We start from the raw sequence: 115343 nt of genomic DNA on the forward strand, positions 1-115343 counted from the left end.
TATGTATATTGACCAGTCATCTCCGTCTGCAAGTAACTCTTCCATTGTATTATTTAACAACATGGGAAAATCAGGGAGACGACTATGGTAAGCTTGAAATACTTCAACCACACGGTATAAAACAGGACCTGCTTGCGTAGCACTTTGTTTCATTGTTTCTATAGGGAAATTTGCCAAGCTATCCATACTTTCAGTATCGCGAGTAATCACCGCTAAAAAATAGGCATCAATCCATTCTGATGGAGCTGCATAACCAGCTTCTAACATCCCCTTTCCATTCCACGTTACTTCGGGTAAATCATATATTTTAAAGGTAAGATCTTGCTCTGGGTACTGTGCAAGCTTTAAAAACGCGGCGTACATTTTTGACGCATAACGTAGCCCACTAGCAGATTCCTTTTCTATCTCGGGAGCTTGAACTTCCCAAGTAAGCCAGCGAGTTAGATTAACCATATCATCTGATATCATCAATAAATTGTCTCTTTTAATTTCAATGTCTTCAGCAATTTCTTCATAAGCTTGTTTTAATCGCTTTAAACGTCTTTTAAGAGGTATTTTTTCAAATTTTGGAATGTAATTGCGATTTATAATCATATCTAACCTATTGTGCTATTTCTTCTATATCAAACTCGGAAATTTCAACACTGCCAACGAGCGAACCATCCTCTGTTTTAGTTATGGGTGTTCTAACGTGTAAATATTGAACCTTTTTATTTTTTTGCCAGCATTGTAAATTGCCTCAGCAGCATCTAATTCAGACTCTTTTTGGCTACCTGCCATTAGTTTTGTAATGGCTTTTGCATATTTCGTTGTACCTTGCTGATAATATTCTTTACCAATTTTCATTTTACCTAATGGGCTACTGCCACCCTTGGCTTCAACAATAATGACATCACCATTAGCATTTTTATACACCATATCAAAGTTACCCCTTACCGATGGAGAACTATCTAAGCTCGCTGGGTGAATGCGAGTATAACCAGGGTACTGTATCTTAATCGCCGCATCTGCTGCCTTTTTTCCGATTTTTGCTGATTCATTGTTAATCTTTGGTATTTGGTCATTATAACGTTTTGTTTCTTCTGGTGAAGCTTTTGCCTTGTGCTTATCTCGCTCTATTCTGCTCATAACAAAAATATTTAATCTCATATGAAGCAAGCATTAAGTTTTCAGTACACCGACAGGAATATTGTATTGTTCCTTTATGCAATATCATTCAGGCGTAGATTGACATGCTCAACAATTAAAATGTGACCTACCCTAGTTATTTGAAACGAGACTCGCTATCTTATGGATAAATAAGACTATAATTAATCATATCATTGCTAAAGATAATCTTTATCATTCATAACCTCAACACGGAGAAGTACATGAAAATAAGTGCAAGAAATCAATTAAAAGGCACGGTTAAAGCAATCCAAACGGGTGCTGTTAACTCTGAAGTGACTATCGAATTAGCTGGTGGGGAACATATTGCATCGATTATCACTAACGAAGCTGTAAAATCACTTGATTTGAAAGTGGGTTCTACTGCATATGCAATTGTTAAAGCATCAAGCGTTATGCTTGCTGTTGATTAATGGTTAGATAAAGAACGTTAGCGCTATTTAACTGGTTTATGTTATCTATGCGCTTTATGTGAATCAGTCCGTATGTTTTACGCGTTAAATGCTGATAAACAACGGACTTTTTTACAAGTAACAGATGACACACTCAGTGTTATATTCGCCAATCGCTTATAGATTCTGACGAGTCAATCCTCCCTAATTGTATACACCCGCCTTTCCCATAAATGGTCGTTTAGTGACATCCATATGCAGATTGAACATCAAAAAATAGCTCTCATATCATAGAGAAAACAGACCTAACAGCGTAAACTGTTACTTCAGTTTTGAACAAAGAGAGCCAGACTTGTGATGAAATTCTCTGTTGATACACACGCCCATACTATCGCTTCTACTCATGCATACAGCACGGTACATGATTATTTTTCAGTGGCTAAAAGCAAAGGAATCAAATTATTTGCGATAACCGATCATGGGCCCGACATGGCCGACGCGCCGCACTTTTGGCATTTTGTGAATATGCGAGTGCTACCTAGAATGATTGATGGTGTCGGTATGCTGCGTGGTATTGAAGCGAATATAAAAAATGAGCTTGGTGAAATTGATTTTTTCGGCAGCTATTTACAAGAACTCGATATTGTCCTGGCCGGCTTTCATGAACCGGTATTTCCGCCTTCAACGAAAGAAATACATACTCAAGCACTGATTAACTGTATTGAAAGTGGTCACGTTGACATTATCACCCATCCAGGCAATCCCAAATATCCTATCGACATTATGCGGGTGGCCAAATCTGCAGCTCAACATAATGTCGCACTTGAAATCAATAACTCATCATTTTTAACCTCGCGCAACGGTAGCTTACCGAACTGCACTGCTATCGCGAATGCCGTAAAAAATGCTGGCGGTTTATTGGTGATGGGCTCTGACTCTCACGTTGCGTTTAGTCTAGGCGACTTTGACAAGTCCATTGAAGTGATTGAGGCGGTCGACTTTCCAGTAGAGCGGTTATTGAATCGCAGCCCAGCGGCATTGTTATCTTTTTTAGCCTCTAGAGGCCACACCACGCTAGATGAATATGATGTACTGATTGATTAGTAATTTATTCGATCCATTCAATATCCTGTGGCGTAATGACTGCATATCAAAATTTAAGCGCTGTTTAATTTTTTAATGTTGCGACAACTTCAGTTTGAATACGCCATTATCCGAAGGATCCATCATGCATTTTACCAAAAACCGTATTGACGCACTCGATACACGCACCCGTGCACACTTTATTAATTCATTGTCGGGTTTTAAGAGCGCAAATCTCATCGGCACCCAAGATGCTCAAGGCCAGACTAATTTATCGATAGTGAGTTCGGTTATTCATTTAGGCGCTAATCCGCCACTTGTGGGTATGATAATACGGCCCCATAGCGTCGCTCGACACACGTTTGAAAATATTCTACAAACCGGTGTTTACACCATCAACCAGGTTAATCAGTCGATTTATACTCAAGCCCATCAAACTTCGGCACGTTACGACAGAGAAGAGTCAGAGTTTGATGCCACTGGATTAACGGCAGAATACCTTATGGATTTTCAAGCGCCATTTGTAAAACAAAGTCGTCTTAAATATTCAGTCAAATTGGTAGAGCATCAACATTTAGCCATTAATGGAACTGAGTTCGTTATAGGTGAAATCATGGATGTGTATGTAGATGATAACGCGGTTGAAGCCGATGGATTTATTGATTTACACGCCATCGATACCGTTGCAATCACTGGGCTTGATAGTTATCACACAACGACTAAGCTGGCTCGTTTACCTTACGCTAAAAAATAATTCTGCAGTTTAACAAAGAAAAATCCGATTCAAATGACATTTGAATCGGATTGTTTATCTCTTTTTATGAAAATAAAAAAGCAGTTATGAGATTGTGTTACTTGTTACTTGTTACTTGCCAGTTTTTATTTCGTAGTTGCAGCTGGTACTGGCATTAAAAAGTGTTGTTTCACTGCTTCTGCCATAAGCTTTGGTGGAATTAACCCTTGCTCTAATACAAAGTTATTAAAGGCTAAACGGTCGAACTTATCACCTAGGGCAAGCTCAACGTCTGCTCTAATTTCAAGTAATCGCGATAAACCATAGAAGTAACTGCCCGCCTGCCCCGGCATACGCATGGTATAACGGTCGACTTCTTGTTTTACTGCCGCTTTTGAAAAAACCACATCATTACTGAGTAGATTATAAGCTTGCTCTTTAGTGGTTAAGCCTAAGTTGAGCATGGGGTCTAACATGGCACGAGCATTACGTAATAGGCGATGTTGCAGTGCAATCAGTTGGCCTTCAATCGGCAAATATGGCAGCATTTCTGCTTCTGCATACAGTGCCCAACCTTCAACGTTAACGCTATTAAACGCATAATACACTCGGGCTAATGACACACCCTGCTCTAACATTACCGCAAATTGTAACTCATGGCCTGGCCTGCCTTCGTGAGCACTTAATGTGTAAGCGACAGCATCAAAGTTAAAATCATCATAAGCTGCATCGCCGCTTAACGCGGGGTTACCCGTGGTCAATACAAATTGACCTTGCTCACCCGTGTTACCAATAAACGGAGGTGGTAACATATGAGGCGCCGGACTACCCGCTGCTTCTGCATCGCTGGCAAGGCGCATTATCATGTTACGCTTAGGTAAGTTGACAACGGCTTTATCGCTAATAATAGCTTCTAATTTTGTATTAATTTCACGGTAGTGATTTTCAATTTTATCATTCGATAACGATTGCTTTTTAAGCGCTCTTATCACATCACGATAGTCACTTGAAGGCATATCAAACTTTGCGGCCACTAACGGCGCTAATGCTTGCATGTTGGCTTTAGTGATCATGTAACTTGCTTTAGCACTCTCTATCAACAAGTTAGGGTCAATATCAATCCCAGCACTTTTAAGCTTTAATGCATAAATATCAGACGGCAGTTTGTAGTCAGTACGAGCATTAGGAATAACTGTTTTTTCGGCCCATTGACGATAATCGGTAATTTGTTGCTGCAATAACGCGAGGTTATCATCTGCCTGGCTGAATTCATTTTTATCAAAAAGCTGTTGTAACCCCTGGAGTAAGGTATCTGTTCTGGCTAATGCTTGTTCAACTTCTTCTTTGGTTGGGCCGAGCAATGATTTATTGCTTAACGCCTTTTCAAACAACGTTTTAGCTTGCTCAGTTAATGCTACCTGGCCATTTTTACCGACATAACAAGCCAAACGCGTCATCGCAGCCTGTTTACGACTGTCTGGCATTTGCTCATCGAGTAATGCTGACACCCCACTAAAAATGATTAACGGTACATCAACCCAGGGCAGCATGTATTTGTCGTCTAACTGCCCTGACAAAATGGTTTGATCTATATTATCAATAATAATATTAAGATCCTGGCGCACGGGTAAAAGGGTTTCTGTTTCAAGCGCTTTTAATAAGGTTTTTTTACTGTTATTAAGTGTTTGAATATACTTATCTTGTTGTGCTTTTGTAATACTGCTACATAGGTTATCAGCTTCTGTTATGCCAATAGAACTGGCCATTTCTGGCTGAAACTGACTTGTTATTTGAATTTGTTTATTGGTGTATTGATTACTAATATCAACCCACGAACTGGCCGAAGCCGTGATTGGCATTAACATCAACAGTGGGAGGATTGCGGAGATTTTTTTACCCGACATAGAAGAAGTCCTTTTGATTTGGCCTTTATTTAGCACATTATCTGGTTTATTCATTTAGCCTAATACTATAACTGAAATTCAACCTGAATAGATAAACAGCCCATTAACTAATCTGTAACGAATAATTATCAACACATCTGCTTGATAATAAGATCTTTATTGAAAGATTCGATTGTAAATCTGATTACAGAATTGAGCTTATTGATGCTACAATTTGCTAAACGCATTAGCGTAAAATAATCACATCTTTTATACACGTTTAAGAACAAAAATAGAGTCAAGTTGAATACACTCAAAACGATATATAAAGCAATCAACAAGTCTCAATTGCTCTGTGCAATTTTGGGCCTGTTTTTCTTTATTCAAATCGTTTCAGTGCCCTTTTCTGTATGTGACGATCGTGACAGTGATAATTATCATGAGTCTTACACAACAGCGAGCGAACCTTATCAACTCACTGACTCTGATACAAAAATTGATGGATGTTACAGCCTCAATCTTATCGAATCTGAACATGACACGTGTATTGAGCAGTGTGAGCATTGCAGTTGTTGCCAATATTTTCCACCTTGGCTTGATGTTCAATCCCACGCTGCACAGCTCAGTTTGATTGTAGGTCATGGTATTAACCTCATTGATTCTAAAATCATTATTGTTGCCAACAATATCTACCGCCCGCCAATTGCTTAACCTTTAACTCACTATCGACCGTCAAAACGGCCATACCTATTTAGTTGATTAAAGGGTTTAACTACTCATGTTTATTCATTACTCCTTGCTACGTAAAATATTTTTACGCAGTTGCGCAGTGTCGTTATCATTTTTGCTGATAACTAACGCAAACGCACAACCATACACGCAATTGTTGTCCTTAGACACCGCCGCGAAAATGACCTTGCAACGTCATCCACAGTTACACATGTTTAAATGGCGCCAACAAGCATTAGACGGCCAACGTTTAAACGCCGATCAAGCCGCAGCTTATGAATTAGCCGTTGAGGCAGAAAACATCCTGGGCACCGGTGATTACTCAGGGTTAAGTGCCATTGAAATGACATTAGCACTCTCGTCTTTAATTGAGCTTGGTGATAAACGAGCGGCGCGCACCAATGTTGTTGATACCAGTTACGCCTATGTAGAAGCACAAAGAAAAGCGGTGTCATTGGATTTATTAGGTGAAATGACTCAAGTTTTCATTACCACGCTGGCGCTGCAACAAAAACATCAACTGGCACAAGATGCAGCTGATTTAGCCAACACGACTTATCAGCAAATCCAAAGCCGGGTGAATAAAGGCGCTACGGCAAAGGTTGATGCATTACGGGCTAAGGCGAGTATGTTGAATGCCCAACTTGTTACTGCCGAGTTATCTGCACGACTTGATAGCCAAAAAATGTTGTTAGCAAGCTATATGGGCCAGCAACAGCCAACTTTTGAACAAGTCAGTGGAAATTTATTTGCATTTAACTCCGTTGAATCTTTTGACTCATTGTATCAACGAGTTGAAGCATCACCGGCCATTGAGATGTATGCCAGCCAAGAGCGTATTCGTGAAGCTGAATGGCAATTAGCTAAAAGTCAATCCACTGCCGATATTCGTTGGCAAGTGGGGATAAAGCATACGCAACCTAACGGTGATAATGCCTTAATGGTGGGGTTTTCAATGCCATTATTTGCTGGTGAACGAAACCGTGGCAACCTGCAATCGGCAAACGCGGCGATAAATGAAGTGAGTGTCGAAAAAGCCGCATTGCTTGTCGCGTTGCGCACGCGATTATTTCAGGCTTATCGCAGTCGTGAGCAGCAAGTCAACGCCGTAAAAAGCCTTCAACAAAACATTATTCCGTTGCTCACTGAATCATTAACCTACACCCAGCAAAGCTATCAAAAAGGCCGTTATCGCTATGCGGACTTGGTATTGGCACAACAAGAACTACTTGATGCGCGCTTATCACTAATTGATGCGGCAACCTCAGTGCTCTTAAACCAGGCCATGATTGAGCAATTAACAGCGCAATCATTAGCAACGCATTAATCCGTTTGATGCTTACGTTTTTAAGATAATGGAACAAATTAGATTATGAAAAATATCACATTACTACTTTGCCTAATATTGGCATTTCCTTACGCAGCTTGGGGCTCAGACGAACATGGGCATGATGAACATGATGTTCATGAAAAACAGCAAAGCAAAGATGAGCATGGTCATGACGAACATGATGAACATGATGAACATGATGAACATGATGAACATGATGAACATGATGAACATGATGAACATGATGAACATGATGAACATGATGAACATGACGAACATGACGAACATGATGAGGAAGGTGTTAGACATGCCGAAATTGATGCGGATATTGCCCAACGTATTGGTATTAATACCGCAGAGGTGACATCTGGGACGATTGAAAAAACCATTCGCGCGTTTGCTAAGGTCAGCGTTGCACCAAATAACACTGCCAACATCAGTGCACGATTCCCTGGCGTCGTCACAGAGCTGTATGTCACCCTTGGCGATACTGTCGCGAAAGGCGCAAATGTGGCCAAAGTGGAGTCGAATGACAGCCTTCAACCTTATACTATCAAAGCGCCAATCGCTGGAGTGATACAAGCGCAATACGTCAATATCGGTCAAACCACGGACGATAAATCGTTAATGTTAATCGTCAATCACGATGTGCTTTGGGCTGATGTAAACATCTTCCCAATGGATCGCAGCAAAGTACACGTCGGTCAATCGGCTACTTTGCATGGCAATCATCAAACCTTTAAAGGCAAAATCAGTCATTTATTACCCTCAACCGATGCACACGCAGTCACTCACGCAAGAGTAAAAATTGACAATCAACAGGGTCAGTTTATGCCGGGTGACATGCTGTCGGTCAATATCGCCGTAGATGAAATGCCAGTGCCACTGTTGGTGGTAAACGGGGCAATTCAGGAAGTCGACAATCAACAAGTGGTGTTTATCAAACAAGGTGAACGCTACGAGTTAAGGCCTATTACATTGGGTCACAGTGACGACAGATACACTCAAGTGATCTCTGGATTGGCATTAGGTGAGCAATATGTCGCTGAAAATAGCTATCTTATCAAAGCAGATATCGAAAAGTCAGCGGCTGCGCACCACCATTAAGGAGAAACACCATGTTTGAAAAAATTGTTCGTTTCTCTGTAGAACGACGTTTGTTAATGCTGTCGATGATTTTAGTGTTAATCGGTGTGGGTTTGTGGAGTTATCAGCGCTTACCTATTGATGCTGTGCCCGACATCACCAATGTTCAAGTACAAATTAATACTGAAGCGCCCGGCTTTTCGCCATTAGAAATTGAGCAGCGGATCACCTTCCCGGTTGAGTCTGCGCTCTATGGCGTACCGCACTTAAGTTATAGCCGTTCGATTTCTCGTTACGGATTATCTCAAGTCACGGTGGTGTTTGAAGATGGTACTGACATTTATTTCGCACGTAATTTGATTAATGAACGCTTGAGCTCTGTGAAAGGTCAGCTGCCTGTGGGGATAGAACCCATTATGGGACCTATCGCGACAGGGTTAAGCGAAATTTTTATGTACACGATTGATGCTTTACCGGGAGCCACTCAACAAGATGGTTCTGCTTGGGATGCCATTGCCCTTCGTGAAGTACAAGAATGGATTATTAAACCACAATTAGCTCAAGTTCAGGGCATTGTGGAAGTGAATACCTTTGGCGGTTTCAACAAGCAATATCATGTATTACCCGACCCAAGACTGTTATTGCAACATGACGTGTCTATGGAAGGTGTGGCTGAAGCATTACGCGCTAACAATAGTAATCGCGGTGCTGGATACATCGAAAAAAATGGACAACAACTGTTAGTTCGCTCGCCTGGGCAACTGAGTTCAATTGAAGAAATAGAACAAATTGTCGTGGGCTTGCAAGGAACAGAGCCGGTATTAATTAGTGATGTTGCCGAAGTGGCGATAGGTAAAGAGCTGCGTACCGGTGCTGCGACTCGAAACGGTCAAGAAACCGTGCTTGGCATGGCGATGATGCTCATTGGTGAAAACTCGCGGACAGTGTCACAAGCTGCTGCGGCAAAACTAGAAGCGATTAAGCCATCACTACCCGAGGGTGTAACGGTCGATGTGGTTTATAACCGAACCACACTCGTCGACAAAACCATTGATACGGTAAAAACCAACCTGTTAGAAGGTGCACTGTTAGTCATTATTGTGCTGTTTCTATTAGTCGGTAATATTCGCGCTGCGTTGATTACCGCGGCTGTTATCCCGTTATCGATGCTTGCTACCATCGCTGGCATGGTACAAACCGGTGTTTCGGCTAATTTAATGAGCCTAGGCGCACTAGACTTTGGCCTCATTGTCGATGGCGCGGTGATTATTGTCGACAACTGTGTGCGACGTTTATCACTGGCTCAACAACAAAATGGCGCACTTTTAGTCCTTAAAGAACGATTGAGATTAGTGGTCGATGCCACGCTTGAAGTCATTCGCCCAAGTTTGTTTGGTGTGGCTATCATCACTGTGGTGTACATCCCTATTTTCAGCCTGTCGGGTGTTGAAGGCAAAATGTTCCACCCAATGGCTATCACAGTCATAATGGCATTATTAGCCGCGATGGTGATTTCAATTACTATCGTACCAGCCGCGGTTGCGTTGTTTTTACGCGGTAAAATCAGTGAAAAAGAAAGTCCGCTGATTAACGGCGCCAAAGCGATTTATCGGCCATTATTGGAGTGGGTGCTTAATTGGCGCTGGCTTGTTGTGTCATGCACCACCGTGTTATTTGCCATTTCATTTTGGCTGCTCACTCAAATGGGATCGGAGTTTGTACCAGAGCTTGATGAAGGTGACATTACTTTGCATGCTATGCGTATTCCAGGCACAGGGCTTGAACAAGCGATAATCATGCAAGCGCAAATTGAACAACGCTTACAGCAATTCCCGGAAGTGGCTAAAACCTTTGCTAAAATTGGCACGCCAGATGTTGCAACCGATCCGATGCCGCCCAATATAGCCGACAGTTTTGTTATTTTAGCGCCGCGTGAACAATGGCCCGATCCCAGCAAGCCTAAAAACGACTTAATTGAAGAGTTAGAAGCGGCATTACGTGAATTACCAGGTAATAACTACGAGTTTGCCCAACCGATTCAAATGCGATTTAACGAATTAATTTCAGGCGTTAGAGCTGATTTAGGTATTAAAGTCTTTGGTGATGACCTTGACCAGTTATTGCAAACTGCCAATGACATTAATCAAGTGGTGTCGAGTATTGATGGCGCTACCGATATGAGTATTGAACAGGTAACGGGTTTACCGATGTTATCGATTGTGCCAAAGCGGCTGGCATTATCGCGTTACGGGCTTAACATCACGGCTTTGCAAGATTTAGTCGCGACCAGTATTGGCGGTGAAACGGTAGGACAAATCTACCAGGGCGATAGACATTTTGAGCTGGTCGTTCGGTTACCAGAATCTATTCGTGTTGACATAGATAACCTGCAATATCTGCCAGTACCATTACCCAATGGCGGTTATGTGCCATTAAATGAAGTGGCAACAATAGAAACCAAGCCTTCGCCAGCTCAAATTAGTCGAGAAAATGGTAAACGCAGTATTGTGGTGACCGTGAATGTGCGTGATCGCGACCTTGGCAGTTTTGTCGCTGAAGTTAAACAACGTATTAGCACAGACGTCAATATACCGAGTGGATATTGGCTTGATTTTGGTGGCACCTTTGAACAGCTAGAATCTGCCAGTAACACATTGACCGTCGTGATCCCGGTGACCTTGTTGGTTATTTTTGGCTTACTGATGATGGCGTTAAATTCGTTTAAAGATTCGCTCATCATTTTTACAGGCGTGCCACTGGCGCTTACTGGCGGTGTGTTGTCATTGTGGTTACGAGACATGCCACTGTCTTTATCCGCTGGGGTCGGTTTTATCGCACTTTCTGGTGTTGCGGTATTGAACGGCTTAGTGCTGGTGACGTTTATTCGTCAACTATGGAGTGAAACCGGTGATTTACGCAGTGCCATTATTGATGGGGCTAATATTAGATTACGCCCAGTATTAATGACTGCATTAGTTGCCAGTTTAGGTTTTGTGCCTATGGCACTGAATATCGGAACTGGTGCAGAGGTTCAACGACCTTTAGCAACTGTGGTAATTGGTGGGATTATTTCGTCCACGTTATTAACTTTATTGGTGTTGCCGGTGTTGTATCAGTGGATCCATCGACGTGATCCTAAGCCGAGTCACGATTGAACAACTAACTAACTAACGACTTTCTAGTAAATACTAACAGCTAACAGCTAACTGATTTAGCCAAATAAACAAAAACCGCAACGATAACGTTGCGGTTTTTTGTTATGTAAATTTAACGGTCTTTTGAAACATCATTAACTTTATTCAGCTTAAAAAGCAAAGTCTTCACTGTCTAGTGCCATCATCGAATCAACACCATTAGCTATACACGCTGCATGACCTTTTGCTCTAGGTAACATACGTTGGATATAAAATTGTGCAGTTTTGATTTTAGCTTCATAGAATGCTGTTTCTGTGGTGCCCGCAGCCAGTTTATCTTGCGCAACTTTAGCCATTTTAGCCCAGAAGAATGCAAGCGTGACATAACCTGCAAACATCAAGTAATCAACAGAAGCGCCGCCGATTTCGTCAGGGTTCTTCATTGCTTTGCCCCCAATTAATACCGTCAGCTCATGCCACTCTTTTGCATACGCCATGATAGGTTTAATAAACTCTGCCATGGCTGGGTTATCCATGTTTTGTTGGCAAAATACAGTCACATCTTTAGAGAAAGGCTTTAACACTTCGCCTTGAGTACCAATAATTTTACGGGCTAACAAATCAAGTGCTTGAATACCGGTGGTGCCTTCGTATAGACAACTGATTTTTGTGTCACGCATCAGCTGTTCCATGCCCCACTCTTTAATAAAGCCATGACCACCAAAAATTTGCACACCGTGGCTGGTACATTCAAAACCAAGTTCTGATAAAAAGGCTTTGGCAATAGGCGTTAGCAAAGCAAGCTTGGTTTCAGCATCGGCTTTAACGGCCTCGTCTTTTTCAGCATGGCCAATATCCACCAATTGCGCTAAATATGAAATTAACGCACGACCACCTTCTGCAATCGACTTTTGGGTCAATAGCATTCTTCGCACATCTGGATGAACAATGATTGGATCGGCTGGGCCGTTAGGATTTTTAACACCACTGATTGAACGCATCTGTAGACGGTCTTTAGCATACGCTAACGCGCCCTGGAATGACGCTTCAGCGGCTGCAACCCCTTCACTTGCTACACCAATACGTGCAGCATTCATAAAGGTGAACATGCATTTTAGGCCGCGATTAGGTTCGCCAATAAGGTGACCTGTTGCGCCATCAAAGTTGATCACACATGTAGCATTACCATTAATACCCATTTTGTGTTCAATAGAGCCACAATTTACGCCATTGCGATCAGAAATTGTGCCATCTTCATTAACGTTAAATTTCGGTACGATAAACAGCGAAATACCTTTATTACCTTCTGGCGCCCCTGGAATACGTGCAATAACGATGTGGACAATGTTATCTGATAAATCATGTTCACCGGCGGAAATAAAGATTTTAGTGCCGCTTAATGAATAAGTGCCGTCAGCTTGTAATTCAGCCTTGGTGCGCAACATGCCTAAATCGGTACCACAATGTGGTTCTGTTAAACACATAGTGCCGGTCCACTTGCCTTCAACAAGCTTAGGCATAAATTGTTGTTTTTGGGCATCTGTACCATGCGCTTCGATAGTCGCTAGCGCGCCATGACTTAAGCCTGGATACATCGCGAAACTGTGGTTAGCACTGGAAAACATCTCAGCGATACTAATGTTGAGTGAGTGAGGTAAACCTTGGCCGCCAAACTCTTCAGATTGCGATAATGTTGGCCATCCACCTTCAACATATTGTGCATAGGCTTGTTTAAATCCATCTGGTGTGGTGACCACCCCATCCTTCCATGTACATCCTTGCTGATCGCCAATTTGATTTAATGGCGCTACAACTTCTTCAGTTAATTTAGCCGCTTCAGCAATAATGGCATCAACCATATCAAGGCTTGCATCTTGATACCCTAAATGTTGATAGTGCGCTTCGCACTCGAGCAATTCTTGCATAACAAATTTAACATCACGGATGGGGGCTTTGTATTCAGGCATTGTTGCTCTCCAAATGAGTCTTTAAACATTAATGGGTTAGAAATAAGTCGATGCCTTTATAGCATCGACTCAAAATAGCTTATCTCTGATGCTAAATTAACTTTAAGTATTATCCAAATGCATAATAATTATATGTATACATTCGTCATATTTATAGTTAGCAGTAGATCTCATCCATAAAAAGCCTAACTATCCACGCTTCGTATAACCTACTAATCAACACTCAACGACTAAATTTGAGTAAAAACACTAGTTTACCGCCCTATTATTCATTATATGAATAGTTGCTTATTAAAATAATTGATTTGTTTAATGTTGTAACACGCCCTAGCATGATTTGGCGGTTAATTGTTCACTATAAGTGGTAATTTCGTATTTTCAGGATAAGTTTTCGATCAGAAATTTGAAAAGAAAATGTTGTGCTGTTGATTCCCCTTGTTGTTATTGAATATAGCTGTTTTACAAAGATCGATAATTACACATTACAAACAAGAACGCTTAAGCGTCGTATATATCTTTGGTAATTCAACGTATTAGTTAAGCTTGTTTAATAGCAATTAGTCTTTATCTGGGGAAATAAATGAATAATAAATCACAGATTTTTAAGTACTCTGTTCTTTCGTTAGCGGTGTTGGGTGTACTCAGTTCAACCGCTTATGCCGATGATGAGAAGCCAATAAAAAAAGATGACGATATGGAACGCATTGTTGTCACCGCCTCAAAAAGAGCAAAAGGATTACAAGAATCACCTGTTGCAATCACTGTGGTCAGCAGTAAAGCGATTGAACAGGCCAAAGTCATGGACATTGATGACTTACAAACTTTAGTGCCCACCTTACGTGTTACCCCGTTACAACGTTCAACCAATACTAACTTTGCCATTCGTGGTTTTGGTAATGGTACCAATAACACCGGTATTGAGCCCTCTGTTGGGGTATTTATCGATGGTGTTTATCGCTCACGCGCAGCAGCTCAAATTGGTGACTTACCAAGACTGCAACAAATTGAAGTATTAAGTGGGCCGCAAAGTACCTTATTTGGTAAAAATGCTTCAGCAGGTGTCATTAGTGTCAGCACACGCGAGCCGGCCTATTACCAGGAAGGTAAAATTGAAGCGGGTATTGGCAATTTTAACCAAAGAGTAATGAAAGGTTATTACACCAATGGCATAACCGATAATTTGGCCTTTAGTGTCTCGGGCGGTTTTAATACTCGTGATGGTTATACAGAATCGGTTTCGGGTTTAGGTGATATTAACGACAAAGATCGTTGGAATGTGCGTGGACAAGCTCTGTATGAACCGACTGAAGATGTAAAACTGCGCTTAATCGCCGATTACAGCAAAATAAACGAGGCATGTTGTACGGTTGAAAACTCAATCAATGGACCAACTACCGGTGCTGTACGGGCATTAGGTGGAGTGGATTTAGACGAAACCAGCTCTTTTGCATATAAATCGGCATTGAATTCAGACCCCATCAACAACGTTAAAGACGGCGGCGTATCACTGCAACTGGATGTGGATTTTGACGGTTACTCATTTACCTCAATCAGTGCGGTACGTAATAACGAATCTGATTTTATGAATGATGTTGATTACACCTCTTTGGATATTCTCAACGAAGGTGGCTATACCGACATTGATACCATGACTCAGGAATTTCGTCTCGCATCAACGGACGAACGTCAATTAGAGTGGATGTTTGGTGCATTCATATTCCATGAAGAAGTCACTACAGGTGACACGTTGTATTACGGCAATGACATGAGAAATTACTTTGATGTTCTCATGTCAGCAGGTGGCGCACCAGGTTTGCTTGCGGGTGTAGAAGGCGCTTATGGTCTTGATGCTGGCACATTTTTTTCAGGTAACACGGCAGTCAGTTCAGAGTTTAAACAAGACAACGATGCGTATTCTTTATTTGCCAGTTTTGATTACCACATTAATGACCAATTCACGGCAATTTTTGGTGTGAGTTATACCAATGACCAAAAAGAAATCACCATTTCGCAAAACCATAACGATGTGCTTTCTGCGCTTGATTTAGCCACCGTACCGACATTATATGGTGTGCCTATTGGTAACATTCCACAACTTGCTCCTGCAGTACCGGTATTAGAAGGTCTGCAATTTTTACCGCCGATGTTAGGTTTGCCTAATGCGGCTGAAAACAATGAGTCAGATGACAGTAAAGCCACTTGGTCTATGCGTTTGGCTTATGAAATCAATGACAATATTAACATTTTTGCCACAGCAGCAACGGGCTTTAAAGCCACATCGTGGAATTTATCGCGTTATTCAAGTCCTTTTGCTTCAGATCAGGCAGCAATAGAAACTGCAGGTATCGCACTGCCAAATCAAGTTTATGGCGGCCGCTATGCTTCACCTGAAGAAGCCATGGTGTATGAGATTGGCATTAAAACCCAATTTGAAAATGGCTCGTTTAACGCAACAATATTTGACCAAACTATCGAAGGTTTCCAATCATCAATCTTTATCGGTACGGGATATGTGCTAGCGAATGCGGGCAAACAAAGCACCAAAGGTATCGAGTTTGATTCAAATTATAACTTAACCGACGATTGGTCATTTACATTGGCAGGTACTTTCCTTGATCCAATTTATGACTCGTTTGAAGGAGCATCGGGTTTAGACGGCCCAGTTGATTTGTCTGGTGAAAAACCAGCGGGTATTCATGAAGTGAGTATCACTGCCGGGATTGTCTATAACTTTGAAGTGTTTAATGGTGCAGATGGTTATGTTCGTACAGACTATCTCTACGAAAGCGATGTTAAAGTTGCCGAAAATACCCCTGAATCTCTCTCGCGTGAAGTCAATACCTTCAATGCCAGTACCGGCTTGGCCTTCGATAACGGCCTAAGTTTGCAACTTTGGGTGCGCAACTTAACCAATGATGAGTATTTATTGTCGGCTTTCCCACCTCCAATTCAGGCGGGCAGCTTTAATGGGTACCCAAATCAACCACGTACTTTTGGCGCGAACATTTCGTACCAGTTTTAATTAACCCAACCGTCTGTAACGTCAGTAAGCATATTGCCGACGTTACAGATTTTTGACCTTATAAACTCATTTATACCTGAAAAACAGGTATAGCCTTAATGATAAATAACAATAAGAGTTGTCACTATGTCTATAGAATCTATTTTAAAAAACCGTTATTCAGTTCGTGCATTTCAAGACAAGCCAGTGCCTGACAATGTCTTAAAACAAATCTTTTCTAGTGCGCAACTTTCACCCTCAAATTGTAATGTCCAACCTTGGCAACCGTGTGTGGTGTCTGGTGCGACAAAAGATAAGCTAAAAACCAAGTTTATTGAAACCTTGATGAGCGGCGCCTCACCTAATCCAGATTTCAACTGGTTACCGCAATATCAAGGTGTACATCGAGATCGTCAATTTGGTTCAGCGAATGCGCTGTATAGCTCAGTCGGTATCGCTCGCGAAGATAAAAAAGCCCGTCAAATGGCGATGGTACGCAACTGGCAATTTTTTGATGCCCCTCATGCGGTGTTTTTTACCATGGACAAGTATTTAGACATTATGGGTGCCGTCGATTTAGGCATTTACGCGCAAACGTTATCGTTAATTATGGCAGAACACGGCGTATCTAATTGTATGCAAGGCGCGCTGGGGCAATTCCCTGATCCCGTTCGTGAAATCTTAGGCCTACCTGACGAACGTGGCATTTTATTTGGCATGTCATTTGGTTACGCCGATGACACGGCACTCGTCAATAATACCCGTACCGAACGTGAAGCACTTGGCACTGCGGTCACCTTTTTCGAATAACCCACTTTATTTGGCTCGACTTGACTCAGTTTATATTCAGTATGGAGATGGCATATGTCACTAACGCATCATTATATCGACGTCGATGGTGTTAACATTCATTATGTTGAGTCAAGTCCTCAAGCATCACAGCAGCCGATTGAAACATTAGTTTTTTTACATGGATTTCCAGAATATTGGGGAACATGGCATAAACAACTGGCATTGTTCGGCCAACAATATCGGGTAATAGCACCCGACTTACCCGGATATCACCTTAGCGATAAACCCACTGATGCCGCATTTTATGCCGTGCCAAACCTGATTGGCTTTATGGGTAAATTTATTAGCGCGATAAGTCCAAATCACCCTGTAACCTTAATTGCCCATGATTGGGGCGGCGCAATTGCCTGGCCGTTAGCCGCATTTAACGCCTCGTTGTTAACTCGTTTAGTGATATTAAATGCAGCGCATCCGAGTACCTTTACCCGTGAGATGATCAACAACTCAAATCAGCGCAGTAAAAGTGCTTATATTCATGAGCTTATTGGAGCAGAAGCGGAAAACCTACTAACACAAGATAATTACCGTTACTTAGTCGATAAGATTATGCAGAGCCAACAACCGGCTATTTTTACCCCTGACGTGTTAGACGCTTATCGGCAAGTCTGGCGACAACCGGGGGCGATAAATGGCATGTTGCAATATTATCGTGCCATGCCACAACTTGCGCGTAACGACACCCAGACTGATGTTAAGCATGACACCAACGTCTCTTCATGCGATCAGGTTAAACACACTTCAGAGCTAAAAATACCTAATATTCGCATTAATCTGCCCACTCTTGTGCTGTGGGGCGAGCAAGATTTGGCATTCGTGAATGAAAACCTCGATGGCTTAACTGAATACGTACCGAACTGCACCATTAAACGCTTTTCTCAAACCAGTCACTGGATCCAACATGAAAGACCCAACGAAGTAAATAAGGCAATAAGTGATTTTTTAACTTCAATACAATAATAACAAAAAGGTAATTTATGACGGCTACTCAATTTACACCAAACCGTGCTGCGGTATTTGAAGTCAGCAAAAATGATCTCCAAACCACTCGGGTTATCGATGTCGATATCACTACGCCAATGGCGCATAACGAAGTGTTATTACGGATCGATAAATTTGCGCTAACAGCCAACAATATCAGCTACGGTATTACCGGTGATGCCCTAGGATATTGGCGCTTTTTCCCGTCAAATGAACCTCAACATTGGGGACGCTTACCCGTGATGGGCTATGCCGAAGTGATTAAATCTAAAAACGATCAGATATTAGTGGGCGAACGAGTGTGGGGATTTATGCCTATGGCGACCCACCTAATTATTGTGGCAGGCCATGTTTCGCAGTATGGTTTTAGTGATGTTAACCCTTGCAGAGAAGGCTTATCTCCGGTTTACAATCATTTCGATCGCGTGGGTGCCAATCCCTTTTATCGCGAGCAAAACGAAGACTACGATATTTTATTGCGCGGATTATTGACCACATCCTGGTTGGTTGACGACTTTATGTTCGACAACCAGTATTTTGCAGCCAAACAATACCTGATTACTAGTGCATCAAGTAAAACCAGTATTGCCCTTGCCTACTGCATCAAACAACGAGGTGAACGTCCCGCCATCGGCATCACCTCACAGGCGAATAAAGCCTTTGTGGAGTCACTCGGTTGTTACGATAAGGTCATCAGTTATCAACAAATAGCCGAGCTAGACCCAACAGTGGCATCAATATTAGTCGACATGGCTGGCGGTAAAACCACTTTAGCGGCTATTCACCATCATTTTAGTTCACAGCTTACCTACTCTTGTCGCATTGGGGCTACACAACACAACGACATCGATATCACCCAAGCAGGTGCAGAAACCAATCTTCCTGGCGCGACGCCGACATTCTTTTTTGCCCCGACACAGCTTAAAAAACGCAGTAAAGATTGGGGCACAACAGAAACGATGAAACAAATGAGCCTCGCTCTGCTGGGTTATATCGACTTTTGTAAGAGCAATATCTCGACTCATCATATACACGACCTCAAGCAAGTTAACGATGTTTATCAAACGGTGTTAGCAGGCACTGCCGATGCTTCGGTGGGTATCGTCGTTAACCCAAATGGTGTGTGCAAATAGCCGGGTTATATCACTGGCAATGCGACCTGTTAATGAGTGAATAAACAAACAAATTTAAAACGGAAGTTTTCCCTAACTATTGCCTAGCTTTTACCTTTAATAGCTAAGGTTTATCGTTTTTACTAGAGGTTATTATGGACAATATGGAACTGATAACGTTGGTCAACACACAAATTATTCCAGTGTGTATCTTCTTGATTATGATGGGAATGGGTTTGTCGCTAGTGGTCAATGATTTTAAACGAGTCATAAAATACCCCAAAGCGGTAGCCATAGGGTTAACCAATCAACTCTTACTGCTTCCAATCATAGGGTTTGCGCTGGCCAGTATAATGCCATTAGAGCCTGAATATGCGGTGGGTGTCATGCTATTAGTGTTATGCCCTGGTGGCACGACATCGAACATGTTTTCACATTTGGCCAAAGCAGATGTCGCCTTGTCTGTCACCATGACTGCGGTCGCCAGTTTAATCACAGTGTTTACTATTCCTGTTGTGCTCAATTTCTCGCTTATTCACTTTATGGGTGAAGGCAGCGAGTTTCAGTTACCCATTATGGCTACCATGATCAGTCTAATGAAACTCACCATTGTGCCTATAGCGGTGGGCATGTTAATCAGGAGATATGCGCCAAAGCTAGCAGAAAGCACACAAGTGCACGTGTCACGTTTCGGTATTTTATTTTTAACCTTACTGATTATCTTTTTGACTTATATTCAACAGGATATTGTTATCCCAGCACTGATTGCAGCGGGTCCCGTGTCTATTATCCTCAATATTTCAACCATGCTGTTGGGTTATTACTCGAGTAAATGGTTTGGCCTTAACTTTGCTCAACGTACTTCAATTACCATTGAGGTGGGCTTGCAAAACAGTACGTTATCAATGTTTATGGCGCTTACACTGCTCGCTAATTATAAAATGTCATTCACACCAGCCATTTACACGCTTACCATGCTATTTACGGCAAGCATTTTAGTCGGTATGTTAAACACCAAATACATCAAAGCTAGACAGCTAAGGGCGTCTATCGCCCAAAGCTAGGGTTAAGATGCTTTGAAACAGAGTTAAAACAACTTAAAACACATAATAACAATCGCTTAAAAACAACAATAACGTGAAAAACATTAGGTGAAGTATGCAATTAGTTAACTTAACGATTGAAAATAACGTTCATATCATCAGCTTAAATAATGGCAAAGTGAATGCCATATCACCTGAAGTGATTGAACAACTTAATAGCGCTTTAGATGCAGCAGAGCAGCAAGCCGCCGTGGTAGTTCTCACCGGCCAAGCAGGCATATTCTCTGGAGGCTTTGATTTAAAGACCATGAAGCAAAGCTCAGAGGCTGCTATAGCACTGGTCACCGCTGGTTCTAGCTTGTCACGCAGAATGTTAGCCTTTCCAACGCCTATTATTGGTGCATGCAGCGGTCATGCAATCGCTAAAGGTGCATTTTTAATGCTCAGTTGTGATTATCGAATAGGCTGTGCTGGTGAATTTAAAATTGGTTTAAACGAAGTCGCTATAGGCATGACAATGCACCAGGCCGGCCTTGAAATCGCCCGTAATCGCATTCCAACACACTACCTTACTCGCGCGGTCATTAATGCAGAATTATTTAGTCCAGAAACAGCCGTTGAAGCGGGCTTCTTAGATAACGTAGTTGAACCAGATCAATTAATGAGTACTGCCATGACGGTCGCAAAACACATGCAAACCCTCAATATGACCGCTCATCACGGAACTAAGCTCAAAATGAGGCAATCAATATTGGCAGCGCTTGATGCTGCAATCATTGAAGACCGCAATATCACCCTGGCTTTGTAACTAGCGCGCTGTAACTAGAGCGCTGTAACTAGAGCGCGTAACTAGAGCGCGTAACTAGAGCGCGTAACTAGAGCGCTAACAATTGTTAGCAATCTAGTTAAACCAACATTAAAACGATAAAAACAACTATAAGGACATAGACATGACCACACTAAAAACCTACAAAACCTTAAGCGTTGATATTAATAACAAAGTGGCGCACATCATCTTCACCAGACCCGATTCGTTAAATTCAATGAATGTCGATTTTTGGCATGAATTCCCGAGTGTAATCCACGACATCAATAATCAGTCGGCAGCAAGAGCCATTGTGATTTCATCTACCGGCAAGCACTTTTCTGCGGGGATGGATTTAGCGGTATTTAGTGCCAACACTGGCGCAGATAAAATGGAGTTAGGCCGTAAACACGAGCAATTACGTCGTTTAGTGCTTAAATTGCAAGACTGCTTCACGGTATTAGAATCTGTACGTATGCCAGTGTTAATGGCCATTCAAGGTGGTTGTATTGGCGGCGCAGTAGATATGGTCACCGCCGCCGATTGCCGATACTGCACCAGTGATGCTTTTTTCAGTATCGAAGAAACCAAACTCGGCATGACCGCCGATGTCGGAACATTACAACGTTTACCAAAGCTTATCTCTATTGGTTTAGTCAAAGAGCTTGCCTACACAGGTCGCAGAATGCCAGCGGCAGAAGCCAAACAAGCTGGTTTAGTTAATCAAGTATTTGACGATCACGCATCAATGCTTAGTGCAGTGCTTGCCATCGCAGAAGACATTGCCTCTCGTTCACCTCTAGCGGTAGCCGGTTGTAAAGAGATGATTAACTATGCACGCGATCACAGCGTTGCTGACAGCCTCAATTATATGTCTGTCTGGCAAAGTGGCATGTTCCAACCGCAAAACGATATGATGGAAATATTTAAAGCCAAAGCGCAGAATCGAACGCCAGAATTCGAAGAACTGGCTCAAATAAACCCAACAACAATATTCTAGGTATTATTGATTAAACGCACTGTTTGTTATCTTCACTATAAAACCCTCACTCATAGATGATTTTATTTGATGGTAAACAGTGCGTAATCTATTAGAGACTTTATGACTAAACCATTAATTAACCTAGTGCATGCCAATGGCTTTCCGGCGGGTAGTTATAAAACCTTTCTGGCTGAATTTGAGGCAGATTATCGTACTGTCGCTCATAACCAATTTGGCCACAATGCGCTATATCCTATTCACAGTAACTGGCAACATCTTGTCACTGAACTTGTTGATTTTATAAAGAAGCAGCAGGAACCCGTGATTTGCGTGGGTCATTCATTTGGCGGGGTTATTTCATTTATTGCAGCCTGCCAACACCCTGAATTGTTTCGTGGGTTGGTGATGTTAGATCCCCCTGTGGTCACTGGTGCATTCTCGCATTTGTTTAGCGTTATTAAACGAACGCCCTATATTGATAAATTATCTCCGGCAGGAAAAGCGAAAACTCGACAGAACCAGTGGCCAGATAACACTAATTTAGTTGATTATTTTTCACAGAAAACATTGTTTAAAAACTTCGACCCACGTTGCTTACAAGACTATGCAACATCCAGTGTTGTGCTGCGCAATAAACGCCTTGAGCTGACCTTCTCTCCTGCAGTAGAAGCAGACATATTCAGGCATTTACCGACCAACCTGGTTAAATACAAAAACAAACTTACCGTGCCGGCTAAACTGATTTACGGCGAAAAGACCAATATATTTCCAATAAAGCACTTTGTTCGTTTCGCCAAACTCAATGATATTGAATTAATCGCATTGCCTAACGGCGGCCATATGTTCCCATTAGAGCAACCTGAAAACACCGCAGCCATGGTCAAAGAGATGATTAAAGATTGGTAACACGCGAGAGACAGTGTTGATTAAATAGCAGTAAGGAATCAGGAGTAAGGAATAGCTATGATAAAGCCAACGACATTGTTAACCGCCCTTACCTGTGGCTTGGGGTTAAGTTTTTCTGCGATCGCGTTACCGTTAGAGAAAATACAACTCCCACAAGGGTTTAGTATTGATATTTTCGCTGACAATATCGAAAACGCACGCCAAATGGCGCTGGGCGACAAAGGCACTGTTTTTGTGGGCAGTCGCAAGGCTGGGAATGTATACGCACTTATAGACAGTAACCAGGATTTTAAAGCCGATAAACAAATCGTTATCGCTAAAGATTTGTTTATGCCATCAGGTTTAGCATTTCATAATGGCAGTTTGTATGTGGCTGAAGTCGATAAAATTTGGCGTTACCCTAATATTGAAAACAGCTTACCGAATATTCCAACGCCTGAGTTGGTTTACGATAAGCTGCCCAATAAAGCCCATCATGGTTGGAAGTTCATTGCCTTTGGGCCAGATGGACACTTGTATATTCCCGTGGGCGCACCCTGTAATGTGTGTGAAAGTGAGCTGCCTTTCGCATCCATCTTAAAACTCAATATCGACACCAAACAAACTACTATTGTCGCTAAAGGTGTGCGTAATAGCGTTGGGTTTGATTTCCACCCCGTTACCGGCGATTTATGGTTTACCGACAACGGCCGTGACATGATGGGCGACGATTTACCCGATGATGAGCTTAATCATGTCACTCAAACTGGGCAACACTTCGGTTTTCCCTATGTACACAACACTGACATTAGCGATCCTGATTTTTCCAACACCATAACCGCCAAACTGAACACACCTCCGGTATTAACCTTAGGCGCTCACGTTGCGGCATTAGGCATGGAGTTTTATCAAGGAACACTTTTCCCAACCACATATCACCATTCAATATTCATAGCCCAACACGGCTCTTGGAACCGCACGAACAAAGTCGGTTACCGCATTATGCAAGTGGTCCTTGAAGGAAATAAAGTTATTGACTATCAACCCTTCGCTACCGGCTGGCTTGACGGCGAACAAAGCTGGGGCCGACCAGTGGATATATTGACCCTGGCAGACGGTTCTATTTTAGTATCAGATGACTTAGCCAATGCAGTGTATCGGATTAGTTATACCAAACAGTAACAGCACGTTAAGCCATATCTCGTAGATGATAGAAAATTACTAACCTCTTTCTCGTCGTTCCGGCATTGCTGTTGAGCCGGGACCCAGGTGTTTGTTGTGGTTTGATGTACTTTTGTACCTATCGCCTATGGTCACTAACGTCGTGGCGCTTCGCCCACACCAGACCAAGAGGAAACCAACGGCTGTTCCCTCTTGGATCTCCCAGCCGCCACATCAAAATTATCTGAAAAGCGATAATTTCGCGACGTGGTCAGATCCAGCTTTTAACTTCGTTTTGGTGTTCTCCGGCCTTACTCGAAAATGCTAACGCTTCAGATGGGGCGTCCCTTCCCCTCTAAAGCTAGCTTGCCATCCATGGCTAGCTCACGTCATTTTCTTCAACGGCCTCAAGTTCAGAGTTGAATTTACTATTTAAAGCTAAGACCAACTCGTAACTGGACATAAATGAGTTAGCAAGCCATTGTTTTAATTTACTTTTTATAAAAGTTTACCCTGACCCCACTAAATTCGAATCGCACGAACAAAGTCGGTTACCGCATTATGCAAGTGGTCCTTGAAGGAAATAAGGTTATCGACTATCAACCCTTCGCTACCGGCTGGCTTGACGGCGAACAAAGCTGGGGCCGCCCAGTGGATGTAATGACCTTAACAGACGGCTCTATTTTAGTATCAGATGACTTTGCCAATGCAGTGTATCGGATTAGTTATACAAAGCAGTAACAGCACGTTAAGCCATAACTCGTAGATGATAGAAAATTACTAACCATTTTCTCGTCGTCCCGGCAGTGCTGTTGAGCCGGGACCCAGTTGTTTTTTTGCTTTTAGTTTTGGCTAAGATGTGTGTGGCTAAGATTTGCGTGACAACTCATAACAAATTAACGTGTTCTTTTATGCAAAGTCTTCAACGGCATCAATTTCAGTGTTGAATTTGGGTAATTCCAATAATGGCTTATAAAAATTTGGACAAAAATTAGCTTAATCACATCAAATAGCGCGTATTCTCGAGCTGTTATTTACCTAATAAAGAATCACTATCAGGTGTTCGGGCTTATTCAACACTTGGGATAGGACGAGGCCACACGCGGCCTATCCTTATTTGTTATGTGTTTGGTTTTCTACCGCCAACAATAGGAAACCAAAAAAAAGCAATGCCAACTAAAATTATTGCTAATACTGACCCCAATCCACGCTCACTTTCAACAGATTGTAGGTAAACCATTGGAGCGGCCCCCATAGTTATAGATATAACAAAATAGCTAAACCTTTGCCCTTTAGAGTATTGGCACATACGCTTTCTAAAGTAATTTAGAAAATATGTTCCTATAGGAATAAATAGAATCATAAAAAAATTAAATATACTCATAGTTCCCTAAACACATAACGTTTTAGTATTTATACGTTGCGATGTTTCCAAGGCATAAATCGCTTATTGGACTTGGCCGATGCCACGTCCAAATTAATCGGGATGTTTTTATGCTATAGGAATTTGCTTTTTTGCGGTAGTGGTATTTTGTACAACCTTTTGGCTAATTGTTTGTTCTTATTACACCTTTTAAGCTAGTTTTTATCATTCTTCATCTTTTATCATTGCTCTTTCATCGTCTTATTTTCTGATTTGTCCACTTGAGGATAGGAAAAAGATGCCACCCATTTTTTGAACAGGCGTAGTGTCACGACCGACAAACTTAATGACCTCAACCTAATGTTGAAAATAATAAGGATAATTGTTTAACTGAATACCGTGAGGAATTAACTTAACTCACTCAAATTAATAGAGTTAAATAATTTTCAGATGAGCTAAGGTAACCTGTTGTTCGGGCTTATTCAACACTTGGGATAGGACGAGGCCTCACGCGGCCTATCCTTATGTTATGTACGACCGATTTATTACAACTTGGGTTCTGGTAAAACAGCAGGCGTACTATCCATGTAAGTTAGATAGTTAGACCAAATTTCGTGCGTCCGTTGTTTCGTAACTTTGGTTTTACAACTCAAAGACATCACCCCTCTTATTGTCCCATCACGCCACTGTGTATAAATAGAATCACAATGTGCATTTGCATATAGTAACCATGCTTTTTGGGCTACATTAATCGATTTAATTAACTCAAGGTCATAATTGTTATGTTCTTTGCTCTTAGTTAGGTATGCATCCATTTCATGTTGAGCTTTTTCTAATTCAACTCCAGCACAGTAATTTACCTGAGGAGTGGTAATGGCTTCACTACAGTCAAAGTCATCACTCAAAACGTTAACAGAGTAAATACTGAATAGTAATATAAAAAGTTTATTCATTGGAACTCCATTAGTACATAACGTTTTAGTATTTATGCGTTGCGCAGTTTGCAAGGCATAAATCGCTTGTTGGACTTGGCCGATGCCACATCCAAATTAATCGGGATGTTTTTATGCTATAGGAATTTGCTTTTTTGCGGTAGTGGTATTTTGTACAACCTTTCGGCTAATTGTTTGTTCTGATTACACCTTTTAAGGTAGGTTTTATCATACTTCATCTTTTATCATTGCTCTTTCATCGTCTTATTTTCTGATTTGTCCACTTGAGGATGTGTTTGGCTGCCTCACCCAACTGAATGTTAGCTAAGTTTTTATGATGTTAAGCGTGGATAGATTACCCTCAAAATAGTTCTTTCATAAACTATGGATAACGATGTTCGAGCAAAGTTTAAATTGGATTTTTCTAACAAGGAAAGGGACATAAATGACTTTCGCATATTGCTTGAAACAGTCCAAATTCAACTGTTAACTTGAGGCCGTTGAAGAAAATAGCGTGAGTCCTGACATGGATGTCAGGCTAGCTTTCGCGGTACAGGATGTACCATCGGAAGCGTTAGCATTTTCGAATAAGGCTGAAGAACATCGAAACGCGGTCAAAAGCTGGATTTAACCACGTCGCGAAATTATCGCTTTTCAGATAATTTTGATGTGGCGGCTGGGAGATCCAAGAGGGAACAGCCGTTGGTTTCCTCTTGGTCTGGTGTGGGCGAAGCGCCACGACGTTAGTGGCCGCAGGCCATAACCTAAACACATCTTGGGGCAACAACACCATCCACTATCTGCTCTACCACTAAGCTTGCCCATGCATTGTAAATCGGTGCGCCTGGGTGAAATCCATCGCTGGCCATGACCTGGCGCATAAAGTCGAGCATGCTTAACTCGGGTTGTGGGTTGTCTAACGGCAATGTAATCATGGTAAATTGACTCGTCTGATTGCCCTGCTGCTGATTGAGCTTGAGTATTAATTGCTGCAAACCATGATTAAACTGATTGGCACGTTTGCCTAAACTCCAACGTAATGGATTGGGCAAAACGGGAAACAGCCCTAAAGGTGGCAATGCTGTGACTAAAATTTGTTTAGGCGTATAACGCTTTTTAAGCAATGTAAACAATGCCTGTTGCTGTAAAAGCCACTTATCACAACTCACTGATGAAGTAATATCGTTGACCCCTAATGAGGTGACGATGACATCATAATGGTCTTGACCGAGTATGGGATGAGTGGGATCAATCTGCTCATTGAGCGCTTGCAACGTAGTTGATGTGGTTGCACCTGTTTTAGCAAACAAGGCGTAATTAACAGCTATTATTGGGCTTAATTGCTCAAGCACCTGACCAAGTAACGCCTGACTTTGGTTTGTCACCCCAACCCCCGCTGCGGCAGAGTCACCTAAAATCAATAAGCTTAACTGAGGATTTGATCCGGTTTGACCGACACGTTCACCTTCTGGTTCGGCAAGTCTTGGCGTGGTGCGGCGCACTTTAAGGCCTTGTAACACAAGCACTGGGGCCAACATAATCGAAATTCCGTGATACAACATATTGGCTCCTTAAAGTGAATGCTGACATTATCTTATGTCATACTTGTCACTTGTCACTTGTCACTTGTCACTTGTCACTTGTCACTTGTCACTTGTCACTTGTCACTTGTCACTTGTCACTTGTCACTTGTCACTTGTCACTTGTCACTTGTCACTTGTCACTTGTCACTCAGGCATTATTAATTATCAGCAATAAATTGCACAACAACTTCGGCTAACACTTCGCCTTTATCTTCTTGTAAGAAATGTCCGCCGCTGACAATGGTGGTGTGCTTTTGTCCTTGAGTGCCGGGAATGAGCTTTTGCATTAAGGCGTCGCCGCCTTTGGTAATAGGATCTGAGTCACTAAAGGCGGTTAAAAATGGCTTTTGCCATTGTGATAATACTTTCCAGGCTGCACGATTTTTATCTGCTGCGGGGTCATCTGGGGTGATTGGCACAAGTAAAGGAAACTGACGCGCGCCCTCTTTGTAACGTTCATCAGGAAATGGCGCATCATACGCGGCTATTATCTCGTCTGACAGTGTCGATACGCAAGCACGGTCAATTAAGCTGCCCGTTGGAAATATATCAACATCTTGTGAATATTGACGCCATTTGAGAAAAGCCTCTCCAGGTTGATGATCACCCGTAGGCAACATGGTGTTAGCTGCAACTATTCGCGCAAAACGTTCACTGTGCTCTGCCGCTAATCGTAAACCAATTAAGCCGCCCCAATCCTGACACACTAAAGTAATGCCATTAAGGTTAAGCTGTAACATTAATGAAGTTATCCAGTCGACATGGCGCTGATAAGTGTAATCCGATCGCTTAGTCGGTTTGTCTGAACGGCCAAAACCAATTAAATCGGGCACGATGACCCGATGCCCGGCTTTAACTAAGATTGGGATCATTTTACGGTACAAAAAACTCCAGGTAGGTTCACCATGGAGTAATAGTATAGGTGCAGCTTCTTTAGGGCCTTCATCAACATAATGGACTCTTAGCTGGCCACCGTCAGCGTCGTCTACCGTTAAGTAATTGGCGTTAAAATGATAATCAGGCAAATTGGTAAAACAACTGTCATCGGTGCGTAAAAAATCCATATGATTGACCTTCCTGTTTAAGTGTTTTTATCAATTATCACTCAGTTGAGCGTAAAGTGATGTTGTCGTGTCGTTCGCTTCGTTCAATAGTCGAGCCGTTCGCCAAATTCATTAAGTGAACAACAATCTTTCTTTTAACTGAGATCTTTAATGGCGCGGCCTATGCCATCGACAGTTAACGGATACATTTTGTCGCTAACCAGTTTTTGAATAATCGAAATAGAATGATGAACATGCCAATAGTTTTCTGGCTGAGGATTAAGCCAGGCAACTTTATTAAAATGCCCGATTAAACGATTCATATACTCTATGCCAGGTTTTTCATTCCAATGTTCGACACTGCCGCCTTTCGCGATTATCTCGTAAGGTCCCATGGTGGCATCGCCGACAAAAATCACTTTGTAGTCAGATGAGAATGTGCGTAACACTTCATCGAGTTCAATGGTTTTGTCAAACCGGCGGTGATTGTCTTGCCATACTTTTTCATATAAACAGTTATGGAAATAGAAAAAGCGTAAATGCTTAAATTCACTGTGCGCGGCCGAAAATAACTCTTCACAAGTATGAATGTAATCGTCCATCGAACCGCCAATATCAAAAAACATCAGCACTTTGACTGCGTTATGACGTTCTGGCTCCATGTGCACATCGAGTAAGCCGCCATTTTGCGCGGTTGAGCGGATAGTGGTATTGATATCAAGCTTTTCACTGGCACCTGTGCGAGCAAATTTGCGTAACTTTTTAAGGGCTAATTTAATATTACGGGTGCCGAGTTCACGGTCTTGGTCAAAGTTTTTAAACTCACGTTTGTCCCACACTTTTACCGCGCTGTTATTGCGGTTTTTATCCTGACCAACTCGAATACCTTCTGGGTTATAGCCATAAGCACCAAAAGGCGATGTGCCGCCTGTACCTACCCATTTGTTACCGCCAGCGTGGCGTTTTTTTTGTTCATCTAAACGCTCTTTAAGTGTCTTCATTAACGCTTCAAGGCCACCAAGCGCTTTGAGTTGATCTTTTTCTTCTTGGCTTAAGTTTTTTTCAAATTCTTTACGAAGCCAATCCTCTGGCAGAATATGATCAAAAATATCAATGCTTTCTATGCCTTTAAAGTATTCTGCAAAGGCATTGTCATACTTGTCGTAATGGATTTCGTCTTTAACCATGACAATTTTGGCTAGGTTATAAAACTCTTCTACGTCAGCAAACACCACGCCTTTTTTAAGCAAGGCGATAAGGTCAAGTAGTTCGCGCAAACTGCACGGGACTTTGTGCTTTTTTAGGGTCAAGAAAAAATCAATAAACACGGCTTACTACCTGTTTCTACGGCTCATAAAAGCCAGCTTTTCAATCAATGACACATCTTGTTCGTTCTTTAGCAATGCACCAAACAATGGGATAATGTCCGATTGCTTATCAAGTAAGGTCTGCTGCGAAATATCATCGGAGATTAATAGCTTTAACCAGTCAATGAGCTCTGATGTTGACGGTTTTTTCTTAATGCCATTGACGTCGCGTAAATCAAAAAATACGTCTAATGCCTGGCTTAACAGGGCTTGTTTAACGTCAGGATGATGCACGTCGATAATCTTTTCCATTTCCGCTTTGGTTGGGAACTTAATGTAATGGAAAAAACAGCGACGTAAAAAAGCATCTGGCAGCTCTTTTTCATTATTTGAGGTAATGATAATAATCGGTCGTTGTTTAGCTTTAATCACTTGCTGAGTTTCATAAACATAAAACTCCATCTTATCGAGTTCTTGCAATAAGTCGTTTGGAAATTCGATGTCGGCTTTATCGATTTCATCAATTAACAAAATCGGTCTCTGTTCTTCTTCAAACGCCTGCCATAACTTGCCTTTAACGATATAGTTGCCAATATCATGCACTTTGGCATCGCCCAATTGACTGTCGCGTAAACGCGATACCGCGTCATACTCGTAAAGGCCTTGCTGCGCTTTGGTGGTCGATTTAATGTGCCATTGATATAATTTACAATTGAGCGAACGCGCTAACTCTTCTGCTAACTGAGTTTTACCGGTACCTGGCTCACCTTTAATCAGTAACGGTTTTTCAAGTGCAATAGCTGCATTGACAGCTAACGTCAGTTCGTTTGATGCGATGTAGTTTTGTGTACTTTTAAACATGGTTAACCTTTTTATTTAATCGTTGTTCTTGGCAACTTATTTGTAAAAAATGTTTGTAGACGATGGTGACTCAATAAACGTGTCTAAACTCATTCCTAGAGACTCAATCCTAGTACTCATTCCTAGAGACTCATGCCTAGGTGCTCATTCACATTGACTCAACGCATTTTTTGTTAGCGTTAAGCAACACTAATTGCCACTGGTGTGCCATTAAATGCCGCATTACCTGTGAGCATATCAACTCTGGCGGCATCCGTTAAATCATTAATGCTCACACCCGGTTGTGTCGAGGCAACAGACATATTAGTACCTTGCTGATTATGACCCCAACCTTGCGGCATGGTAACCACGCCTGGTTGAATATCATCGGTAATCACCACTTCGATGTTTATTGTACCAACAGCGGAAGTTACCGTAACCACTTGCCCTTGCGCAACGCCTAAGTGTTTTGCATCAAGAGGATGCATTTCTAAAGTACAAGGATTTTTACCTTTAATTAATCGCTGTGAATTTTGGGTCCAGGTATTGTGGCTTTTCACTAAACGACGGCTGATTAAATCAAATGGAAATTGATTATCACGAGCAGTTTGCGTCATGACAGCGTGTAATCTCGGTAAATCGTCTTGATAAACCGCTGGGAATAAATCGATGTTGCCGTTCGCGGTTTTAATCCGTTCAGATAAACACGGCATAAGCGGACCAAGATCAATGCCATGTGGATTATCAATTAACTTTTGTAAACTCATGCCTTGTTGACCATATGGGCCTTTTTTAAGCTCCATATCCAATATCATTTCAGGCGTAACCTGCTGCATTGGATCGTCTGCAGGCACATTAAGCATCCGCGCTGAAATCTCTTTTAGTATTTGCCAGTCGCTGCGTTGATCGCTGTGTTTTTCAAATAGCGGCGCTGAATATTTAACCGTGTTTCTCACTGAGAACGAATTAAAGAAAATATCAAAGTGTGAGTTCTCGACACCTGTCGTGCCGGGTAAAATAATGTCAGCGTATTTTGTGGTTTCATTAAGGTAGATATCAATCGATACCATGTAATCTAACTCACTAAATGCCGTAGCCAATTTATGGCCGCTGGGTGCGGATAATACTGGATTACCTGCAACAGTAATCACACTTTTAATTTGCCCTTCTCCAGGTGTTTGGATCTCTTCTGCTAAAGTCGCCACCGGAAACTCACCATTAAAAAACGGTAATTTGCGCACGCGAGAATGGTATTGACCAAACGAGGTTTTGTGCCCAGGTTGATGATTACGCAGTAAATCGAAGGCAGGCTGTGGAAACATTGCACCACCTTCGCGATCAAAATTACCGGTAATAATGTTGAGTACATTGGTGAGCCACAAACAAATGCCACCAAAAGTTTGAGTTGATGCGCCCATGCGGCTGTAACAAACGGCCGAATCGGCAGCCAGCATATCTGCTGATAACGTACGGATAACCTCGGCATCGATGCCGACAAATGGACTGACAATTTCTGGTGAATAGGCCCTAACTAAATTTTCGATTTCATCTAACCCATCAACCTTATCGCTTAAATGACGCAAATTGACTTTATTAGCAGCAAACACGCAATGAATGAGTGCAAGCAGCAGAAATGCATCTCTTTCAGGGCGAATAAACACATGTTGGTCGGCAATTTTTGCGGTACGGGTTTTGCGCGGGTCAACCACCACCACTTTACCGCCACGCTTTTGAATGGCTTTTAATCGTCCAATCACATTTGGCGCAGTCATCATACTGCCATTAGAGACAACAGGATTGCCGCCAATGATTAACATAAAATCGGTTCTATCGATATCAGACACCGGGATTAACATACCTGCACCCAACATAAAGTTAGCGGCCACATGATGTGGTAATTGATCTGCCGAGGCAGAACTAAAGCGGTTTATGGTGCCAAGGGATTTCATGAACGGCTTAAGGAATAATGCATTGCCTAAACTGTGGGCATTAGGATTACCTAAATACACCGCTAATGCATTTTTGCCGTGTTGCTGCTGAATATGTTTGAATTTGTCGACGATTTCAGTAAATGCATCATCCCAACTGATGGCTTGCCAGCCAGTCTCAGTGCGTTTAATCGGGGTTTTCAATCGGTCTTTATCAGTGTAAAAGTCTTCTAACGCGAGCGCTTTAGGGCAATTATAGCCCTGACTAAATGGGTCGAGTTGGTCGCCTTTAATTGAAATAATCTGCTGGTCTTGATAGTTAATTTCCAAGCCACACATGGCTTCGCAAATATTGCAATTTCTATAATGGGTTTTGATGTCGCTCATATATATCGCCTGACTTGGAATAAAGTGATGTGGCAGCACCGAACATTGAATGACGTGCTCAGCGCTGCGTATTGATGATGACTAAAGCTTAACGATAAGCTTGCCTTTATTGTCGCCGGTAAAGAACAAGTTCAAGCCGCTAATGGCAGACTCAAGACCGTCTAACACATGGGCGCGATGCTTGATTTGCCCTTTCATCACATACGGTGTCAATTTTTGTAATAATGCCGGTACGTCACCAAAGTGATCAGGCATAGTGAAACCTTGAATAATCAAACGCTTTTTAATTACCTGGATCCAATTTGGGCCTAAATCAGGTACCGCTTTAGGGTAATCGGCTATCATGCCGCACACCACAATACGACCATGCGCATTCATTTTGGCAAAGACATGATGCTGAATAGGCCCCCCGGTATTTTCAAAATACACATCAACACCCTTTGGCGCTAATTCAGCTAATTTTGCTGCGATATCATCTGTTTTATAATTGATGGCACCGTCAAAACCTAATTCATTGACAATCCAATCTGCTTTTTCATCGCTACCGACCACACCAATAACCGTTAAGCCATCAGCTTTGGCCAGCTGACCCACAATAGAGCCAACCGAGCCTGCTGCACCAGAAACAACAATGGTCTCGCCTTTTTGCGGCTTACCAACACCATATAAACCTTGTGTGGCCGTTAAACCAGGCAATGCAAACACCGATAACACGGCTTCATCCGGTAAAGGGGCGGTCACTTTATTTAAACCGGCACCGTTACTTAACACGTATTCTTGCCAGCCCATCATGCCCATCACACGATCGCCAACGGCAAAATCAGGATGCTGACTTTCCACTATTTCACCAATACCAGAACTGCGCATCACCTCACCAAATGCAACCGGAGGAATGTAACTCTCGGTGTCTGCACTCATCCAACCAAACATCGCAGGGTCTAATGACATGTGGTTTTGCTTCACTAAAAACTGGCCTACACCCACGCTTGGTATTGGCTTTTGCACTATTTCAAATAGTTCTGGGCCAATTGGGCCACCTTGAGGACGGGCGATGAGATTGATTGCGGTAAATGTGCTCATGTGTTTCTCTCTATGTCGATGATTGTGTGGCCTTCAATGGCGCTATTGTTATCTTTATTTGTTGCTTCATGTCTAACTGATTAAGGATGTAAATATGGTTAAGCCTTTGAACTAAAATAGTCACAATGCAACTAACTAATCTAGTCTCTAAACCTAGTCATCTAAACACGTTATGATTCGTGAAGTTGATTAATCGGTTTAATGCTGTTGATAGTTTGATTACGATAAAAATGGTTAAAATGCAGTGCTAGCTTTTCACTTTCGACAAACACTTGTTGCCAATATTTAAGCCGCTGCGCTGGGTTCATTTCAACAAAGTCACTGCGGTCTGGAATTTTTTGATACGGTAACGACGCCACAAACTCTGCCGATGGACACAATAAAACGGTTTTATCGTAGTGTTGCAGCCTCACCTTTCGTGACAGGTTTTTATCAAACCACCCCGCTTTTAAGGTTGAACTAAAATGCGGGTATAGGGTTAAGCCTTTATTTTGAATATCAAAATCAAAGTGATAATCAATAATCCCGCCATCACGATACATCCCCGGAGGACAATCAGGAATGTCTTTAATGCCTTGCATCACCATCGGAATAGATCCTGACGCTAACAAGGCGCGCTTGATATTTTGCTCCGATAAGCTCACCGCGGTGGTCGGAATATTATCAGGGTCATTTATCACTAAATCACTTTGACTATGCTGAAAAATAAACCGTTGATATTGGCTTTTGAGTAAAGGGCGACTCATGGAGTTACGCACAAAGCTGTTGGCTAAACCCACACCCTGTTTTAATTTACTTTCTGATGCCACAAGACCATTGCATTTCGCCACGATAAAATGTGCTTTAAAGATGGGATTATTGATAATTTCATCTGCGCCTGTTGCGCCAAATAACACTTCAAGTAATTCGAATGCTTTTGTGGTGATTTCTAATGGTTGCGGCTTTTTATCATCTGAATACACGGTTTCGCTGTAGTTTTTAGCCAAACGTTCTATGGCTGCAACGGGATCGTTTTGTGCAAAACACGCGGCACGAAATGCCCCTGCACTTGAGCCAATAAGGTTTAATGGTTGTTGTCTGCCTTTAAAAAATTCGCCAAATAAATATTTGTCTAAGCCAAATAAGGTAAACCATTTTGGCCCACCGCTGGCACCTAAAAAAGAGCTAAATAGCTCAGGAGAAAAACCATCTTGTTGTATTGTTTTTAACGCCGTATCACCGGCATAAATTTCTAACATATTGAATTATTTCTGACTCTTATAAGATTGAGAATTGACGCTTGAATACTCACTGCGTTAAATAATCTGCTCGTTCAAGAAAACGCATGTTGATTAGCGTAAAGGAGATTGAACCAGCACATACTGGCTCAATATGGGTCTGTGATTGTATTGGCAATAACCGACACAAAAACAGACCCTATTTGATCAGTTATGCCTTACTGCGTAAGTCTTTACGCAACACTTTACCGACATTACTTTTTGGCAGTTCGTCCATAAATTCAATGATTTTAGGACGTTTATAGTTGGTTAGCATTTCTGCGCAGTGATCAAAGATATCCTGTTCCGTCAGCATTGGATCTTTACGCACAATAAACACTTTTACGCGTTCACCGGTGGCATCGCAAGATATCCCCACCGCAGCGGCTTCAAGTACGCCTTCATGCGCAACAATAACTTCTTCAATTTCATTGGGGAATACGTTAAAGCCAGACACAATAATCATGTCTTTTTTACGATCAACAATTCTGAAGAAGCCATTTTCGTCCATGGTTGCGATATCGCCCGTGGCTAACCAACCGTCTTTTAACACTTCATCAGTGGCTTTTTGACGATTGTAATAACCTTTCATCACCTGCGGCCCTTTTACCCACATTTCACCGGGCTCGCCTAAGGCAACATCTTCACCATCGGCGCCGACAAGGCGAATATCAGTTGATGAAGCAGGAAGTCCAATAGAGCCATTGTATTTCTCCTGGTTGTAAGGACTCATGGTCACTAACGGCGCACACTCAGTTAAGCCATAACCTTCTAGAAGACGACTTTTAGTGACTCGCTCCCAATGTTCAGCTACTGGGCGCTGTACTGACATACCGCCGCCAAAGCCCATTTTTAAGGCACTAAAGTCGAGCTGGTCAAAACCTGGGGTGTGTAACAAACCATTAAATAAAGTATTTACCCCAGTAATGACGGTAAATTTGTATTTAGCTAACTCTTTAACAAACCCTGGCATATCGCGTGGGTTGGTGATCAACAAGTTGGTGCCACCAAAGGGTAAAAATGCTAAGCAGTTAGAGGTTAACGCGTAGATATGGTAAAGCGGCAATGCAGTGATCATAAATTCTTTGCCGATTTCATACACGTTTTTGGTTACGGCATTAGATTGTTCAAGGTTAGCAACCATATTACGGTGCGTTAACATTGCGCCTTTTGATGGGCCTGTTGTACCACCGGTATATTGCAGAAAGGCTAAGTCTTCGCCAGTAACCGCAACCGGAGTAAATTTAAGTTTGCTGCCTTTAGACATGGCATCATTAAATTTAACCGCATTTGGTAAATCAAACGCGGGCACCTGTTTTTTAACATGTTTAATTGCACCATTAATCAGTGCGCCTTTAATCATGCCGAGGCGATCGCCAACACTGGTCGTGACAACATACTTAACATCGGTCTTATTGATGACAGCCTGCAGCACGTGAGCGAAATTTTCTAAAATCAAAATGCCCTTTGTACCTGAGTCTTTTAGTTGATGTTCTAACTCACGGGCTGTGTATAACGGGTTAACATTGACTACGGTTAGCCCGGCAATCAATGCACCAAATAAGGCTATAGGATATTGCAATAGATTTGGGATCATAATGGCAAATTTATCGCCTTTCACTAATCCTAAATCATGCTGTAAATAGGCCGCAAAGTCAGTCGCTTGTTGCTCAAGCTGTTGATAGGTAATGCTTACATCCATATTAATGAACGCCGTATTACTCGCGTATAACTTGGTATACTTTAAAAATAATTCTGCTAAAGAGCTGTACTTATCAGGATCAATTTCAAACTCAACCCCAGGTGGATAACTCTTCTCAAGCCAAACTTTTTCCATAATACGGTCCCCTATTATTATGATAATGCAAATAAAACCTAAAAAATCAGGTTATTTACGGCAATGATTTATTATTATGATGACACTCAACTTCCACACAATTTACAACACTTCAAATAACCCTGCAGCGCCTTGCCCGCCGCCAATACACATACTGATGACGACGTATTTAACACCACGGCGCTTACCTTCAATCAGCGCGTGCATGACCATGCGTGTGCCACTCATGCCATATGGATGACCAATTGAAATTGCGCCGCCATTTACATTTAACTTATCCGCAGGAATACCCAATTTATCTGCGCAGTAAATCACTTGTACGGCAAAGGCTTCATTGATTTCCCACAAACCAATGTCGTCCATGGTTAACCCGTTGCGCTCGAGTAATTTAGGAATGGCATAAATCGGTCCAATGCCCATTTCGTCAGGCTCGCATCCCGCCACAACCATCCCGCGATACGCGCCTAATGGTTTAAGACCTCGCTGCTCGGCAAGTTCTCGATCCATCACCACAACTGCCGCTGCACCATCTGATAATTGCGATGCATTACCACCGGTAATAGAGCCATTGTCTTTAACCGCTTTTAAGCCTGCTAATCCTTCAATATTGGTCGACGGACGATTACCTTCATCTTGAGTTAACGTAACCGTTTCTTTGGTAATGTCACCCGTGTTTTTATCCATCACCAATTTAGTACAAGTTACAGGTACAATCTCATCGTCAAACTTACCAGCTACTTGAGCGGCCGCGGTACGTTGCTGTGACGTTAATGCATAGGCATCTTGACGCTCGCGTGAAATGTCGTAGCGATTAGCCACCACTTCAGCGGTATCAAGCATTGGCATGTAAATCGCGGGGCGATAAGCTTTTACGCTAGGGTCTACGGCGCGACTCATGTTCATTTTATCGTTTTGCACCAAGCTAATTGAATCACAACCGCCTGCGACAACCACTTTGGCACCGTCAACCACAATATGGTTTGCTGCTATCGCAATTGACATTAATCCAGATGAACATTGACGGTCAACAGTCATGCCCGCTACCGATACCGGTAATTGTGCAGCCATTGCCACTTGACGGCCAAAGTTCATTCCCTGGTTACCCTGAGTGAGTGCAGCACCAAAAATACAATCATCAATCTCATTTGGGTCAATACCCGCGCGCTCAACAGCAGCATTTACCGCTACAGCAGATAATGTCGGTGCAGATAAATCATTAAAGGCACCACGGTAGGCTTTACCAATTGGCGTACGTGCAGCGGATACAATGACAGCTTCTCTCATGACAATTCCTTTTATATTTTTTAATAGTCTTCAATTCAATCAATACATTGCAGCCACCCCAGTGGCCAAAAATCGCAGTAAAAGCGTTAGTGTAAAAACGTTATTGCTGTTGCACTTTCATGAATGCCATGGCTTTCATGATAAATTTTTCACCTTGTTGCGCGCCAGAAACCAAAGCTTTTTGATTATCTTGTGCGGTTAATTTATCCCAATTGTCGCGTACCGCTTCTGGGCTTTGTTTTGCCGTAGGAATAAAACATCCATCGGTTTCAAAAATACTGGCACTAGAATAACCACCGGCGCCAGCACATAAAATAAAGCGATTAGGCGCGTCATCATCACACAATGTCAGCATGCCCGCGGTGACAGCTTCGGGTGCGAAGGCTTTAACGATTTCTTCTGGCATTAAATCTTCGGTCATGCGGGTGCCTGCTGTTGGCGCCAATGCATTGATGTGAATATTATTTTTAGCACCTTCAAGCACTAAAGTATTCATTAAACCAATCAGGGCCATTTTTGCAGCGCCGTAATTTGACTGACCAAAGTTGCCATACATGCCACTTGATGAGGTTGTCATCACAATACGGCCGTAATTTTGCTGTTTCATGATTTCCCACACCGCTTTGGTGCAGTTAACCGAGCCCATGACATGCACATCCATAACGACTTTAAAATCGTCTAAGGTCATTTTTGAAAACGATTTATCGCGTAAAATACCAGCGTTGTTGATTAACACATCGACTCGGCCCCATTTGTCCATGGTTTGTTGCACCATGTCTTGCACTTCATCAAAGTTAGCCACGTTTGCACCATGGCTAATAGCTTCACCGCCCATGGCTTCAATAAGGGCGACCACTTCTTGTGATGCCGCTGAAGATGCACCGCTGCCATCACGTGCGCCGCCTAAATCATTAACAACCACCTTAGCGCCGCGTCTAGCTAGCTCGAGTGCATGTGAACGCCCTAACCCGTTGCCCGCACCTGTTACTATCGCGACTTTTCCTGCAAAACTGATTGTCATCTTGATGTCCCCAATTTACTGATAATTATGTTGTTATAATGTCTTGATATGGCGATTTACTTAACCATTTGCACTGAAATCCACTCAGCCACTAACGCCGGGGTATCAACCCCTTCGATTTCAATGGTCACTTCGGTTGAAATGCGAAATTGCCCCGGTTTTTTCTCTTCAATCGAAAGGGTTTTAGCATGTGCGCGGATACGGCTGTTTACGGTTACTGGCTGTAAGAATCGCACTTTGTCAAAACCGGCATTAAGGCCCATATAGAAGCCATCAATAATCACGCTAAATTCTTCTGCAAAATGCGACAACATAGATAAAGATAAAAAACCGTGCGCGATGGTTGAGCCAAAAGGTGTGGCTTTGGCTTTTTCTTCATCGACGTGAATAAATTGATGATCTAGGGTGCAGTCAGCAAAAAGATTAATTTGCTGTTGATTGATTTGATGCCAATCAGTTGGCGCGGCTTGATGGCCGATGTAGTTAGCAATCTCGTTACGATTAATCACTGTTGGCATGTTCCCTTCCCCTTTTGCTTTCGCAATACGATCCATGAATGAAATTTATACGATAACTCATGCTAATTGGGGTTTATCAATTAAACAAATGAATAGTTTTGATACTTAGATATTCTCATGGCTAATAGTTCGTATGTGGGTGATAGGGATTGCAGGCATAAAAAAAGCATTACCTTAAATTGAGGTAACGCCTTCATTTTTAACATTTAAACATACCGTTAATACGTTAACTAATGATGAGTTAACCTATCAACAATACTCACTTGTCATCACGGTACGATTAAAACCACTCACTCTGCATGTCAAAACTGGTACTGTCGGTGTTAATCAAAATGTTTGACCATAAGTAAATTTCGGGTAATTCGAATCGATAGAAGTATTGAGCGGCTTGCAATTTACCTAGATAAAAATGCACATCCGTTTGATGCGGTTTTTCTGCGAGCGCTTTTGTTGCCACAATGCTTTGCTTTAACCACAACCAGGCGACGATAACATGACCAAATAACTCAAGGTATTTAACCGAGTTAGCTAATGCCAAATCGATATTCTTAGTCGCCATTGCACTTAATACCGCTTCTGTGGTGGTGGTCAAGGTTTCAACCGCTTGACTTAATTGAGTCGAATACTCAAGCAAACCAGGATGTTGCTTGGCTTCATCGATGGTTTTCATCATTTCGCTTATTGTCGCTTTAAACCCTTGCATCTTATTCATGGGTACTTTGCGGGTCATTAAATCCAATGATTGAATGCCTGTAGTACCTTCATGAATGGGATTAAGGCGATTATCGCGATAAAACATTTCAACGGGATGCTCATTTATGTAACCGTGGCCGCCCATCACCTGTATGGCAAGTGAGTTCGCTTTAGGGCCGTATTCTGATGGCCAGGTTTTAATTATGGGGGTTAAAAAATCTAATAGTGTATAGGCGTATTGTCGCTGCGCTTCAGTATCTGCCGTGTGTGAATCGTCACTTAATTGCGTGCCGTATAACACCAATGCCATAGCACCTTCGGAATAGGCTTTTTGAGCCAATAGCATGCGTTTAACATCAGCATGTTCAATGATATTGACCATCGGTGATAATGGATCTTTGCATGATGGTAATCTGCCTTGAGGTCGGTTTTTGGCGTAATCAACAGAGTATTGATATCCCGCAACGGCTATTACCGCCGCGCCAGTACCCACCATAATGCGGGCTTCATTCATCATATGGAACATGTACTTGAGGCCGCAATGCTCTTCACCAACAAGGTAACCCACTGAGCCATTTTGTTCACCAAAACTCAGCGCGGTAGAAGTTTGCGCACGGCCTCCCATTTTATGGAATAACCCCGCTAAGGCGACTTCATTGTCTTTGCCAATTGAACCATCGTCATTGAGTAAAAACTTTGGCACCACAAATAACGAAATCCCTTTTACCCCTTTCGGTGCGCCTTGAATACGCGCCAATACTAAATGAACAATGTTTTCACTTAAGTCGTGATCGCCGCCCGAGATATAAATTTTACTGCCACTAATACGATAAGTGCCATCTTCAGCTTTTACCGCCTTGGTGATCAAATCACCCAGTCCAGAGCCACTGCCAGGCTCGGTCATGGCCATCGTGCCCATAAAGCGGCCTTCTCGCATCGGTTTTACCCAGGTATTGATAAGCTCATCGCTGCCATGTGCTTGCAGCAAATTGGCATTGGCAGTGGTGAGCATGTTGTAACCCATGCCCACGCCGCCAGCGACACTTAAAAACGCCCCTGCAGCACTGGCAATAATAGGCGGTAGTTGCATGCCGCCTAAGTCGTAATCTGCAGTAGCCGAACCAATGCCCGATTCAATCACCGCTGTGATGGCAGTTTTAAGCTCTGGCAGGATATGAACTTTTTTGCCGTCAAAAGTCGGCTGGTCAGTATCAAGCTTTTGTCGAATAGGAAGAAAATGTTTTTCAGCAATGGTTTTCGCTGTGTTAATCACTTCATTAAACGTTTGACGATCATGATCCTGGTAACGTTCACGGCTTGTTAATCCTTCACTGTCAAACAGCTCGTAAAGCATAAACTCGAGATCGCGTTCATTCATTAATGTAGCAGGCATATTATTCTCTTCTTATCTTATAAAAACTCAATCCAATGACCACAGTCAATCTGACTAATAACTAATAACTAATAACTAATGACTACGGACAATAGCAAAGCAACGGGGATTTAAAATGCAGACACACCACCGTCAACCGCGATGCATTGGCCCGTCATGTAGGTGTTGCCAGGGGACAACATCATTAACATGACTGCGACGATTTCTTTAGGTTCACCTAAACGATTCATAGGCGTGCCGCGGGCCATTTTCTTTTGTTTTTCTTCATCAGCAAAATTGGTGACCATAGGCGTTAACGTAAAGAAGGGGCAAATGGCGTTGATACGAATGTTGTCGCGACCGTATTCAACTGCACCGGTTTTGGTTAAACCAATCACCGCATGCTTAGCCATTGAATAAGCACTGCCTCTGGCTGCCCCGCCTAAACCGGCCATCGAACTTACGTTGAGAATAGCACCCTCACCTTGTTTCAACATTTGTGCAATTTGATGGCGCATACCGAATTGAACACCCTTGACGTTAATGGCAAATTGGCTGTCCATAATCGATTCATCAATCATGTGCAGTGGCATAAACTCATGGGCAATACCGGCATTATTGACACCAATATCCACACGGCCAAAATATTCAAGCGCGGTATCGACCATCGCTTTACAAGACTCATCTTTAGAAACATCGCACTTCATCGCGACCACTTCGGCGCCAGTGGCCGCAATATCGTCAGCCACCTTATGTACGCCAGCTTCATTAATGTCACTAATCACGAGTTTGGCACCACGTTTGGCCAGTTCTTGAGAAAGTAATTTGCCAAAACCTTGCGCTGCGCCAGTAATAACGGCAACTTTGCCAGTAAAGTCTAATAATGGATCCATGCGAGTAACTCCTGTAATTGATGGTCTTGTTGTATTTTTTATGATTATTTTGCCCTATGTATTACCTGTAATGCCATTTGGGCGAGCGGTTCCACAAATGATCCCACTTTGTTTGCATGTTCGTTTGATGCATTTCCCTGTGCTGCGCGTTTAGCGACACCTTGAGCAATAGCCGCTAAGCGGAAAAAGCTAAACGCAAGATAAAATGCCCAGTTATCGATGCGATCAATTCCCATTCGTTGACAATATTGTGCAACATATTCTTCTTCTGTAGGGATCCCTAAGCTGGCTCGATCAATATCTTTTAAACCATCGATAGTGCCCATGCCTGCAGGCATACGCAGTTGCATACATTGGTACGCTAAATCAGCAAATGGATGACCCAATGTAGAGAGTTCCCAGTCAAGCAGCGCGATAACCTGCGGGCTGTCTTTAGCAAACATCATATTGTCTAAACGAAAATCACCATGTACTAAACAGACTCTGCCATCATCATTGGGTATATGAGATTCAAGCCACTCAATCAGTTTGTGCATAGCTGGAATAGGTTGAAGTTCGGTGACGTGATATTGCGATACCCAACGGCCCAATTGACGTTCAAAATAGCTACCGGCTTTGCCATAATCGCTTAAACCAACGGCATCAGCATCAACACTGTGTAATGCTGCAAGTACCCTATTCATTTCGCTGTACATGGCACCGCGACGCTCATTTGAATCAATTTCGGCTAGTGATGCACTCCAATACACGGCGCCATCACAAAACTCCATCACATAAAACATGGAGCCGATAATATTGATGTCTTCACAAAGGTGATACACCTTAGCTACTGGTACGTCGCTGCCTTTAAGTGCAGCAAGGACTAGGTATTCACGATCTACAGCGTGGGCAGATTTTAATAACTTACCTGGCGGTTGACGGCGCAGAACATACACGCCCGATTGTGCCGTGATTTTATAAGTAGGATTAGATTGACCACCAGAGAATTTTTCAAGTGTGATAGGCCCAATGAAGCCGTCAACATGTTGCTGTAAATAAGCACTAAGCTGCTCATTATCAATAGAAAATGTATGTGGCATTTAGCAATACTCTTATTGTTAGATTAATGTCGCTGATGCGCAAATGAGGCTATATAAACAGCCATTATGTTTGCTCAATTAAATAGGCCGACACGCCCCAGCGTATGTCGGCCTAATGATGGTTTATTGACTGATTTTTTTTACTAAATCACGCCCAAGTTGCATCATGTGTACTTGATCTGGGCCATCCGCTAAACGAAGCGTACGCTGACCGGCCCATGCATGCGCTAAAAAGGTATCCTGGCTAACACCCACCGCACCATGGCATTGAATGGCACGGTCAATCACATCAAGTGACATGCTCGGAGCAACAATTTTAATCATCGCAATTAAGTCTTTAGCCGCTTTATTACCATCGGTATCCATCTTTTGCGCTGCTTTTAAGGTCATTAAACGCGCTTGTTCAATCTGACAGGCAGATTTAGCAATGTCTTCACGTACCGATTGTTGTTTGATCATCGGTTGACCAAATACAATTCGTTCGCTCACACGCTGACACATTAAATCTAATGCACGCTGTGCAATACCCACAGAACGCATACAGTGATGAATACGGCCAGGGCCTAAACGACCTTGCGCAATTTCAAAACCTTTGCCCTCGGCAACAATAATGTTGTCAACTGGCACACGTACATCGGTAAAGGTCACTTCAGCATGGCCTTCTGGCGAATCGTTATAGCCAAATACTTGCATCGGCCTAACCATTTTCACCCCTGGAGTATTCATTGGCACGAGCACTTGGGATTGCTGAATATAACGATTGGTATTTTCAGGGTCAGTTTTGCCCATAACAATCATGATTTCGCATTGCTTACGACACGCACCGCTGATGTAAAATTTACGGCCGTTAATGACATACTCGTCACCATCACGCACTATGCTTAATTCGATATTAGTTGCATCACTTGATGCGACTTCAGGTTCTGTCATGGCAAAAGCTGAGCGAATTTTGCCTTCCAGCAGCGGCTCTAACCACTGCTTTTTTTGTGCTTCGCTACCGTATTTTGCTAATACTTCCATGTTGCCGGTATCCGGCGCGGCGCAGTTAAACACTTCTGGCGCCCACATCACTTTGCCCATAATTTCGGCTAAAGGTGCATATTCTAAATTGGTTAACCCGCCACTGTATTTGCCATAAGCCACCGGTAGAAATAGATTCCATAAGCCTTGCGCTTTCGCTTTAGCTTTAAGCTCATCCATTAACGGCGGTGTTGACCATGGGTCTTGTGCCACTTGTTGATGCATTTCGTCTTCGTGCGGATAAACATGCTCATCCATAAACTGGCTAACTTGATTAATTAAGCCTTGAACTTTTTCACTGTATTCAAAATTCATATTGTGACCTTTTGATAAATGGAGTGCGTTTTAATCGGGAGAAAAGTCGTGTTAACTCAACGACATTAATGATTTTTTATTGAATGGCTTAATCTCATCAATCGCATTGGTTTTAATTTTATTAACCCACTGCGGATCAACCAATAACGCTCGGCCGATACCGACTAAATCAAATTCGTCATTGTTTAAACGCACTAATAATTCATCAATACCGGTTGGGTTTGAAGTACCAGATAAATCAGCATTACCTTCACCAATAAAGTCATTGTCTAGGCCAACATTACCGACAGTGATCACGGGTTTGTTGGTCAGTTTTTTGGTCCAACCGGCAAGGTTTAAATCAGAACCTTCAAATTCAGGTATCCAAAAACGACGTGTACTGGCATGGAAGATATCAACACCGGCATCACTTAATAAACCTAAAAATATGGCTAACTCTTCAGGGTTTTGGCACAGTTTTGCGCTGTAATTTTGTTGTTTCCACTGAGAGAAACGGAAGATAATGGTAAAATCCTCACCTACGGCTGCACGGATTGCTTTAACGATTTCAACACCAAAACGGGTGCGATTTTCTAGCGATCCACCATATTTGTCGTCACGTTGGTTAGTGCCTTCCCAGAAGAACTGATCCACTAAGTAACCATGTGCGCCATGCACTTCGATGGCATCAAAGCCGACATTCTTTGCATCGAGCGCCGCTTGAGCAAATGAAGCAACAACCTCATCAATGTCATCCTGTGTCATGGCAACGCCATTTGCTGCGCCAGGTTTGTACAAACCTGATGGGCTGTATGCTGGCATTTCTTTATCAGGACCCACTCCAGGTTTTCTCACCGCGCCAACATGCCAAAGTTGTGGTGCAATTTTGCCACCTGCAGCATGCACTTCATCGACGACATGCTTCCAACCCGCTAAGGCTTGTTCACCAAAAATGGCCGGCACATTTTCATAACCGTTGGCGGCTTTATGCGAAATAAAAGTGCCTTCAGTAATAATTAACCCTACGTCGCCTTCAGCACGGCGGCGGTAATACGCGGCAACCTCAGCATTGGGGATATAGTTTGGTGAAAAGGCACGGGTCATTGGTGCCATTACAGTTTTGTTTTTAAGCGATAAAGATTTATTTGAAAACGATTCAAATAGCTTGTTGATGCTGGTGTTTTGAGTGCTAGACATTATAAATTCCTATCGAGATATTCGTTTTATTTTTTGTATTTTTAAAGCATTAACCAATCAAATAGCCACCATCAACATTGATGGCAGTACCTGTGGTGTAACTTGATGCGTTTGAGGCAAGATACAACACGGTACCTGCCATTTCGTCAGGCTGCGCGACGCGCTTCATCGGCACGTGATGCATCATTTGTTTTAAAATAGCTGGGTTATCAACGAGTGCTGAAGCAAATTTGGTGTCGGTACCGCCAGGGAGTAAGGCATTAACACGAATATTAAATTGGGCACATTCTTTGGCGAAAGCTTGAGTCATTGAAATAACCGCTGCTTTGGTGACGGAATAAATGCCTTGATAATCACCCGGGATCACGCCATTAACCGAAGCGACGTTAACGATTGAACCGCCGCCACTGGCCTTCATTAATCTGGCACCGTTGGTCGACATAAAAAAGTAACCGCGAATGTTTACATCAACAGTTTTTTGAAATGCGGCCAAATCAGTATCAATAATATGACCAAAATAAGGGTTGGCTGCAGCATTGTTAACCAAAATATCTAGCTTGCCATGTTGCTCTGTAATCGCTGCAAAAATGGCGTCAATTTGCGCTAACTCACCAATATGACAGGCTATTGCCTGAGCACTGCCGCCGGCTTTGATTATCTCATCAACCACGGCCTGACATGCGTCAATTTTTCGGCTCGATACAATGACATGCGCCCCATATTGGGCTAACGTTTTAGCGACACTCTCACCAATACCACGGCTAGCACCTGTGACTAACGCGACTTTCCCTGTTAAATCAAATAAATTAGCAGTATTCATTTTTTATCCTTGTTGTATTGAGGTTCTAATTCAACAGCAGCATTAACGAGGCGTTGAAAGTGTGAGTTTATGCTTATCTAAAGGTAATCCATTCATCGCCCATTACTTCTAAATGACTGTAGTTATTGAAGTAATCTACACTTAACATATTTTCCGAAAACAACAGTTTCGTCACACTGGTATTTCTGGTTTGTTGATTAATCGCCAATGTTTGCTGGTCGCTTAGTTGCAATATGTGCTGCATTATTGTCGAAATGGTGCCGCCCGAGGTAAACACCAAAATATCTTTAGGATGCTTTGCATCATTGGTGGTGTGCGTGAGTACGCGTTTTTTTGCCAGTTCTTGTTCAATAATATTCTGCAATGCACGAATACAACGGCTTTTAAACTGCGGCCAACTTTCTTTGTATTCCAAATCATGCTGGCCACTCATCCAACGATTTAATGCCTGATAAAATTCTTTGTGAAGCACTTTATTGGGTTCTTCAAACTGCTGAAGCGTTTCATTTTTTTCAGCAAAATGAAGCCATTCACCATTAAACTTTTGCAAAATATCAACGTGGTCGAATTCATTAAACCCCGAATGGATAACCATCGGAGTGGTGTTAATATCCAACCCTTTAGCAAAATGACTTAACGTTTGGCCATGGCGTAATAAGTCACCACAATAAAATTTGCTTGGCTTAACTCTTGTGCGCCAATATTGACCCAGCAAGGAAGCTTGCTCACAACCTTTGTCTGATAATTGGTCATAATCGGTACTGCCAAAAGAAGCTTGTCCGTGTCTAATCAAATATATCGCAGCCATTGAGTGTCTCTAACGTTATAAAAATCATGACTTGAACAACATCGTGTTAGGTAATGCCAATAACTAAAACCAGTTACACGCGAGTTGCCGTTTAGATCCTGCACATTCACTACTGCGATTGCTTACAACAAGGTTAAGTTGAATAATTAACCGGATCCGAATCTACTTGACTATGCTAATCCCAAGTTCTAAATTGAACAAATGAATAGTTCTAATATCCTACTATTAACCATTTAAATAGTACGGGATGAATAAAAAGCATATTGGATAGGTGCGGTATTACGACTTAATTCAATGGAGTGAATATGAAAATTGATTTGAATTTGTTTGTAGTTTTTGATGCCATATATTGCGAAGGCAATATCACCAAAGCGGCATCGGTACTAAATTTGTCACAACCGGCTGTGAGTCACTCATTAGGTAAATTACGTAATCATTTCGATGACCCTTTGTTTATCCGTCAGGGTAACGAGATGCGCCCGACTCCCGTGGCAAAAAATGTCATTGATGATGTCCGAGAAGCACTGCATCAATTACAAGTCTGCCTGGTTCAGTCAAGACAATTTGAACCTCTTACCTCTCGCAAAAGCTTTTCATTGTCTTTACACGGATCATTAGAGCCTTACTATTTACCCATTTTGCAAGAAAGCTTATCGGTAGAATCTCCTGCCATTCACTTAAACAGTAATAAGCGGGTTAACCGCAGTGAGTTAGAAAACAAATTAGCCAGCGGTGATATCGATTTAGCCATCGATGCATTGATCCCAGTGAGTAATAATATTCGTCACACGCAACTGCAACTAGATGAACTCGTGGTTGTTGCACGTAAAGAACATCCCGCGTTGACACATAATTTAGATTTAGAGACCTACTTAGCATTAGATCATGTTTTGGTTTCTTCGCGTTCGACTGGGCCTGGTATGGAAGATTTTGAGTTATCGAGAATGGGTTACCATCGCCGCATATCACTACGATGTCAGCAAGCCTTATCAGCATGTAAGGTAATATTAAACAATGACATGCTATTAACTCTACCAAAGACTGCTGCAATGATGTACAGCGAAATGTTAGATATTGCGGTATACCCTATGCCGGTAGAATTACCCGATATAGGCGTACATTTATATTGGCATGTAAATGTTGATAAAGAACCTGCCAATAAATGGCTGAGAAATAAAATGATTATTGCAGCGTCTAATGCCGTAAAAAAATAGTGCAGTAAAAATAAGGTTGAATAATAAAAAAAGACATCTCACTTACGTTGCAGATGTCTTTTCGTTTTCATTAATACAATAATATACCAAAGCATCGCTATTAGTTTTTAATTGATTTTGATATTTTGCGAACTTGGGATGGGCAATTTTACATTCAACGCTACACTCATTCTAATCAGCATTTTAACTGGGCTGATTGGCTTACTGAGGTAATCGACTCCACCGGCTTCAAATGCTTGAATTTCAAAAATAAGATCTTTGTAGCCCGAGATAAAAATCACAGGAATACTCGCAAAGCGTTGTTCAGACTTAATTCTTTTGCACAGTTCGAAACCTGAAATATCGGGTAAATCTACGTCTAATAAAATAATATCAACATCGTGTAATTGCAGCAGGTTATAACCCTCTTCCGCTGTTTCAGCAACAAATACTGCCATGGTCGATTCAAGCATAGTCGTCATCACTTCAATTGATGAACTCTCATCATCAATAATTAATACTTTAGCGAGCTTTTCTGTACTCATTCATTGATCTCTATTGCACTGTTATTTTTATGGGTAAAAAAATATCTTTTTTACTGTGTTTTTTTATGTAGTTGTGCATTTTAGCTTTCGATATGGCTTGAGAGTAATAATAACCTTGTGCAAAACCACAGTGTTGATCCTTCAAAAATGCCACTTGCGATGCGGTTTCAACACCTTCGCAAATAATCTTTAATTTAAGGTTTTTTACTAAAGCGATAATCGTATTGAGTAAGGTTTGATCTTCAACATTACTAGAATTGATGTCATCAATAAACGTTTTATCAATTTTGACGGTTTCAAACTTAAACTTTTTTAATGAATAAATTGATGAATAACCCGTACCAAAATCATCAAGCATCAGTCTAAAACCACACTCGACTAGGCGAGCAATATTGACGATAACAAACTGATTATTTTCGAAAATCAAGGTTTCGGTGATTTCAATCTTTAACAAGGGGACAAATTGTGGAAATCTTAGTGCGATCATCTCAAGTTGTTTGATAATCACTTCAGAAAGTAGCTGGTACGAAGATAAATTAATTGAAATTGGTATCATTACCCCATGTGATTCGAGCATTCTAAGCTGAGTAACTACCTGATTAATAATGGTTACACCCAAACCTATCAGCAACACATCTTGTTCGATAGAAGGCATAAAATAGCTAGGCGGTAAAATTTCATTCTTGTCATTACAATAACGAGCTAAGGCTTCAAACGACACTAACTCACCGGTATCAACATCATGGATCGGTTGAAAGTAAGGAATAATCTTTTTATCGGCTAATGCTTTTTCGACAATTTTAATGATTTTTTGGTGTTTATCTTCGGTTTTTTTGTGGTTTAAATCAAAGAAAGCAAAGTTATTTCGACCATTTTGTTTCGCAATATACATGGCACTGTCGGCCGCTTTTAACAGATATTCTTGGTCAACCGCGTCATCGGGATAAACCGACACACCAATGCTACAAGTACAAGTGTAAATCAATTCATTTAATGTATAGGGTTTAGATAATTCATTAATAGCTCTTAACGCAATACGCTCAAAACATTCAAGATTTTCATCAGATTGAATCACCGCTACAAATTCATCACCACCCACTCTAGCGACTAAATCTTGTTTTTTAAAGCAGCCAACCAAACGCTCACTCACATGTTTAAGTAATAAATCACCGTAATCATGGCCATACTCGTCGTTTAAATATTTAAAGCGATCTAAATCAATATAAAACACACACAATTTTTCACCCAGCCTTTGGGCCGAATCATACATCTCTTTAAATTTTTCGTTAAAGCTCATGCGGTTAGATAAACCAGTCAAACTGTCGGTATATGCCGCTTTAGACAAAGATTGTTCTATTGAAACCTGTTGGGTTACATCATCTAATATATGCAAATATTGCTTTTCTTGAGTTTCTTCATCAAAAATGACATTGATATGTACTTTACAGCAGATGATTTCAGGCTCACCATTTTTGTACATCCTGATGCATTCTAAACGCTCACTGATATCATTTCTTTCGGTTGCTAACATAGCTAATAAGTCTTTCAATTTGGCATGAGACTTTTGTGTATAAAGCATGCCATCATTCTTACCCATGACTTCTTTAAATGAACGACTTAGCAAATTCACAAAACTTGGGTTGATCGAAACAATATTACAATGTTGGTCGGTAATGTATATCGCATGAGTCGAATGCATATACACGCTACGATAAAGGTTAAAGTCTTTGTTTAGTGAGTGATAACTGTCCAAAGGAAAAAAACAAAAATTGTACAACGAGATCTCATCACCCAGAGAGTCGAGTTCGTTAACACTCTTGAAGTTAGCAACAAACTTTTTTATTGCACCATTGCATATTATTTGTAACTCGATGTATTCCTTGTCATTATTAGTTACCCAGGCGAGAAAATTGGACACGTTTGAATTGACTAAAGCCGTTAAGACGATACTTTTTTTGCCCATAGGCGACATCGTTAATGCACGGCCGAACATGTTTCTCGCAACATCATTAAAACCGACAATTTCAAGTTTATGTGTTGTTGAAATACATGGAATACCAATTCCGTTATATCGCTCCAAAATCTCTCCTTAATTTTTACTACGGTACAACAATTATTTATTACTTAACTAAATAGACGCTTTAATCAGTCTCATCATCTTAGTATCAGGTCAACGCCTTTACGCGCCAGGGTATTACTCGGCAGCAAAAAGTGTCACCAACATTTTCTTAGGTAGCCCAGTCGCATCGTTTAATTCATAGATAGTATGGTTTGCATAGACGCTGATAAAATCATTACTGTTTTTTTGCTTCATTGCGTATTTAGCGGGGAAACACTCTCCGACCATTGACCGTGAGACTTTATCAACCATGCCTTTAAACGCAATCGCATCTTTAGTATTAAATAACGTAAATAGCTTTTCATCTGCTAAAGCGTTGATAACGACTTCTGAATACCCCAACAGCTTTTGGAATGCAGCATTAATATATTCAATTTGTAATTTTTCGATATCTAATACAAACGACGCCGTTAATGTATTATTTAACAAGTAAGTGATGGTGTCTTTATAAACGACCTGTTCTTTTTCTTTCATCACCGAGCCAGTTATATCTCGAATGGTGCCCATCACTCTTGTGGCTTGCTTCAAGTCATTAAATGACACAACCGCCTCTAACGACATAATACTAATATTTCGGTCAACATCCAAAGCTTCAAAAATAAAGGGTTGAGTCGCTTTATTGTGTAATAAATTGGTTAATTGCTCTTCCAGGCGGCTTCGATACTCACCAGAAGCTAGGCCTATAAATGCCTCATAAGAAGGATGGAACACTTCTTTATCCAAACCAAAGAGTTCATAACAACCGTTACTCCACTCGAGTTTACGTGATGAGATATCCCAAAACCACGACCCCATTTTAGCGGATTTTTCCGCTTCATGAAGTAGAGTATTTGAATGCTGTAACTCAACTTTTAATCCATCAAGCTCAATTCGTTGATGCTCACGATCTTCATAAGCCATGCGCAATTCAGCGTAGGCCGTTTGTAATTCTTCATTGGTTGATTGAAGTTCTTCGTTGGTCGTCTCGAGTTCTTCATTGGAGCTTTGCAATTCCTCGTTTGAGCTTTGCAGCTCTTCATTCATGGATTGCATTTCCTCGTTGGAGGTTTCTAGTTCTTCAATTACATTTTGTAACTGCTCTTTGGTTTTGGCTAACAAACGTTGCTGTTCTAATGCAATCGCCTGATTTGAAGTATCTTGATTCTCGCTTGCGAGCAATGGAATATTTTCAGGTTGTTCTATTTGCGAGAAAATCAGGGTCAAACTGCCTAACGGTCCTTCTCTTTTAATCGATAATAAAACAAGCTTAACCCAGACATTATTACCATTTAAATTAAAAGCTTGATAACCCGTATCAGCTACCATTTGCCCATTTTGAATTTTATGAAAAGCACTGCGCAAATCAATGGATAGCTGTGGATGGAGATTTTTAAAGATATTATTCGATGGTAGCCCTGTTGGGCGAACCAAAAGCACATTATCACCTTGTGTAAAGATAATATCCTGATTCTCATTTAATAAAATCGCATTTGGTAGCACATACTCACGCAACGTTTCAGAAATGATGTTTGTTAATTCTGCATCAATTTTAGTGCGATTATTCTGCGATGTTAATACCGGTTTTAGCTCTTGAATATTGTTAGTTGATAATCCTAAACCGCGCGTAGTTTTACGCTCCGGAGGTAATTGTTTACCTACAAAAAGCGTTTCATAAATTTTACCCGTTTTAGATAATGGTCGATATTGCTCTTGAAACACACCAATAGATTCTGACTGCCCTAGCATCAATAACCCTTTCGGATTGAGGGCGTAATGGAACATTGGCAATATTTGACGCTGAAGCTCAACCGTAAAGTAAATCATCAAATTACGACAAGTAATCAAATCAAGACGCAAAAATGGTGGGTCATTGTTAACATCATGAACCGAAAATATGACTTTGGATTTAATTGGTTTTATGACTTCATATTGCTCGCTATTGAGAACAAAATATTTATTTTTGATTGAGCGAGGAATAAAGTTTAATGCGGTTTCTGGGTAAACCGCTAAACGGGCAAAATTGATTGAGTTTTGATCGATATCAGTGGCAAAAATTTGAATTTTATAATCATCAATCTTATCACCAAGAATTTCACTTAGTAAGATAGCGAGTGTATAGGGCTCTTCGCCAGTAGAACAAGCAACACACCAAAACCGTAACGATTTATTGGATTTGTTTTGAATGTAATTCGTCAATTCACGTTGTAAATTTTCAAATGCACGTGGATCTCTAAAAAAAGAAGTCACCCCAATCAGCATGTCATTAAACAAGTAATTAACTTCATCTTTATTCTGTTTAAGATGAGCCAAATAATCTGCCGAATGATGAATTTTTAAAGATGTCATTCGTCGTTCAATTCTGCGTAAGATAGTATTTTCTTTGTAGAGAGAAAAATCAACATTACAGCGTGCTTTAAGTTGCTTGATAATACCGTGATAGGTTTCACGCGGCATGGTGCCATCATCATCTATGCCAGTATTTCGAGGGAAGTGAATGATGTTTTTTAATTCGTGACCAATTTCTGTCGCCTGCAAAATAAGGTCTACATGACCCGAATTAATCGCCGAATTGGGCATGCCGTCATATTTAGCATCCTTAGGATCTTGAACAATGCCGAAACCGTTTTCGCCTTTTATCGCTCTGATCCCACGACTGCCATCGGTACCGGTGCCGGATAACACAACACCAATGGCAAAGTCATTTTTATGCTCTGCAATAGATTCAAATAGCATATCAACTGAAGGTCGAGGCGAAGTGTGTCTATTTTCGGGATAACTTAACAGCTTAATTCGGTCATTGGCGGTGATTTCAATGTTTGAATTTGGCGGGCAAATATACACCTTGTTAGGTTCTATTGGCGCATTATCAATAGCAGTGACTACCGAAATGGTTGATTCTTTTTCAAGCAATTCGGTCATCATGCTTTTATAAGAGGGTGACAAATGTTGTGCAACAACCAACGCCATTCCAATATCGGTAGGCATATTTGATAAAAGAGATTGAAGTGCTTCAAGCCCACCGGCACTGGCGCCGACACCGACTACGATTAATTTAGGCGGTTTGTTATTGGTGCTAGTCTTTAAATCCGGTAGCTGCTCTTCTAACATTAATAAACTCCATTTGTAATGCCATGCTTTTCTGGTATTGAACGTAATATATACCCAATCAACTTGAAGATACGTGTTTCAGAACTTTACCGTGTTTTCAATACTAGGCGCGTTAATGCGATAATGTAGGTACCTTATAAATTAACTCAACAACGCTCTTGATTTAATAATCAGGGGAACACGGTGAAACTCCCAAAGGGCAAGTTTTACATGTGTTTATGCTGCGGCTTTTGTTAATTTAGCTGATTTTGGTAAGGGAACAACCATTACCCGCAATCAATCCCTTACCTAAACGCGTGTAAATTCTTGCTGAAATCGAGCATCTTCAGGTTGTTTTAGTATTGATATAATACTATAAAATAAAACCCTGTAATATTAAAATCACTTATATTTTGTTAACAAACTCTAACGGTTTTAGTAAATTAATCACGAGTGTTAATTCTTTATTCACGGTATCAATACTGACGGTTATATTTTGTTCAAAATGATCAATAACTCGAATCAATTCCACTGCGCCTATGTTGGCCGCTGCACTTTTAAGTTTATGAAAAAATCGATGTTGCTCAGCTTTTGTTAATGCTTGATGATTATCTTCAGTAAGTGAAAGAACATATGGTTTATACACTCGAATAAACGCATTTAACACTCGCAAATAAGCGGCCTCTCCCACCCATTCGTGTACACCACCACTAAGATCAAAAGATGGATGTTGCGCAAGTTGTGATATTGAGTTGATTAAATGCGGGTTATCACTGACCAAAGCAGTTTGCTGATGCTGTATTGATGAAGCGTCTTGTTGCGGTACCCAAAACGAGATAATGGTGTCGATAAGCAGATTACTTTCTACCGGTTTTTGTAAAAACGCGTTAAACAACGCCGTTTTATCAGATGAGAGATCATTAAGCTCTGTATCGCCCGTTAGGGCAATAATGGGTAACACGTCAAATGAGCTGAATTGTCTAATTTGTTGGGTTGCAGAAATGCCATCAAGTATAGGCATTTGAATGTCCATTAAGACAATGTCATAGTGTTTGTATTTAATTTGGGAAAGTGCTTTTTCACCGTCATCAACGCAATCTAAGCTGAGCCCAACGTTTTGTAATACCGCTTTAATAACAAATTGCTGAGTTAAACTATCATCCGCAAGTAAAATAGAAGGGACACCATAACGAGCGATGACCTGACTTAAATCTATTTCAATTCGATTTTGCTCAGACATTATGTATCAAGCTATCGGTAAAAAATATCATTGTGTCACTTCCTCTATTTTTCTTATTATGCTTTATCTTTAATCATACTATATGATTATAGTCGTTAGCATAAGTGCCAATTAGATAAATATAGAGTCATCGTAACCCCCTGTGTCAGGATACATTGAACTCAACAACCTCACATTAAAGGGCAAAATTGCCCTTTAATTCGCAAATCTTATTGGATATGTTTTTCAAAGAAAGCTAATGTTCTTTTCCACGCAAGCTCAGCATTCGCTTCATCAAAGCGTGCGGTTGAGTCATTATGAAAACCATGATTAGCTTTGTCGTACATGTGCATGGTGAAAGGCACTTTAGCTGCCATTAAGTCTTGCTCGTATTCTGGCCACGTGGCATTTACACGCTCATCAAGTTCTGCTAACTGAATTAATAATGGCGTTTTGATATTGGCTCTTAATGCTTTGGCTGCGGGTGTACCATAAAAAGGCACGCCAGCTTGCAATAAATCAGGTTTAACTGCAGCAAGATAATTAACGATATACCCACCAAAACAAAAACCAACCGCCCCTAACTTGCCATTACTGCGTGGATTGGCCTTTAAAAATTCAGCTGCAGCAACAAAATCTTGCTCAATTTTAGTTCTGTCTAATGTGCTCTGCTTTTGCCGGCCTTCATCGTCATTACCAGGATATCCTCCTAATGGAAACAAAGCATCGGGGGCCAACGCAATATACCCAGCTTTGGCTAAGCGCCTGGCGACATCTTCAATGTAGGGGTTTAAACCACGATTTTCATGTACCACCAATACAACAGGCAACAACCCTTCTTTGTTGGTAAGTTGAACATTGGTAGGCTCGACCAGATAACCTCGCCCTTTGCCGTGACCTAACGGTGAGTCAAATTGCACATAAGTCGCTTTAATATCGTCATCATTAAACGATACCTGTTCTGCTAACGCATAATTGGGCAGTAAAGCGGACGTTAATACACTCATTGAATAACCTAGCGCCACTAACGAACCAAGATTAGCGATAAAGGTTCGACGGTCCATGCCGCCATGCGCATAGGAGTCATACCAATCAAACGCTTCTTGGGGTATTGATTTAGACGTGTCTTTCAAAATGAGATCCCTCTAATAGTTAGTTTCACCAATGCAATATTAGCTTACACCGTAATATCACTATTTCAAATTTATCATACGCTGAAAAGATAGTTTAGGTTCAACACGAAAAATCCATCCGTTTTAAGAGGATAAGAGCAATAAAAGGTTGTTTCGGTGGGTTAATTAACCAAGAAACGAACACTGAATATGATAGATGAAAACGTTGAAGTAAATGATACCATTCCGCGTTAACAAGTGATGACTCAGCAAGAGTGTAAAAGGGCCTAAACAAGGCGAATGACTGAATGAATAGTGGTTATCTTTCGAAGTCATGCATCGCAGTGTAAGCAGATGGGGATTACATATATCTAAAAACAAAAAAGCCCTGATAATTCAGGGCTTTTTTGTAACTGAGGCTATAACTGAAACGTTATCTTCTCGAGGCTTGACGATTACTTACCCCAAGGATTACTTGGATCGGACGATACTGCTCGGCTTGGTTTAGATGAACTATCACCATCACGACGGTATGAATTAGATGATTGACCTGCGCCGGCGCGGTTATCATAACCAGAATTCTTTCTATTACCTTGCGGCCTACCTGAACCTCGTGGTCCATTAGCATTGCGGTTAGTTTCAAAGTTTTCTGCGGCTAGCTCATGCATTCTTGCGATAGACTCAAAGGTCAATTCCATTGGTTTACGCGGCATAATGCCTGGAGCAAAACCACGTTCACGCGGTTTAAGGTCAAACTGTGCACCCACGGCTTTAGGCATACGCTTGTAACGGTACAGATAAAAGTGCTCAACTTTTTCTCTCGCCCATTCGGTTTTCTTTAAAAACTTAAGGCAACCTTCAATAGACGGATTCAAGTGGAAGCATTCAAGTTTTAACGCTGCGTATAAAATTTTCCAATCGTAACATTCAACCAGCTCGGTAATTAATGTCTCAAGCTTAAGTCCATGTAATGGATTGTTTTGTTGTTCTTCTACCATGGGTATTTCCAATTCTGTCTTGCCTGCCAATTCGGCATTTATGCATATAGTATCAACAAAGTCGCTTACACTGCGACTAAATCTGATATTTTTGAGTTCTGTTATATAAAATGGGTCATGTTATAAAAGCCAATATCAACACTAACTCAACGTCTGTTTATCAGTATCAATAAAGCGTATGCCAACTTCATGAGCACTTAATGGTCGATAGAAAAAGTATCCTTGAGCAATATCGCAACCATGCTCGACCAAATAATCGACTTGCTCTTGCAATTCCACGCCCTCTGCCGTGACAATTTTGCCCAAAGAATGTGCCATGCTAATTACCGCCTTCACCACAGCTTGATCTTCTGCTGAATCTATTAGGTTACGGATAAATGATTGATCGATTTTTAACGTCGTCGCCGGCAAAGATTTAAGGTACGCTAAAGACGAATATCCCGTACCAAAATCATCAATTGCCACATGAACATTAGCCGCTCGTAACTGTTGTAAAATATCGATTGATTGTTCAGGTATTGCCATTAAGGCTGTTTCAGTAATTTCAAACTTAAACCAACTCGGCTGTGCACTATACTCTTCAATAATAGCTAGCAGCTCCTCAGCCAACAAGGTGTTCATTAAATCTAGCGCAGACAAATTTACCGATACACGCTTAAAATCAAACCCCTGCTTATTCCATATCACTAACTGCTCACATACGGTGCTCAGCACCCAGCGGCTGAGTTCGAAAATTAACCCAGTATCTTCGGCAACGGGAATAAATTCAGCAGGTGAAATAACGCCTAATTCAGGGTGTTCCCAGCGAATTAACGCTTCAAAGCCCGATAATTGATATCCAGACAATTCAATTAAAGGCTGATACACCATAAATAATTGCGAATGTTGCAGCGTCGAAACCAATAACGCTTGACGTAAGCTTTGTTCTATTAAAAGGCGTTTTTTATTAAAGATCGCCTGTTCTTTATTACAAAATGCGACACAAAATGGGGTCTTTTTAGCCTCATATAATGCTGAGTCCGCCTGACTCAATATGGCTTCCGCATCGTTGCCATCGTTAGGAAAAACACTGATCCCCACTCGGCAACCTAAAATAATGGTTTGCTCTAAAAATTCAAAATGATGCTTAAAGGTATCGATTAAATCCAGGGCAATGATATTGGCCGTTGCAGCGCTAGTATTGGGCAAAGAAATACAAAATTTGTCTCCACCAAAACGTGACACAACGTACTTACCTTTTAAACCTTTAATAATTCTATCTGCGGCTTGCTTGAGAATATGGTCGCCAGCACTATGACCAAAGTTATCGTTAATCACTTTAAAGCGGGTTAAATCTAAAAATAATAATGCCAAAGGTTGGCTCGTTTTGTGGCACAGCTGAATTTCATCTTCTAGAAGCAATTTAAAATAGTAACGATTTGCCAACCCCGTTAAGTCATCAAAGTGCGACAACTGATACAGGTCATCTTGTTGCTGTTTGCGTGCAGTCACATCATGGGCAATGCCTTCACAACCAATGCACTGCCCGTCTTCATCATACATAGGGCGCTCTAACACTTCAAAGCTGTGAGGATTGCCGTCGACATCAAACAATTCCATATCAAATGGCGGTAAGTGTTCACCGCTTAAAATCCGCTTTATATAACCAGAAATTAAACTGTTTTTAGGATTGTTGGTTAAAAATTTATAATAATAATCACCAAAACCGCTGATAGTATGGCCCAGAATATGAGTCACCGACGGGCTAACATAATGAACAAAACCTTTGGTATCATGCTGATAAAAAATATACTCATCTTCTAATGACTCAACCAAACCTCGATAGCGGTTTTCGCTGCGGGTCAGTTGTAATGTGCGCTCTAACACTAAACTTTGTAGATTATCTTTAATCCGTTTTAATTCGCTATTGGCTGCTTCTGCGTTATTGTTGGCTAACAATAGCGCACGGTTATTGAGCCTTGTTTGCATAACCCAGGTCATGAGCAGCAAAATAAGCACACCTGCCACCACAGCTAATTCCATAAACTCTTGATAATCTTTTGGCAGGCCAATATTGGCGCCCCATGCCTCATTGATGGCTTTTATTTCAGGAGCCGTTAACGAGTCAATGCCTTTTTGCATAATGCTCGTGAGTAACGGTAAATCATTTCTAACTGCAATTGATTCATTAGCTTGATTTTTTTCGTAAAATGCAGCAACTTTTAAATCTGCAAAATTGTATTTTAACTGAAAATAATTGGCCGCAGCTAAAAAGCTAATCGCAGCATCCGCATGGCCTGCTTGTACCGCCTCTAACGCTTCACGCATGCTATCAACATAATACGGTGTCACAGAAGGAAACTCAGCTCTGACTTTATCGGAATAATGATAGCCCTTAACTAATGCCAGCGTTTTACCGGCTAAATCTCCGCGATTCAGTATCGAAATTTTGCTTTTTTTAGTAATAATCACCAACGATTTAAAGATGATAGGTCTCGTAAAACTAAAATCTCCTGAGCGATCGGGTGTATTAACCATGGTTAATACCATATCTATTTGGTTTTCATACAGATTATTAACGATTTTTTCCCACCGATGTTCACCATCTACAACAAACGTAATTCCGAGTTTTTTGCCTATTAGGGTTAAGGTATCTACGGCCATACCGATGGGTTGACCTTGCTCATTGAGAAAACTATACGGAGGAAAATTGCCATCAATACCCACAGAAATTTGCTTATGTTGACCTAACCACTGTGATTCTTGCGGGGTTAATAAATGAGTCGCGGAGATGACGGAAACGTTGATGTTTCCCACACTAGAAGTAGGAGCGCTTTCAGCAACAATACTATTAGTAGAAACACTATTTGCAGAATCATTATTATCAGAATCATTTTTAGCAGAATCGGTTCTAGCAGAATCGGTTCTAGCAGAATCGGTTCTAGCAGAATCGGTTCTAGCAGAAACGTTTTCAACGGCAAATGCGGTAGGATAAAAAAACAGTAGGCATAGTGCAAAAAATACGGTTGTGATAGTAATATTCCGTGTTTTTATTATCATTAAATCATTCCATAACCATAAGATGACGAACAGTCGCTTTAAATTAATATGAGATTGTTACTATAAGATTGACACTGCCAAATCTAGTATCACGATAAAACCCAATCGTAAGTCGTATGACATCTTTTTGTGGCGGCCTTTAAGGGTAGAACAGTCACGGTAAATCGCAACAAGACTAAAACCTAAGCAAATCTGAATCGATGTTTTACGGCACACACTTAACATTACAAAGTATAAGGTTTTATCTTGGGTGATTATAATCAATTACCTAAAAAAATGATGATTAATTTAGCTGAGGCTTATTTAAAGTTGTTTCTTGTGATCGAGTACACAAATATGATCAATCCAAGCCAATAAAGCTATCGCGGCAACTGACTCGCGATGAACAAAAATGATCTTGAAACCACTAAGGGCTATGTGCATAACTATTCGCTAGAGTTATTCGCTAGGACTATTAACAAAAGTAAGATAAAAGAGAAAGTTACATTAACAAAACATTTTTTTATCAGTTAACGGTATTCACAACCAATATAGTATTACGATGCAAATTTCGTATTTTAATGTCCATTAAACAGCTCCTTATTGGTTTTATGCTCTTTATTTGCATTTACAGTTAATTTTATATCCTCATTAAAATCACAAGAACTTGCGAAAACGGGTTGTTTAACTCAACCTAACGTCGTCCCAAAGTCAGCGAAAACTGACTTACATGAGATACAGGTCGTTCACTTGTAACAATAAATACCGCTACAGAACTGCAAATAACGGGTGATTCCGTGGTCTTGTTTATTCGAGTATTCTGGCCAGATGTTGAATAAGACCATTTTTGCAACCGCTATGGATGACGTCAATCGGCCTGATTTGGCCAATCTTATTTGACTGACCACGCTGTCTCAGTCTTTACCGCACTATTAGAAAGTAAGTACAAGGATATCTAGCAAAGTAAGCACAAAGTATTCTAACAACGTAACAACAGAGTATTCGCGTTGTATTAGCACGAAACAATAACACGATAATAAATCGACAATTGACCACTTCCCTGTATAATCCGCGACCTTATATATTACGTCCTATCAGTCTTATTCTCACAATGCTACACCCTAGCCGCTTGTCGATAACAATGCTGTACCACTCTATGGAAACTTGTTTTGATTTCTACCGCTAATATTACTATGCAGTTTGGCCCAGAGCCGTTGTTTGAAAACATTTCGGCGCAATTTGGCCATGGCAATCGTTACGGCTTAATTGGCGCAAATGGCTGTGGTAAATCCACATTCATGAAGATCCTCAGTGGCGCGTTAGCACCCACCTCAGGTAACGTATCCATCACTCCAGGTTTAAAAGTCGGTACATTGAGCCAAGACCAGTTCGCCTTTGAAAAATTCAGTGTCGTTGATGCTGTGATCATGGGTGACGTAAGACTTTGGAAAGTGAAACAAGAACGCGACAGTATTTATGCTAAAGCAGAAATGACTGATGAAGACGGCATGCGTGTTGGCGATCTTGAAAGCGAATTTGCTGAAATGGACGGTTACACCGCAGAAAGTCGTGCCGGTGAAATCCTACTTGAAGCAGGTATCGATGAATCATTTCACTACGGGTTAATGCAGCAAGTGGCGCCCGGTTGGAAATTGCGTGTGTTATTAGCACAAGCCTTATTCGCCAACCCAGATATCTTGTTACTCGACGAACCAACCAACAACCTGGACATTCATACCATTAGTTGGTTAGCCGAAGAGCTAAACAAACGTAAGTGCACCATGATCATCATTTCGCACGACAGACACTTCCTGAACTCTGTGTGCACTCATATGGCCGACATCGACTACGGCGAATTACGTATTTACCCAGGTAACTACGAATATTTCCTAGAGCAGTCAAGCCTTATTCGTGAGCAGCTATTAGCCGGTAACGCTAAGAAAAGTGCTGAAATTGACGAACTACAAGACTTCGTTAACCGCTTTGGTGCTAACGCCTCTAAAGCGAAACAAGCCAGTTCACGCGCCAAGAAAATGGATAAAATTAAGCTTGATGATGTTAAATCGTCTAGCCGTATCACCCCATCAATTCGCTTTACTGAATCGAAAAAATTACATCGCCAGGCCCTCGTGCTTGAAGAGTTAGGCCATGGATTTGAAGAAGTGTTATTTGAACACGGCGACCTCATCCTAGAAGCCGGTTCTAAACTGGCGATTATCGGTGAAAACGGCGTGGGTAAAACAACCCTATTACGTTGTTTGGTGAACGAACTTCAACATAATCATGGTCGAATCAAATGGTCAGAAAATGCCGCCATTGGTTATTGCCCGCAAGACAGCAGCGCCGACTTTGACAATGACATGACTTTATTTGATTGGATGTCGTTGTGGCGCACACCAAAGCATAACGACTTAATGGTCCGTGGCATGCTAGGTCGTTTATTATTTACCGAAGATGACGCCAACAAAAAAGTGCGTAACTGTTCAGGTGGAGAGAAAAACCGCTTGTTATTCGGTAAGTTAATGATGATGGACATTAACGTGTTGGTCATGGACGAACCCACTAACCACATGGATATGGAAGCGATTGAAGCATTAAATCAAGCGTTGAAATTATTTGAAGGCACTTTGATATTTGTCAGTCATGACCGTGAGTTTGTGTCATCACTTGCAACGCGGATCATTGATGTTAAAGATAAAAAGTTGATTAACTTCCAAGGTACTTTCGATGAATATCTTGCAAGCCAGGCTGAATCAATAGCTAAAAAGTAGTTGTTATGTGTGCAAGTGAAACACTCACTCGCACACCACAAAGGCTTTCGTTTATGTGGTGACACACCATAAACGGAGGCCTTTTCTATCTAATACCATTCCGCGTTAGTAAGTGATCTCTCAGCGAGAATTTAAAAGGGCTTAAACAAGGCGAATGACTGAATGAATAGTTATTCTCTTTCGAAGTCATGCAACGCAGTGTAAGCCCTTTTAAAAATCGCCTGAAAGGAATGCCCCAGCGGCTCTTGCTCTGCGTTCTCGCTATTTGAAAGGGAACAACCATTACTACATAGCGACGCCTTAATCAAAAACCGCTGGACGCATTCTGAGTGGTCACTTATTAGTGCGGAATGGTATAAACCATTTTATATTTGTGGTGTTTTGTGTTTATCGAACTATTTAACAGCCAGTCTATTTAAGACACTGTGCTATGACGCTATGGCTGTTACAATCGTAAATGCTAATAGACCCGCTTGAACACTTAACATCAGTGTGTAAGTCGTAATTAAGTGTGTAAGTCGTAATTAAGTGTGTAGCACGCCAAATAACAACGTAAAACAATAATTAACTAAAAGTAGCGAACCTATCATGAAGAGAAAAATCGAATTACTGGCACCCGGTGGAGACGTCGATGCAATCAAAGCGGCAATCATAGCCGGCGCTAATGCCGTATATTGTGGCTTAGATACCTTCAACGCCCGTAACCGAGCGGCTAATTTGTCGTTCGATGACTTGATTGGTGTGATAGCACTGGCTCATCAATACCAATGTGAAGTCTTCTTAACCATGAATATCGTTATTCTGGAAAACGAAGTGCCTACGTTGGTAAAATTGCTTAATCAACTGGTTAATACCGGTATCGATGGCATCATAGTGCAAGACTTAGGGTTATTTAACTTAGTCAGCAAACATTTCCCATCGTTAGCCATTCACGCCTCTACTCAGCTGACCACCCACAATGAAGGTCAAATTGGTTTCTTGGCTAAAATTGGCGCTACCCGAGTCAATTTATCGCGCGAGTTAAACCTCGGTGAAATTAAAAGCTTAACCACCCTCGCCCATGATCACGATGTACTTACCGAAGTGTTTGTCCACGGCGCCTTGTGTATTGCCTTCTCTGGCCAGTGTTATTCAAGCTCAGTGAGTGTCGGTAACTCAGGTAACCGCGGGCGTTGCAGCCAGGCTTGTCGTGACGAATACGAAATCACCGCTGCGGGCAATAAGTTTCCACTAAATTTAAAAGACAACTCAGCCTATTTCGATTTACCAGAATTGGTAGATGCTGGCGTGGATTCGTTAAAAATTGAAGGCCGAATTAAAGGCGCGCAATACGTCCACACCGTGGTAGACAGCTGGCGTAAGCAGATTGATCAATTTGTCGACACAGGCAAGTTATTAGCCGACGACTCAAACCTATATAAAGTGTTTAATCGCGATTTTACTAACTCATTTTTAAAAGGTAATCTCACCAAAGACATGTTTATCGACAACCCACGCGATAACAGCTTTAAACATGCCAACGACGTCAGCAATGCCATTTCTGTGGTGCAAATCCAGGAAGCACAACACACATTATCAACCGCTAAAGATGCCATTGTTGAGTTAGTCGCTGAAAAAATTAATCACTTAAGCATTGCTAAACCAGCGTTAACCCTTGCGTTTGCGGGTAAAGCGGGCCAAACGTTATCGATCACGGTTACCACCCCAGAACAGCATTTTGTGCTTGAATCAGACACCACGTTAACCGCGGCAACAGAATCACAAATCGATCAAGCTGCAATTGAAAAACGCTTTAAGAGCTTAAAAGGCACGGGTTACCTGCTACAACCGTTTAATTTTGCTAACCTCGATACCGATTTAACACTGCCTTTTAGCCAGCTTACGCAGCTTAAAAACCAATTATTATTGCAACTCACTCAACGTGAATACATTGGCGCAGTCACGCTACCAAAGTTAGTTAAACACCCAAAAGTGACCGAAACACCGACGTTATCATTGCTGATCAGTGACGAGAAAGACATTAACTTATGCGATGTCACCGATGCCGATATTTACTTTAAGCTGCCAGAAAGTTTTAAGAAAAACGACAATAAATACATCGACATATTTTTGCGTAATCCAAGACTCATCCCGTGGTTTCCAGCCGTATTGATTGGTAAAGACTATGCAGAATCGGTACGACTGTTAGAAGCGGTAAAACCTGCTCGTATTGTCAGTAATAATACCGGTGTGGCATTTAAAGCCTATGAAATGGGGATTGAATGGATTGCTGGGCCGTTTTTAAATACCACCAATTCTTACGCCTTACTCACACTGCAAGAGCAGTTAAATTGCGCTGGCGCGTTTATTTCTAATGAGATTAATCGCAATCAAATTAGAAACATCGCCAGACCGGCAAAATTTAAACTGCTTTACAGCATCTATCACCCTATTTTGATGATGACCAGCCGCCAATGCTTTTTCCAACAAACGGTGGGTTGTAACAAGCCCAGTATCGAAGATGGCTGCATGCTTAAGTGTGAAAAAGCCACCACGATTACTAACGTCAAAGGGATCTCGTTTGCAGTAGACAAGCAAAAAGGGGGATATCCGAGTATTTATAACCACGAGCAGTTCTTAAACATTGAAGCGGTTGAAGACTTATCCCACTTATTTGACGAGTTCTTTATCGACTTAACCAATATCGGTTCTGGCTCGAAAGCTGAAATTGACAAAGTGCAATTGGTTAACCATTTTGAAAATGTATTAAAAGGCGTTTCCGAAGCTAAAATAGAACTTAATCAATTGGTCACAGTGTCGACGAACGCGCAATACCAACAAGGTTTATAAAACGGTCGTGTTAACCAGGCTCAGTTGTAATGATAACCGTCGTAACGATAGCATCAATGCACTGAGTCAATAAGATGGCGCGAGTGCTGTTAAAGCACTAAGTACAAAACAAAAAGCACAAACGATAAACAACGTATTGAAAAGAAGTCACCCTATGAGAAATGACATCGAAATAGTCGATCTACTCCGTGAACGCATTCCGTCTTTTGCATGCAAACCCGGTTGTCACGATTGCTGTGGGCCTGTCACCACATCATCAGCTGAAATGGCAAGGTTACCGGTTAAAACCGATGCCGAGCATGATGCCGCGTTAGCAGAATGGAACTGTGTTCATTTAGGCCCCAATGGCTGCGAAGTGTATGAACAGCGGCCGCTGATTTGCAGACTGTTTGGCACCACCCCACGGATGCCATGCCCTGAAGATCGCGGACCAGAAAAAATGATCGACACCAAAACAGAACAGCAAATCCATCATTACATAGCCAACACTCGTCAGGTATTGGTGTAGCATTCATGTATACCATTCCGCATTAATAAGTGACCATTACATACAAGATGTGGCCTACAAAATGTGCTTATAAGATTTGGTTTACCAAGAGTTAATAAACTAAAAAAGCGTGAGTCGATGTTAAGTTTATGCCAACCATAAGAGAACACACCATGACACTGCCGATGACATTACCTGTGCTCTACTCATTACGAAACTGCCCCTACGCAATGCGGGCAAGGTTGGCGATTTACGAATCGGGTCAACAAGTGCTCATACGGGATTTGGTGTTAAGCGACAAACCAGCAGAGTTAATGGCCGCATCGCCTAAAGCAACGGTACCCGTGTTAGTGATCAAAGATAACGCGTTAATGGATCAATGCCATGTTATTGATGAGAGCCTAGCCATCATGCTATGGGCTTTTTCACAAACCGATCCTGATCATTATCTGCACAGCCAATCGACTACAGCATTACCAGAAATGTTAGCGATCATTACTCAGTTTGACACTGAGTTTAAAGGACTGCTTGAACAATACCGCTGCTCAAAGCGATATCACGAACCCACGCTCACTCAAGACAGACAAGCATGCGAGCAATATCTTGGTAATCTCGAGTCACGTTTAACTCAACATCAATATTTACTGTCAGACAACCCAAGTCTGCTCGACCTAGCATTAATGCCGTTTATTCGTCAGTTTGCCCGAGTAGAGCGCCAATGGTATCTGCAAGCACCCTACCCACAGTTACGCCGATGGCTGAACCAATATTTACAAAGCAAAATGTTCACTAAAGTCATGGCGCAATACCCATTGTGGTTAGAATCGAAACAAGACCACGTCTTTGGCAAGCCGAAATAACCCTTACCTTTTTCGTAAAAGCGTTTTTACCCCGTAATACGACTCATCTATTATTGACCTATTAATGCTGCTGTATGTGTGTGTTAACGTGCGATAACGCCTCACAGAGACAATATTGACGACATTAAAGCAATTTAGCGCATTTTATTTAACCTACCGCTCTATTTTAATCACGGTGCAACACTGCTTAAGCCAAACTCAAAATAATTAAAACAAACCGTCACAAATAGTAAGAGCATCTTAGCCATCACAACGCCCATATTTAGCCAAAAACCAAATTGGTATTACCAATAATTAAAACACGCATTACCAAATGTAACATTGAGTTAAATCCATGTGATCAGATTCAATTACCTTATTATCATTAGTACAGATACAAGATTCTGTATTTCCTTTACAAATAAATACGCCGTTAAATCTAATGATATAGTCGTACAAAGCCTATTGTGGCTCACTATTATGCAGTTTAAAGCTGAACACAAACCTTGGTATGACAAAGTTATTATTTTGGTAAAGTAGATTGCAATTATTGGTAACGTGTTATATAAATGTTGCTGTTGATTAAAACAACGACAATTGGTAAGCCAACTGGTAATACCAAATAATTAGTTCTTTGGGGGGAATTATGAAGCTTAATAAAATAAGCGCGATGTTTAGTAGCTCAAAAAATAAAGCCAATAACATAACAATATTTGGCGCAACACTAACAGCAATCTTAACTATGCCAGCAGCATTTGCCGCTGATGCAGAACAAGTCGCAGCAGAAGTAGACACAAGTGAAATTGAAGTCATTGCAGTACGCGGTATTTTCGGTAGCTTAAAAGCAGCCAACTTACTTAAACGTACTGATGCCCGTATCGTTGATGCTATCGTTGCAGAAGATATTGGTAAATTACCCGACAACAACATTGCAGAAGCACTGCAACGTATCACCGGTGTATCAATCGAATCTGATTTTGGTGTAGGTGAATCAGTCACTATTCGCGGCGTATCAGAAAACCTTATTCTATTAAATGGCCGTTCTACTGCTGGCCCTGGCCGTGGCGGGATTAGCCTAGATGACTTCCCTTCAAGCTTCTTGAAAACGGTTGAAGTCATTAAGTCGCCAACACCAGAAATGATCGAAGGTGCACTTGGCGGTACAGTTAACATGCAAACTGTACGTCCACTTGAACTTTCTGAGCCACTTGTCGCCATCACCCTTGACGGTGAATATGCTGACAAAACAGAAAACGTAGCGCCTAACTTTACCGCGGCTATTGGTGATAACTGGGATTTAGGCGAAAACGGTATTTTCGGTGCTTCTGCCAACATTTCTTACCAAGACCGTGAATTGCGTCGCGACGAATACTTCAACAAAGTTGATTTACAAGACGATATCGATATTAACGGTGACGGTATTGTTGATGTGTCAGGCGGACCAAATGGTAAGTACCTGCGCAGAACAGAAAGCACAGTTGAACAAAAAATTGAAGAGCGCGAACGTACCGCTTATGGTTTATCACTTCAGTGGGCACCAACAAACGAAGATTTAAATATCTACGTTGACATGAACGCAACTGAATTAGATGGCGGTCAGGCTGCGTATTCTATTCTAGATGTAGGCGGTTCAGTTTCACCAAGAAGCGACTCTTACTACGACAGCAATGGCCAGCTTCACAACTATGACTTAACCGGGGTACTCACCATTCCAAAAACCTGGAGTGATTTTACCACCAACGAAACAACTTCACATGCCATTGGTGCAGAGTGGAACGTCACAGACAATATCGAATTATTTGCTGAATACGCCATTTCAAAATCTGAAGAACGTCAAACAGCATCAGAATTTAACTTACGTCCAATTGAACGTACCGATCCAACCCTAAATCTTGTTACACACACCAGCACAGGTAGTTCAACCAGCGGCGATGGTATTCCATCGTATATGTTTGAAGACACGGGCATGTTAACTAACCCAGACAACCTTGTATTCCGTGAGTTTTATCACAAAACGCTGGACACAGACAACGAAGAACAAGCATTGCGTTTTGATTTTAAAATCAATGATATTGGTGTCGATTTTGTCACAGCAGTTAAAGCCGGTGTGCGTTTTACCGACCGCGACTACAGCTCAAATCGTTTTGATTTAAAACCAAACGGCGACACGTTAAAAGATGCTTATAAAAAAGCTAAAAATGCAGATGGCTTATACAGCCCTACCTGGATTGATAATCCAATTATCGCCGACAGCTTTAAAACCATTAACATGAGCAACTCGTTCGACCAAACAGGCATTGCCGGTCAAAACGATTTACTCACTTACAATGTGTATGATGCAAACCAATTGCAAGATGCTGAAGCAACTTACGCATTAGTACAGCAAATGTTAGCTGGTACCACTTATGCAATGAACGGTTCTTTAGCTGACAACATGGTTGAAGACACAGGTGCTTATAAGTTCATTAATGAGAAAACCAGTGCTATCTACGCACAATTCCATTTAGACTTTGAAGACATCACTGCGGTTGTGGGTGGTCGTTATATTCAAACTGAATTAGAGTCGAGCATTGTAGATTCCGTTGATGCTAACGGTAAAAAAGTGCTTAACACAGGTAAAAACGATTACTCAGACTTTTTACCAAGCTTAAACGTAACCTATACCCTGTCTGAAGAAACGCTAGTTCGTTTTGCAGCCGCTAAAGTAATGCGCCGTGCAGACTTTGATGAGTTAAGCCCTGCACTATCAATCGACAACTCGTTAGTGACTGGTACTCAAGGTTCTTACCAATTAGAACCTTACCGCGTCACGCAATATGACTTGTCAGTTGAACACTACTTTGAAGATGGCGGTATCGTATCTGCCGCGTTATTCTACAAAGATGTGCAATCGTTTACCCAAACAGACAGTAGTTGTTTAGCTGACTCAAGTACGGTTAATGGTCAAAACACCACACAGTGGAACAACATTTGTTTACTTGATACCGCAGGTCAAAGCCAAGGCGACATCGTTAATGCCACCCAAGACCAAGGTTTAGCTTACGTCGATGCTGAAAAAGCAGCAGGCCGTACTGGTATTGCTATCGAAACCGACGTAAATGGCGGTAGCGGTGAAGTAAGAGGTTTAGAGCTAGGTTACCAACAGCAATTTGACTTCTTACCAGGGCTTTGGTCTGGTTTTGGTGTTAACGCCAACTACACCTATGCCGACAGTGAACAGCCAGACGGCAACCCACTGTTAAACATTTCTAAGCACACAGCCAACACCCAATTGTACTGGGAAGGTGAAGAACTTCAGTTCCGCCTAGCCTACAACTGGCGTGACCGTTACTTAGATGAGCAAAGCACAAAGCGTGTGCAAACTGTAGGTGCATTAGGTTACAACGTATTTAACCAAAATGACCCTTCAGCAGATAGCTATGACCCAACAGTAGGCAATAGTTACCGCGAAGCACGTGGCCAGTTCGACTTCTCAGCAAGCTGGGATATCAACGAAAACTTCACTGTGGTAGCCAATGCAGTAAACATCACTGGTGAGCCAATTGAATACACTTCAGAGTTAGGTTCAGTTTGGGCTTACAGCGAAGCAGACCGTCGATACACGCTAGGCGTACGCGCCAAGTTCTAATCGAGCAAAACCAAAAAGCCTATCAAATTGATAGGCTTTTTACTTTACTGAATCAAGATTAATGCTCTGTCGTCGCGCTTAATACCAATGAATAATCGGCTCAATAATCAACTGTATTACCTTAACCCTTACCAATATAAATTTTGGTATGTCCAATTGCTATAATTGGTTGACAATGTGGTTATAATTAACTAGAATTTTGTAATACAAGTTGATAATCAATTTACCGAATTTTTGAACGTCACACACAGCATTAAATACATTGTTAGCCACAATAATTAGGCTCGCAAACTTTATCGTAGAAACGCATTTACCACTATATTTAGGAGTTAGATATGACAAAACCAGTCATCGGTTTCATCGGCCTAGGCCTTATGGGCGGCAACATGGTTGAGAACCTACAAAAAAGAGGTTACCAGCTAAATGTAATGGACCTTAATAAAGACGCTGTAGCGACCTGTGTTGCTCGCGGCGCTAATGCCGTCAGTTCAGCAAAAGAACTGGCCGCAGCAAGTGACATTGTTATGTTGTGCTTAACCACATCAGCGGTCGTTGAGAAACTGGTTTACGGAGACGAAGGTATCTTAGCCGGTATTAAAGAAGGTGCTGTGCTGGTTGATTTTGGTACTTCAATTCCATCATCAACCCGTAAAATTGGTGCCGACCTGGCCGCTAAAGGCGCAGGTATGATCGACGCCCCACTCGGCCGTACACCTGCTCACGCGAAAGACGGTTTATTAAACATCATGGCCGCTGGCGACATGGACACCTTTAACAAGGTAAAACCTGTGCTTGATGAACAAGGCGAAAACGTATTCCACCTAGGTGCATTAGGCGCTGGCCACACCACTAAGTTAATCAATAACTTTATGGGTATGACTACAGTGTGTGCAATGTCACAAGCCTTTGCTGTTGCAGACCTTGCCGGTGTTGACCGTGCACAACTGTTCGACATTATGTCTGCAGGCCCGTCTAACTCACCGTTTATGAAGTTTTGTAAAAACTACGCCGTTGATGGTGTAAGCGACTTAGGTTTCTCTATTGCTAACGCCAACAAAGATTTAGGCTACTTCTTAAAAATGGTAGAAGACCTAGGCACAGAATCTAAAATTGCTGAAGGTTCATCTGCTAACCTACAAGCCGCATTCGATGCAGGCTTAGGTAATGGCAACGTACCAGAGATCTTCGACTACTTTGTTAAACTAGCAAAATAGTCATATTGCATCGCCCGATAAGGGCTTTATAAATGCAACATTTAAAAGGTCTTCGTAATGAAGACCTTTTTATTTTCCAGATATCGAAATATCAACAACGCGCTGTCGATGACTTGGGTTCATGTCACGTGACTGAATTTTTCGACCGTAGACGCTCTAAAAAAGTCTACCTTCAAACCTATGAAATGCGTTTACGCCCGATCATAACCTAACTCACCTTTGGTCTTGGGTTTTACCCATTATGTTAAGCTAATGCCCTTAACTTATTATACCATTTCCATTAATTATGTGACCAATCAGAGTCACTCAGATTGTTCAGTTTGAGGCGCATTGTTGAAATAATGGTTATTCCCTTCTAAGACAATGCAACAAAGAAATGAACGGTCTGAGTGTCTCCTGCAAGGCGGGTTTCTGTGCCTTCTATACTGCTTAATAGCATTTTGACGTACGACTGCATGGATGCAGGAGGTAGAGCAACGCAGGAGCTGTTGCCGAGAACAACTATGCCTTCAATCCTATTACTTGCCTAGAAGGCACAGAATTCCCGCTGAATGACCAGATAATTAGTGGAATTGGTATTATTGCATTTTTAACAAAGATGATTTGCTATTAGTGCTATAAATACAATCCTCATGTTTTGGTAAGCTATAGCCAATTCTTTATGAGGGCTCACAAATGACAACTTCTCTTTTTCAACCCATTCAACTTGGCGATATCACCCTAAAAAACCGTATTGTCATGCCACCAATGACTCGCTCTCGAGCTAGCCAACCCGGTGACGTTGCTAATGATTTAATGGCAACTTACTATGCACAACGCGCCACAGCAGGACTCATTATTTCAGAAGGTACCCAAATCTCAGCCATGGGTAAAGGTTATGCTTGGACTCCGGGTATTTATACCGCAGAACAAATTCAAGGCTGGCGCAAAGTGACTGATGCAGTCCATGCCAAAGGCGGCAAAATGTTTGCCCAATTATGGCATGTTGGACGTGTCACTCACCCAGACAACATCGGCGGCCAGCAACCGATTTCATCTTCTGCACTGACAGCACAAAACGTCAAAGTGTTTATCGACAACAAAACCGATACCCCAGGTTTTGTTGATGCCGCACAACCACGCGAAATGACCATAGAAGATATTCAACAAGTCGTTGCACAATTTAAACAAGCGGCAATTAACGCAATAGAAGCAGGCTTTGATGGTATCGAACTACATGCCGCCAATGGTTACCTTATTAACCAATTTATTGATTCAGAATCGAATCAACGCACCGATCAATACGGCGGCAGTCTAGAAAATCGTTTACGCTTTCTTGATGATGTGGTCGGTTCCATGGTTGAAGCCATAGGCGCTAATCGTGTCGGCGTGCGCCTTGCCCCGCTCACCACACTAAACGGCACAGTCGATGCAGACCCAATCAACACATACACAGCAGCGGCAGCATTACTGAACAAACATAACATTGTGTATTTACATATTGCCGAAGTCGATTGGGACGATGCGCCAGATACCCCCGTCTCATTCAAACAAGGTTTACGTGACGCATTTGACGGCGTACTCATTTATGCTGGCCGTTACAATGGCGATAAAGCCCATCACGCCATTGATTCAGGCTTAGCCGATATGATTGGTTTTGGTCGCCCATTTGTTGCAAACCCCGACCTACCTGAGCGCATTAAACAAGGTTACCCATTAGCCAAACACGTGCCCGAAACCCTCTTTGGTGGTGGCGAAGTCGGCTTAACAGATTACCCAACCTACAAAGTACAAGACCACTTATTGTTTCAGCCTTTTAATGGCTCATCACTTAACACCAAAAACCGAATTGTCATGGCACCAATGACACGCTCACGCAGCTCACAGCCAGGTGATGTACCAAACCAAATCATGGCTGATTATTATCAACAACGCGCCAGTGCTGGGTTAATAATTAGTGAAGGCACACCTATTTCTGCAGTGGGCCGTGGCTACTCAATGACCCCAGGCATTTACACCGCAGCACAAATTGAAGGCTGGAAAAAAGTCACTCAAGCAGTACATGCCAAAGACGGTAAGATATTTGCCCAATTGTGGCATGTAGGTCGTCGCAGTCATTCAAGCATATCAGGCCAACAACCTGTTGCAGCTTCAGCGATTAAAATCCCTGACCAGGTGTTTGGTCCATTGCCTGAAGGTGGTTTTGGTATGATCGAAACCGAACAACCAAAAGCAATGACTCAACAAGATATCAACAATACCATTAACGATTTTGTTCAAAGCGCTAAAAATGCCGTTGAAGCCGGATTTGATGGTGTCGAAATTCATGCAGCACACGGTTACTTGTTTGACACTTTTTTACACTTAGAAAGCAATCAGCGCCAAGATCAATATGGTGGCAGTCAACAAAACAGAATGCGCTTTTTATTAGAAACGCTAACCGCAGTAGCCGATGCAATTGGTGGCAACAAAGTGGCTGTGCGACTATCACCGCATGTTGTTGAAGGGTTTACAGAAGAAGATCCAGAAATTGTTGAGTTAACACTAGCAGCATTGGCAAACATGGTGAAATTAGACTTAGCCTACGTGCACTTTTCTGAAAACATCTCACGGTACCTTAACGTGCCTGAATCGTTTCGCCAACAAGTACGCGAGGTTTACCCAAACCCAATCATGATTGCAGGCAAGCTAACCAAAGATTCAGCACAAGCACTGCTCGCCAAGCAGTATGCAGATTTAGTCGCATTTGCTACGCCGTACGTCACTAACCCAGATTTGGTTGAACGTTTCTACCATAACTGGCCACTTGCTGAATTTGACGCCGACGCACGTCTCACTCTGTATGGCGGTGATGCAAAAGGATACAGCGACTACCCGCAATACAAGGCGTAATAAGTCAAAATCAAACATGAGCTTATACCACTAACGCTATGCTACAAGCCCAAAACCAACACGGTTTCGGGCTTTTTTAACTCGTTAACGTTAACAATCAAAATCTTTACTACAAAACCTCATCCTTTAAGCGCGAGTGAACGAGTTAAAAAATACAGCGTGGTAATCGTATTCATCAATGGTAACTAAGCAAGGTTATCGACACCGCCATGCAAAGCGTTTCGGCTAAATCTAATCGATCACACTCCATAACATTATCAACAAATTGCGACCTCAATTAGCACTGCTATCTAGTCAACATAATCAATACACGGTATGGTGACACCAAACCAGAATACAGATAACGGACCTTGATTGTTTACCTACAATATCAATGGCAAAGCCAGCCGTCACTTTACCTATGCAGACCTTATTAACTGCGGCAGTACGGCGATACTGAATCAGATTGAAAACTTACCACAGCAACCAGAAACCTGGCGTGCACTGAGCTTATTGGCCACCCAAATACTCGACCCTATCGTAGATCAATTTGGCCCTATTTCACTCACTTATGGTTTTTGTTCACCTGAGCTTGCACGCTTAATTGCTAAAAATCGTAATCCGCATATCGCGCCAAAGCTTGACCAACATTGCGCTTACGAATTCAATCAAAATCAAAAACTTATTTGCGACCGCCTCGGTGCAGCATGCGACTTTACCGTGCTCAATAACCCAGCCAGCACATCAAGTGATACCCGAGCCGATAAACCAGTCGACATGCAACAAGTCGCGGCATGGATTTGTGAAAATCTTAAATTCGATCGCCTCTATTATTACGGTAAAGATCGCCCGTTACACATCAGCATTGGCCCGCAAATGAATCAATTTTTGCAAACAATGAAAACCAACGCCGACACTGGCCACCGAGTGCCATCTAAAAAAGGCCGTGATGCCGTGGCATTAACCGTCATTCAAAACGTAGATTATTGATAAGCAGTTTGAGTTTTAGGTCACTAAGCGACAAGCTAACAAACACACTAAACACTTGAGAGCATTGTAGAATATCGATAAACTCAAATGATGTAATTTATAGGGTTTGCCATGTCCACCATCGAGTTTTACAACCAACATTCCCAAGACTTTTTTGCGTCGACTGTTAATGCCGATGTCAGTGAGTTGTACCACGCTTTTTTGAGTCAATTACCGGTTAATGCTCGTATATTGGACGCTGGATGCGGCTCTGGCCGCGACAGTAAAACTTTTATTCAATTAGGGTTTGATGTCACTGCTATCGATGCCAGCGTTGAATTAGCCAAAGCCGCTTCTGATTATATTGGTCAAAAAGTTACCGTTTGTACCTTCGAACAAATAGACCCAACACTGATTTTTGATGGGATTTGGGCTTGCGCTTCTTTACTTCATGTTGAAGCAAGTGCCCTACCCAACACGTTTTCGACTTTAGCCAGCACACTGGTATCCAATGGCGTATTTTATTGCTCTTTCAAATATGGCGTACAAGAGCGAACTCATAACGGCCGTTTTTTTGCTGATGCCGATGAGTCTTTGCTTGAGCAGTGGATACAAGGCTCAGGTTTACACATTAAACAAACTTGGGTGACAACAGATGTTCGCCCAGATCGCGCAAACGAAAAGTGGCTTAATGCCATTCTTATTAAGACTGTAAAGTAGAGAAAAGACATGAAGTTAGCAGAAGGACCTGTATTAACTAGCGGTGGTAAGGACGACCCACTTTTACCAAAGTTACTGCATTCAATTAACCGTGCATCACATATCGAAATATCGGTTTCATTTATCCAGCAATCTGGACTTAAATTGCTGTTTGATAGCCTAACTGACGCATTAGATCGCGGCGCTAACATTGCTATTTTAACCTCAGATTACCTGTACATTACCGATCCTGTTGCGTTACGCGAATTAATGATTCTGCAATCTTTAGGTGCAAAAACTAAGATTTTCAAATGTGAAAACCAGTTAAGTTTTCACATGAAAACCTATATCTTCGTCCAGCAACATTCTGATTTATTAGAAACGGGCTGTGCATATATCGGCTCGAACAATATCAGTAAAACCGCTCTAACTCATGCCTTTGAATGGTGTTTACGTTACGATTTAATTGAAAATCAAGACCCAAGTGAATTTAACAATATTCGTCATCAATTTGCGCAAATATTTAATCACCCTCAAGCTATCGATCTCAATGACTCGTATATAAACCAATATGCTGAGCACCGAAAAAAGGTTAAACCGCCGTTAGCCGTGGTGGGTGAAGTTGAGCCAGAAGAACTGATCCCGAATATTGCACAACAAGAAGCTTTATATGCACTGGCACAAACGCGGCTCGCCTTACAATCAAAAGGATTAGTTGTTCTCGCGACAGGCATGGGTAAAACATGGTTGGCAGCATTTGAGGTACAACAATTTAATGCCCGTAAAGTATTGTTTGTCGCTCATCGTGAAGAGATTTTATTACAAGCTGAGCGCACATTTAAGTCGTTGTTACCTAAACTTGTGAGTGGCCATTTTAATGCCAAATCTAAAGTGTTGGATGCTGACATTGTATTTGCTTCAATTCAAACATTAGGTAAACAAGCAAACCTTAATCAAGTTAATCCAAATCACTTTGATTATGTGATTGTGGATGAATTTCATCATGCAGGCGCCAGCAGTTACCAATCATTATTAAACCACTTTACGCCGCAATTTCTATTAGGTTTAACAGCCACACCAGAACGTACCGATCAAGCTGATATTTTATCTTTATGCGATAACAATTTGGTATATGAAAAGAACATCGTTGATGGCATTGAGTTAGGTATTTTAGTGCCGTTTCATTATCAAGGCATTAACGATAAAACGGTAGATTATCGTGAACTTCCATGGCGTAACGGTAAGTTTGATCCTAAAGCACTTGAATTTACATTTGCTACACAAAAACGCGCTAAACATGTTTTTGGTCACTGGCAGACACACAAGCAGCAAAGAACATTAGCCTTTTGTGTCTCTAAAGCGCACGCAGATTTTATGACTCAGTGGTTTGCCGCTCATGGCATAAAAGCAGTTTCTGTACACAGTGACTCTCAGGTTAAGCGCGGAGAAGCCTTGAGCTTGTTAGCATTGGGCAAAATTGAAGTCATTTTCTCAGTCGACTTATTTAATGAAGGCACTGATTTACCCTCAATTGACACCATTTTAATTCTTCGCCCGACTGAATCAAAAATACTTTTTCTACAGCAATTAGGTCGCGGATTGCGCACATCGCCAGACACTAACAAAAAGTTTGTCTCGGTTATCGACTTTATTGGTAATCACATCAGCTTTTTGAATCGTCCGATGGCATTACTGCAATCAAAAAACATCAACGAGACGGTAAAGCAGCTTAATGCACCTAAACTTCATCCTGATTGTGTCATCAACATTGATCCAGAACTGATTGATTTTTGGCAGCAATTAAAACTTGATTACTCTAAAGCTGATCAACAATATCAATTACTCAACGATGATTTAGGCCATCGCCCTAGTGCGACAGAGTTTTATCATAGTGGTTATGCTTGGAGTAAATTAACCCAGCAATTTGGTAGTTGGTTTGAACTGGTGTTAAGCCAAGAGCAAGATGATGAAAAATTACAGACATTAACGCCCTATTTAACATTTTTAAGTCGCGGTGTAGAAAAAGCCACAATGAGTAAATGCTTCAAAGCCATTTTATTAGAAGCTTTTATTGAACTAGACGGTTTACACACTCCCCCCAGCATCGACGCTGTTTGCATTAAAAGTTGGCAAGTCTTTAAACGCTACCCGGAGTTGTGGACGCAAGATGTTAAAGCTGATTTACAACAAGTAGAATCTGACTCACCAAAATGGCGTAAATACTGGTTAAGCAACCCTATTACTTTTTTAAGTAAGCAAGATAGCACCGATACTCAAGCTTGGTTTAACGTTGAAGGTGATTGTCTTCACGCCAATATTGACATTGCAATTGACGATATTGATACAGTATCAAGCGCAATGCGAGAATTGGGCGAGTTACTATTAGCGCGTTACAGCCAACGTAAAACCTCGAAGACTAAAACAAAACCATCATCTGCTAATGTGATTAATTTACCCATCGAACAACCTCAAGAACACTTGCCTCAGTTCAACTTCTATCCTGATATAAAAATCGCCTGTGGTCATTTTAAAACAGGATCAAATGATAGCCGTGAAACACTTCACTTAAATTCGACTTTCAGTCGACTTGATCCCTCTATTCACTTTATTGCACCAGCTAGCGGAAACTCGATGAATGGTGGTAAGAATCCCATTCAAGATGGTGACTTACTATTACTTGAGCTTGTTACGCCAATCAATGCAGGATCGATTACTGGAAAAGTCATGGCTATCGAAATCCAAGATGACGCAGGAGATAATCAATATTTACTTCGCCAAGTGAGTAAATTGACTAACGGTCAATATCAACTCAATGCTCATAATCTTGATTACTCGCCAATGATGGCCAATGACACTATGGTCACTTTCGCGCGATTAAAGCAGGTGTTAGTTAAGTCTGACCTTGCTGATTAATCAATTAGCTAATATGTTCATCAACCAATGCTTGGGTCTGCTTATCAAATGCAATTCCCAGTGGTTCAAAATAAGCCATTAATGCTTGATAGATTTGCGCGCAGTGTTCGGCGTCTGGGTAGGCGCCGTGTTTGCTCAGTGGTGAGTTGATGGTGCTGTTGACCAGATACGGGTTGGCGATGTCGGCGTGGGTTTCTGAATACATTTCGATACTGGCTTCAAAAGCACGGGCCATCATTTCGGTGGGTTTGGCAAAGTATTGGCTGTTTTGCCGCTTGTCTAGCGCTATTGAGCGGCGAACATAGTCGTGGGGCTCCTGGCTGTTGGCGCTTAAAAAAGTGACGGCAAATAAATTCGATAACTGCTGATTTAACGGATGAGACACTAACGGTTTGTCGGCGAGCCAGTGGTCTGTGGCGCAGACAAAGCGGCTGGTGCTGCTCATGTAATCGTCGGGACTCAATAGGCTGTCGTCGATAAACATTTTATCGGCAATGTAGTGATCGAACGCATGCCAAAACTCATGAGCTAATGCCCCTGCTCCGGCATTTTTCGCTAATGCTAATTCTTTATATGATGGCGAGTAATGGGCCTGTACGCCCTTTTGCCCGCCTGAGCCAAAGGCAAACCTCAGGCTACCTCGCAGGCCGATTAACTCAGGTGGCACACGTAAAATATTGGCAAGGTCGGCCATTGAATCAAAAATCAAATTGGCGGCCAGCGCAGATTCTTGTTTATTGACCCATTTACCGACACGAATGTGGCGTAAACCAAAAGTGTCTTTAATGTCTAAAAAACTCACCGAGGCACCATTACGATAGTCTGGACCTATGCGCTCAAAATAGCGCTGGTGGTTTAATAATGAATGATGTGACGCCAAACAATACCTCTGATCAACAAACTGAACTGACACGCTTTTAACTGGTTAGCTAGTTTACAACTTTAGTGCTTTTGAACGTAGCGAAATGTTAAATTCGGATGGATGTTATATATCAATTACCGTAAACCCAACGCTGGCCACCAGCATATTTATTCGTATTTATGCAAAAATAAAAGTATTACCCTCGGTAATTTTTTAACTTCTATGCAAGACAGTGAATACTCAGTCAAAAAGGCGGTTTGTTGTTCATTGTTCAATCCGTTTCATATCATCACGATTAGTGTTATTACGGCCACCAGCAAAATTGGATCGTTTATGCTGGTGTTTATGCTTATGTTTGAGTGACTCCTTGCATCACTTCTTACATTATTTTTTATATTCTCTTTTACATTATTCTTTATATTAAGATGGGCCTTGGCGATATGTTGTTTTTACTATCTAATCTTTAAGCGCTAATCTCTAGTAGCTAAACTTTAGTGCGAGTTTTAACATAAGCATCTTGCTTTAACATTGAGCTTAAACATCACAAATGGAGCATTGTATGATCAAAAATCTTTCGCTGGCGATGACGCTGTTTTTTACATCGACTTCAGTATTCACTGCCACTTCAGTGTTTGCTGTCGACAGTTTGATTACTCATCAAAGTCAATTTTCACCTAAAATCACTGCTGATAGATTTGAGTCGATTATTAAGGATAAGGGCTTTACGGTATTTGCGCGGATTGATCATCAAAAAAATGCTGAAAATGTCGACTTGAGTTTACCTGCCACAGAGGTAATTATTTTTGGTAATCCTAAGATTGGCACTCAATTGATGCAGTGTAATCAGCAGGTCGCTATCGATTTACCGCAAAAAGTGCTGATTACTGAAGATGCGAATAACAAGGTATGGTTGTCGTATAACAATCCACAATACCTTAAGCAACGTCATAACATTACAGGTTGTGATGCCGTGCTTGATAAAGTGAGTAATGTACTTGAATCGTTAAGCAAGGCAGCAACAACGCAAAGTAAGTAGTCGTTATTTTATCACCATTGAATGTATTCACTATTTTATCTATTCACTGTTTCATCTAATCACTATTTCATCTATTTACTGTTTCATCTATTCACTGTTTCAAGAGTTAGCATTTAAAGTATCAGCAGCTGCAAGCTAATAAAAAATCCCAGTGAGCGATAAGCACACTGGGATTTTTTATTAGTGTTCACGTACACGTGTTTACTGCATTAGGGGGAAGCGCACATAAAAACGAGCGCCCTGTTCTGTGCTTGAGTCATAACCAATGCTGCCGTGCATGGCTTCTGTCAGCTCTTTACATAATGCTAAGCCTAAACCTGTGCCGCCTTTGGTTTTTGCGCTACTGGCGTCTGCTTGTGAGAATTTTTCAAAAATCTTACTTTTAAAATCTTCTGGGATCCCTGCGCCTTGATCTTGCACGGCGATTTCAATCTCGTTGTCTATAACCGATGCCGACAAGGTTACGCTGCCAGCTTGCGGTGAGAATTTAACGGCATTAGAGAGAAAGTTAGTCAAAATCTGCAATAAACGGTGTTCATCTGCGTAAATACACACATCATTTATCAGCGGTTCTTGCTGTAACACTAAAGTAATGTGGTGTAAGTCTGCATAGGGTTGATGATCGGTCAGTGCACGCTGTAACAGTGGAGCCATTTGCAGTTGTTTCATTTCGAACAACATTTTACCGGCGGCGAGTTTTTCGATATCGAGCAAATCATTAATCAATCGGCTGAGTTGCTTACAATTACTGCTGGCAATATCCATCAGCTTTTGAGCCTTTTCAGGTAAGGTGGTGATTTTTCCTGATTGTAATAGCGTTAACGCCCCATTGATTGAGGTCAAAGGCGTACGCAGCTCATGACTCACGGTTGAGATAAAATCGTCTTTAACCTTCTGTAATTTCATTCTGTCGGTAATATCTTGCAGTGACCCGACCATAATTAAATCGGGATTTTTGTCTTCTGCCACTACCTGCCCAAGCCCATGCACCCAACGAACCTCACCGCTAGGGCGAATAATTCTGTGTATGACGTTATGAATGCCAGTGACAAGCGCTTGTTGTTGGCTTTTTTCAACCTTACCGATATCGTCTGGATGAATAACACTTTTAAACTTACTGTCGCTGGGTACAAAGTCTTGCTCATCTAGGCCAAAGATTTGATAGACCATTGGCGACCACCACAAGGTGCCAAGTTTTAACGACGCATGCCAGTAACCGATTTGAGCTTGTTTACTTGCTAAATCAAGACTTTGCTGGGCAACGTTGAGCTGTTGGTTAAGATCTTCAAGTTTGAGGTAATGTTTTTTAGTTTCGGTGATATCTTGAATGTAGCCATGCCATAAGGTACTGCCGTCTACCATTCGCTCGGGCGTTGCACTGCCTGATAACCATTTAAACGTGTGATTGTCACTTGATACGCGATATTCAATCTCCCATAGGCTGAGGTCTTCAATTGAGCGCTCAATGCTGCTTACTAACAGGCCTAAATCATCTGGATGAATTTTCTCAAAGGCATTTGTGGCATCGGTGCGTACTTCTTCTGGGGTCACGCCGTAAATATCTTCAATGCCAGCGCTGGCATATGGGAATGCACTGCGGCCGTCTGGCCAGGTTTGATATTGATATACAACCCCTGGAAGCTGTTGAGTGAGTTTATACAGTTCGTCACGACTTTGTTGTGTCGCTAGTTGGCTTATTTTTTGTTCGGTGATGTCAGCATGGGTGCCGTACATCATTAAGGGTTTACCGTCATCTGTGTATGAAACCACTTTGCCCCTATCATGTACCCACACATAATGGCCTTGCTTGTGTTTCATGCGGCATTTAATGTCAAAAAATTCTTTGCTGCCGTTAAGGTGCGCGTCTAATTGAGCATCTGAGTCGGCTACATCATCGGGATGCAGCAGGTTTAGCCAGGTATCGACTGAAATAGGTTCAAGTTCTGCAAGTGTATAGCCCATAATGGCAGCCCAACGTTCGTTAAGCACAGTGTCACCGGTTTGCACATTCCATTGCCAGGTGCCAATGCGGGTTCCTTCAAGCACCGAACGATACATTTGCTCACGCGCGGCTAACTCTTCCTGAGCATGCTCTTGAAGTCTGTCCTGGATTTCTTGTTCAATAGTTTTGCCAATTTCGGTGGCTATTTGGCGTTCTTTGTCGCTAAATTTACGCGGCTTACTGTCGATAAAACACAGTGTGCCGATGTTTTCGCCGTTACTCACGAGTGGCACACCTGCATAAAAGCGAATAAAAGGGGCATTGAGCACTAACGGATTGTCGGCAAAGCGGTTATCGAGCAGTGCATCGGGCACTTCAAAAATACCTTCGCCCAAAATCGTATGACCGCAGAATGAAATATCTCGGCTCGTTTCGCAGGCATCGAGACCTTGTTTAGATTTAAACCATTGGCGATGTGCGTCCACTAATGACACTAATACGATTTCAGTGCCTAAACAGAGTTGGGCTAAATGGGTTAAACGATCAAAACGTTGCTCTGCTTCAGTGTCGAGTAAGCCCGTTTGCTGTAATACGGTGAGTCTCTTTTGCTCATTGTGCGGTAATACAGGCGTTTGCATGAGTTACTCCGAATCGTTAGTGTCTGCTGCGCTTAAGTGAGTAAGATAAAGGGCTTGTAACTCATCGCCTAGGGTCATGGCATCAAATGGTTTTTCAATGACAGCAAGGGCACCAGCATCGAGGTATTCTTGCTTTTCTGCCTGTTGAATCCGCGCGGTCATAAACACCACTGGCGTGTGTTGGCATTGTGGCGTTTTACGAAGCTCAAGCAGCGTTTGCAATCCGTCCATGCCTGGCATCATGGCGTCGAGTAAAATTAACTCTGGGGTAAATGTCTCGACTTGGGTTAAGGCCGCCTGCCCGCCATCGCAGGACACTAAGCTAAAACCAGAAATATCAACCAGCGCCATCTCTACAATGACTCGAATAGATTCATCATCTTCTACGTGTAAAATCTTATCTAACTGCATTTAGGCTCCGATTCAATTTGGTTTAGCGGTCCAAATATGGCTTTATGTTAAGGTCGGCATTTGCGAGCTTAAGCTTAATGATGCACTACACGAATAGCCCTTCGCAAATAGCACTTCAGGCGTAGCATCACGACAACGATTGGGCGAAGCCAATATCAATATCCCTTAATATTGTATTATTATTGGCGATGTAGCAAACTAAGCCATTGAATAAATACATTAGATTAGCGATTTATTTCCAAATAATGACTAAATAATACCTAAATAGCGTCACGCCTAAGTAGCATAATGCATATGTGTCTAATATGAGTGAATGCAACGTGTTGCTTTATTATCTACTGAGAACCCTGTTATGAGCGCGGATAAATTGAGCGTTACCCCTAAAACAGCAGCGTCACCGCAGACGCTTGAAGATCTGCTCAAGCCTTTTGCTGGCAAAGAGGCGTTTTATCGTCGTTTGATTGCCATTTTTGAAAAAAACTTAGCTGAGCAGCTTAATGACATTAACACCTTAATTGATCAGCAAAACACCAGGGAATTAATTGTCCTTGTACACACACTTAAAGGCACATCGGGCACAGCGGGATTTTCAGCCCTTTACCGTGCTTTATATGATTGGGAGCTTAAATTAACCCAACTTGATGCTAGCGATGCTGAACCTAACACCAGTCTTTATGCCGACTTAGGCCAGCAGATTACCGCAATTGCGCATACTGAATTAGCGCATATTCATGCCTTGTTAGCCACATCAACGAACAATCAAACACTAACAAAGCCAGAACCCGACACGGAATCGCACAACGTCACATTCTCATTAGCACAATTAACAAACGAGTTTGATGAGCTTAACCAGCTTTTACGCCAAGGCAACCTCGATGCCATTGCCCAATGCCAAGCGCTGCAAACTAAGTTAGCGGCAGATACACGATTGACTCAAGAGTTAATCGCGCTATGTGACAGCGTTGAAGCGTTAGACTTTGACACCGCGCGTGCGCAATTATCTTCACTGTCAACAAAGTTGAAATAGTGATGTCTACCAACATTAAACACGTAAGCTCATTGCCCAACGACATCATCGCTAAAGCGGAACAATTTGTTATTGTTTATAAAAAACGCATGTTTTGGTATGTCATCCCCGCGTTTAGTTATTTTTTAATGCCTGAAACCTTAGATATGTTAGCGGTTATGTTACTCGGTGGGTTTTATGCTTATGTCTTTTGTTTTTCTAGCATATCCACCCTACTTTGGCGCTTTGACCGTGTTTTATGGTGTCAGCTGTTTATCTCTTTAGCCTTAGGCTTGGGCGCTATTGTCTTTTTACGGCTGTTTGATCTGACGCATTGGTTGATACATTCTGTGGGCTTTGTACCCGATGGCGAGGTTAAGCACATTTTTGCGATTATTGCGTTTACGCCTTTGGTGGCGGCCTATGTCGACTCCTTTAAAAAAGTTGAATTAGCCTTTTATAAATCTAAGGGATATAACTATATCGGACTGTTAGGCAATCTTAATAGTATGTAGATGACGGATGAATATCGTAAATAGAAATGCCACTCAAGTTGCTTGTGTGGCATTTTTTAATTTTTCTTTCTTGTTAATTACAGCTTAATCGTGCTTCTGAGTGAGATTTTTAAAGGCTTCTAGGCGTTTCTCACCTTCAACCAATTGCATCAGTGAATACACCTGGTGTTGGGAAATCATCGGTATGACAGCTTGAACACGCATTGGGCATAATATCAAACTTAGGACAACCTACTACGTTGATTGGGTAATTGAAGTTGCCGTAACATAACCCCTTAATAGCTTCAATTTTTTGCCAGTCTTTAGTCAGTTTTGCGCCCTGTTCTGTGTATGGGCGTAACAGATCAAATCCTTTTAACGAGTCCGTTGGTGTTAATAAGTCCCAGGAGAGCGATCTCCCATCGTAACGGTGAGCACGTCCACCCGCATGTTTCATCCATGGCATGTGACAATCGGTACATTTAACATTGGCAGCATAGTGCGCGTTGAGTTTGTGTACATCACTGTCTTGTTCAGCATGGCAACTGCTGCATAAATGTTGAAAAACATCACCCAAAGACATGAGAACAATCTAAACAGTATCATTTATTATTCTGTTTATTATTTTATTACATCGGGTTTACTTGAAATAAATAACATCACTTATATGGGTTGCATCTATCTGTTTTTACAGTGATAGTGTCACTTTGAGTCGGCAAGTTTAATTATTGGGTGTTATGTCTGTTATTGGTGAAAATAAATACACTTTATATGGTGTCATTGCGATTTTATTGTGGAGTAGTGTCACTGCGTTTATACGAGACGTGTCTGAACTGTTTAGCCCTATTGCGGGGGCGGCAATGTTGTATAGCGTGAGCGCACTGTTTTTAATGTCGGTCATGGGTGTGCCTAAAATCGGTGCGTTCCCTAAAAAGTATCTGTTGATTGGTGGCAGCTTATTTCTCACTTATGAAATATGTTTAGCGTTGTCTTTAGGCATGGCGAACAGCCGACATCAAGCAATGGAAATGGCGATCATTAATTACTTATGGCCTGCACTAACCATATTATTGAGCGTTATGCTAAGCCATAAAAAAGTCAGTGGGTTGATATACCCCAGTGTTTGTATCGCATTTATAGGTGTAGCCTGGTGTATTGCGGGTGACAAAGGCATTTCAGTTGATATTTTATTAGCCAATATTGCCGATAATCCACTGACCTACTTTATGGCGTTTTCGGCTGCGTTTATCTGGGCGATTTATTGTGTTGTGACCAAAAAAATAAGCCAGGGTAAAAATGCTATCGTGCTGTTTTTTGCGGCAACGGCCATCACTTTATGGGTGCAGTATTTTTTTAGTAATGAGCCGAGTATAACGTTCTCATTATCGTCTACGGCAATACTGATATTGGCAGGTATTGTGATTGGTTCAGGTTATGCGCTGTGGAATCAAGCTGTGATTGGCGGCAATATTATTTTATTAGGCACTCTGTCTTACTTTACGCCAGTGTTTTCAACAATATTTGCCTCTGTTTACTTATCTATCTCTCTTACTGGAACGTTTTGGCAAGGTGTAGCATTAGTGACGCTAGGCTCACTGATGTGCTTTTGGGTGACACGTAATAAAAAATCACTAACAATCGCTGACAATCCCTGACAAATGACCAATAAATACTAAAAAGCACGCTTTTGAGCGTGCTTTTTCATTTATACCAATTCTATTAATTATGTGACCAATCAGAGCCACTCAGATTGTTCAGTTTGAGGCGCATTGTTGAAATAATGGTTATTCCCTTTTAAGACAATGCAACAAAGAAATGAACGGTCTGAGTGTCTCCTGCAAGGCGGGTTTCTGTGCCTTCTATGCTGCTTAATAGCATTTTGACGTAGAACAACTATGCCTACAATACTATTACTTGCCTAGAAGACACAGAACTCCCGCTGAATGACCAGATAATTAATGGAATTGGTATTACCTAAATTGTCATTTCAATGACTCATTTATTCAGCTTATTGATCCTGTACCGCTGGAGCAATATCACTGCCGCCAAGAGCTTGATACAACGTAGCTTGTGCACTAAATAGGTTGTAGCGATTGGCTAACAGAAAGACTTCGGCGCTGCGCTGTGTTTCTAGTGCATTTAACCAATCTTGAATACTGACTGCACCATTACGATACTGGCTGGCGTATATGCGCTCCGCAGACGTTGCCGCTTGATATTGTTCAGAGAGTTTTAATCCTTGATATTGGTAATGTTGCCGTGCAGAAATCGCGTTATCGACTTCTTTAAAGGCGTTGTATAACGTTTGCCTATATGTCACTACAGCGGATTGCACATCAACTGTGGCAAGCTCTTTATACAATTGCATTTCATTCCATTGTACAAATGGCAACAGTAAATTGGCTCCCAGCGTACCAATGGGATTTTGTAATAATTCTTTCAGCTCGGTTGATGATGTCCCTAAAGAACCTGACAGCGACAACGTAGGTAAATACCCAGCAAACGTGGCATCTTTTACTGAATAAGCAGATTTAAGTTCATACAGTGCTGATTTCACATCAGGCCTGCGAATTAACACATCTGCAGGAATACCTGCTGCAATACTGGGCAGTTCAGCATCTGGCAGCTGATTAATGTTTATGGCCATTTTAGCGGGTGGCTGATTAAATAAAATAGCTAGCGCATTTTGCGCTTCAACGAGTTGCTGCTCAAGTTCGCTATGGCTCGCCTGTTGCCCTGCTAAGCTACGTTTTGCTTCAAATACATTCAGTTGTGACACAGCACCTGAACGGTATTGTTGTTCAGCAAGATCATAGGTTTGCTGTGCATAATCAATACTATTTTGGCTAAGGGTAATACTTTGTTTAAGGTATCCAATTTGCCAATACAATATTGCCGTGGTGGACACTAAACTTTGTGCAGTGCTTTCTCTGTCTTGTTCACTGGCTAAACTGGTCCATTTAGCTGCATCCATATCGGCAGAAACTCGGCCCCATAAATCCAGTTCGTAACTGAGCGATAATTTAGTGCCATATTCGCTTGTGCTAGCTCCACCCTCTAGAGGCTTTGTTGTAGCACCATTTACGTTAGCATTAATTTGTGGGTAACTTTGTGTATCGGTTAAGCCAGCTTGCAGCCTTGCGCGACGTAATGTTAACGTCGCGAGCGCTAAATCATTATTGGTTAATAGCACTTGCTCTATGAGTTGATTGAGCTCTGGATTATTAAAACGTTGCCACCAAGGATCGAGTTTGACTTGTTGATTAACGCTAACACTTTGCCAACTATCAGGTATCGTCACGTCGGGTTGTGTAAAATCAGTGTGAGTCAGGCTACTGCAGGCGCTGGTGAGCGATAGGCACAATGCAATGCTAGTCAGTTTGAGTGTAAAACTTGGGGTTATCATTATTATTCTCTCGCTAAAGCATCTACAGGGTCGAGTTGTGCGGCATTGCGGGCCGGTAAAAAGCCAAACAAAATACCAATTAAGGTTGAACAGGCAAACGCAGCGACAATCGATGCTGTAGAGTAAATCATTTGAAAACTCCCCCCGCTAATGGCAAATATTTGGCCAATTAAGTAGGCAAGCCCGATCCCAACAGCACCACCACACAAACACACCAAAACAGCCTCAATTAAAAATTGAAGTAATATATCGCTTTGCCTTGCTCCCACGGCCATACGCACACCGATTTCTCGAGTACGTTCGGTAACAGACACCAACATAATGTTCATTACTCCAATACCACCTACGATAAGCGAAATCACTGCAATTGCTGAAATCAGTAGTGTCATAGTTTGCGAGGTTTTTTCGATACTTTCTCGAATTGTATCCGTATTAATGGTGTAAAAGTCTTCGGTTCCATGGCGCATTTTTAATAATGCAATTATGCCTTGCTCTGCAGCACTACTTGACGCTGATTCATTGATTCTCACAGTAATACTGTCAAGATATTGTTGACCGACCATACGAGCAGATACCGTTGTATAAGGTACCCAAACATTGAGTGAGTCACTGCTACCAAACGCACTTTCTTGGGGTTTGGTTACACCAATTATACGAACCGGTAAGTCATTGAGAAAAATCACTTCACCGATGGCTGAACTATCAGAAAACAACGACTTACGTGTATTATCGTCAATCACCGCTTGCTGTGCCATGTCAGTTTCGCTGGTGTCATCCCAAAATTGGCCGTCCGCTAATGAATATCCACGTACTCTAAAGTAGTCAACCCCCACACCACTGAAACTCGCTGAAACGGCTTGATTGCCATAACGAATAGTGCCCGCGCTACTAATTGAAGGTGTCACACTGTCTACATAGGGCAATACTTTAAGTGATTCACTGTCTTGAGCCGTTAAGGTTCTGATTTTGGCCGCAAGTCTGTCGCCAAAACCGCTACCAGATCGAACATCGATAGTGTTGGTTCCCATCGCGCTGATGTTTTCAAGCACGGATTGTTGCGAACCTGCTCCAAGTGCCACCACAGAAACCACAGATGCAATACCAATAATAATGCCAAGCATGGTTAAAAAAGTACGTAATCGATGCGATAACATGGCGATTAATGCCATTTTAAAGGCTTCGATGTAACGGTCCCAGTTTAACCATGAGGTAATGGTCGTGCTTACCTCTGGCAACACTTTATGTGTTGTTGACTGGTTATTTACAACATCACGAATAATAACACCATCTTTAAGTTCAATTATTCGGTCGGCAAAATTGGCAACGTCCATGTCGTGGGTCACTAAGATAATAGTGTGACCATCTTGATGAAGCTCTTGCAGCAAGTTCATCATCTCTTTACCGCTATGGCTATCAAGTGCCCCCGTGGGTTCGTCGGCTAAGATAACGTCGCCACCATTCATCAGTGCTCGCGCCACACTGACACGTTGTTGCTGCCCGCCACTGAGTTGGCCGGGTTTATGGTCAAGTCGATCAGCAAGGCCTAAACGAGACAATAAACCTTTGGCACGTTCGGTGCGCTGTTTTTTATCTTTACCGGCATAAATTGCGGGGATTTCAACGTTACCGACGGCATCAAGATCGCCCAATAAATGATAACGCTGAAAGATAAAACCAAAATGTTCGCGGCGTAATTGCGCTAATTGGTCAGCATCCATGGTGGAAGTATCTTGGCCATTAATGAAATATTGACCTTTAGACGGTTTGTCTAAACAGCCTAAAATATTCATTAAAGTGGATTTCCCCGAACCAGAGGCTCCTACGATGGCCACCATTTCGCCACGTTTAATGTCGAGATTAATGTCATTGAGTACGGTGAGTTGTTGCTCGCCCGCACTAAAAGAGCGGTAAACACCTGAGATATTAAGTAAAGAAGATTCATTCATAACTTAAAATCCCATCGGTGAACGGCGATTGCCTCTACGGGCACTAACAGTATCGGTTGAACCTCCTGTTCCGAGTATAATTTGATCGCCTTCTTCAAGCCCTTTCGTAATTTCAGCATTCACTTTATTGTTGATCCCAACAGTGACATTACGATATTCAATTTCATCATTAACTAAAACCGGTACTCTAAAGCCAGGTCTTTTCCCATGATTAGGTTGCAGTATTTGTGATGGCACTAAAATCACATCTTCGCCCTGCTCAAGAATAATAGAGACTTGCGCGGTCATACCAATACGCAAAATACCGTCAGGGTTTTCTACATCAAACAGCCCATTATAATAAATAGCATCTGTATCACTTGAGGTCATATTGCTATCGTCGCCATCCATAATGGTTGGCCCTGGTTCAATGGCGCGTAAGGTCGCGTTGAAGCGTTTTTGTGGCTGACCCAAAATGGTAAAGTAGACCGCTTGCCCTGGCTTAACTTTAATCACATCGGCTTCAGAAATTTTTGCTTTTACCGTCATTTTAGTTAAGTCAGCTAGCTCAACGATGGTTGGAGTTGATTGAGTTGAGTTAACAGTTTGCCCCACTGTGACAGCGGTATAGACCACCATGCCGTCCATTGGCGCTTTAATTGTGGTATAGCCAAGGTTTAGTTGTGCGCTTTCTACACTGAGTTTGACCTGTTCTTGTTGAGCCTTTAGCTGGTCGAGTTCAGCTAGATATACCAATAGCGTAGCTTGTGCTGACTCATAATCTGCTTTTGAGCTCGCATTGTCAGCTAACATCGATTTTTGGCGATTAAATTCTTGTTGAGCTAGGTTTATCTGCGCTTGCTTTGCTCGGTATTGAGCTTCATTACTTGTGAGTGAGGCAATGGCTTCTTTCAATTTATTTTGCTGAGTTAAACTGTCAATTTGAGCAATTAACTCACCTTGTTTTACCTGTTGACCTAATGCGACAGGTAAATTGATAATTTGGCCAGAAGCCTGCGCGCCTACACTCACGAATTTAGACGCTTGAAGCATGCCGTTAGCCAACACACTGCTTTCAATATTGCCACGTTGGACCGACTCTGTCGCATAATTAGGCGCAGAGCTATCGCTGTCAAAAACAAAATATGCGCCACCTGCGATAATGAGTATTATGACAACGATCAGGAGAGTCAGTTTTTTTATACTGGTTTTTTTCATGTTTTAATTACATCCACAGATACAACAATAAAAGTGAGTATGTTAATTAATCATGTTGTAAAACATGGTTAAATGACAATAAGTTATCTTGGTATTTAAAGGGAGAAAAGGTTAACGCCCAAAGTGATGCTTCAATTTTTAAGTATTTAACACACTAGCTACTGAATCATTTTACATGGGGTGCTGTAAAGCTATGTCATCGCAATGTAATTTAATGTAAACACCTATATAACAACATTTTTTAATCTATAAAAGTGAGTGATTGCTTGCCAAGTATCTTCGACGCCTTAACCTTCCTTAACCCATTCTGAAGCAAAATAAATGTTCAACGTTAATTGTTGATATTAAATAAATTGTAATCAATTGGAGTGTAAGATTCGTTGCACCCAGATAATTTAATTCACAGCTTAGGGATTATTCAATTTAGCATTGGCGCGTTAGCCAGCATTATGTGGTTTATGGCTAAAAACAAAGCGTACGTTGTTGATCATCTTACAACACCATAAGCATGAGTGAGATAAGGAGCCGATTTGCATCTATGCTGTGGCCACATTCTGCTAGAATGTGGTTAAATTAACTATCACTCTATAATTACACACCATTATGCAGCGCCCGCCACTTCGACAAGCCAAAACTATCGATAATGTATTCAACAGTGCGTATTGGCACCTTGGACAACAAGATTTCACCATTAATGAAATCCGCAACAAACTTGAGCGCAAAACGGACAATCAACAATGGATTGATACGGTATTAGCCAGGCTGATAGAAGGTGGCTATTTAAAACAAGACACCGAATTTGCCATCCGTTATTGCGAGTTAGCGTTTAGCAATGAAATTGGTTCTGGTGCGATAAAACGTAAGTTACAACAGCGAGGCATTGCGATGGCAGAAATAGATAGCGCCATCGAACATGTTATGCATGCACAAAATGTCGACCCGTTGGAAATGGCGAGCGCGAGATTACAAAACAAATTTGAACACTTTGATGCCACCAGCAAAGAGAAAGTTTACGCACAAATGACCACTAAAGGATTTTCGCGATCAGAAATTGATCACGCCTTAGCCCAACATCCCGAGCGTGATGGCTTGCGATCAAAATTGGCCATCAAAGCAGACAAAGCCGATTTGAGCAGAGAAATCGTTAAGCTGTTTAATAAAGGCAAAGGCAAAACCCTGATTTTGCAAGAACTCAAACAACGGCTCATTGATGTGACTGAGTTTGAAGAAACCGTGTATCAACTTAGCCTATCTGATGATATCGATTTTTACCTAAGCTGTAAAAACGAGCTGGCTAAAAAACGCTATAACCTGGCTGATTACAAAGAAAAATCGAAAGCTTACGCTTATTTGTCACGTAAGGGATTTAGCAGTGATGAGATTAAAGAAGCGATGATCATTGACGATGAATAATCATTATAAAAGCCTAACGCCATGACCTGCCTGTTACGATAATTTGATTAGTATCGATAACAAAAAATGATTAAATTGATAAGTTATCATACTTTAACAGTCTCATTTATTGGGTGAAAATATCAGAAGTTCAAAAAACGTTCACGATCTCACCCTGCTTAACAGATTACCCTGAGTACAGCCCAAGTTAATAATGCAATGAAAATAAGCGACTCATGTGAGTCGCTTATCGATATTTTAGCTATCACTAAATCAGACGTATTTGCTACTATTGACCACTGTTTATTGGCATATTGCAAAAGCCTGCCTGTGTATTGGAAGTCATATTGTGTTAAACACACCCTCTTACCGTGGCGAGTTATTCATTTTACTGTCGACGATATTGGCCGGTGTGGGGTGGATTGCCTCTAAATTTGTGATTTTAGAAGTGCCTGGTGTCAGCTTTGTCACGGCGCGCTTTTTACTCGCCAGTATTATTTTATTGCCCTTTTGCTATAAACAAGTCTTCGCCTTGAGGCTCAAACAAGTATTGTCGCTTTGTGCTGTCGGCGTAGTATTGGCCGCTTCAATTGAGGTGTGGGTCTATGCTATTTCAATTTCTAATACATTGTCGGTAGGTGCATTTATCATGAGCCTGGCAATGATTATTGCGCCGTTTATTTCGTGGATACTGTTTAAAGTCAAGCCTCCGCGCATTTTCTGGCTCACCTTACCCGTAACATGCATTGGCATTATGTTACTCACCTTAACTAACGGTTGGGTTATTGATAAAAGCCAATGGTTTTTCTTGTTATCGTCGGCGTTATTGTCGCTGCATTTTGTATTAAACAAACAAGTGTTGAACAAGACTAAACCGCTCACGTCAATTTGCGTGCAACTGTTTATGATAGGCGTTGCCGGTTTGATTGTGATGCTGATTGTTAATCCTGAGAGTGTCGAGTTAAATAGCCATATTGTGTTTTGGTTTGCAGTGTCGACACTCATCGCCACCTGTTTACGTTACTTAGCGCAAACCGTGGGACAATTTAGCGTTAAGATTGAGAAAGCGTCGTTGATTATGATCCTTGAACCCATCTGGACGTTATTACTCTCTGTCAGTTTACTCGGTGAAGTCGTTGAACCACAAAAGCTGATTGGCGGCGGGATAATTTTGTTGTCACTGTTTATCTATATCAAGTTTGCGAAAAAGACCCTTACTCAATAACTTATTATCGCTTTACCATCTTAATTGCCTAAAAATGAAAACGGGTATGCATGAGTTAATCATACATACCCGCTGAATTTTTCTGGGTTATTTGTCAAAGCGATTAGCCTGAGCTATTAACCTGAACTATTAACCTGAACTATTAACCTGAGTTACTAGCTTGAGTGACTCACCTTTGCTATTAGCGTGATGTGATTGACATGACGGTCTAGCCTTTAGGTTGTGCGTGAAACCGTTGCTGGAACGCTTCCATAAAATCTTGTCTTATTTGGTAATCTAATTCGATTGCCCGCTCTGTTGGGCAAAAAATCATGATATTGACGTTTTGTTCACCTGTAGCGCCACTGGTAACGTGAATATGCGGTTCACTACCGGGTAAATCTACACCTGCATGTTTTTCTATCACGCCGTTGTAACGACGAGCGACTTCGATAAAGTCTTCACAATAAGCGTCAATTTTGGTGGTTAATTCAGGGAACAAAGGATACAGATTGACAAATTCTGCAACGGTAATAGTGATATGGTGATACACATATCGCTTCATAAAATTATGATTTTTAACGGCATAAGTAAAAAACATGCTGTTGGGTAATGTGGCCGTTTTACCCGTGAAATGGTATTGGCCATTTTCTAAATCAATTTCTTGGATAACGGTCGCCATTAAATTATGTTCAATAACCTGGCCGTAAATATTACCCACTTCAATCCAATCACCAATGACAAACGACCGTGAACTCGCGCGTTGTATTGAGCCGGTAAAACACAAAATGATTTCTTTGGATGCAATCACAAACGCGATGGCGATAGCGGTGACTGATAACGCAAATTTGCTCACCTCAGTTTGCCAAAGCATGAACAAAATCATGATGGTTAAAATAAAAATGCCATTTTTGGTACGCGACATCCATTTGCGCTGCACGTCTGACAAAAAGGCGACATCACCGCGTATGGTTGAAATGATGAATTGTTTAATCAATGAGATAAGCACAATGATCAATGCGGTGAATAATAATTTGTGATTGAGAAGAAAATCGATGGCTAACATTATTTTATCTATCAAACCTGCTACCTATTTGTGCTTGTTTTATACGTGTCATTGGATCGTTATCGATACAAGCCGACACTTTAGGGTTAATACCCTGAGAAAACAAGGTTAATGGCGGATAACTTAACCTCGTGTAATTCTTCGAAACAATATCAATTCAAATTGAGTGAATCAAACTTGGCTAACAAGTGCGCGATCACAGTATTGAATATTTTCTAATTGAGACAATTTGTCCGCTTTGATTTTTGTTAACTTGATCAACATCATGAATTCGACGTAATTACCATACTTATGGTAAGGGGATTTCTCACAATTTGATTTACATCAAAGAGGTTTTTTAACCGAGTTTTAATATTGATACTGATGGAATGCAACTATTTATTAGCCCCGCGCTAAATTAAGCAGAAGGTATCAACATGGACACACATGCAGCCCTTTATAAGCAAGGCCAAGAGCGCCTTGACTATTTACGCCAATTTGCCCAGCGTCAGCCCAAGACATTACAACAAAAAATGGCCGACATTGGCATATCTCGCCGAGACTTCATTAAGTGGACCGCTTCGGTCACCGCAATGTTTGCCTTGCCCTTACCCTTTAGTAATTTGGTCGCTGAAGCTGCTGAGTTAGCCGACAGAGTGCCGTTAATTTGGCTGCACTTGGCTGAATGTACCGGTTGCTCTGAGTCGCTCATTCGCACCGACTCCCCTAACCTCGACAGCCTTATTTTTGATCATATCTCGCTTGAGTATCACGAAACCTTAATGGCCGCCTCGGGTTGGCAAGCTGAAGAAAACCTTGAGCATGCACTTGAAACCTACAAAGGCCGTTACTTACTCGCCGTTGAAGGCGCGGTACCAACCGCCAATAACGGTGCGTATTTAACCGTGGGCTGTAAAGGCCACACCGGATTACACATCGTTAAAGAAGCCGCTGAAAATGCTGCCGCAATTATTTCGGTCGGCACATGTGCTGCATTTGGTGGCGTACAAGCTGCGGCGCCAAACCCAACGGGCGCAAAAGGCCTGCATGAAGTGGTCAACAAAACCGTGATTAACCTGGGCGGTTGTCCACCCAGCGAAAAGAACATTGTGGGTACGCTAATGTATTTCATTATGTTTGGTAAGTTACCTGCACTGGACATGTTTAATCGTCCTAAATGGGCTTATGGGGCAAGGGTGCATGACAACTGCGAACGTCGTGGCCGCTTTGATGCTGGTGAGTTTGTTGAAGAATTTGGCGATGAAGGTGCCAAAGAAGGTTACTGCTTATACAAAGTGGGTTGTAAAGGCCCTTATACCTATAACAATTGCCCTACCGAGCGTTTTAATCATCACACCAGTTGGCCGGTATTAGCGGGTCACGGCTGTATGGGCTGTTCTGAACCGAATTTTTGGGATGACATGGCGGATTTTGAAAAACCGCTAGGACGTCAACTTTTACATGGCATTGATGCCACCGCAGACACGATTGGAGCGGTCATTTTAGGTGCGACCGTTGTTGGTATTGGCGCCCATGCAGTTGCTAGCGTATTTGCTAAGCCTTTGGAGGATTAATCATGAGTAAACGTGTCGTAATCGACCCTATCACCCGTATCGAAGGCCATTTACGCGTAGAAGTGGAAGTGGATGACAATAATGTCATCACTAAAGCCTGGTCATCATCGACCTTGTGGCGCGGTATTGAAGTGATATTAAAAGGTCGCACACCTATGGATGTGGGCTTAATTGTGCAGCGTATTTGTGGCGTGTGTACCTATTCGCATTATCGCTGTGGTACTGAAGCGGTTGAGAATGCCCTCGGCGTTAAGATCCCGCTGAATGCAAAATACTTACGCAGTTTGATGCAATCATCTTTGTATATGCATGATCATATTGTGCATTTTTATCATTTACACGGATTAGATTGGGTTGATGTGGTCTCGGCCTTAAGTGCCGACCCAGCTCTTGCAGCCAAAGTGGCAATGAATTATTCAGACGCCCCGATTGCAGCCGGTGAAGGCGAATTAAAGGCCGTGCAAGCCAGAGTGAAAGGCCTGGTCGAAACCGGAAAACTGGGGCCATTTGCCAATGCATATTGGGGTAATGGCACGTATCGCTTTAGCCCTGAACAAAACTTAATTGCGTTATCGCATTACTTAAAAGCATTAGAAGTACAACGTGTTGCAGCCGAAATGCTGGCTATTTTTGGCGGAAAATCGCCACATCCACAGTCTATTGTGGTGGGCGGCGTAACCTCAGTACGCGACATGTTAAGCCCGGCTCGTTTGCAAGAATGGAAACAAAAACACGCGATAGTACAAGACTTTATTGAGCGCGCTTACCAGGCAGATATTGTTATGGCGGCTGAAGCCTTTGGCACCGAAGCCAGTGTACTTGGCGGCGTGAACGTGAACAGCTTCTTGTGTGGCGATGACTTTATCATGGCTGACGGTGAATTCTTGTTTAATCAAGGGGTCATCATCAAAGGTGATTTAGCCAATGTGATGGACATAAACCCAGACCTTATTCGCGAGGATGTAACCCACGCCTGGTATAAAGCTGACGGTCCACAACATCCTTATGAAGGCACCACCATTCCTGATTACACGGGGTTTGTGGAACGCGACACGGTTTACGGCAAATTACCAACCTTAGACGGTGACGGAAAATACTCGTGGGTTAAGTCGCCTCGCTATCAAGACGAGCCGATTGAAGTAGGCCCACTTGCCTGTTTATTAGTGAACTACGCTCGTGGCAATCAAACCGTGGTGAATGCAGTTGATGGCTTACTGGCTCGCACCGGTCTGCCGTTAGATGCGCTGTTTACCACTTTGGGCCGCACCGCTGCACGCATGTTGCAAACTGTATTAGTCGGTCAAGCCAGTTTAACCACTTTTGATGCCCTGTTGACCAATATTCAATCTGACGAATCCACCTACGTAAAACCAGAAATTGACTCAAGCAAAGTCTACGAAGGTTATTCGATGATTGAAGCGCCGCGCGGCATGTTAAGTCACTGGATCCGCATTAAAGATGGCAAGGTTGAAAACTATCAAGCTGTGGTACCGACGACCTGGAATGCAGGCCCTGTTGATGCTAATGGCAAAATGGGACCTTATGAAGCATCACTTATTGGCCTAAAACTGGAAGATCCAACCAGGCCACTTGAGGTGATCCGTATTATCCACTCGTTTGACCCTTGTATGGCGTGTTCTGTCCACGTGATGGATTACAAAAAACACACTTTAGGTCAATTTAAAATTGATCCAAATGGGTTCTAATTAAGGTGATGGATTAGGAGGGACAACAGTATGGAACATATCGCAACCCATAATCGGCAGCTGATATTTACGCCAGCGATTCGAATATTTCACTGGCTTAGGGCATTAGCTATTTTGGTATTAGTGATCACCGGGTTTTATATCTCGTGGCCATTTTTAGTGGCGCCTGAAAACACTGATGTATTGGTACAAGGTTGGATCCGCTTTGCCCATATCATTTTTGGCTTTTTGTTAACCAGTATTACCTTAGTGCGTTTTTACTTGTTTTTCTTTAGTCGTATTGACCATGAAAGACGATCATTTAAAGATGTGCTATCGCCTCGAAGTTGGATTAAGCAAGTAAAGTCTTATTTTTGGATGGGCAGTTTACACAAAGCTGGGGTTTACGGGCCATTACAATTTATGACTTACGTGGCCATTTCGTTTGTCGCTTTGATTATGTGTATCACTGGCTTAGTGCTGTACGCCAATGTGTATCATTTGGGTATTGGTGGAATGTTAGGTGATGTATCTGCCTGGATAACCGGCCTGTGTGGTGGTTTAGCCCCCTTGCGGATTTACCATCACTACTTAACATGGGCGTTCGTCATCTTTGTGGTGATCCATATGTATATGGCGGTGTGGTCTGGTATTCGCTTTAAGCATAATTCAGTCGATTCGATTGTGTCTGGTTATGACTATCACAAAGTTCATAAATAAGGTGAATCTATTATTGTGAAAAAAATATTGCTGTTAGGTATAGGCAATGTATTGTACGCCGACGAGGGTGTCGGCGTACATTTTGTCAATTATATCAAAGATAAATATCAATTTAACCACACGCAATATCAACTGGATATTATGGATGGTGGCACCCTGGCACAGGGGCTTATTCCTATAATCTGTCAGTATGATCATTTAATCGTGGTGGATACCGTCAATAGCGTGGGCGTCGGCCCCGGTGAAGTTTACTTTTTTGATTTTGACCATGCGCCAGCCGAAATAGACTGGCAAGGCAGTGCCCACGAAGTGGAAATGCTGCAAACTCTCAATATGATGGACATTGTTGGCGACCGGCCACACACCTTTGTGTTAGGCGTAACACCAACTGTTATTGAACCTATGGTGCTCGGGCTCACCACTCACCTGCTTAACGCAATCCCGACCATGGAAAAAGCGTTACTCGCGCACATCACATCCCTTGGCTTTACCTATGACTGTGTGGCTGATATTGCTATCGGCCAAGTGATCCCCGACGCCTATAAGCGAGGTTGCTATGTCGATGCATAACCTTAGGTTCGATTTTATCTGTCAGCGTCCTGTGACGTTATATGAGCACTTATGTAATGACTATCTTCAACGTACTGAACTGGCCATATCGATTGGCATGGAGCATCAACAAGATAACGATTCGATTTGTTATTTTATAGAAGCGTATGCAACCCAGGCTGAACTTGAAGCATTAGCGGATGATATCGCGAGTGATTTTTTATTGTCAGTTTGGCTGCAAAAAACTGAAATTAAACGTATAGAGGCTAAAACGGGCCAAACTAAACCGTTTGATGTTAAACAACATCAAGGTTTACCGCTGTACTTTTGTCAGCATTGTCAGCCTCAATTTGGCGATAATCAACACCCCCATTTTGGCGACATTAACCTCGCGTGTGAACACTGCAAAGGCCATTACAAGTTAAGCCGCGAGTTAAAATCGTTAACTCATTTAGACATCGCCGCAATGGCCAATAATTTACTGAGCGAAAAAACCTTAACGTTACCTATGCTCGGTATCACCTTGGCGCTCTCGCCCAGCAACAAGCAAGCCCGGTACCAAAGGCCGCGGATATTAGTGTGTAATCCCAACTCGCTTAACAGCCAATTTTGCGTCACCGACAGCCAGGTATTGGCGTTGTCCAGCATAGAAAAACCACTGTTACGCGTTCGGCCTTGTAGCGATCACCCTAGCCTCCATGCGCCTTTGTACGAGATCCAATTTGCTGAAAACCGTTTATTGGTGATATTAACAGAAATGCTTCGTCAAAAAGGCGTGCACTGGTTGTATGTTAACCAGGACACCGTAGACAATACCAAAATGGATCTGCCTTTACGCTTAGCCAGTATCAGCCATTACTGGTTACCCATAACCAGTTTAACCGATGGTCATATACCGCTACCCAATAACTTAACCTGCTTACACGACGAAAATAATTACAAGACAAGTCAATACAAGTTTTTGGTTAAAAGCACTAAACGCCTGCTTGAATGGCATGTGGTGACGTTACCCAAACTATCTCAGACTAATCTCTCTCAGGCTAAACTGTCTCTCGCTAAAGAGGCACAGGATAAACCTGCCAATGCCTTAATGGAGTCTGAACATTACAACACGCTTGAACATGCCATTGATAAAGGCGAACCGGGCGAAGACATCAGTATGAGCTTATGTGCGTTATCTGCGGGTTTATTACGTCATCATAGCAACGAGCATCATACTAAAGCGCAGTTTGTGAAAAATGCGGCGATATTGTATTTCAATAAACACCATCCCAGCCAAATTGTCACCGTAGATGGACACAGCGAGGCCGAGTTATTTTTTGAACTGCCTATGCTACCAGGCAGTGGTTACGAGGTGTGTCACAGTTTGTCGGACTCACCGCAAAAGAATGTACTCGATAAATTTAAGCAATTGCACCCGCGAGAATACAATCAATTACTGGATTTACAGCTGTTGCCAAGCGATGGTGCATTGAGTCAATTAATGGCTGTCGCGGCATTAATTATTGGCGCGGGCCCAAGCCAGGACAAACACAGCCAACAAAAATGCGTAAGTGAACTAGCCGATAAATTTATCGCGCTAGCAATGTCTTACCAAGGCAATAATGCACCACGAATTGATTTTCCGTTAACTAAAGGCATGGCACACCGTAGCCTCAACTGGTGTAAAACCTTAGGTTCATTGATGAGCTTTAAATTGGCGGGTGATACCAATTTAGCCAAGCTTGCTTTTGCGTTTCATGATTCGTTTGCCGATTACTTAAGCCACTGGATTGAGCATGTCGATCAAAACATCGGGATTAAGAAACTCGTGGTCGCCGGTAATGAATTTGCAAACCCGGTATTGGCAGAACGAGTACAGCTGCGCATTGGTAAAAACTTTCCGCTGGTGGTCAATCCGTTACTCGATCTCGATGGGGTTAATATCGCAATTGGTGGCCTATATCTCAAACAACGTCGCGGATAAACGCTAAAATAGCACTGTCTAATTTAACCTCAATTCGGGATAATAAACGCCTTTCAAGCAGTCCTTTGCCCAGCTAACTGCGTTGAATCGACTTGCAATAGGCTAGCTATTGACGCGTCAATTCGCCTTGTTAGCAGAACAAATGACAAGCATGAAAGCGAGGTAGATTAACCTGATGATTTTAAATAGTATAAGTTCATCTCTTATCCCGAACTTAGGTTAATTTAACAGCGGAATGTGAATGAAAACAGTGCAACAAGTGATCATTGTGGTGAAAGGAATTGTACAAGGGGTCGGATTTAGGCCCTTTGTATATCGCTTGGCCAAAGACCTCAATTTGCTTGGCTCTGTGCTCAATAATCACCTTGGTGTGACCATTGAATTACAAGGCGATGAAGCCACTATAAACGCCTTTATAGCAACCTTACAGCACAACCCACCACCACTTGCTCGCATCGATTCCATTGAACAAAACCCTATCTCAACGCTGTCTGCGTTTAGTGAATTTAGTATTATTGAAAGCCAGACATTAGCGGGCGAACATGCCAATGTGGCCATATCGGCCGACAAAAGCATTTGCCAGGATTGTGTAGACGAAATACAAGACCCCAGTAATCGACACTTTCAATATCCCTTCACTAACTGCACCAATTGCGGCCCGCGCTACACCATCATTAAGGCGTTACCCTACGACCGCTGTAACACGGCCATGTCGGGTTTTGATATGTGCGTGCATTGCCATAATGCTTATACGAATCCACTGGATCGCCGCTACCATGCGCAACCCGTCAGTTGCCCGCAATGTGGGCCACAGTTGCAATTAAGTATATTGAATCCCACATTCAGCGCATTAAATAATGACGATGCTTTATCGCAAACCGCTGAGCTAATTAAACGTGGGGCCATTGTGGCCATTAAGGGATTAGGCGGGTTTCATTTAGTGTGCGATGCGAGTAATGATGACGCGGTACGCGAGCTGCGTAAACGCAAACAACGCCCAGCTAAGCCTCTTGCGATTATGGTCAAAGACCTTAGTCAGGCACATGAGTGTGTCTATGGAAATGACACTGAGTGGACTGTGTTAAACAGTGCAGAAAAACCGATCACCTTGATGTACAAACACACCCAAAATTCACTGGGCTTAAGTGAACAGTTAGCGCCGGGGATTGATAGGCTAGGGGTATTTTTGCCTTATACACCGCTACACCACTTGCTGATGAACAAATTAGATAACCCAATCGTCGCCACTAGTGCTAATCGCAGTGGTGAACCCATTATTGGCAATAAAGCACAGATAGAACAGCATTTAGGCCATGTGGTTGATGCCATATTGGATCATAATCGAGGGATTATTAACGCCTGTGACGACAGTGTGGTGCAGGTGATTGACCAGCAATTGCAAGTGATCCGCTTAGCTCGAGGCTACGCACCATTAACCATTAATATTTCAGATCCAGTAAAGATTAATGCCGGTACACATTCGTTATTAGCCGTGGGCGCACAGCAAAAAAACGCGGTCGCTTTTGGGGTTGATCATTGCATGATGTTATCGCCGCACATTGGTGATTTATTTAGCCTTGAAGCACAGCAATACTTTCATCAAAGCTTAGCCACGTTTAAGCGTTTATATGATTTTAGCCCGAGTCATATTATCCATGATAAACACCCGCAATATGCGCCAAGCCAATGGGCAATGGATTACCAACAGCGCCATGCGATGCCTGCCGAACAATGCGTGGGCATTCAGCATCATTATGCTCACGTATTAGCGGTAATGGCGGTGCATCAACAGACGGCACCGGTGTTTGGTGTGAGCTTTGATGGAACGGGGTTGGGCGACGACGGTGTGTTATGGGGCAGCGAAGTGATGCTCGCCGATATTAACGGCTTTACTACCCTAGCCCATTTTAGTGAGTTCAAATTAATCGGCGGTGAGCAAGCCATTAAACAGCCAGTACGCATTTTGTTGGCACTGTTATTTGAACAGTTATCGCTTGAGCAAGTGTTGGCATTGCCCATTAAGGCAATTATTAATTTAGGCGAGCAAACCGTGACCAATTTGCACCGATTATGGCGTAACAACAGTCATTGTATTGCGTGTCGTTCGGTTGGGCGCTTGTTTGATGCATTGGCTGTCGGGCTTAATTTACTTGAACATAATGACTATGAAGGCCAGGCCGGCATGATGATTGAAACGGCGGCTAATCAATATTTACAACTACACACCGCCAAAGACAGTGGGATCCATAATGCATTAAATCAGATTAGCTTAGCGCAACATCCCGCCTCTACAGCGCAAGGCAGCCAGGTTATTCAATGGCATAGCAGTCAATTTATTACTCAACTGGTGCTAGCAGCGCATCAACAAGATTCCGCGTTAACAACACCTTACCTCACTCAACAACTATGCTGGCAATTTATGGCTGAAATAGCAGATAAGATTGATAGTGTCGCTCAAGAATATCGTGACTACCCGCAAGTATTTTGTGGCGGTGTATTTCAAAATAAAACCTTACTCAGTCAATGTTTAACCCTAAGTAAACGCGCTAATCATCAGGTATTAACCAGCCAACATGTACCCATTAATGACGGCGGCATTGCACTTGGCCAATTGTGGTATGGCGTGCATTTATTTGCGCCTAAAACATCAACAAATTCAGCAGAGACATCGCTTACTTAGGGGGATTACTTTTGCTGTTAAGGCTGTGGCGCAGATCACATTATCGCGCAGATACTGCGCTTGTTCTCTTTGTTTTTATCAAAAGCTGACGTGCATCAAAGAATCGTTATCTAACTTAACCGACACTAGCTAAAAGATAAGTCATATTAGGGAAAAAACATGTGCAAAGATTGCGGTTGTTCTATCACACACGATCATGCTGATCATCAGCATACTCATGGCGAACATCATCACAGCCAACTTCACAGTAATCCTCAATTAAACGACAAAAAAACCTTAGCGGTTATTCATAAAATATTGGATAAAAATGATGTTGAAGCGCAGCATAACCGTGATCATTTTAAGTCCCATCATGTCACGGCATTTAATTTGATGAGTAGCCCTGGCAGTGGAAAAACCACACTGCTCGAACATTTACCACAATACCTTGAACAACAATACGCTGTGATTGAAGGCGATTTAGAAACCTCACGCGATGCAGACCGCTTAATCGCTAAAGGGATTAATGCCTACCAAATTCAAACTGGCTCAGCTTGTCATTTAGATGCCTTTATGGTGCATGGGGCGTTGCATCACATCGACCTTAATCCCATCGATATTTGTTTTGTTGAGAACGTCGGCAATTTAGTGTGCCCAGCCAGTTATGATGTTGGGACGCATAAAAATATCGTGTTGTTGTCGGTGCCAGAAGGCGACGATAAAATCGAGAAGTATCCGGTGATGTTTCGCCGCGCTGACGTGGTCGTCATTACCAAATCTGATCTGTTGCCCCACTTTGATTTTAGTATTGAACAAGCCAAACAACAGTTACACAAACTCAACCCTAACGTTGAAATCTTCGTTTTATCAGTGAAAAATCCTGACTCAATGAAAACCTTTGCTCATTGGATTACCCATAATCTGGAGCATTAATTATGTGCTTATCCGTTCCTTCAAAAATTGTTGAAATACATGATGATGCAAGCGTTACTGTCGATACGCTAGGCGTGCGGCGGCGAGTTAGCAGTCATTTAATGGCTGAACCATTAGCATTAGGAGACTTTGTACTGATCCACATTGGTTTTGTGATGAATAAAATTGATGAGAAAGATGCGCAACTCAGTCTTGATTTATACCAAGAGATTGTTGAAAAGATGCAAATGGAGTCAATGTGATGCTCACCCTTAATGACTTTTATCAAGGGTTTCGAGACCCAAAAACGATTGGTCATTTGGCGGCGCTTATCAAACAAACTGCCGCTAAAACCACTCAACAAATCAATATAATGGAAGTGTGTGGCGGCCACACCCACACCATTATGAAATACGGTTTATTGCAATTACTGCCTGACAATATTCGCTTTATTCATGGTCCAGGTTGCCCTGTGTGTGTTATGCCCAAAGAGCGTATTGACCATGCCGCGGTACTCGCAAGTCAGGACAATGTTATTTTAGTCACCCTGGGTGACATGATCCGTGTGCCCGGCTCAATGGGCAGTTTGGCGCAGTTTCGATCCAAAGGTTGCGACATTAGGCCGATTTACGACCCACTTGATACGTTAACCATTGCCCGAGACAACCCGGATAAAACCGTGATTTTTTTTGCTATCGGTTTTGAAACCTCAACGCCGATGACCGCAGCATTAATTGCCCAGGCTGAAGCACAAAACATCCCTAACCTGCTGTTTCATATCAATCATGTGTTAGTGCCACCTGCAATTGATGCGGTGATGGCAGACAGCCGTGCTCAGGTAAATGCGTTTATTGGCCCTGCACATGTGAGCGTCATCAGTGGCGCTAAAATCTATCAAGCAGCGGTCGACACTTACCACACACCTGTTGTCGTGTCAGGCTTTGAGCCTGTGGATGTGATGGAATCTATTTTACGCATTGTGAAACAAAAAGTGGCTGGCGAAGCCGTTTTAGACAATCAATACAGCCGCTCGGTGACCTATGACGGCAACCTGGCTGCGCAACAGCTCGTCGATACCTATTTTACCGTGCGTGATAGCTTTCGCTGGCGCGGCCTCGGCCCAATACCTAAATCAGCACTGGCCTTAAAACCTGATTATCAGCATCGCGATGCAGAGCGCATCTATGTTGACGTATTACCCACAACCGAAATTGATGATCATAAGGCGTGTCAGTGCGGCGATATCTTACGTGGATTAGCCAATCCCAAAGACTGCAAAGTGTTTGGTCGAGGGTGTACACCGCAAACGCCTTTAGGCAGTTGTATGGTGAGCTCAGAAGGCGCTTGTAACGCTTATTATCGCTATGGAGAGGTGCAACATGCCAACTAAAAAGACCGTGCAACTAAGCCATGGTGGTGGCGGTAAAGAAATGAATCAATTAATCACCGATTTATTCTTTACAGCATTTAATAACCCAATCTTAGCCTCGCAAGAAGACGCGGCCAAGTTGAACATGTGTGGCCATATTGCCTTCACCACTGACTCGTTTACCGTATCGCCGATATTTTTTGCTGGTGGCGACATCGGTAAATTGGCTGTCGCAGGTACGGTGAATGATCTGGCAATGATGGCTGCGCAACCAGAATACTTAAGTTGCAGCTTTATTATTGAAGAAGGCTTTGCCATCGATGACCTCAAAACCATCGTTAACAGCATGGCTGAAGAGTTACATAAATCGGGAGCAAGAATTGTCTGCGGTGACACCAAGGTGGTACCAAAAGGCTGTGCTGATGGCATATTTATCAATACCTCAGGGATCGGACGCATTCTCAATCCCGATATTTCAGCTCGGAATTTACAGATAGGTGATGCCATTATTGTCTCTAGAGACATAGGCCGACATGGCGCGACAATATTAATGGCCCGTGATGGCCTAACCCTTGAGTCTTCCCTGTGCAGTGACTGCGATACCCTATGGCCTATTGTTGAACAGTTATTGGCTGCCAATGTTAAAGTCCACGCCATGCGCGATGCGACCCGTGGCGGAATTTCAGCAGTATTAAATGAATGGGCGGTGGCTTCTAATGTGGGTATTACCGTCGATGAAGCTCATATCCCAGTCTGTGATGAAGTCAAAGGCTTGTGCGAGCTATTTGGCTTCGAACCTTATGATTTAGCCAATGAAGGCACCTTTTTATTGTCGGTCCCTAAAGACATTGCAAAGGGTGTCATTGAAGTGATGCAACGTTATGGTCATTGCGAACAGGCAGCCATTATTGGTCATGTGACTGACAATCAAATAGGCAAAGTGATTTTAAACACCCCGTGGGGCAGCAGCCGTTATTTAGATTTACCTCAGGGTGAATTACTCCCCAGGATTTGTTAATGCACGAATATTCGATAGTCATGTCGTTAATGGAACAATGTGAAGCACTTGCCTTGCAAAACAATGCCAAAGGCATTGAGCAAGTCGAGCTTAAAATTGGTATTTTGAGCGGTGTTGAACCGGCATTGTTAGCTCAAGCATTTGAGACCTTTAAGCTTGAAACCATTTGCCATAACGCCAAGCTAATTATGAATATTCAGCCATTAGTGTTGCAGTGCCGCGATTGCGAGCAACACTCTGAGGTAAATGAGCGCACCATTATCTGCCCTGCTTGTGGTGGCAATAACACCTTAGTGACGGACGGTGAAGACATGATGCTAATGCAATTGATTTTAGAGACATAAAGACGGGTTTGTAAGCGACTCACGCGACACAGAACAAGTAATGTTAAAACACACAATAACGACAAAAGTGAACACAATAAAAGGACTACACCATGAAATACTTATCACTTGCCTTTATCCTTGCCACTACTCCATCTCTTGCTATGGCACATGAGGGACACGGTGGTGTTGGATTATTTCATCACTTAATGGATCTGTCGCCTGCCATTGCACTGGTTGCGATTGTGGCGTTTATCTATTGGAAACGCAGCAAATAAATAACGCGATTGGCAACATTAACAACGCCATAAGTACAAAAGCCTTCCATTACTAATGGAAGGCTTATTGTGTTGTCTATTATCCACGAAAGTGGTTTAGAACATCTCTGCTGGCATGGCCATAATAGATTTATCACCTTGATTAACTTGTGATAAATGGTATTGAGATTTAGACAACAATTTGTCCATATAGAAATCTGCAACATATTGCTTTTGCGCAGCAAAGGTTGCATCTTCATGGCTTGAAGCTTTATCGGCCATTAATAACCAGAAGTAGCCATAAAGTGCGTAACCAAACGCATCTAAGAAATCAACGGCACATGAATTCACTAGTGCTGGTTGGGTTTTCTTATTGTCATTGATGTAATTGGCTGTCACTAATAACTCAGCAAATACCGCACTCACCTTAGCTTTATGTTCAGGGTTCGCTTGAATTAATTCAACAAGACTGGCATTCACTTCAGCAACAAATTCAGTCAAGGTGGCCACATTATCGTAAGTGATTTTACGGCCTAAAAAGTCAATGGCTTGAATACCATTAGTGCCTTCGTAAATTTGGGCAATACGGGTATCACGTACGAACTGTTCTATACCGGTTTCACGAATATAACCATGACCACCAAACACTTGCTGGCCCATTACGGTTGAATCTAAGCCGCGATCGGTTAAAAACGCTTTTGAAACTGGCGTCAGCAAACCAACATAACGTGCCGCTTTTGCTTGTACATCGCCACTGGCGTACTTGGCTAAATCCAGTTGCTTACCGGTATACACAGACAACGCGCGACCGGCTTCAGTCATGGCGCGAATAGTAAGTAACATACGACGCACATCGCCATGGACAATAATAGGATCAGATACTGCGCCAGTTGCAGAACCCGCTGCTGCAACGCCTTGTAAACGCTCTTTGGCGTAATCACTGGCCATTTGATAAGCGGCTTGACCGTTACCTAAGCCTTGTAAACCAATGGCTAAACGCTCGTAGTTCATCATGGTGAACATGCACACTAAACCACGATCGGGCTCGCCGACTAAGAACCCTTTGGCATTATCATAATTCATGACACATGTGGCAGACGCTTTAAGGCCCATTTTGTGCTCAATTGAACCCACAGTAACTCCGTTGGCGTCACCTAGGCTACCGTCAGTATTAACACTGATTTTTGGCACGAGGAATAACGAAATACCTTTCGAGTTTGGCAGTTTAGCCAGAACTAAGTGAATGACGTTTTCAGTTAAATCCTGGTCGCCGCCGGTAATGAAAATCTTGTTGCCGGTAATAGAATAACTGCCGTCATCTAAAGGCTCTGCTTTAGTACGGATGCCTTTTAGATCAGAACCTGCGTGTGGCTCGGTCATGTCCATTGCGCCAGCCCATTGGCCAGAATATAAATTCGGTAAGTAAGTTTGCTTTAATTCATCGTTTGCGTGCGCATGAATACACAATGCTGCACCGGCTGTTAGCGAGTTGTAAAGTGTGAAAGAGTTACAGGTGCTGTAGCCCATTTCGTCAACCAACACGCCTAACATTTTAGGCATGCCCATGCCGCCAAACTCAGCTTCACCGCATAAACCTACCCAACCGCCTTCGGCGAACTGGTTATAGGCTTCTTTAAAACCATCTGGGGTAATAATGTTATTACCACTGTGAACCACGCCCTGTTCATCGCCATTGCGATTTAGAGGTTGTAGTAGATCACGGCTAATTTTGGCTGATTCATCTAAAATGGCCAATGCTGTATCCATGTCAACAGTCTCTGCCATTGCAGGAAGTTGTTCCCACGTTGTTGGCGCATCAAAAACCTGTTCTAACAAGAATTGCATGTCTTTTAATGGGGCTTGATATGGGTACATAAAGTTCTCTTAAACGAATAATTAAAACAGTTGTTTTAATTTATACTAAAGCGTAACAAAATGGAATGGTTTTTTAACCAAATACCAATCCGCATTAAATAAGTGTGACCTTTTACGATTTCATTAAGTTATTCGACATTAGGCCAGATCAATGAGTTACAATTGCTCGCTCAGCAGTGTCATTGAGCTTAAGCGATAATGAACACGCCATGATGTCGAAACGTTAAAAGTGAACTTGAAATAATGCCTTCTTCTGATAACCCCGTCGCAACTGAATCGCAAAATATTCTGCCTTACCAAAACGTGACCATTATTGGTAATGGTCAAGGACAGTGGCAACCTGCCATAGAGGGTCACACCTTTGTGTTTAATGCGACCCAACATCAAGCGCCCAATGTGATCAATATTTGCAATGGACCTTATGCTGAATCAAGCCATGCTTTTGTCGTTAACAACGACCCTGATAATGGCCAATTAGTGTCATTATTAACGCAAGTTGCAGAGACACTTAACCCGCAACTTAAATGTTGGCCATCTTCTGGTTTAGTGACTAGCTTTTTAATGACAATAGTCGCAGCACAAGTATCCGTACAACGTATGTCGTTAATGCCATCATTAAGGCGTTCATCATCATTGGCAGCTGATGAGTATTTACCTTGCATGGTGCATAATTGGCTTGGGGAACGTCGTCTTGCATTAGGATTAACCTTAACGCATAACACTATTGTGTGGCCGGAGTTGTTAATTGATCAAGCAAGCATTCCTGCAGAGCTTGATACCCGAGTTGAGCAGCCTGATATCAATCCATTTGCAGTGTTATTGAGTGATTATGTGCGTCGCAGTAAACAAGATACTCAGCCAGCATTTAGCTTGGTAACGGCGCAATCGTTAGCATTACAAGTCACCACAAAGCGCCCAGTACAGCCCGAATTACAATACGCGCTGTTAGCTGCGTTGAGCAATTTACCCAGCGTGCATTGGTTATCGTATGCAACTCAAGATGATTTAATCACCGCTGAAGCCCTTTTTTATAATGAAACCCCGCAAACGCAAGCCAGTTATTGGTATTTAGTGGATTACCAGGCCTCACAGTTTTTGGATAACATTCGCCATCATTTAGCGTACTGCCAGCAAGTCTTTGCGTTAACGGCAAAACCCACGGCAGAAAACGAATCGTAACCTGTATTGATGAACGGTCACAGCTAAGTGAGTTCAACTCGGGTTAATACCATTCTGAGTTATTCAGTGATGACTCAGCGAGAGTTTAAAAGGGCTTAAACAAGGCGCATGACTGAATGAATAGTGGTTCTTTTTCGATGTCATCTACTCTGGCTTAACCATACTAAAATGGTCATACGCCCGTTGCGTTGCAATTCGGCCTCTTGGCGTGCGTTGAATAAAGCCTTGTTGAATTAAAAACGGCTCAAGTACATCTTCAATCGTTTCTCTGTCTTCGCCAATGGCTGCTGCAACGTTATCTAATCCTACTGGGCCGCCCATAAACTTATCGATAATCGCTAATAAGAGTTTACGGTCTAAGTAATCAAAACCTTGTTCATCAACATCAAGTAAATCAAGGGCATATTCAGCCACTTCTTGAGTCACAATGCCGTCATGTTTAACTTCAGCATAATCGCGAACACGGCGCAGTAATCGGTTAGCAATACGTGGCGTTCCGCGTGAACGGGTAGCAATTTCGATTGCACCTTGATGATCAATTTCTAATCCCATCACTTTGGCAGAGCGAGTTACAATGGTGGTGAGATCTTTAACATTATAAAATTCTAACCGCAGAGGAATGCCAAAACGCGCCCGCAGTGGTGAAGTTAACGCCCCAGCTCGAGTTGTCGCGCCGACTAACGTAAATGCCGGTAAATCGAGTTTAATGGAACGTGCAGCGGGGCCTTCACCAATCATAATGTCGAGTTGGTAATCTTCCATTGCGGGATACAGAATTTCTTCTACGACGGGACTTAATCGGTGAATTTCATCAATAAAGAGAACATCGCCTTGTTCAAGGTTGGTTAATAACGCCGCTAAGTCACCCGCTTTTTCAAGCACGGGACCTGATGTCGATTTAATATTCACGCCCATTTCATTCGCCACAATCATGGCTAACGTGGTTTTACCTAAACCTGGCGGGCCAAAAATAAGCATATGATCTAATGCTTCACCTCGATTGATTGCCGCTTGAATAAACACTTTAAGCTGGGCGCGAGTATCGTCCTGCCCGGTGTACTCATCCAACATTTTCGGTCGCATTGCACGGTCAATTTGTTCATCTTGACCTTGTACTTGCGGTTGGATCAGGCGATCAGCTTCAATCATTATGTAGATACCCTAGTCTGTATATTCAACGTGTTATAACATCGACTTTAATGCCGCTTTAATCAGCGTTTCAGAACTCATGCCATCAGCATATGCCGCAGAAACCGCTTTACTGGCCTGGGCGGGTTTATAGCCTAATGACAATAACGCTGATATGGCATCTTCTTCTGCACTGTCTGCAA

91 protein-coding genes and 1 pseudogene (1 of these 92 running past the window's edge) are annotated in these 115343 nt (G+C 42.1%); 50 read left to right on the forward strand and 42 right to left on the reverse strand.

Features of this window, described 5'->3' with window-relative positions; translation table 11 throughout:
* Together AC19MV_RS05760 and AC19MV_RS05765 are read right to left on the reverse strand one after the other, a co-directional pair.
* On the reverse strand, positions 1-594 hold a 594-nt coding region (locus AC19MV_RS05760), incomplete at its 3' end, for an immunity 49 family protein (protein WP_498306278.1).
* A gap of 81 nt (positions 595-675) precedes the next feature.
* The gene (locus AC19MV_RS05765) at positions 676-1149 is read right to left on the reverse strand and encodes a hypothetical protein (RefSeq protein WP_498306280.1); all 474 of its coding nucleotides are present in this window, start codon (positions 1147-1149) and stop codon (positions 676-678) included.
* A gap of 221 nt (positions 1150-1370) precedes the next feature.
* Between AC19MV_RS05765 and AC19MV_RS05770 the strand changes: the two genes are divergently transcribed.
* The 3 genes from AC19MV_RS05770 (at position 1371) to AC19MV_RS05780 (ending at position 3396) form a co-directional block, all read left to right on the forward strand.
* Positions 1371-1580: a TOBE domain-containing protein gene (locus AC19MV_RS05770; RefSeq protein ID WP_432400316.1), complete on the forward strand. Its 210-nt coding sequence runs from the start codon at positions 1371-1373 to the stop codon at positions 1578-1580.
* Positions 1581-1916: 336 nt separating this feature from the next.
* On the forward strand, positions 1917-2663 hold the full coding sequence (locus tag AC19MV_RS05775) for a phosphatase (RefSeq protein ID WP_498306625.1): 747 nt from the start codon (positions 1917-1919) through the stop codon (positions 2661-2663).
* 124 nt (positions 2664-2787) lie between these two features.
* Positions 2788-3396, forward strand: a complete 609-nt coding sequence (locus tag AC19MV_RS05780) for a flavin reductase family protein (protein WP_498306282.1) — start codon at positions 2788-2790, stop codon at positions 3394-3396.
* Positions 3397-3521: 125 nt separating this feature from the next.
* On the opposite strand, the gene AC19MV_RS05785 is transcribed toward AC19MV_RS05780, so the two are convergent.
* Positions 3522-5279: a DUF885 domain-containing protein gene (locus AC19MV_RS05785; protein ID WP_498306284.1), complete on the reverse strand. Its 1758-nt coding sequence runs from the start codon at positions 5277-5279 to the stop codon at positions 3522-3524.
* A gap of 282 nt (positions 5280-5561) precedes the next feature.
* On the opposite strand from AC19MV_RS05785, the gene AC19MV_RS05790 reads away from it, so the two are divergent.
* The 4 genes from AC19MV_RS05790 (at position 5562) to AC19MV_RS05805 (ending at position 11558) form a co-directional block, all read left to right on the forward strand.
* Positions 5562-5969 carry a hypothetical protein gene (locus AC19MV_RS05790; RefSeq protein WP_498306286.1) on the forward strand — a complete coding sequence of 136 codons (408 nt, stop codon included), beginning with the start codon at positions 5562-5564 and terminating at the stop codon, positions 5967-5969.
* Between the two features lie 67 nt (positions 5970-6036).
* On the forward strand, positions 6037-7314 hold the full coding sequence (locus tag AC19MV_RS05795; protein ID WP_498306288.1) for a TolC family protein: 1278 nt from the start codon (positions 6037-6039) through the stop codon (positions 7312-7314).
* A gap of 45 nt (positions 7315-7359) precedes the next feature.
* Positions 7360-8424 carry an efflux RND transporter periplasmic adaptor subunit gene (locus tag AC19MV_RS05800; RefSeq protein ID WP_498306290.1) on the forward strand — a complete coding sequence of 355 codons (1065 nt, stop codon included), beginning with the start codon at positions 7360-7362 and terminating at the stop codon, positions 8422-8424.
* An 11-nt stretch (positions 8425-8435) separates the two neighbouring features.
* The gene (locus AC19MV_RS05805; protein WP_498306292.1) at positions 8436-11558 is read left to right on the forward strand and encodes an efflux RND transporter permease subunit; all 3123 of its coding nucleotides are present in this window, start codon (positions 8436-8438) and stop codon (positions 11556-11558) included.
* A 149-nt stretch (positions 11559-11707) separates the two neighbouring features.
* Here AC19MV_RS05805 and AC19MV_RS05810 read toward each other — a convergent pair whose 3' ends face one another.
* Positions 11708-13504, reverse strand: coding sequence for an acyl-CoA dehydrogenase C-terminal domain-containing protein (locus AC19MV_RS05810; protein ID WP_498306293.1), 1797 nt, complete (start codon positions 13502-13504; stop codon positions 11708-11710).
* 580 nt (positions 13505-14084) lie between these two features.
* Here AC19MV_RS05810 and AC19MV_RS05815 point away from each other — a divergent pair.
* From AC19MV_RS05815 to AC19MV_RS05860, 10 genes are all read left to right on the forward strand, one after another.
* Complete coding sequence (locus AC19MV_RS05815; protein WP_498306295.1) at positions 14085-16526, forward strand: TonB-dependent receptor; 2442 nt, start codon at positions 14085-14087, stop codon at positions 16524-16526.
* A gap of 126 nt (positions 16527-16652) precedes the next feature.
* Positions 16653-17315: a nitroreductase gene (locus AC19MV_RS05820; protein WP_432400307.1), complete on the forward strand. Its 663-nt coding sequence runs from the start codon at positions 16653-16655 to the stop codon at positions 17313-17315.
* A gap of 54 nt (positions 17316-17369) precedes the next feature.
* Positions 17370-18314 (forward strand): alpha/beta fold hydrolase, encoded by a 945-nt coding sequence (locus AC19MV_RS05825; protein WP_498306297.1) that lies wholly within the window; start codon positions 17370-17372, stop codon positions 18312-18314.
* A gap of 17 nt (positions 18315-18331) precedes the next feature.
* The gene (locus AC19MV_RS05830; RefSeq protein WP_498306299.1) at positions 18332-19468 is read left to right on the forward strand and encodes a DUF2855 family protein; all 1137 of its coding nucleotides are present in this window, start codon (positions 18332-18334) and stop codon (positions 19466-19468) included.
* A 143-nt stretch (positions 19469-19611) separates the two neighbouring features.
* Positions 19612-20511 carry a bile acid:sodium symporter family protein gene (locus AC19MV_RS05835; RefSeq protein WP_498306301.1) on the forward strand — a complete coding sequence of 300 codons (900 nt, stop codon included), beginning with the start codon at positions 19612-19614 and terminating at the stop codon, positions 20509-20511.
* Positions 20512-20605: 94 nt separating this feature from the next.
* Positions 20606-21298, forward strand: coding sequence for a crotonase/enoyl-CoA hydratase family protein (locus AC19MV_RS05840; RefSeq protein ID WP_498306303.1), 693 nt, complete (start codon positions 20606-20608; stop codon positions 21296-21298).
* 142 nt (positions 21299-21440) lie between these two features.
* Positions 21441-22295, forward strand: coding sequence for a crotonase/enoyl-CoA hydratase family protein (locus AC19MV_RS05845; protein ID WP_498306305.1), 855 nt, complete (start codon positions 21441-21443; stop codon positions 22293-22295).
* A gap of 102 nt (positions 22296-22397) precedes the next feature.
* Positions 22398-23183 carry an alpha/beta fold hydrolase gene (locus AC19MV_RS05850; RefSeq protein ID WP_498306307.1) on the forward strand — a complete coding sequence of 262 codons (786 nt, stop codon included), beginning with the start codon at positions 22398-22400 and terminating at the stop codon, positions 23181-23183.
* Positions 23184-23240: 57 nt separating this feature from the next.
* Positions 23241-24344, forward strand: a complete 1104-nt coding sequence (locus AC19MV_RS05855) for a PQQ-dependent sugar dehydrogenase (protein WP_498306309.1) — start codon at positions 23241-23243, stop codon at positions 24342-24344.
* A gap of 540 nt (positions 24345-24884) precedes the next feature.
* Entirely contained in the window at positions 24885-25064 is a 180-nt protein-coding gene (locus AC19MV_RS05860; RefSeq protein WP_498306311.1) for a hypothetical protein, read from the forward strand.
* 379 nt (positions 25065-25443) lie between these two features.
* Here AC19MV_RS05860 and AC19MV_RS05865 read toward each other — a convergent pair whose 3' ends face one another.
* The 20 genes from AC19MV_RS05865 to AC19MV_RS05960 form a co-directional block, all read right to left on the reverse strand.
* Positions 25444-25707, reverse strand: a complete 264-nt coding sequence (locus AC19MV_RS05865; protein WP_498306313.1) for a hypothetical protein — start codon at positions 25705-25707, stop codon at positions 25444-25446.
* Between the two features lie 524 nt (positions 25708-26231).
* Entirely contained in the window at positions 26232-26639 is a 408-nt protein-coding gene (locus AC19MV_RS05870) for a lysozyme inhibitor LprI family protein (RefSeq protein ID WP_498306315.1), read from the reverse strand.
* 743 nt (positions 26640-27382) lie between these two features.
* Positions 27383-28180: an SGNH/GDSL hydrolase family protein gene (locus AC19MV_RS05875; RefSeq protein WP_498306317.1), complete on the reverse strand. Its 798-nt coding sequence runs from the start codon at positions 28178-28180 to the stop codon at positions 27383-27385.
* 179 nt (positions 28181-28359) lie between these two features.
* Entirely contained in the window at positions 28360-29265 is a 906-nt protein-coding gene (locus AC19MV_RS05880) for a haloalkane dehalogenase (protein ID WP_498306319.1), read from the reverse strand.
* A gap of 134 nt (positions 29266-29399) precedes the next feature.
* Entirely contained in the window at positions 29400-30572 is a 1173-nt protein-coding gene (locus tag AC19MV_RS05885; protein ID WP_498306320.1) for a vWA domain-containing protein, read from the reverse strand.
* A 6-nt stretch (positions 30573-30578) separates the two neighbouring features.
* Positions 30579-31412 (reverse strand): AAA family ATPase, encoded by an 834-nt coding sequence (locus AC19MV_RS05890; protein ID WP_432400293.1) that lies wholly within the window; start codon positions 31410-31412, stop codon positions 30579-30581.
* Between the two features lie 179 nt (positions 31413-31591).
* On the reverse strand, positions 31592-33706 hold the full coding sequence (locus AC19MV_RS05895; RefSeq protein ID WP_498306322.1) for a molybdopterin-dependent oxidoreductase: 2115 nt from the start codon (positions 33704-33706) through the stop codon (positions 31592-31594).
* A gap of 81 nt (positions 33707-33787) precedes the next feature.
* A complete protein-coding gene (locus AC19MV_RS05900) occupies positions 33788-34786 on the reverse strand; it encodes an NADP-dependent oxidoreductase (protein ID WP_498306324.1) in 999 nt (332 codons plus the stop codon).
* 170 nt (positions 34787-34956) lie between these two features.
* Complete coding sequence (locus tag AC19MV_RS05905) at positions 34957-36024, reverse strand: patatin-like phospholipase family protein (protein WP_498306326.1); 1068 nt, start codon at positions 36022-36024, stop codon at positions 34957-34959.
* Between the two features lie 190 nt (positions 36025-36214).
* On the reverse strand, positions 36215-37879 hold the full coding sequence (locus AC19MV_RS05910) for an AMP-binding protein (protein WP_498306328.1): 1665 nt from the start codon (positions 37877-37879) through the stop codon (positions 36215-36217).
* A 102-nt stretch (positions 37880-37981) separates the two neighbouring features.
* Entirely contained in the window at positions 37982-39163 is a 1182-nt protein-coding gene (locus AC19MV_RS05915; protein WP_498306330.1) for an acetyl-CoA C-acyltransferase, read from the reverse strand.
* A gap of 100 nt (positions 39164-39263) precedes the next feature.
* Positions 39264-40184: an SDR family NAD(P)-dependent oxidoreductase gene (locus tag AC19MV_RS05920; protein ID WP_498306332.1), complete on the reverse strand. Its 921-nt coding sequence runs from the start codon at positions 40182-40184 to the stop codon at positions 39264-39266.
* Positions 40185-40240: 56 nt separating this feature from the next.
* Positions 40241-40702: a MaoC family dehydratase gene (locus AC19MV_RS05925; RefSeq protein ID WP_432400287.1), complete on the reverse strand. Its 462-nt coding sequence runs from the start codon at positions 40700-40702 to the stop codon at positions 40241-40243.
* A gap of 280 nt (positions 40703-40982) precedes the next feature.
* On the reverse strand, positions 40983-42788 hold the full coding sequence (locus tag AC19MV_RS05930) for an acyl-CoA dehydrogenase (protein WP_498306334.1): 1806 nt from the start codon (positions 42786-42788) through the stop codon (positions 40983-40985).
* Between the two features lie 110 nt (positions 42789-42898).
* A complete protein-coding gene (locus AC19MV_RS05935; RefSeq protein ID WP_432400285.1) occupies positions 42899-43660 on the reverse strand; it encodes an SDR family NAD(P)-dependent oxidoreductase in 762 nt (253 codons plus the stop codon).
* A 44-nt stretch (positions 43661-43704) separates the two neighbouring features.
* Positions 43705-44739: a phosphotransferase family protein gene (locus tag AC19MV_RS05940; RefSeq protein ID WP_498306336.1), complete on the reverse strand. Its 1035-nt coding sequence runs from the start codon at positions 44737-44739 to the stop codon at positions 43705-43707.
* A 123-nt stretch (positions 44740-44862) separates the two neighbouring features.
* Positions 44863-46074 carry an acyl-CoA dehydrogenase family protein gene (locus AC19MV_RS05945; RefSeq protein ID WP_498306338.1) on the reverse strand — a complete coding sequence of 404 codons (1212 nt, stop codon included), beginning with the start codon at positions 46072-46074 and terminating at the stop codon, positions 44863-44865.
* Between the two features lie 51 nt (positions 46075-46125).
* Complete coding sequence (locus AC19MV_RS05950; protein WP_498306340.1) at positions 46126-47250, reverse strand: NADH:flavin oxidoreductase; 1125 nt, start codon at positions 47248-47250, stop codon at positions 46126-46128.
* Between the two features lie 49 nt (positions 47251-47299).
* Positions 47300-48070 carry an SDR family oxidoreductase gene (locus AC19MV_RS05955; RefSeq protein ID WP_498306342.1) on the reverse strand — a complete coding sequence of 257 codons (771 nt, stop codon included), beginning with the start codon at positions 48068-48070 and terminating at the stop codon, positions 47300-47302.
* Between the two features lie 73 nt (positions 48071-48143).
* Positions 48144-48878 carry a histidine phosphatase family protein gene (locus AC19MV_RS05960; protein ID WP_498306344.1) on the reverse strand — a complete coding sequence of 245 codons (735 nt, stop codon included), beginning with the start codon at positions 48876-48878 and terminating at the stop codon, positions 48144-48146.
* 305 nt (positions 48879-49183) lie between these two features.
* On the opposite strand from AC19MV_RS05960, the gene AC19MV_RS05965 reads away from it, so the two are divergent.
* A complete protein-coding gene (locus AC19MV_RS05965; protein ID WP_498306346.1) occupies positions 49184-50092 on the forward strand; it encodes a LysR family transcriptional regulator in 909 nt (302 codons plus the stop codon).
* A gap of 107 nt (positions 50093-50199) precedes the next feature.
* Here the strand turns inward: AC19MV_RS05965 and AC19MV_RS05970 are convergent, their stop codons facing one another.
* The 7 genes from AC19MV_RS05970 to AC19MV_RS06000 form a co-directional block, all read right to left on the reverse strand.
* Positions 50200-50616 (reverse strand): response regulator, encoded by a 417-nt coding sequence (locus AC19MV_RS05970; protein ID WP_498306348.1) that lies wholly within the window; start codon positions 50614-50616, stop codon positions 50200-50202.
* Between the two features lie 10 nt (positions 50617-50626).
* Positions 50627-52696, reverse strand: coding sequence for a sensor domain-containing protein (locus tag AC19MV_RS05975; RefSeq protein WP_498306350.1), 2070 nt, complete (start codon positions 52694-52696; stop codon positions 50627-50629).
* A gap of 114 nt (positions 52697-52810) precedes the next feature.
* Positions 52811-55822 carry a chemotaxis protein CheB gene (locus AC19MV_RS05980; protein WP_498306352.1) on the reverse strand — a complete coding sequence of 1004 codons (3012 nt, stop codon included), beginning with the start codon at positions 55820-55822 and terminating at the stop codon, positions 52811-52813.
* Between the two features lie 385 nt (positions 55823-56207).
* Positions 56208-57041, reverse strand: a complete 834-nt coding sequence (locus tag AC19MV_RS05985) for a response regulator (RefSeq protein WP_498306354.1) — start codon at positions 57039-57041, stop codon at positions 56208-56210.
* 209 nt (positions 57042-57250) lie between these two features.
* Positions 57251-58153, reverse strand: coding sequence for a dienelactone hydrolase family protein (locus AC19MV_RS05990; RefSeq protein WP_498306356.1), 903 nt, complete (start codon positions 58151-58153; stop codon positions 57251-57253).
* Positions 58154-58587: 434 nt separating this feature from the next.
* On the reverse strand, positions 58588-59130 hold the full coding sequence (locus tag AC19MV_RS05995) for a VF530 family protein (RefSeq protein ID WP_432400267.1): 543 nt from the start codon (positions 59128-59130) through the stop codon (positions 58588-58590).
* A gap of 141 nt (positions 59131-59271) precedes the next feature.
* Positions 59272-62169 carry an EAL domain-containing protein gene (locus tag AC19MV_RS06000; protein WP_498306358.1) on the reverse strand — a complete coding sequence of 966 codons (2898 nt, stop codon included), beginning with the start codon at positions 62167-62169 and terminating at the stop codon, positions 59272-59274.
* Positions 62170-63317: 1148 nt separating this feature from the next.
* On the opposite strand from AC19MV_RS06000, the gene AC19MV_RS06005 reads away from it, so the two are divergent.
* The 12 genes and pseudogenes from AC19MV_RS06005 (at position 63318) to AC19MV_RS06060 (ending at position 81347) form a co-directional block, all read left to right on the forward strand.
* A complete protein-coding gene (locus tag AC19MV_RS06005) occupies positions 63318-64919 on the forward strand; it encodes an ABC-F family ATPase (protein WP_432400265.1) in 1602 nt (533 codons plus the stop codon).
* A 588-nt stretch (positions 64920-65507) separates the two neighbouring features.
* Complete coding sequence (locus tag AC19MV_RS06010; RefSeq protein ID WP_498306360.1) at positions 65508-67748, forward strand: peptidase U32 family protein; 2241 nt, start codon at positions 65508-65510, stop codon at positions 67746-67748.
* Positions 67749-67902: 154 nt separating this feature from the next.
* A complete protein-coding gene (locus AC19MV_RS06015; protein ID WP_432400263.1) occupies positions 67903-68256 on the forward strand; it encodes a YkgJ family cysteine cluster protein in 354 nt (117 codons plus the stop codon).
* A 128-nt stretch (positions 68257-68384) separates the two neighbouring features.
* Positions 68385-69095: a glutathione S-transferase gene (locus AC19MV_RS06020; RefSeq protein ID WP_498306362.1), complete on the forward strand. Its 711-nt coding sequence runs from the start codon at positions 68385-68387 to the stop codon at positions 69093-69095.
* A gap of 625 nt (positions 69096-69720) precedes the next feature.
* Positions 69721-72702 carry a TonB-dependent receptor gene (locus AC19MV_RS06025; protein ID WP_498306364.1) on the forward strand — a complete coding sequence of 994 codons (2982 nt, stop codon included), beginning with the start codon at positions 69721-69723 and terminating at the stop codon, positions 72700-72702.
* A gap of 335 nt (positions 72703-73037) precedes the next feature.
* Positions 73038-73916 carry an NAD(P)-dependent oxidoreductase gene (locus tag AC19MV_RS06030; protein ID WP_498306366.1) on the forward strand — a complete coding sequence of 293 codons (879 nt, stop codon included), beginning with the start codon at positions 73038-73040 and terminating at the stop codon, positions 73914-73916.
* A gap of 32 nt (positions 73917-73948) precedes the next feature.
* On the forward strand, positions 73949-74128 hold the full coding sequence (locus AC19MV_RS06035; protein ID WP_498306368.1) for a hypothetical protein: 180 nt from the start codon (positions 73949-73951) through the stop codon (positions 74126-74128).
* A 463-nt stretch (positions 74129-74591) separates the two neighbouring features.
* Positions 74592-75680 (forward strand): annotated as a pseudogene (locus AC19MV_RS06040) (alkene reductase); the annotation flags it as partial.
* Positions 75681-75698: 18 nt separating this feature from the next.
* The gene (locus AC19MV_RS06045) at positions 75699-76787 is read left to right on the forward strand and encodes an alkene reductase (protein WP_498306627.1); all 1089 of its coding nucleotides are present in this window, start codon (positions 75699-75701) and stop codon (positions 76785-76787) included.
* Between the two features lie 354 nt (positions 76788-77141).
* Positions 77142-77756 (forward strand): hypothetical protein, encoded by a 615-nt coding sequence (locus AC19MV_RS06050; protein WP_498306369.1) that lies wholly within the window; start codon positions 77142-77144, stop codon positions 77754-77756.
* A gap of 111 nt (positions 77757-77867) precedes the next feature.
* Complete coding sequence (locus tag AC19MV_RS06055; protein ID WP_498306371.1) at positions 77868-78455, forward strand: class I SAM-dependent methyltransferase; 588 nt, start codon at positions 77868-77870, stop codon at positions 78453-78455.
* 9 nt (positions 78456-78464) lie between these two features.
* Complete coding sequence (locus AC19MV_RS06060) at positions 78465-81347, forward strand: DEAD/DEAH box helicase family protein (protein WP_498306373.1); 2883 nt, start codon at positions 78465-78467, stop codon at positions 81345-81347.
* Between the two features lie 4 nt (positions 81348-81351).
* On the opposite strand, the gene AC19MV_RS06065 is transcribed toward AC19MV_RS06060, so the two are convergent.
* Positions 81352-82227, reverse strand: coding sequence for a CLCA_X family protein (locus AC19MV_RS06065; RefSeq protein WP_498306375.1), 876 nt, complete (start codon positions 82225-82227; stop codon positions 81352-81354).
* 541 nt (positions 82228-82768) lie between these two features.
* On the opposite strand from AC19MV_RS06065, the gene AC19MV_RS06070 reads away from it, so the two are divergent.
* Complete coding sequence (locus AC19MV_RS06070) at positions 82769-83245, forward strand: DUF302 domain-containing protein (RefSeq protein WP_432400254.1); 477 nt, start codon at positions 82769-82771, stop codon at positions 83243-83245.
* Positions 83246-83446: 201 nt separating this feature from the next.
* On the opposite strand, the gene AC19MV_RS06075 is transcribed toward AC19MV_RS06070, so the two are convergent.
* Together AC19MV_RS06075 and AC19MV_RS06080 are read right to left on the reverse strand one after the other, a co-directional pair.
* The gene (locus AC19MV_RS06075; RefSeq protein ID WP_498306376.1) at positions 83447-85825 is read right to left on the reverse strand and encodes a PAS domain-containing protein; all 2379 of its coding nucleotides are present in this window, start codon (positions 85823-85825) and stop codon (positions 83447-83449) included.
* A gap of 3 nt (positions 85826-85828) precedes the next feature.
* Positions 85829-86236, reverse strand: coding sequence for a response regulator (locus AC19MV_RS06080; protein ID WP_498306378.1), 408 nt, complete (start codon positions 86234-86236; stop codon positions 85829-85831).
* A gap of 352 nt (positions 86237-86588) precedes the next feature.
* Here AC19MV_RS06080 and AC19MV_RS06085 point away from each other — a divergent pair, with 352 nt between their 5' ends.
* Together AC19MV_RS06085 and AC19MV_RS06090 are read left to right on the forward strand one after the other, a co-directional pair.
* A complete protein-coding gene (locus AC19MV_RS06085) occupies positions 86589-87263 on the forward strand; it encodes an Hpt domain-containing protein (RefSeq protein ID WP_498306380.1) in 675 nt (224 codons plus the stop codon).
* 2 nt (positions 87264-87265) lie between these two features.
* Positions 87266-87757 carry a hypothetical protein gene (locus tag AC19MV_RS06090; protein ID WP_498306381.1) on the forward strand — a complete coding sequence of 164 codons (492 nt, stop codon included), beginning with the start codon at positions 87266-87268 and terminating at the stop codon, positions 87755-87757.
* A gap of 136 nt (positions 87758-87893) precedes the next feature.
* Here AC19MV_RS06090 and AC19MV_RS06095 read toward each other — a convergent pair whose 3' ends face one another.
* Positions 87894-88319, reverse strand: coding sequence for a hypothetical protein (locus tag AC19MV_RS06095; RefSeq protein WP_498306383.1), 426 nt, complete (start codon positions 88317-88319; stop codon positions 87894-87896).
* Positions 88320-88473: 154 nt separating this feature from the next.
* On the opposite strand from AC19MV_RS06095, the gene yddG reads away from it, so the two are divergent.
* Positions 88474-89391, forward strand: coding sequence for an aromatic amino acid DMT transporter YddG (gene yddG, locus AC19MV_RS06100; RefSeq protein WP_498306385.1), 918 nt, complete (start codon positions 88474-88476; stop codon positions 89389-89391).
* A gap of 353 nt (positions 89392-89744) precedes the next feature.
* Here the strand turns inward: yddG and AC19MV_RS06105 are convergent, their stop codons facing one another.
* The 3 genes from AC19MV_RS06105 to AC19MV_RS06115 are packed head-to-tail and all read right to left on the reverse strand — an operon-like array spanning position 89745 to position 94285.
* A complete protein-coding gene (locus tag AC19MV_RS06105) occupies positions 89745-91142 on the reverse strand; it encodes an efflux transporter outer membrane subunit (RefSeq protein ID WP_498306387.1) in 1398 nt (465 codons plus the stop codon).
* 2 nt (positions 91143-91144) lie between these two features.
* Complete coding sequence (locus AC19MV_RS06110) at positions 91145-93088, reverse strand: MacB family efflux pump subunit (protein WP_498306389.1); 1944 nt, start codon at positions 93086-93088, stop codon at positions 91145-91147.
* Positions 93089-93091: 3 nt separating this feature from the next.
* Positions 93092-94285 carry an efflux RND transporter periplasmic adaptor subunit gene (locus AC19MV_RS06115; protein ID WP_498306391.1) on the reverse strand — a complete coding sequence of 398 codons (1194 nt, stop codon included), beginning with the start codon at positions 94283-94285 and terminating at the stop codon, positions 93092-93094.
* Positions 94286-94665: 380 nt separating this feature from the next.
* Between AC19MV_RS06115 and AC19MV_RS06120 the strand changes: the two genes are divergently transcribed.
* The 3 genes from AC19MV_RS06120 (at position 94666) to AC19MV_RS06130 (ending at position 96902) form a co-directional block, all read left to right on the forward strand.
* Positions 94666-94791: a hypothetical protein gene (locus AC19MV_RS06120; RefSeq protein ID WP_498306393.1), complete on the forward strand. Its 126-nt coding sequence runs from the start codon at positions 94666-94668 to the stop codon at positions 94789-94791.
* A 97-nt stretch (positions 94792-94888) separates the two neighbouring features.
* Positions 94889-95698 carry a RecX family transcriptional regulator gene (locus tag AC19MV_RS06125; RefSeq protein ID WP_498306395.1) on the forward strand — a complete coding sequence of 270 codons (810 nt, stop codon included), beginning with the start codon at positions 94889-94891 and terminating at the stop codon, positions 95696-95698.
* Positions 95699-96026: 328 nt separating this feature from the next.
* Positions 96027-96902, forward strand: a complete 876-nt coding sequence (locus AC19MV_RS06130; protein ID WP_498306397.1) for a DMT family transporter — start codon at positions 96027-96029, stop codon at positions 96900-96902.
* A gap of 208 nt (positions 96903-97110) precedes the next feature.
* Here the strand turns inward: AC19MV_RS06130 and AC19MV_RS06135 are convergent, their stop codons facing one another.
* Positions 97111-97959 carry a mechanosensitive ion channel family protein gene (locus AC19MV_RS06135; protein ID WP_498306629.1) on the reverse strand — a complete coding sequence of 283 codons (849 nt, stop codon included), beginning with the start codon at positions 97957-97959 and terminating at the stop codon, positions 97111-97113.
* 404 nt (positions 97960-98363) lie between these two features.
* Here AC19MV_RS06135 and hyaA point away from each other — a divergent pair, with 404 nt between their 5' ends.
* The 12 genes from hyaA to AC19MV_RS06195 all read left to right on the forward strand — a co-directional run bounded on the left by hyaA (position 98364) and on the right by AC19MV_RS06195 (position 110979).
* Positions 98364-99500 carry a nickel-dependent hydrogenase small subunit gene (gene hyaA / locus AC19MV_RS06140; protein WP_498306399.1) on the forward strand — a complete coding sequence of 379 codons (1137 nt, stop codon included), beginning with the start codon at positions 98364-98366 and terminating at the stop codon, positions 99498-99500.
* A gap of 2 nt (positions 99501-99502) precedes the next feature.
* Positions 99503-101206: a nickel-dependent hydrogenase large subunit gene (gene hyaB / locus AC19MV_RS06145; RefSeq protein WP_498306401.1), complete on the forward strand. Its 1704-nt coding sequence runs from the start codon at positions 99503-99505 to the stop codon at positions 101204-101206.
* Positions 101207-101236: 30 nt separating this feature from the next.
* Positions 101237-101905 (forward strand): Ni/Fe-hydrogenase, b-type cytochrome subunit, encoded by a 669-nt coding sequence (gene cybH / locus AC19MV_RS06150; protein ID WP_498306403.1) that lies wholly within the window; start codon positions 101237-101239, stop codon positions 101903-101905.
* 15 nt (positions 101906-101920) lie between these two features.
* Positions 101921-102475, forward strand: a complete 555-nt coding sequence (locus tag AC19MV_RS06155) for a HyaD/HybD family hydrogenase maturation endopeptidase (protein WP_498306404.1) — start codon at positions 101921-101923, stop codon at positions 102473-102475.
* Positions 102462-104420, forward strand: a complete 1959-nt coding sequence (locus AC19MV_RS06160) for a NiFe hydrogenase (RefSeq protein ID WP_498306406.1) — start codon at positions 102462-102464, stop codon at positions 104418-104420. Before AC19MV_RS06155 ends, AC19MV_RS06160 begins: the two co-directional genes overlap by 14 nt.
* A gap of 241 nt (positions 104421-104661) precedes the next feature.
* Positions 104662-107100: a carbamoyltransferase HypF gene (gene hypF / locus AC19MV_RS06165; protein ID WP_498306408.1), complete on the forward strand. Its 2439-nt coding sequence runs from the start codon at positions 104662-104664 to the stop codon at positions 107098-107100.
* A gap of 159 nt (positions 107101-107259) precedes the next feature.
* Positions 107260-108012 (forward strand): hydrogenase nickel incorporation protein HypB, encoded by a 753-nt coding sequence (gene hypB, locus AC19MV_RS06170; protein WP_498306410.1) that lies wholly within the window; start codon positions 107260-107262, stop codon positions 108010-108012.
* Positions 108013-108014: 2 nt separating this feature from the next.
* The gene (locus AC19MV_RS06175; RefSeq protein WP_498306412.1) at positions 108015-108254 is read left to right on the forward strand and encodes a HypC/HybG/HupF family hydrogenase formation chaperone; all 240 of its coding nucleotides are present in this window, start codon (positions 108015-108017) and stop codon (positions 108252-108254) included.
* The gene (hypD, locus tag AC19MV_RS06180; protein WP_498306631.1) at positions 108254-109381 is read left to right on the forward strand and encodes a hydrogenase formation protein HypD; all 1128 of its coding nucleotides are present in this window, start codon (positions 108254-108256) and stop codon (positions 109379-109381) included. Before AC19MV_RS06175 ends, hypD begins: the two co-directional genes overlap by 1 nt.
* Complete coding sequence (gene hypE / locus AC19MV_RS06185) at positions 109371-110378, forward strand: hydrogenase expression/formation protein HypE (protein ID WP_498306414.1); 1008 nt, start codon at positions 109371-109373, stop codon at positions 110376-110378. Before hypD ends, hypE begins: the two co-directional genes overlap by 11 nt.
* Complete coding sequence (locus AC19MV_RS06190) at positions 110378-110722, forward strand: hydrogenase maturation nickel metallochaperone HypA/HybF (protein ID WP_498306416.1); 345 nt, start codon at positions 110378-110380, stop codon at positions 110720-110722. The genes hypE and AC19MV_RS06190 overlap by 1 nt, the downstream gene beginning before the upstream one ends.
* Before the next feature lie 92 nt (positions 110723-110814).
* Positions 110815-110979, forward strand: a complete 165-nt coding sequence (locus AC19MV_RS06195; RefSeq protein ID WP_498306418.1) for a hypothetical protein — start codon at positions 110815-110817, stop codon at positions 110977-110979.
* Positions 110980-111075: 96 nt separating this feature from the next.
* Here the strand turns inward: AC19MV_RS06195 and AC19MV_RS06200 are convergent, their stop codons facing one another.
* Complete coding sequence (locus AC19MV_RS06200) at positions 111076-112833, reverse strand: acyl-CoA dehydrogenase C-terminal domain-containing protein (RefSeq protein ID WP_498306420.1); 1758 nt, start codon at positions 112831-112833, stop codon at positions 111076-111078.
* Between the two features lie 243 nt (positions 112834-113076).
* Here AC19MV_RS06200 and AC19MV_RS06205 point away from each other — a divergent pair, with 243 nt between their 5' ends.
* Entirely contained in the window at positions 113077-114012 is a 936-nt protein-coding gene (locus AC19MV_RS06205) for a hypothetical protein (protein WP_498306422.1), read from the forward strand.
* 144 nt (positions 114013-114156) lie between these two features.
* On the opposite strand, the gene ruvB is transcribed toward AC19MV_RS06205, so the two are convergent.
* Together ruvB and ruvA are read right to left on the reverse strand one after the other, a co-directional pair.
* Positions 114157-115161, reverse strand: coding sequence for a Holliday junction branch migration DNA helicase RuvB (gene ruvB / locus AC19MV_RS06210; RefSeq protein WP_432400229.1), 1005 nt, complete (start codon positions 115159-115161; stop codon positions 114157-114159).
* A gap of 33 nt (positions 115162-115194) precedes the next feature.
* Positions 115195-115343, reverse strand: the 3' end of a protein-coding gene (ruvA, locus tag AC19MV_RS06215; RefSeq protein WP_432400228.1) for a Holliday junction branch migration protein RuvA. 469 nt of this gene lie beyond the right edge of the window; the window shows 149 of its 618 coding nt (coding positions 470-618); its start codon lies off the right edge, out of view — the gene reads right to left on this strand; its stop codon occupies positions 115195-115197.

It is taken from the genome of Shewanella sp. MF05913 (assembly GCF_059758095.1).

Coding starts and splice junctions, on each gene's coding strand:
- AC19MV_RS05935 (WP_432400285.1), bottom strand. CDS start 43,660: ATGGATCCATTATTAGACTTTACTGGCAAAGTTGCCGTTATTACTGGC.
- AC19MV_RS06200 (WP_498306420.1), bottom strand. CDS start 112,833: ATGTACCCATATCAAGCCCCATTAAAAGACATGCAATTCTTGTTAGAA.
- hyaA (WP_498306399.1), top strand. CDS start 98,364: ATGGACACACATGCAGCCCTTTATAAGCAAGGCCAAGAGCGCCTTGAC.
- AC19MV_RS06190 (WP_498306416.1), top strand. CDS start 110,378: ATGCACGAATATTCGATAGTCATGTCGTTAATGGAACAATGTGAAGCA.
- AC19MV_RS05995 (WP_432400267.1), bottom strand. CDS start 59,130: ATGGTAGAAGAACAACAAAACAATCCATTACATGGACTTAAGCTTGAG.
- AC19MV_RS06205 (WP_498306422.1), top strand. CDS start 113,077: ATGCCTTCTTCTGATAACCCCGTCGCAACTGAATCGCAAAATATTCTG.
- AC19MV_RS05870 (WP_498306315.1), bottom strand. CDS start 26,639: ATGAATAAACTTTTTATATTACTATTCAGTATTTACTCTGTTAACGTT.
- AC19MV_RS05980 (WP_498306352.1), bottom strand. CDS start 55,822: ATGTTAGAAGAGCAGCTACCGGATTTAAAGACTAGCACCAATAACAAA.
- AC19MV_RS06070 (WP_432400254.1), top strand. CDS start 82,769: ATGATCAAAAATCTTTCGCTGGCGATGACGCTGTTTTTTACATCGACT.
- AC19MV_RS05795 (WP_498306288.1), top strand. CDS start 6,037: ATGTTTATTCATTACTCCTTGCTACGTAAAATATTTTTACGCAGTTGC.
- AC19MV_RS05785 (WP_498306284.1), bottom strand. CDS start 5,279: ATGTCGGGTAAAAAAATCTCCGCAATCCTCCCACTGTTGATGTTAATG.
- hypF (WP_498306408.1), top strand. CDS start 104,662: ATGAAAACAGTGCAACAAGTGATCATTGTGGTGAAAGGAATTGTACAA.
- AC19MV_RS06020 (WP_498306362.1), top strand. CDS start 68,385: ATGCCAACCATAAGAGAACACACCATGACACTGCCGATGACATTACCT.
- AC19MV_RS05845 (WP_498306305.1), top strand. CDS start 21,441: ATGACCACACTAAAAACCTACAAAACCTTAAGCGTTGATATTAATAAC.
- AC19MV_RS05985 (WP_498306354.1), bottom strand. CDS start 57,041: ATGTCTGAGCAAAATCGAATTGAAATAGATTTAAGTCAGGTCATCGCT.
- AC19MV_RS06095 (WP_498306383.1), bottom strand. CDS start 88,319: ATGTCTTTGGGTGATGTTTTTCAACATTTATGCAGCAGTTGCCATGCT.
- AC19MV_RS06075 (WP_498306376.1), bottom strand. CDS start 85,825: ATGCAAACGCCTGTATTACCGCACAATGAGCAAAAGAGACTCACCGTA.
- AC19MV_RS06175 (WP_498306412.1), top strand. CDS start 108,015: ATGTGCTTATCCGTTCCTTCAAAAATTGTTGAAATACATGATGATGCA.
- AC19MV_RS06000 (WP_498306358.1), bottom strand. CDS start 62,169: ATGATAATAAAAACACGGAATATTACTATCACAACCGTATTTTTTGCA.
- AC19MV_RS05780 (WP_498306282.1), top strand. CDS start 2,788: ATGCATTTTACCAAAAACCGTATTGACGCACTCGATACACGCACCCGT.
- AC19MV_RS06115 (WP_498306391.1), bottom strand. CDS start 94,285: ATGAAAAAAACCAGTATAAAAAAACTGACTCTCCTGATCGTTGTCATA.
- AC19MV_RS06015 (WP_432400263.1), top strand. CDS start 67,903: ATGAGAAATGACATCGAAATAGTCGATCTACTCCGTGAACGCATTCCG.
- AC19MV_RS05855 (WP_498306309.1), top strand. CDS start 23,241: ATGATAAAGCCAACGACATTGTTAACCGCCCTTACCTGTGGCTTGGGG.
- AC19MV_RS05835 (WP_498306301.1), top strand. CDS start 19,612: ATGGAACTGATAACGTTGGTCAACACACAAATTATTCCAGTGTGTATC.
- yddG (WP_498306385.1), top strand. CDS start 88,474: ATGTCTGTTATTGGTGAAAATAAATACACTTTATATGGTGTCATTGCG.
- hypB (WP_498306410.1), top strand. CDS start 107,260: ATGTGCAAAGATTGCGGTTGTTCTATCACACACGATCATGCTGATCAT.
- AC19MV_RS05800 (WP_498306290.1), top strand. CDS start 7,360: ATGAAAAATATCACATTACTACTTTGCCTAATATTGGCATTTCCTTAC.
- AC19MV_RS05895 (WP_498306322.1), bottom strand. CDS start 33,706: ATGAGCGACATCAAAACCCATTATAGAAATTGCAATATTTGCGAAGCC.
- AC19MV_RS06125 (WP_498306395.1), top strand. CDS start 94,889: ATGCAGCGCCCGCCACTTCGACAAGCCAAAACTATCGATAATGTATTC.
- AC19MV_RS06080 (WP_498306378.1), bottom strand. CDS start 86,236: ATGCAGTTAGATAAGATTTTACACGTAGAAGATGATGAATCTATTCGA.
- AC19MV_RS05950 (WP_498306340.1), bottom strand. CDS start 47,250: ATGTCTAGCACTCAAAACACCAGCATCAACAAGCTATTTGAATCGTTT.
- AC19MV_RS06105 (WP_498306387.1), bottom strand. CDS start 91,142: ATGATAACCCCAAGTTTTACACTCAAACTGACTAGCATTGCATTGTGC.
- AC19MV_RS05925 (WP_432400287.1), bottom strand. CDS start 40,702: ATGCCAACAGTGATTAATCGTAACGAGATTGCTAACTACATCGGCCAT.
- AC19MV_RS05940 (WP_498306336.1), bottom strand. CDS start 44,739: ATGCCACATACATTTTCTATTGATAATGAGCAGCTTAGTGCTTATTTA.
- AC19MV_RS05910 (WP_498306328.1), bottom strand. CDS start 37,879: ATGGAAAAAGTTTGGCTTGAGAAGAGTTATCCACCTGGGGTTGAGTTT.
- AC19MV_RS05900 (WP_498306324.1), bottom strand. CDS start 34,786: ATGAGCACATTTACCGCAATCAATCTCATCGCCCGTCCTCAAGGTGGC.
- AC19MV_RS05915 (WP_498306330.1), bottom strand. CDS start 39,163: ATGAGAGAAGCTGTCATTGTATCCGCTGCACGTACGCCAATTGGTAAA.
- AC19MV_RS05955 (WP_498306342.1), bottom strand. CDS start 48,070: ATGAATACTGCTAATTTATTTGATTTAACAGGGAAAGTCGCGTTAGTC.
- AC19MV_RS06195 (WP_498306418.1), top strand. CDS start 110,815: ATGAAATACTTATCACTTGCCTTTATCCTTGCCACTACTCCATCTCTT.
- AC19MV_RS05890 (WP_432400293.1), bottom strand. CDS start 31,412: ATGTTTAAAAGTACACAAAACTACATCGCATCAAACGAACTGACGTTA.
- AC19MV_RS06060 (WP_498306373.1), top strand. CDS start 78,465: ATGAAGTTAGCAGAAGGACCTGTATTAACTAGCGGTGGTAAGGACGAC.
- ruvB (WP_432400229.1), bottom strand. CDS start 115,161: ATGATTGAAGCTGATCGCCTGATCCAACCGCAAGTACAAGGTCAAGAT.
- AC19MV_RS05825 (WP_498306297.1), top strand. CDS start 17,370: ATGTCACTAACGCATCATTATATCGACGTCGATGGTGTTAACATTCAT.
- AC19MV_RS05930 (WP_498306334.1), bottom strand. CDS start 42,788: ATGCCTGCTACATTAATGAATGAACGCGATCTCGAGTTTATGCTTTAC.
- AC19MV_RS06030 (WP_498306366.1), top strand. CDS start 73,038: ATGACAAAACCAGTCATCGGTTTCATCGGCCTAGGCCTTATGGGCGGC.
- AC19MV_RS05970 (WP_498306348.1), bottom strand. CDS start 50,616: ATGAGTACAGAAAAGCTCGCTAAAGTATTAATTATTGATGATGAGAGT.
- hypE (WP_498306414.1), top strand. CDS start 109,371: ATGCCAACTAAAAAGACCGTGCAACTAAGCCATGGTGGTGGCGGTAAA.
- AC19MV_RS06025 (WP_498306364.1), top strand. CDS start 69,721: ATGAAGCTTAATAAAATAAGCGCGATGTTTAGTAGCTCAAAAAATAAA.
- AC19MV_RS06055 (WP_498306371.1), top strand. CDS start 77,868: ATGTCCACCATCGAGTTTTACAACCAACATTCCCAAGACTTTTTTGCG.
- AC19MV_RS05805 (WP_498306292.1), top strand. CDS start 8,436: ATGTTTGAAAAAATTGTTCGTTTCTCTGTAGAACGACGTTTGTTAATG.
- AC19MV_RS05905 (WP_498306326.1), bottom strand. CDS start 36,024: ATGTTAGAAATTTATGCCGGTGATACGGCGTTAAAAACAATACAACAA.
- AC19MV_RS05810 (WP_498306293.1), bottom strand. CDS start 13,504: ATGCCTGAATACAAAGCCCCCATCCGTGATGTTAAATTTGTTATGCAA.
- AC19MV_RS05860 (WP_498306311.1), top strand. CDS start 24,885: ATGCAAGTGGTCCTTGAAGGAAATAAGGTTATCGACTATCAACCCTTC.
- hyaB (WP_498306401.1), top strand. CDS start 99,503: ATGAGTAAACGTGTCGTAATCGACCCTATCACCCGTATCGAAGGCCAT.
- AC19MV_RS05875 (WP_498306317.1), bottom strand. CDS start 28,180: ATGTTGTATCACGGAATTTCGATTATGTTGGCCCCAGTGCTTGTGTTA.
- AC19MV_RS06110 (WP_498306389.1), bottom strand. CDS start 93,088: ATGAATGAATCTTCTTTACTTAATATCTCAGGTGTTTACCGCTCTTTT.
- AC19MV_RS06010 (WP_498306360.1), top strand. CDS start 65,508: ATGAAGAGAAAAATCGAATTACTGGCACCCGGTGGAGACGTCGATGCA.
- AC19MV_RS05880 (WP_498306319.1), bottom strand. CDS start 29,265: ATGGATTTTTTACGCACCGATGACAGTTGTTTTACCAATTTGCCTGAT.
- AC19MV_RS05850 (WP_498306307.1), top strand. CDS start 22,398: ATGACTAAACCATTAATTAACCTAGTGCATGCCAATGGCTTTCCGGCG.
- AC19MV_RS06085 (WP_498306380.1), top strand. CDS start 86,589: ATGAGCGCGGATAAATTGAGCGTTACCCCTAAAACAGCAGCGTCACCG.
- AC19MV_RS05865 (WP_498306313.1), bottom strand. CDS start 25,707: ATGAGTATATTTAATTTTTTTATGATTCTATTTATTCCTATAGGAACA.
- AC19MV_RS06035 (WP_498306368.1), top strand. CDS start 73,949: ATGCAACATTTAAAAGGTCTTCGTAATGAAGACCTTTTTATTTTCCAG.
- AC19MV_RS05775 (WP_498306625.1), top strand. CDS start 1,917: ATGAAATTCTCTGTTGATACACACGCCCATACTATCGCTTCTACTCAT.
- AC19MV_RS06090 (WP_498306381.1), top strand. CDS start 87,266: ATGTCTACCAACATTAAACACGTAAGCTCATTGCCCAACGACATCATC.
- AC19MV_RS05945 (WP_498306338.1), bottom strand. CDS start 46,074: ATGAATTTTGAATACAGTGAAAAAGTTCAAGGCTTAATTAATCAAGTT.
- AC19MV_RS05960 (WP_498306344.1), bottom strand. CDS start 48,878: ATGGCTGCGATATATTTGATTAGACACGGACAAGCTTCTTTTGGCAGT.
- AC19MV_RS05840 (WP_498306303.1), top strand. CDS start 20,606: ATGCAATTAGTTAACTTAACGATTGAAAATAACGTTCATATCATCAGC.
- AC19MV_RS05965 (WP_498306346.1), top strand. CDS start 49,184: ATGAAAATTGATTTGAATTTGTTTGTAGTTTTTGATGCCATATATTGC.
- AC19MV_RS05765 (WP_498306280.1), bottom strand. CDS start 1,149: ATGAGATTAAATATTTTTGTTATGAGCAGAATAGAGCGAGATAAGCAC.
- hypD (WP_498306631.1), top strand. CDS start 108,254: ATGCTCACCCTTAATGACTTTTATCAAGGGTTTCGAGACCCAAAAACG.
- AC19MV_RS05815 (WP_498306295.1), top strand. CDS start 14,085: ATGAATAATAAATCACAGATTTTTAAGTACTCTGTTCTTTCGTTAGCG.
- cybH (WP_498306403.1), top strand. CDS start 101,237: ATGGAACATATCGCAACCCATAATCGGCAGCTGATATTTACGCCAGCG.
- AC19MV_RS06160 (WP_498306406.1), top strand. CDS start 102,462: ATGTCGATGCATAACCTTAGGTTCGATTTTATCTGTCAGCGTCCTGTG.
- AC19MV_RS05920 (WP_498306332.1), bottom strand. CDS start 40,184: ATGACAATCAGTTTTGCAGGAAAAGTCGCGATAGTAACAGGTGCGGGC.
- AC19MV_RS05770 (WP_432400316.1), top strand. CDS start 1,371: ATGAAAATAAGTGCAAGAAATCAATTAAAAGGCACGGTTAAAGCAATC.
- AC19MV_RS05820 (WP_432400307.1), top strand. CDS start 16,653: ATGTCTATAGAATCTATTTTAAAAAACCGTTATTCAGTTCGTGCATTT.
- AC19MV_RS05830 (WP_498306299.1), top strand. CDS start 18,332: ATGACGGCTACTCAATTTACACCAAACCGTGCTGCGGTATTTGAAGTC.